A 91,994-nucleotide genomic window follows, 5' to 3' on the forward strand; every position below is an offset into this window, starting at 1 on the left:
CCATTTCACCCCGAAATTCACGCGCAGCGGCAGTTTGTGGTGGTTGTTTTGGAACAATTCTCCCCCCGTGAGGAAATCGAAGAACAGTGAATTGCGGGACTTATCGTGGTTGTCGAAGTTTTGGTAGCCGTACTTATGCCCGCTCCAGTTGACAATAGCGCCGTGCACGGCCCCCATCATAAAGTGGATAGGCAGCAGCAGGTACTGCCACCACGCCGTAGCAAACAAGATGTAGAAGCCGATGTAAAACACGCCCCACGCCACGCGGGCATACCAGCGGTGGGCGAAGTTTTCGAGCAGCACCCACTCGGGGTACATATGGTCTTCGAAGCGCTTGGCCCCCTCCGAGCGGTGCTGCAACACCTCCTGGTACACGGTGCGCGTCTTCCACATCATGGTGAAAGCATTGCTGGAGTTGTGCGGGGAGTGCGGGTCGTTGTCGGTGTCGGAGTAGGCGTGGTGCATGCGGTGCAGCAGCGCATAGCCGCGCGGCGACATAAACGAAGAGCCTTGCATCAGAAACGTGAACACAAAGAAGAACCGCTCCCACGCTGGATGCATCGTGAACATCTTGTGCGCGGCGTAGCGGTGCTGAAAAAAGGTTTGGGTGAAGAGCGACAAATACCAATGCGCCACGAAAAAGGCAAGAACAGCCATAAAGGAAATAGGTAGGCGCAAAAAAGTAAATCGTAGACCTGAACAGAAACATAAGGCAGCTAACGCCTCAATTGTTCAGGTTAAAGAAATTAAAGGTAGTGCTTGGTGCCGATTCTCGGTCCTACTCACTTTCGCTCAGCTTCTTGGCCAGCCCCGCCGGCACGCCAGCACTGTGAAGCATGCCACTCACAAACCCTTGCCGCCACAGGGAAAACACCGAGTAGCGCAGTTCCCGGCTGGACTTCACCTTTCCGGGCTTCAGCTCTTCTCCTGGTTTGCGGGGATTGTCGTCGCGGAGGAAAACTCCGTTAACCACCGACGTTTCGACGCGGTGAAGGATGCCGGGGCGGTTTTCACGGTTCAGCAGTTCTAGCTTGAGGCCGTGGTACGCCGCCCATATAGTACCCTGTGCCATTCGGCGGTCAAGCTGCATTTGAAAGCGTACACGCTCGATTTCGCCGCTACGCAGACGTAGGCCGCGGGTTGGCACGATCATCGGGTTGAGCATAGTTAGGGGGGCGGTTCCGAACTGGCCGCTGAGGGTATGGGCGCCACTAGGGTCGAGCACATTGGCGCGCAAGCTGAGCTGGGCGGCGCACAGTTGCTGCACCCGGCCCGTCACTTGCGCGGTCATGGGGCGGGCGGCGCTCATGCGGCGCGGGTCGTTGCTGACGTTGGCAAGCGTACCGGTGAGCTGCTGCATGGCCAGCACGCCAGGCTGGGCGCTTCGGGGGGAGCGGTAGCTCATCCGGATGCCTAGGTCGCGGAAGCGTACTTGGCGCACATCCACCCGGAACGGTAGCCGCCCAATGGCGTCGGGCGTCGCCACCGACTGCTTGGGGTTGATGGCAAACCGACCGTCGCTTTCCGTTACCACCCGCGCCTTGGTCACGTCCAGTTGCTGGGCCAACACGCTGCCTTTTTCCAGCAGTGCCTCGATGTCAAGCCCGCTAACCTGCATACGGGGCACCCGCACCCGCACGTGCGCCGACTGATGCCCCTTGCCCCGGGCCAACGCCGCTACCGACATGGTAGGTGCCATTGCCACGTTTTCAAGCTTCAACAAAAGCCGGCGGGTATCGGCGTGTATAGTTTGAAGCACCAATCGATAATAAGGCGCATCGAGGCGGAGGCGCGCCTGGCCGGTGCGCAGGGTCCAGGCGCGGGCGTAGTAGAGTTGGCCTCGGGTGTCGGGTTGCAGGCGGATGTTGGTACCAGTAAGGTACACGTCTTGCACGGCCGGCGCTAGCTCCTGCCCCATCAGTTGCATCTTTGCTCTGGTAACGCGCAATTGCCTCAACCGAAAGCTGGACAAATATGGCCCCACTACCTCGTGCAACGGTGGCGGCGGTACGGCGGGCATTGTGGCCAGCAGATGCAGGCCTGCCAGGTGCAAGTTGTCGGCATGGAAGCGGCCCCGTTGCAAGCCTGCCGCCCGTAAGCCGGTCAGTTCGAGGTGAGGCAGAGTTATGTCGGCGCGCGCACTGCGGGTGCGGTGGTTGCTGACGGCTTGCAAGGGCACGAGTCGCACGGAATCCAGCGTGAGGCGCTGGCTAGCGGAAGAAAATGCCCCATGCCGCAGTTGTAGCACATGGCCTGCTACCCGCGCCAGCACGGTGCGCGCTTCCACTGCTACCGTTGCTGCGTAACCGAGCCGCGTGGTGTCGGCGGCCCCGGTGGCGCTTAGGTATACATCCTGAGCTGTGAGGGTGGCCTGCTCCACCTGCGCCTGGGTTTGCGGGGAGTTGTTGTAGCGCGCTTTCAGGTGCCGCAGCGCCACGTAGCCCACACGCAGCCCTGGGAGCCCCAGCGGCAGGCGCTGGTGAAGAGGTTTCGTGGCACTGTTTGGCGGGGTGGGCGGCAGTTCGCCTAGCTGTAGCTGTAAGCCAGTTAGCACTACACTATCCAGCGGCACTTCCTGCCGCCGCAGAGCCGCTAGCACCCCAATTCCGGCTACGCGCAGTTGGGGTAGGTCGAAAGAAAGAGCAGGCAGCTTGGATTTCTGCCTTTGTTGTGCGGCAGCAACTGAGCGCAGATGCACGCCGCGCACCACCACCGTGCGCGACCACAAATGCGTGCGTAAGTCGTCGATAACCAAGCGGTACTGGCCCTGGCTGGCCTTGCTTGCTTGCTTTTCCAAGGTGTGGCGCAGCCAAGAATCGAGCAAAACCAAGCCGATGCTTACTATCGCCAGCAAGATGATCAATAGCCATACTCCTGCCCGCAGCCACGGCTTCGGGCCCGACGAACGGGAAACTTCGCGAACAGGAGGAAAGGAAGAGTCTATCACGGCTAAGGGCTGGCCTGCGCTTACGATAAACTGGCCGGTTATGGTTGGGGTTATCGGCCACTCTCCTACTACGCTTCCCTGGTGAGGCTGCCGAGCTTATCCCGCATTACGTCTACCTTGGCTACCTTCACTGGCACTCGCTGCCGCATTCTGCCAGTGTGCTTCCGCTCCGGCAACGCACAACCGCGGCACAGCGCGCTCATGCACGAAAGAAAAATCACTTCTTGCTCCTGCTGCCATGTCCGATACCGCCCTGCTTGCCGAAGCTCTTCTTGTCTCGTTCCGCCATAGCTTCCGCAGCTACAAATCCTTGGCCGACCGGGCCCTAGCCCAACTTTCGCCAACTGACTGGCTGCACGTACCCGCCCCCGAGTGCAACAGCATTGCCGTGATTGTGCAGCACATGGTGGGCAATCTTAATTCCCGCTTCACTCATTTCCTGAGTTCGGACGGGGAAAAGCCCAATCGCCAGCGCGACCAGGAATTCGTGGAGCCCACCTCGCCGGAAGTCGTAGCAACGCTGCAAACCCAATGGGCCGATGCCTGGCTCTTGCTCTTCGACTTGCTCGACGCCCTGCAACCCACTGATTTGCTACGAACCGTCACGATTCGCGGTGAAGCGCATACAGTGCTAGCGGCTGTGCAGCGGCAGGCAACGCACTACGCCTACCACGTGGGCCAGATTGTGTTACAAGCCAAAGCACGGCGCGGCGCGGAATGGCAAACGTTGAGTATTCCGCGCGGGCAAAGCGAGCAGTTCACCCGGCAGTTGCAAAACGCTTCCAACCAAGTGTAGGAATTTCCAGTTAAAGAGCAGGCTGAGAGCCCGGCAAGTAGCCAGGGTAGCCAACGCCATGTGTACTTCTCCTCTGAGAATCAGTGAATTGCGTTTTGCATCCAAACCGCGCACCAGTATCTTGCCGCGCGCAGCAAACAAAAGAACCACCCCGCTTCACTTTCCACCTCGTTCTCGAACTTGCTTTTGAAGGCCCGATGCTTGCAATAACCTCCCTGCTGAATCCGCAGAACGCCGACCGGATCAACCGCATCATCAAGAGTTTGGAAACGGAATTTGGGCTCGACGATGTGCAGGCCACCGCCGATCCGCACATTACGTACCAGTTGGCAGGAGTGCGCAAGCTTTCGGCTCTCAACCAAGTGCTGCGCGACGTAGCCCGCCACACCAACCCTTTTGTTGTGCATACCACCGGCTTGGGGCTGTTTCCGGGTCCCAATCCGGTTATTTATATTCCGGTGCTGCGCTCCGACGAGCTCAACCACCTGCACCAACGCATTCTGCAAGCCACCAAACCGCTCTGCTTGCGCACCGACAAATTCAGCGGCCCCGATTGCTGGCTCCCGCACATCTCGCTGGCCCTGCACGATACCACGCCCGAGTTGCTCGGCCCCGTGCTGCAATACCTCAACCAGCAGACCTTCAACCTCAAGATCAGCATCAACAACATCACCATTCTGCGGCAGGAAGACGAGCTGTTTGTGCGCGAGAAAGGCTTCACGTTTGAAGGACACAAACACAACAAGGCGCCTTTGCTCTTCTAGCGCCCGGCGTTGGCTCACCTGGTTTCTGCGCATTGGCGAGCACGCTTCCGCGTTGCGTTATTGCTTGACCAATGCTCGGAATGCCGGTGGATTCGCTTACTGATGCCACTATTTTCAGTTGGGTTGGGGCGCCTTACGCAAGCTGGTTGTCATCCGTGATTTACCTTTGCCGCTTTCAACCACTTTTTCTTTCTTATGTATTCTGTTGTACTTGTTCTGCACTCTTGGTCTCGCTGGCTGGTGCTTATTTTCGGTTTGCTTGCCATCTTCCGCGCTTTTGGTGGCTGGCAAGGTCGCCGCGCTTGGGTGGGAGCCGATAATGGCATGGGGGCGGCCTTCGTGGGCTCGATGCACCTGCAATTGCTATTAGGTTTGCTGCTGTACTTTGTGCTGAGCCCCGTAGGGCTGCAAGGCATGAAAGTGGCCGGCGCCATGAAAGACCCAATTGCGCGCTTTTGGGGCGTCGAGCACATCACCGTCATGATTTTGGCGTGGGCTGCTGCCCAAATAGGTCGTAGCGTGTCCAAGAAAGCCACCGATGCGGTGGTCAAGCACAAGAAGGCGTTCATCTGGTTCACTATCTCGCTGGTACTCGTGCTGCTCATGATTCCGTGGGGCCTCGGCAACTGGAACCCCGCCCGGCCGCTGTTCCGCTTCTAAACACGCTGGTTGCCAGCATTGAATAAACAGAAAAGCCCCTCATCTGCTACTAGATGAGGGGCTTTGTTGTACAGCGTGTTTGCTGTACAGGCGCGCTGTTTTTACGTCGCCATCAGCGAGCTAACACAAGCCCTACAGGAACATGCCGCCCGATGCTTCGAGGCGTTGGGCATTCACCCATCTGGCATCTTCCGAGCAAAGGAAGGCCACCACGCCCCCGATGTCGTCGGGTAGGCCTACGCGGCCGAGCGCCGTAACACCAGCCAGGTGCTCGTTTATCTCCTTGTTGTCGCGCACCCTACCGCCGCCAAAATCAGTTTCGATGGCGCCGGGGGCTACCACGTTGGCGGCAATGCCACGGGCGCCCAATTCCTTGGCTTGGTAGCGGGTCAGCACCTCAATGGCACCCTTCATGCTGGCGTAAGCCGAGGAGCCAGGGTTGGCAAACCGCGCCAGTCCCGACGAGATGTTGATAATACGGCCCTCATCGTTGAGTAGCGGCAAGGCCTTCTGCGTCAGGAAGAACGGGCCCTTGACGTGGATGTTCATCATCTCATCGAACTGAGTTTCGGTGGTGTCGGCAAACAGAGCATACAAGGCTGTTCCGGCGTTGTTGATCAGGAAATCAAACTTGTCGGTGTCGAAAGTGTTGCGGAGCGCGGCCTTCACCTGCTCGAAAAAAGCGTCGAAGCCCTGCACATTGGCGGCATCGAGTTGCAAAGCCACGGCCTGCTGGCCCTGCGCGGTAATCTCGGCTACCACGCCCTCGGCCTCGGCTTGCTGGCTGTGGTAAGTGAGGATAACGTTGATGCCTTTTTTGGCCAAACTCAGGGCCATGTTTTTGCCCAGGCCGCGGCTGCCGCCAGTCACAAGGGCTATTTTGTTGGTGCTCATAGTTTCAAGGGGTTAAGATGACCGTACAAAGGTGGCTACCTGTACCGCTCGAAACATGGTGAGAGCTTCAGTTTAAATGGTGACAGTTTCCGATTCTGCGGCGGTGCGTTGCTGTTCCCATACTGCTTCGCGGTACTGCTTGGGCGTGCAGCCTTCAAAGCGCTTAAAGAACTTGGTGAAGTTGGAGGGGTCGTAGGTGAGGTTGGCGGCAATATCCGCTACTGGCCGGTTGGTGTCACGCAGTAGCTGCCGGGCCGCGTCCATGATGCGGGCCTCGAAGTAGTAGCACGGCGAGTGGCCGGTGGCAAGCTTGAGGGTATTGCTCAGGTGCGTAGGATGAATATGGAGCTGGTCGGCAAAGTCTCGGATTTCCAGCATTTCAATGGCGCGGCTCGCCACCACATCGGCCAGGTGCTGGTCCACGGCGCGCAGGAAATCGGCGGTTATTTCGTGCTGGCGGGCCAGGAGTTTCTTGGGAATGGTTGTCGTAGGCATAAGCGGGAAACGAAGCTGAAAAAACCAAGGCAGTAGAGTGCAGTATAGATACCAGGAAAGCAGCAGGAAGTTGCTACCGTTTGAATTACGTAACTTTGGTTTATGTTGAAGCCTGTTAGTCTCGAAGAATTCTATCAAAGCAAGATTCACTGGCTACCCGAAAACCTGAAGCAGGACATCGGACATTTCAACGTGTTCCGGCTCGATGATTTCGTTGGGCCGAAAGCCTGCCACCTGCCTTACAGTCGCAAAGACTTCTACAAAATCACGCTCGTGACGGGTTGCAGCAATTACCACTTCGCCGATAAAACGGTGGAAGTCAGAGGCCACGCGCTGCTGTTTGCCAACCCCATGGTGCCCTACGACTGGGAACCGCTCGACGACCAGCAAACGGGCTACTTCTGCATCTTCACGGAAGCTTTCCTGCAACGCCACTTGCCCGCCGGGGCGCTGGATCTGCCTGTGTTCAAGCCCGGCGGCCAACCGCTCTACGCCCTGAACGACGCACAGCTAACAACTTGCAAGCAACTGTTCGAGAAGATGTTCGCGGAAATTCAATCTAGCTACACCTTCAAGTATGACTTGTTGCGCAATTACGTGTTCGAGCTGGTCCACAGCGCCATGAAGCTGCAACCAGCCGCCACGCTTTACCAAGACAGCAGTGCGGCCACCCGCATTGCCTCACTGTTTACGGAGTTGCTGGAGCGCCAATTCCCAATTGAGTCGCCGGGGCAGCAGGTGCGGCTACGCAGCGCCAACGCCTTTGCCGGCCAATTGGCCGTGCACGTCAACCACCTGAACCGGGCCCTGAAGGAAGTAACCGGCAAAACCACCTCCCAACTCATTGCCGACCGCCTCGTGCAGGAAGCCCACGCCCTGCTCAAACATACCACCTGGAACGTGGCGGAAATAAGCTATTCGCTGGGCTTCGAGGAACCGGCTCACTTCAGCAACTTCTTCAAGAAACGAGCAGGCACTACGCCATCGGCAATACGCACTGTTTGATTTTTGCAAGCATTGGTTTGATTGCAGCAAGTTCTTAGGCTGCTGGCTGCTCTAGCTTTGTACTGTACAAACAGAGCAAACTATGAGCAACCCCAAAATTTGGTTTGTCACCGGCGCTTCGCAGGGTTTAGGGCTTACGCTGGTGAAACGGCTGCTGCGCGAAGGCCACCACGTAGCAGCCACTTCCCGCAAGCAGGCCAGCCTCGTGCAAGCCGTAGGCACTACTTCCTTTGCTTTTCTGCCCCTGCAAGTCGACCTAGCCGATGAAGCAAGCGTGCGGCAGGGCATCGAGCAAGCTATTAACACTTTCGGCCGCTTGGACGTGGTAGTCAACAATGCGGGCTACGGCATTGGCGGCAGCATCGAAGAACTTACTGATGCCGAGACGCGCCAAGCTTTCGATGTGAATGTGTTCGGTGGCCTGAACGTAATTCGGCAGGTACTACCGTATATGCGAAAGGCCCAAGCCGGACACATTCTCAACATTTCGTCTATTGCTGGTATTACGCCGGCTACGGGATGGGCCATTTACGCGGCTACCAAGTTTGCGGTAGAAGGCTTTTCGGAAGCTTTGGCGCAGGATGTGGCCCCGTTTGGCATCAAGGTTACGGCCGTGGCACCGGGCGCCTTCCGCACCAACTTTCTCACGCCCGAGTCGCTGGTATTTGCGCAGCAACCCCTTGAGGCGTACCAAGCCGTACGTGCCTCGCACGAGAAATACCTGGCCATGAACGGCGCCCAAGCGGGCGACCCGGAAAAGGCCGCAGCCGCCATTATGCAAGTCGCCTCCGAGTCTAACCCGCCGGTGCACTTGCTTCTTGGCCAGGATGCCTACCAACGAGCCACGCAGAAGCTGGAAACCTTCGGACGGGAAATGCAGGCGTGGCAACCCCTCACCGTTTCAACTGAATTTGCGGAGTAGCAGCAGACAAGCCTGGAAAAGTGACGCTTCCTCTGGCGTTGGGTAAATCCGACTTTCTGCTTTCCGTTTACAGTAAAAAGCAACCCCAACCGTCTCCACCCCTACTTGCTCACTTTCCAACTGCTTTTCTTATGCTCTACTTATTCGGAAGCCTAGCCCTACACGATTCTCTTTCTTACAACGAAAACTATCAAGAGCATGAATTCCAAGAACATTTGGTTTGTGACCGGCGCATCGAAGGGCCTAGGCCTGACGCTGGTACAACGGCTACTGGCCCACGGCTATTCGGTAGCAGCCACCTCCCGCAACCTAGAGGAACTGAAACAAGTTGTGCCGCCTAGCAACGGCCGGTTTTTACCTCTGCACATGGACCTCGGCAACGAAGAAAGCGTGCAACAAGCCATTGCGACTACCATCAGCACCCTCGGCGGGCTCGATGTGCTAGTCAACAACGCCGGTTTTGGGCAACTGGGCGCGATAGAAGAACTTTCCGACCAAGAAACCCGCAAGAACTTCGACGTGAACGTGTTCGGTATGCTGAACGTGTTGCGCCACGCCATGCCCCATCTGCGCCAGCAAGGCTCCGGGCGTGTATTCAACATTTCTTCCATTGGGGGCTTCATGGGCAACTTCCCCGGCTGGGGCATCTACTGCGCCACCAAGTTTGCCGTCGATGGCCTGACCGAATCCTTTGCTGCGGAAATCAAGCCTTTCGGTGTCAACGCCACGGTAGTGTATCCCGGCTACTTCCGCACCGAGTTCCTGTCGGCGGGTTCCATGGGCAAGCCGCAACACCCGCTCGGCGCCTACCAAACCGTGCGCGACTCCCAAACCCAGCACGAGCAGCAAATCAACGGCAACCAGCCCGGCGACCCCGAAAAAGCCGCCGCGCTTCTCATCGAGGTAAGCGAGGCCGATAACCCGCCCCTGCACCTATTCCTGGGCGAAGATGCCTACCAGTTGGCCGCGCAGAAAATAGCCGCCGTGCAGCACGACATGCAGCAATGGCAAGCAGCGGCCACCGCCACAAGTTTCGCAGAAGCATAGTATAGCTTAGCTTCCATATAAAAAGCCCGTCACTGCTCAGTGACGGGCTTTTTATGTGAGTTAACATTCACCGTTTAAGGCAGATGAGCCCTTCTAATACGGGTTCATCAGCAGGAACAGCAGATTGTGATACACGATGCCCTGCTCGCCGTCGTGGGTGCCGTCGAGGCCGGCATCTTCCATCAGAGCTTCTACTTCCTCGTAGTCTTGCAGAAACTCCATTTCGATTTCTTCGGAGTCGGGAACTTGCGTGTATGCTAGGTAGCGGCGCTTCCTTTCCAGAGTAATGTACAGTTTTTGAAACTTGGTTTGGGCGACCAGCAAGGCATCGCAAGGCTCCATGTCCTCTCCGTCAGGGGTTTGGACGTAGATGGTGGTTTTCTCGGTTTCGGGCGTGTACTGAAAGAAACTGGCGGAATCGAGGCTCATAGCTGAAAAGCAACGGTGGTGGGCCTGGCAAAGGTAGTTTTGGTTGGTGAGCAACATGGCAAAAGGTAAATTTATCTCCTACCTTTGCCCGCCGAAAACGCTACCTGAGGCTACGCTACATAGAATAATAATCCAACTAAAAAGCAACGGCCTAAGGAACTGCATTTTGCCTATCCACAGGGAATTTTTATGTGCACATGCAACCTTACAGATAGTTACGCACTCATCTTCGTGGCCCATTAACCCGACAATAGCAACTACTCAATTGCCAACCATATGTTTATAAAGTACAAATTTTTCCTAATTCAATCACTTGTTCTATCAACCCTATTTGGCAGTGGTTGTGAGTCGCCTTCAGTCCCTGAGCCCGATTCGGCTAGTAGCGGCTGTATTTGGATGAGTGCCTCAGAGACACACGCTAATTCAGTTCGTCAGCTTCGCCTTGATTTCCATGATGAGCACCAATATACCTGCGCAAACTATGCCCTCACTACCAATTACAGGCAGGACGAAAGGCAGCTAAACTTCACCTTCAGTGGCGTTACGAAGCCCAATGGTATCTGCCTGACCTCTACTGGCCCAGCAACCTCATCCGTTGATATTTCCGGGTTAGCTGCTGGCACGTACACGCTGCAACTAAAAGTGGGCAACAAAAGCACTACGGGTGTACTAGAACTCGAAGATGCTTACCTGAATTTGCGCAGCAGTGACCCTGACGTAGTAGATGTGGCCACGCCTGAGTTATGGTTTCAACCGCCTCACATCATCTGGGGATACGCCACTACCATGCTTCCTGCAACGCAAGCTTCGGTAAGAGTACTCCGCGACTCGCTGCGGCTACTAGGAGCCACGCCACTTACCTTGACCCCAGGCACTTACCCGCAGTTCACTATTGCTGCCAATGGCCTTCCGCAACCGCCACAGGTTTCGGCAGGAACGAGGGCCCTGCTCCTACTAGCAAACTACCAGGGTTCGGCTGAACGGATTCAGGCTTTCGTTCGCCGCGCCAACGCCGCCACTCCCGGCCTCAACTTGTGGCTGAATACTTCAGGCATCTAGGTCCACCCAAATAGCAGACATTCACTAAAAAAGCCTCCCATATGATATGGGAGGCTTTTTCAGTGAACAACAAAGGCAATTACTGCCCCAGCACCATAGCAAACACCAGCGGCGCTACAATGGTAGCGTCCGACTCGATGATAAACTTCGGCGTGTCTTGGCCCAGTTTGCCCCAGGTGATTTTCTCGTTCGGCACGGCACCGGAGTACGAACCGTAGGAGGTAGTGGAATCCGAAATCTGGCAGAAGTAGCCCCACAGCGGCACGCTGGTGCGACCCAGATCCTGGTGCAGCATCGGCACTACGCAGATGGGGAAGTCGCCGGCGATGCCGCCGCCAATCTGGAAAAAGCCCACTGGGCTTTCCTCAGTGGCTTGCTCGGTATACCAGCCCGCCAGATAAATCATGTACTCGATGCCGGTGCGCACGGTGTGCACGTTCTGGATGTCGCCGCTGATAACGTGGCCCGCGAAGATGTTGCCGAGCGTAGAATCTTCCCAACCGGGGCAGATAATCGGCAGGTTTTTCTCGGCGGCAGCCAGCATCCAGGAGTCCTTGGGGTCGATCTGGTAATACTGCTCTAGCTCGCCGGAGCGCAAAATCTGGTAGAAGAACTCGTGGGGGAAGTACCGCTCACCGGCCTTATCGGCCTGTTCCCAGAACTTCAGCACCGAGTGCTCCAGCCGGCGCATGGCCTCTTCTTCCGGAATGCAGGTGTCGGTTACGCGGTTCATGTGGCGCTCCAGCAGGGCTTGCTCGTCGGCCGCCGTCAGGTCGCGGTAGTGCGGTACCCGCTCGTAGAAGTCGTGGGCGACTAGGTTGAAGATATCCTCTTCCAAGTTGGCACCCGTGCAGCTGATGATCTGCACCTTGTCCTGCCGAATCAACTCGGCCAACTGGATGCCCATTTCGGCGGTGCTCATGGCGCCTGCCAAGGTAATCATCATCTTGCCCCCTTCCGCGAGATGCTTGTTGTAGCCTTCGGCGGCATCAATCAGAGCAGCAGCGTTGAAGTGGCGGTAGTGGTGCTTAAGGAAGTTCGTTACGTTCATCGAATCGTAGGTTCAGTGTTAGTGGGTGTGCGGAATACAATCAAATTGCAGCCTGGAATCGTTCAATAGTTAGAGGTTACCTCGAAGATTCTGAATAGCGCACAATTGCGCCTGGGTTGCTTGCAAATCCAGCCTTAGACGGGCTGTTCAATCATCAGATTGTGGTTGGTGTAGATGCAGATGTCGGCCGCAATGTGCAGGGCATCTTCCACCATCTGGCGGGCCGTCAGGTGGGGGGCGTGCTTCTTAAGGGCCAGCGCGGCAGCCTGGGCATACATGGCGCCCGAGCCGATGGCGGCTACTTCGGAATCGGGTTCGAGCACGTCGCCGGAGCCGGCAATGATGAGTAGCTCGTCTCGGTCGGCTACCACCATCATGGCTTCGAGCTTGCGCAGGTACTGATCCTTGCGCCACTCTTTGGCTAACTCAATGGCGGCGCGGCGCAGATTGCCGCCGTAGCCGTTGAGCTTCTCCTCGAACTTATCGAGCAGCATGAAAGCATCGGCAGTGGAGCCAGCAAAGCCGGTCACGACTTTGCCATCCTGAAGCTTGCGAACTTTGCGCACGTTGCTTTTGGCTACGTGCTTGTCCATGGTGGCCTGACCATCGGCGCCGAGCGCAACTTCGCCGTTGTGGCGCACCCCCAAGACGGTAGTGGAGCGTATTTTCATTTAACAATCAACATTTATCATGGAACAACCCACTGCCATCTAACCCCTTTCATTCAACGAAAAAGAGGCACTGGTTACTACCGATGCCTCCCCTTCTGTTGAATAATAAATGTCAATCGTTAAATGAATCAGAAACGGGCCTGCAATTTAGCAAAGTAAAATCGGCCGTTCGAGCCCATCTGCACCGGGTCCCAGGCGCCGCCGGTTTCCGTGACTTGCGGGTTGAAGAACGTGGGGTATTGATTGAACAGGTTGGAACTGCCCACCGAGAATTGCAAGTGGTCGGTGAGGGCGTAGCTGAGCGAAAGGTCGGTGGTGGTACGAGGCGTGTACACCTGCTCTTCGCCGTCGTAATCAATCAAGGTCACTTCCGCGAAGCGCACAAACCGCAGGAGCGCGCCGAAGCGGCCCATTTGGTAATCGAAGGTGAGATTGATTTTGGATGGCGGGGCCGATGCTTTCACAAAAGCCTGCTCGCGCGGCCCAAAAAACTCGTCCTCACGCCCGGTCAGCCGTCCCGACGTTTGTACTCGGTCGATGCGCAGGCGGTTGAAGTTGGCGGCAAGGGTGGAATTGAGGCGGCCACTGCTCAGTGCAAGCGTGTGGCTCAGTACGGCATCCAGCCCCAATGAATTGGTGGAAGCGGCATTGGCAAAGAATTGCGCCTGGCCTACATTCAGGGCCTGCAAATCGGCACCAATGACGGGGTCATCGGCCGAAAATTGACTGGTCAGTACCACCCGGTCGTCGATTTTGATGTAATAGCCGTCCAAGGTCAAACTCAACGACGAACCCAACCGACTAGTCAACCCGATGTTGGCGCTGTTGGAGGTTTCCTGCTTGAGGCTCGGAATGCCTAGCTTCTGCGTGACGGCGCTGTTGTTGCGAGCCAGCAGCACTTCCACGGGTTGTCCGCCAATGAAGTTGGTGAAAGTGGAGTTGAAGTTGACCTGCGCCAGCGAAGGCGCCCGGAAGCCGGTGCTGTAAGTGCCACGCAGCGTCAGGAACTCGGTCAGGTTGAAACGGGTGGCCACTTTGTAATTGAGCGTGCTCCCGAAGTCGCTGTAGTGCTCGTAGCGCAGGGCCGCGGCCAGCAGCCAGCGTTGCGTCACATTCAGTTCGGCATCCACGTAGGCGCCTATGTTGCTGCGTTTGGCTTTGATGGCATCCGTGGGCTGATAGCCGGGGAAGCCCTGCGACCCTGCGGCTTTCCTGAGCGAATCGGGCGTACCAGCCGGGTCGTAGTTGCGGTAGGATGCTTCTTCGCCGGCAAACAGCGAGTACCACTCCCGCCGATATTCTGTTCCAAGGGCCACGTTCAAGCCTTGCAGCACGGTTTTGTAGTTGCGCGTGGCGCTTAGCCCCACCACATCCTGCTGCAACTGAAATCCGCCGGCGTCGAATGACGTCGGGGAGCTAGCCCCGAGTGAGGCATTGAGTGTGTTGCGCACGCCATACTCGAAACGGTTGGAGCCGAAATTGTTGCTTAAGTCCAGGTCCCAGTTGCCGGCTAGCAGCCGCACCCCTACCACGGCCGAGCCATCCCAGATGTCGCTGGTAATGATGGGGTCGAAGCCGTTGAGGTAGATGGAAGGCACGTTGCGGTCATCGTCGGCGAAGCGCGTCCACGCGTACGCGTCGCCGCCCCGCTTGTTCACGCCCCCGAAGGTATAGATGTGGGCTTTGTCGCTGAGCGGAAATTTGGCGTTCAAATACGCCGCCGTGTTCTTCACTTCCGGGTCGCCGTACTGGCGGCGGGCTATGCCGTCGGGCGACGGTACGTTGGCCCGTTGGGTATGCTCGCGCTGGTTGTAGTCGAGCGTGGCATTCACGAAGCCGCCGCTCTGCCCTACCCCAATGCCGTAGTTGACGTTGGCATTGAAATTACCACCATCAAAATTCTTGTCGTCGAAGCGGTATTTGGCGTCGTAGGCCCCGTAGTTGGCACTCACGGTAAGCTCCTCCACGCTTTTCTTTAGCACGATGTTGATAACGCCCGCAATGGCATCGGAGCCGTACTGAGCGGCCGCGCCATCCCGCAGAATCTCGATTCGCTCGATTGACGCTGCTGGAATGACGTTGAGGTCGGTGCCGGTATTGCCCCGCCCCCGCGAGCCGAACAGGTTCACGAGGGCCGACTGGTGCTGCCGCTTGCCGTTCACCAGCACCAGGGTTTGGTCGGGACCAAGGCCGCGCAGGCTGGCCGGGTCTACGTGGTCGGCGCCGTCGGAGCCGGTCTGGCGGTTGGAATTGAACGAGGGCGCCACGAATTGCAGCAACTGGTTCACGTCGAGCTGTCCGGTTTTGGCCGTCACCTCCCGAATATCGATTACATCTACCGGCGAGGGCGAATCGGTAACGGAGCGGTTCTGGCTGCGCGAACCAACTACCTGCACGGCGTCGAGGCTGGTACTGGCCTCGGCCAAACGTACGGTTAGGGCGCCGCCGCTGGCACTTACTTCCTGGCTGGCAAACCCGATGGAGCTTACCACCAGCCTTGACGACTCAGAGCGGGCCCGGAGCGTAAATCGGCCATCAGCGCCCGTCCCGGTACCGTTGTTGGTACCCTTCTCGACCACAGTGGCGCCCACCACGGGCTTACCGGCTGCGTCGAGCACCTGCCCCGTTAACGCCTGGCCCTGCCCGAAAGCAACCACGCTCGTTAAGCACATCAGTGTGATTGGTACAAAGTGTTTCATAGCATGAAATCAATGAAGTGAAAGTTTGGTAGTGCGGGGTGAGCAGGGCAGGAAAACATATAATTTCTCAATAAAGTGAATAAATAAAAAAACCAGCCCTTGCAGGCTGGTTTTTTAGAATGCATGAACTCTTGACCTTCTATCAGATCAGCATGCGCATGGGGTCTTCGAGCAAGCTTTTCAGAGTTTGAAGGAAAGCCGCACCAGTTGCCCCGTCCACTACGCGGTGGTCGCAGCTGAGCGTTACTTTCATAATGTTGCCGATGGTCAGCGCCCCGTCTTTTACCACGGCCGTTTGCTTGATGCCGCCCACCGCCAAGATGCACGCATCGGGCGGATTGATGATGGCCGTGAATTCGTCGATGCCGAACATGCCTAGGTTGGAGATGGTAAAGGTGCTGCCTTCCCACTCAGCGGGCTGCAACTTTTTGCTCTTGGCTTTGCCCGCCAGCTCTTTTACTTCGGTGGCAATAGTGGAGAGGCCTTTGCCATCGGCGTTGCGTACCACGGGCACCAATAGGCCTTCGTCCACGGCCACGGCCACGCCAATGTTTACCACCTTGTTCTGACGGATTTTGTCGCCGAGCCACGAGGAGTTAACGGCCGGGTGCTGCTTGAGCGCCACGGCAGCGGCCTTGATAACCAAATCGTTGAAGCTAAGCTTCACCGGCGACAGGGCGTTGAGTTGCGTGCGTACTTCCATGGCCCGGTCCATCAGGATTTCCATCGTCAGATAGAAATGCGGGGCCGTAAACAAGCTCTCGGACAGGCGCCGGGCAATAACCTTGCGCATCTGCGACACGGGCGTGTCGGTGTAGTCTTGCGAGGCGGGTTGCGCGGCCGGCGCCTTGGCCTCGGGCGCACTCGGGGCGGCCGTTTCGGGTAGCGCCGCTTTGATGTATTCGGGCTGCTCCGACGCAGCAGGAGCAGCGGCAGGCTGAGCGGCTGGTGCGGCACTCGGCTGTGCGCTTTCCAGGTCGCGGGAAATAATGCGGCCGTTTTCGCCGGAGCCTTTGATGGTATTTAGGTCGATGCCTTTTTCCTTGGCTATGCTCTTGGCCAACGGCGAAGCCAGTAAACGACCACCAGCAGGTTGCTGGGTAGTGGTAGCAGCTTGGGGCGTGGCGGCAGCGGCAGCGGGAGCCGTAGCGGCCGGAGCAGCTTCTTCTGGTGCTGGGGCCGCCGGGGCGGCGCTACCGCCGCTCTGTCCGCCGAGCAGGGCTTGCACGTCGGCTCCTTCTTCCCCGATGATGGCCAAAACGCCATCTACGGCAATGGCTTCGCCATCTTTCGGGCCGATATAAAGCAGGGTGCCATCCTCGTAGTTTTCCAGCTCCATCGTGGCCTTGTCGGTCTCGACTTCAGCCAGCACGTCGCCGGACTTTACTTTGTCGCCCACCTTCTTCAACCAGGCCGCAATAGTGCCTTCGGTCATGGTGTCGCTCATTTTGGGCATCCGCACCACAGTAGCTTTCTTGCCGTTGCCGGCTGGAGCAGCGGGCGCGGCGGCTACGGGCGCCGAAACCGGAGTGGCAGCCGGGGCAGGCGCGGGAGTTGGCACCGCAGGCGCTTGGAGCGCGGGGGTGGCTTCGGCTTTGGGTGCCTCAGTTGCCGCGGGAGCAGCGCCGCCTTGTCCGCCGGATAGCAAGCCCGAAAAGTCCTCGCCCTCTTTCCCAACGATGGCCAGAATGCCATCCACGGCTACCGATTCGCCTTCTTTCGGGCCAATATAAAGTAGGGTGCCATCCTCGTAGTTTTCCAACTCCATGGTGGCCTTGTCGGTTTCCACCTCGGCCAGCACGTCGCCGGACTTTATTTTGTCGCCTACCTTCTTGAGCCAAGTGGCAATGACGCCTTCCGTCATTGTGTCGCTCATTTTGGGCATTTTTATGATCTCGGCCATCTGCTTCTGCGGTTGAAATGAGTGGGCGTCAAAATTAGCCCGAAAATCCGGCGGTGCAAACCGCCGGTCAATTAGGGAATTCAGGATTATGCATACCGCCTAGTTACAGCCAGGGTTTTGCGGTCGGAAATAACGCACGCGTAGGCAATAGTATGTTGCATCGGGTTTGCTTTCCGTAGCAAGCCAACTAAGGAGCCCATTCGAGAATATAAACCGGCTGAGGCTTCAGCTTTTCCAGCGTCTCCCCGTCGCCTTGCCCAGTCCGCTGCACAAACAAATTCAGGCGGCCGGTTTGCCGCCACCGTTCGGTGTCGTAGCTCGGCTCCCAGTTACCGACGGGCTCGGTGTTCAAATCCTTGGTGGTCCATTGGTTTTTAGTTAAGTCGGGGCACTGCGTTATTGAAACCCGATCCTGGCGCTCCACGTCGCGGTATAGTACGTACACCGGCGGGTTGCTTTTGCCGTTGCCAACAACCACTTGGGGGCGAGAAATCGGGATTTTCTTGGTACCCGCTCCGCTCAAGCTGAACGGCGTGGTGCGCTGCCCGACTTGCGCCACGCGCCACTGCTTGTTGGCCAGATAAATCAGCTGGTACTGCGGCACCGTGGAGCCAGCGGGCCGCCAGTAAGTGGCAATGTAGGGGTTGCCTTGCGCATCGGTCGCCATAGAGGTCTGGTTGATCAATTCGCTGCGCTGCGGAATGCGGCAGGCGTACTCGGCGGTTTTCTCGGTGATGGGCAGTTGGTAGGCTTCGCCCGTACTTTTCTGCCAGGTTTTGCCGCCATCCAAGGAGCGGGCATACGCCATATCGTGGTTGGAAGCCACATCCGGCGACTCGCGCCACACCCACGACACGTGGAGGGTGCCACGGGCGTCGAGCGTGGCTTGCCAGTAGGCATTGCGCTGGCCTTCGCCGTCAATCAGTACGTCGTGCAGGCGCGTCCACTGCTTGCTTTTGGTGCTGTAGCGGTTGAGCACCATGTTGCCATTGCCGGAGCTACCGTCGCGGTACACGAATAGCAAGTCGCCGTCGGGGTACCGATAGAATTCCGGATACGTCACGTTCGATTCTTGCTTGCCGGTCATGGGAAGCAGGTCGGTTAGCTCCAAGGAGTTGGGCGCAACGCTGCGGCAGTACCGCAGCGGGTTGCCGTGGTGGTCGAAAGACAAATGCAGATAACCCGCGCCATCCACCATCAAGCTAATAATATTGTGCGCATCCGACACTTTGCCTTGGTAACGGGTGCGCTGCACTTGCCAAGTGCCGGCGGGCAGCGTACGGCGCCCCAGCACGATATATCCCACCGAATCATAGAAGGCGGTGTACTGTGTTTGCTGGTGCGTCACCACGGAGTTTTTGCGGAACACGGCCCCGTTCACGTTGTTGCGCGCCCAGCCCAGCCCCACTGGCACCAACCCACCCGGCTGGGCTACCAGCGCAACTTGCGCAACACTAGCGGCGCTGCCACTCAAGAGCAACAGCAGCATCAACCGACGGAAGGCAAGTGGCAAAAGCATCATGTTCGATAATTGGTGATGAAATGAAGTCGTGTTTTCCCAGGTAAATGCGCGAAAAGATAGCAAAATGCGCTTCGTCAAGTTCACTTTATGGGCCCCACTCCTTGCGGCTAATGCATCTCCATCAATCCAGGTGGGCTACGTCCAGGAAGTTACGCACCGTAAACATAGAGCCCGTGTAGTGCAACTTATACAAGCACAGGTTGCGATGCTCGAAAGCGTCCATCCGGCTGAGGGGATAGTTGAGGAGTTGGCAGAGCAGCACCCGCATGGCGCGGCCGTGCATGCAGATCAACACATTTTCTTCTTCGGGGCGGCTTTTTAGTAATTCGATGAAAGGTCGCTGCCGGGCGGCTACTTCGTCAGGGCTTTCGCCGCCGGTGAGGCGGGCGTGGGTTTCGCCCCGGTCCCATTGGTCGAGCACACCTTGATACTCGGCGTCTTCTTCGGCGGTGATGCGGGTACCCTCGCGCACGCCCCAGCTAATCTCGTTGAGGGCCGTGTATTGCTCGTGCGGCAGGCCTAGCTCCAGAAATCCGCGCACCGATTGATGGGTGCGGCGCAGCACCGACGTGTAGACTTTATCGAACGGCATATGTTGATAGGCGGCGAAAAACTGCTCGGCCTGCCGCCGACCCGTATCGTTCAAATCTGAATCGACGCCGCTGCCCTGCACAATGTTTTGCACGTTGTAATCGGTCTGGCCGTGACGGATTAGGTATATTTTTTTGACGCTCACTTTCCGGCTAGCTTTGCTGTTTATCCTTTAGAAGTACCGTTGCTTCTGGCCTTACAAGCCCCCAATGCTACAATTTTTCATTGCATATGGCACAATTCCCCACTGATCCTGCCCAAATCAACGCGTGGGCTAAGAACACCTTGGGTGAACATCTTGGCATCGAGATAACGGCAGTTGGTGAGCGGACGATAACGGGCCGTATGCCCGTTGACCACCGAACTCACCAGCCCATGGGCTTGCTGCACGGGGGTGCTTCCGTCGCCCTGGCCGAAACGCTGGGCAGCATCGGGGCTACCCTACAGGTTGACATACGCAAAAAAGCCTGCGTGGGGCTGGAAATCAATGCCAATCACCTCAAAGGCGTGAAATCGGGCTACGTGGTGGGCCATGCTACCGCCCTGCATGTGGGCCGCAGCACGCAGGTGTGGGAAATCCGCATCACGCACGAAGAAACCGGCGCGCTGGTTTGCATCAGCCGCATCACCATGGCCGTTGTCGATTTACCTCCCGCGGCCCAGCCGCAAGCATGAAGCGACCCGACGAACTTCGGCAACTGCCTTGGCCGGCGGCAACGATAGGCTTGAGCGCCTCTGCCCGGCTACGCCACCTTGTGGCTGGAGCGTTGCGCACCGGCCGCCCCTTGGCGGTGTGGCGCGAGCCAGGTACGGCGCACCCGCGCCTAGTGGTGGCCCGCACGTTAGAAGCCGCTTATACGGGTCTGCCACCCGCTCTTGATGCTACCGCCCCGGCCGGCTTCGCCTTTTTTCCGTTCCGCGACTCCGACCACAACCCGGCCTTGTTTCTGCCTGCGGATGTGCTTTTCAATACCGCCCAGCCTGATACCGTAGCGGTTGCGACGGCGGCCCGGTCGCTGATTCCGGCCCTGACCGCCTGGCTAGCCATGGCACCCGTCGAGCCGTTGGCGTGGCCTTATAGTACGCAGCCCGCCCCGCACGCCGCCACCAAGACCGAGTACTCGGCGCTCGTTCGTGCCGGTGTAGCGGCCATTGAGGCCAAGACACTGGGGAAAGTGGTGTCGTCGCGGGCGGCCCGCTGGCCCTTGGCGCCCGGCTTCGACCCGCTACTGGCTTTTGCCGATTTAAGCGAAAAGTACCCGCAGGCCTTCGTGTCGTTGGTGAGCGTGCCGGGCGTGGGCACGTGGCTGGGCGCTACGCCCGAGGTGTTGGCCGAAGTTACGGCCGACGACACGTTCCGCACCATGGCTTTAGCCGGCACTCAGCCCCTTGTGCACGGACAAGCGCCCAACACGGCTATTTGGCGGCAAAAGGAAATCGAAGAGCAGGCCTTGGTAGCGCGCTATATCGTGAGCTGCTTCAAGCAGTTGCGGCTGCGCGAATACGACGAAACCGGCCCCCGTACGGTAGCAGCGGGCGAATTGCTGCACTTACGCACCGATTTCGAGGTTAACCTGCGCCAAGTGCCATTCCCAAATCTGGGCACCGATATGCTGCGGCTGCTACATCCTACCTCGGCCGTGGGCGGTATGCCCAAGCAGGCGGCCCTCGATTTTCTACACCGGCACGAGGGCTACGACCGGGCCTATTACAGCGGCTTCCTGGGGCCCGTAAACTTGCCGGTGGCCGGCGTCTCACGCCTCTACGTAAACCTGCGCTGCCTCCAGTTGCGTCCCGCCGAAGCCATTCTCTACGCTGGCACTGGTCTCACCATCGACTCCGACCCCGCTCGTGAATGGCAGGAAACCGAATTAAAGCTAACCACCGCCGGGGCGGTTTTACACCCTATGGTGGTGCCATCGAGTGTATGACCGAAGAGTAGAAGTATCTCTGCGTAAGCAGACCGCCACAAAGCTGGCTACAACGTTCACTTCTTTCATCACGTCGTTACTCCCCCACTTAGCTATTCTATGCAGGCTGTTCATAATATTGCTGAAATCTGTGCCCGGCATGGCATTACGGACGTGGTGCTGTCTCCTGGGTCCCGCTCGGCCCCGCTGACGCTGGCTTTTACCCGTCACCCCAATCTGACGGTACGGGTAGTGCCCGATGAGCGCGCCGCCGCCTTCATTGCGTTGGGTATGACGCAGGTGCAGCGGCGGGCCGTAGTGTTGGTTTGCACGTCGGGCACGGCGGGCCTCAACTACGCGCCAGCCGTAGCAGAAGCTTATTTTCAGCATATTCCGCTGGTAATTTTCACCGCCGACCGTCCCCCGGAGTGGATAGACCAACTCGATGGCCAGACCATTCGCCAGCACAATCTGTATGGTGCCCACGCCAAAGGCGCGTTCGAGTTTCCGGTTGACACCACGCACGCTCATGCCAAATGGCATGCGGCGCGCATTGTTAATGAGGCCATCAATTTGGCGCAGGCCGGACCTGCGGGACCCGTGCAGGTAAACGTGCCATTGCGGGAGCCTTTCTACCCGAAGCAGGGCGAGGAAATCCGGTACGAGCAGGATGTGAAAGCGACGCGTGAGCTACCCACCCGACCTCAGTTGCCTGCTACCGTGCTACGTGAGTTGCTCGACGCTATTCGTAGCGCTAGTCGCGTGTTGGTAGTAGCGGGCCAGCACCCCGCGGATAGGGAATTACTGCTAGTGCTGCGCAAGTTTGCCGCCGCCTTCCAGGTGCCAGTGGTAGGTGACTTGATTGCCAACCTGCACCTGCCAACTCCTTCTGACAACGAGCACAGCCACCGTCCATTCGGCCGCCAAGACATCGTAATGGCTGCGCTGGACCAGAATCTGAAAAAGGCTCTGAAACCAGAGTTGCTTATCACCTTCGGCCAGTCGCTTATCTCCAAGGCGCTCAAGCTCTACCTCCGCAACGCGCAGCCAGCCCAACATTGGCACATCCAGCCGGCTGGCACCGCGGCCGATACGTTCCAGTCGCTCACGAAAGTGGTACCGCTGGAGCCAGCTGACTTTTTTGCTTCCTTGCTAGCAGAAGAGTCACGCCGTGCAGAGGGCAGTACGGAAGTTTCTGAGGCGCTAAATCCCCGTTTTGCGTTGCCGGGCCACACCGCTGCGCAAGATGCCACCCGGGTAGCAACGCCTCTCATTCCGCCTACTCCCCTAACATCATCGAGCAACGGGCAACTACAGGAGGCAGTAGCTTCAGCTAAAGCGGAATACCTGAAGCCGTGGCTAGCGGCAGAAAACCGAGCTACCGATTTTCTACTGGAATTCATACAGCAACCAGCACAGCCGTTCAACGAGTTTACGGCTATGTATCGCTGCCTGCAAATGCTGCCTGACCGCACGGCGCTGCACCTCGCCAATAGCATGACGGTGCGCTACGCTAATATTCTGGGGCTACCTAGTGAACTTGACGTTGAGGTTTTTGCCAACCGCGGTACCAGTGGCATCGATGGCTGCAACAGCACGGCAGTGGGCGCCGCCTTGGCGCAACCCGAGCGGCCCGTGGTGCTACTGACCGGAGATATGGCGTTTTTCTACGACCGGAACGCTTTCTGGCACAACTACCCGACGCCTAATCTGCGCGTGGTGGTTTTCAACAACCACGGTGGCGGCATTTTCCGCATCATCGATGGGCCACGTCAGCAGCCGGAACTGGACGAGTACTTTGAGACTCACCAGGCCCTGACGGCCGAGAACACCGCCCGGGATTTTAAGCTGCGGTACTTCCAAGTTTCATCATTCGCCGAACTAGAGTCGGCGCTACCGGTTTTCTTTGCGTTGGAAACCGGCGCGGCCTTGCTTGAAATAACCACCGAAAGCAAAACCAACGCCGCGTTTTTCGAACAGTATCGTGCGGCTGTTAAAGCCGCTTTTGCCTAATTCCCCTACTACTTGTTCTCTGCCTAGCATCGGCTTGCAGGAAACAAGCAGTGATTGATGCTTCTTTATTTCACTTCGTATGGCCGAACAACTTACTTGGACTCCGATCAAGGAGTTCCGCGAAATTCTCTTCACGCAGTCAGGCGGCATTGCCAAAATCAGCATCAACCGCCCGCAGGTGCATAATGCTTTCACGCCTCTGACGGTGCAGGAAATGATTGAGGCGATGGACATCTGCCGCAACCGCACCGACATTGGCGTCATTATCCTTACCGGCGAAGGCGGCAAAGCTTTCTGCTCGGGCGGCGACCAGAGCGTCCGCGGCCACGGCGGCTACGTCGGCGACGATGCCATGCCCCGCCTCAATGTGCTGGACCTACAGAAAATGATCCGTTCCATTCCCAAGCCAGTGGTGGCGATGGTGGCGGGGTGGGCCATTGGGGGCGGCCACGTGTTGCACGTAGTCTGCGACCTAAGTATTGCTGCCGAAAATGCCCGCTTCGGCCAGACCGGCCCCAATGTGGGTTCGTTTGATGGGGGCTTTGGGGCCTCCTACCTCGCCCGCGTGGTGGGCCAGAAGAAAGCCCGCGAAATCTGGTTTCTCTGCGACCAGTACAACGCCCAAGAAGCCCTCGATATGGGCCTCGTAAACAAAGTGGTGCCCCTGGAGCAGCTCGAAGAAACCACCGTGGCGTGGTGCAACAAGATCCTAGAGAAAAGCCCGCTGGCGCTCCGTATGCTCAAGTCCAGCTTCAACGCCGAGTTGGACGGCCAGGCGGGCATTCAGGAGCTGGCCGGCAATGCCACGCTGCTTTACTACCTCTCCGAAGAAGCCAAAGAAGGCAAAAACGCCTTCCTCGAAAAGCGCAAGCCCGACTTCTCGAAGTTTCCGAAATTCCCGTAACGGTCAGCATTTGCGCAATAAACTCGAAAGGCTCTACATCCCTGTCAGATGGGATATAGAGCCTTTCGAGTTTATGATTGCGAGCCAACAAAGTACCCAGTTAGCGCAAGTGTATAGCCATGCCCGCTATTCGGCGAGTTTTCTAGCTCTCTAGAGGAGCCGCAAACCTGTACTAGCAGAGCACGAGTGATGGGAGGCAGTACGTGAATTAGTTTATCAGATAGCACGAAAGCTTAACTTTATATCTACTTTATGCTATTCATCTAAACTCAGCTGTTCTATGAGGTTCATAACCGTGTTGGCACTGTCCGTTGCACTTACTACTTCGCTCAGCTTTGCTCCAAGTAAAGAATCTGTTCCGCAGATAGGCCTTGTGGCACCACTTGAGCAGGATAGCCTGCTATACGCCGCCGGTTTTCGGATGCTAGGTGAGGCTGTGAGTCGCACGATTTCACCCTCTCTTTCAGAAGAGCAGTTCCAACGAAACCTGGCCCGGATAAAAAAGGCAAAATGCAAAGTATATCTCTGCAATATTCTCTTTACCGGCAAAATAAAAATTGCCGGACCTAATGTGGACGATGCCAGAGTGGTAGCGTATGTCGACAGTGCTTTTTCGAGAGCCCAACAGGCCGGTATTCCTGTAATTGTGTTGGGTAGTGGCGGCGCACGCAGGATTCCGGACGGCTACGATGCGCAGAAAGCCCAAGCCGATTTTGTCGTCCTGTGCCGCAAACTGGCCGTTGCAGCTCAGAAGCACAAGATTATGATTGCCATTGAAAGCCTGCAAGCTTCCGAAACAAATTTTCTGACTTCTCTAAAGTCAGCAGCGGATGTCGTACGGGCGGTTAATCATCCGAACTTCAAACTCAACGCCGATATTTTTCACATGATGCGTGGGGGCGAATCGCCACAAAGCATTATTGACGCAAAAGATCTATTGGTTCACTGCGAAATTGCTGAAAAACAAACCCGCTCTTTTCCGGGTGTGCAAGGCGATGATTTCAAGCCTTATTTAAGAGCGCTGCGAAAGGCGAACTACAAAGGCAACATTTTTATTGAGGGCAACACAACTAACCCAGGTACTGATATACCGCTTTCTTTTACTTATCTGACCAAGCAGCTAAAGGAAGTGTACGCCGAGAAATAAGCCTTCCCCTGATAGCACAGGGCCAGCCCCCCTATATCTACCTCGCCTCTCCGAAGAAGCTAAAGAGGGCAAAAAGTGCTCCTTGAAAAAGGCAAGCCTGATTTCTATGAGCTAAGGCGTATGAAGATTAGATAGAAATTCTATTTCGCACTAGAAGTTAAATGGCTTCACCATAAGCAAACAGCTAGATTCCTGGCCAGGAGTATAGCATGCGGAACATAAACCACTTTTCGATTTGCTCGCCTAACGCAAAAACGCCATCCTTAATCGGTGGCGTTTTTGCATTGAGTAGGCTCTCAAACTCCGTAAAAGCGGTATTTCGGCTAGCAGAAACGCTATGCGCTCGGGTGGCGAAGTACATACTTGACATAATATTAAGTATTACATATATTAACATATGGCATGACAAGTCCTTCCTTCTCAGCTCATCCAGCCACTTGAAACCAACGGCTAGGAAATGCACGATTGGCGCTTGCTATACCTGCTACGCATCACCACAGATTAAACCTACCCTATGGAAGCACAACTGGAACGAATCCGGGAACAGCAGAAAGAAACTTGGAACAAGTTTTCGGCAGGCTGGAGAAAATGGGATGACTTCACGATGGACTGGTTGAGGCCGATGGGAACAGAGATTATAACTTCCCTGAAGTTGAAACCTACTGCCGTAGTGCTAGATATTGCCGCCGGCACTGGCGAGCCAGGCCTGACAATTGCACCTATCGTCACGAATGGGAAAGTGGTTATCACGGACCTTGCTGAAGGCATGTTGGATGTCGCCCGCGATAATGCCTTGAGAAAAGGAATTACCAATTGTGAGTTTGTTCGGTGCGACGTTTGTGAGTTACCGTTTGACGACGAAACGTTCGACACTATTAGCTGTCGTTTTGGTTTTATGTTTTTCCCCGACATGCTGTTAGCCGCTAAGGAAATGGCCCGGGTACTCAAACCTGGAGGAAGAATTGCTGCCGCCGTGTGGGGTGCACCCAATAAAAACTTCTGGATTACGGCTACTATGAGCGTGATCAACGAGCACATGCAGCTGCCCGCGCCGCCGCAAGGGGCGCCCGGTATGTTTCGCTGTGCTGCACCTAGTTTTCTAGCCGATTTGTTTGCGCAGGCCGGATTCCAGAACACCACGGAAAAGGAAGTAACCGGCAAGCTAAATGCCGGAACCACCGCTAATTATTGGAGCTTCATGAATGATGTAGCAGCTCCAGTAGTTGCGGCCATGAGTAAAGCTGATGATAACACAAAAGAGCAAATTAAAAATTCAGTATTTCATTTACTGAATGAAAATAGTTCTAATGAATCACTTGCCCTCGATTACGGAACAATAATAATTTCAGGTGAAAAATAGTAAGCTTATTTCATAATTATCTACGGAATTACCAATACCATTTTCAATAATTATATTAATATCTTTTCAATATAAAAAGGCAAAACTATGCCACAAGGACGTGATTTTTATTGCAGCATGACAGACTTGTATGCCGAAGAAATTGAAGGCACTAATTTCACCAAACAATGGTATAGGCACCGTTGGCATTATGAAACAGAGAAAAACGATAACGAGGAGAATTCAATATTTATCATGGCTCCTCATGGTGGCAGTATAGAAAGTGGCACGACGGAGCTGGCTTTGGCAACTGCTGGCTTTACCAGTGATTTCAATGGCCAACCTGCAACATCGCAGACATATGATTATTTCATTTTCAATGGCATCAATCCTAATAAGCAGAACGGCAAATTACATGTAACCGCCTCTCATTATGATGACCCTGTAGCTACTGAGTTGGCAAGTAATAGCACTATCAGCCTTTCTTTTCATGGCTGTACTGATAATCAACCTAATGAAAGTACCGGGATGGGATATAAAGCATGCTTAATAGGTGGCCTTGATAAACCATTTAAGGAATTATTGGAAGCACGATTGGTAGGAGCTGGCTTTAATGCTTATATAACTAGCCAGGAAATGCTAGATGGAAATCTAGCTAAGAATATTATCAACAAAAACAAACGAAATGCCGGCGCGCAGTTCGAGCTAACGAGCACTTTCCGCGAATCACTTTATGGCGTGAATAGCCGTAGCAAAAGAAAAACCAGCACTAATATCAACTTCTGGCTATTCGTTAATGCTATTCGAGAAGCTATTGAGGAATACAAAATTCAATTAGCTATTTAAATAAAAATTTCATTACAAACTGTCAAAAACAATTATTCAATACTATATTTATCCTTTAATAATTGAATAAAATGATTCTTAACGGCAAAAGTCGTCATTATTATAAAATAAAAAAGCGCCACCCAATTAGAGGTGGCGCTTTCCGTTTTTATGATTAGTAAATTCTAGAATATTGAGCCGTAGGCTGCACATCCCTCACACCAGCCGAAGAAATTGCGCAGACGCTCATCTTTCACCTCCTTCTTCCGCCGCTTGCGGGCCCGACGAGCCGCTTTGGCAGCTAGGTCGGCCGCAGGCGCAACTAAATGATAGCGGAGCGTAATATAGCGCCGGAAAACAAAGGTACGGACGCCTACAAACGGGGCTGGCATGGAGTATTGCATGGCAGGGGTGGCTGGTGATTAGTATTAAGTTACGTTTTTAATTTGTTGAAGATCAAGAGTCGGTCGGTTTTTCTGACTTTCAGCTGAGAGCTTCGTATGCTGGTATGCTTGTTTGATAGCTTGCTACTTAAACCCTGCTCCGCATAAACGCCGGCTCCCTTCCACCCTACCATGACCGACGCTGATTTCCACCGAGCTATCCGGCGCATCCGGTGGCGACACTGGCTGCACTACTCCGTACAGGCACTACTGATGGGGGCCCTTGTGCTGGCCGGTGGCAACAAGGTGGCGGGGGGCACTTCGCCGCAGCCGACACTGGCGTCGTGGCCTCTGTTGTTGCTGCTGGGGGCGTTGCTGCCCCTAGCGGGGGTGCTGTTGTATTTGATTTCTCGCCGCATGACGCCCAATCTGCGGCGGCCCGCCGAGCAGAATCTGCGGGTGTACCAGAGTCGCATGCTGTTGCGCAACAGCTTATTGAGCTTGCTGGGGTTGCCGCTGCTGGTTTCCTATGTTTTTACGCGCAGCCCGTTGGAACTGGTAGCGTGTGGCGTGCTGCTGCTAGCTTTGTGCGTACTAACGGTACCTTCGGCCAAAGCCTACCAGCGCTGGTTGCTTAGCTAGGGCGCCCTGTCTGGCCGACGGCCTACTTTGCTGGCTTCTTTCTACTTCTATGGCTTCTTCTTCCGACCTGCTTCCTGATTCCCTCCTACTCAACGGCCGCGAATTCCGCTACGCCGATATTCAGCAGTATCCGGCCACTACGCCCGTTGATTTGAACGGCTATGAAGCCAAGGTGCTGGACTTCTGCCGCCAGTGGCTAAACGGAACCCAGGACGTAGCCCTGCACACCAGCGGCTCTACGGGTCAGCCGCAGCCCGTGCTCATGAAGCGCCAGCAATTGGAAGCCTCGGCCCGCCGCACCGGCGACTACTTCGACTTAGGCCCCGGCGACCGGATGCTGGTGTGTTTGAACTGCGAGTTTGTGGGCGGCATGATGATGCTAGTGCGTGGCTTCGAGCGGCGCATGCACCTCACCATTGTAGAACCCCAAGCCGACCCATTTGCACTGCTACCAGCCGAAGCAGAATTTACGTTTGCCTCGTTTGTGCCCTTGCAGCTACGGGCCGTGCTAGCGGCCGGGCACGCGCCGCGCCTCAACCAAATGAAAGCCATTTTGGTGGGCGGAGCCGCTGTGGATCAGAGTTTGGCCAAAGAAATTCGGCAACTGACAGTGCCCGTATACCTCACCTACGGCATGACTGAAACGGCCTCGCACATTGCCCTGCGTCGCCTCAATGGCCCCGACCTTACTACCGGTTACCGCGTGTTGCCCGGCATTCACGTAGCGCAAGATGCCCGCGGCTGCCTCACCGTGCGCGCCGATGTAACCGATAGCCAGCTTGTCACGACCAACGACCACGTGAAGCTACTAGACCCGCACACGTTCGAGTGGCTAGGCCGGCTGGACTTTGTGATAAACAGCGGTGGCGTGAAAGTGCAAGCCGAGAAGGTGGAGCAAGTACTGGAAGTAGCGCTATTGGAGTTGAACCTACCCGTCCGCCGGGCGTTTGTAGCTGGCCAGCCCGATGCACGCCTGGGCGAGCAGGTAACAGCCTATCTGGAAGGCGAACCGCTGGCCGAAGCGCAGCAGCAACAGCTCCTGAGCCTACTTCGCAAGCGCCTGAGCAAATACGAACGACCTCGCGAACTGATATACGTGGGAGAGTTCCGCACTACGGCTTCCGGTAAGCTTAATCGACGGGCTACGTTGCAAAGCCTGCCCAAAGCCCCCGAAACCGAGGAATAGCTGGAATTGAAAGTAACATGATACAGAAGCTCCTGCTCTATTGCTAGAGAGCAGGAGCTTCTGTATTTATAGCAAGAAGCGGTGGCTTAAAAAACCCAATTGATTTGTAAACATTAGCGCATTAAGCTAGCTGTTAAAGCAATATACTGGTGCGCTTTCCCTCGTCCTCGGTTTTTTGCGTTTCTTAATTTAATCTATTATGCAACAACCTAACAGACATGTAATTTCTGCACATAAATAGTACCTATCGGGGAATATACCAGACAGTTTCTACATAATATGTCCAAAACAACTTTAATTCAAACGGATTACTTAAATTGAACTATAGCAAATTAATAATTCTTATTCATGGTTATTTAAGCTAAATTATTTTGATTTATTTGCAATCAATCACTGAGCATTGTTTACACAATTAGAGTATTAATGCAATAAGCGCGAAGCAAAACTTCAGCTAATAACAGTTTGAAATCGCAGAAGCGGCTCCTTATTTTAATTATGTTATGAGAAAATATTTACTAACCTGTCTTGTCTTGCTTGCTTTCGTTGTCGGATTTGCACTGGGCCGCGCTAACACCATACCGCGAGAACCACGTTCTACTCCTCCGCTCCAGTTGGCACGCGCGGTAGCAGCAAGCATAGCGCAGGATTGCTAAGTCCAAGTACCTAGTCAAAGGAAAGACAGTAGCCTGCGCTGCAAACAGAGCGCAGGCTACTGTCTCTGAAGCTGCTGCTACCAGTCGGCGCGGCGTAGGCCTTGCTGGGTGAAGAAACGTTCGCGGCCACGGAACACTTTGTATATGTCGCCGAGGGAGAGTTTGACGCGGCCATAAAATACCGGACCGTTCAGTTCTCGTTGCGTAAGGTTGTTGACGAAGACGGGCTGCCGCCAGCCTAGCCCCGAACCCAAGGCTAGCCAGCGGTAAACTCGCATTTGCGCCGCCAAAGAAGGCTCAACTAACCAGATAACCCGCTTGGGCGAGCGAACCCGGCTCTCGTCGGGCAAGGTGTAGTGCGCGTAGGTTTTGCCTACGCCTAGCTGAAGCTGGGTGGCTATTTCCCAGCGCGGATTGCCTAGTACGACGTACTCGCCATAGCCCGCCACATAGCGCAGGCGCAACTCAGCCCTGGTATTGGCTGGCAGCTCCGCCGGGATGGGCTGGCGCGAGGGAATACCGTTGCTCAGCAGATATACCCCAATGCCCGTGCGCAAGCGGCCCCGCCACTCAACACCCAATTTCAGCCCGGGCACCGACACAAAGCGCCGGTTAACAATGGAGTTGCGAATGTCTAGCTGAAATACCGGCCGCCGGTGCGGTTGGCGCACCGTTACGCTGTCGTGTTCGTGTTGAGGCGCTATCGGATCGGCGATACTTGCCTGCGCGGGCTGGAGCAAACTAAGTTCCAGTCCTAGAGCCAGCAGAACCGGCCGCCACCCATATCGAAATAACAGTACCACGGCGCGAAGTTACGTCCACTTGAGGGGGAAGTTGCGAAGTAGCGTTTTCGTAAGCCGCGCTTCACCGGGCCCAGGTCTACGGTTCATGGGTTGGGGCTGCCGTTTCACCCCTTTTGCGAGTGCCAAGCCGCCAGGCAGCGTGTAGTTTTGAGTATCAAGTAAGCACACTACTATGGCTCTCACCCCCGATTCCTTGTTCGCCTTAGCCAATCCGATTGCCATGCTTGGCTGGGCACTGTTGCTATTGGCGCCGCGCTGGGTGCTAACCCGCCGCTTGGTGCTCAGTGGCGCCTTGCCACTTGTGCTGGCAGTCGCCTACGGCTTGCTGATTGGCAGTCATTACCTGGGGGCTCACGCCAGTGAGGGCGGCTTCAGTTCCTTAAAGGAAGTAGCAGCCCTCTTCCGCGACCCGTGGGCTTTGCTTGCTGGGTGGGTGCACTACCTCTGCTTCGATTTGAGCATCGGTGTTTGGGAAACCCACGATGCCCACAAACGCGGAGTGCCACATTTGCTGCTGGTACCGGCCCTGCTGCTCACCTTCCTTCTCGGCCCATTGGGCCTACTGCTTTACGCGCTGCTCCGACGCTGGTACCCTACACCAGTTGTGGCTAACTAAGGAGGTTGCTTTTATCACTCACCATACTCTTTTCAACTATGAAAACGGTTGCTTTTTCTGCTGCCCCCGCCGCTGATGGGGCTACTGGCTTTAGTTTATCGGTGTTCACTGCGGTGCGCGCTTGGCTGGTGATATTGCACCGCGTTAGCCCGGTGTTGTCGTGGGCGGGGTGGCTGCACCTAGTGTTGCTGCCGGGCGCCGTGCTAGGCTTAGCCCTCGACGAGCGGCTGGTAACGAACGTGAATCCGTGGGTTAAGCCGCTGAAGTTCCTTTTTTCCGACATCATTTACGTCTGGGGCTTGGGCTGGCTGCTCGCCGATTTGCCGGCCGCCGCACAACGGGCAGTACGCCGGATTAGCTGGGGCGTGGCGGTGGCCATTGGAGTGGAAATCGTTATCATCTTTCTGCAAGCAGCCCGCGGCACTACCTCGCACTACAATGTTGGTTCGCCGCTTGATGGGGCGCTGTTTAGCCTGATGGGGCTGTTTATTGCCGTCAATACGGTGCTCGTGGTGTGGGCCGTGTATTTGGCGTGGCGGCACCGGCCCCACGGGCCAGCCGGCTACGTGTGGGGCGTGCGCCTGGGGCTGCTGCTGTTTCTGGTGGGGAGTGCCGTGGGCGGCGCCATGATTGGGAAACTGGCTCACACGGTAGGCGCCCCCGACGGCGGCCCCGGCTTACCCGGCGTCGGGTGGAGCACCCGCGCCGGCGACCTGCGCGTTGCCCATTTCCTGGGGCTGCACGCGTTGCAGTTGGTGCCGTTGCTGGGCTGGTGGTTGAGTAGGTACGTGCCCCGGCGCGCCACTCTCCTGACGTGGCTCGGTGCCGTACTGTATGCCGGAGCCGTAGCCACGCTGTATTGGCAAGCCACGCAGGGCGTACCGCTGCTTAGCATCAAATAAGCTGACTCCATCCACTTGGAATCTCTCAGCTAACCCCCGCGCTTGCCAGCTTTGATAGAGGCTGCTGGGCTTTTCTACTTCTGACGGCAGCCCCCACCAACTCAACCCATTCTTTATGCAAGCCCTGCATCAGGCCAATATTGGTATCCATATCTTGTTTGGCACGCTGGCGCTCCTGGTGGGATTGGTGCCGTTGTTGGCAACTAAAGGCGGCGCGGTACATCGGCGGTTCGGGAACTGGTTTTTGCGCCTGACTACCGTGGTGCTTGCAACAGCCGTGCTGGGACTCGCCGTGTTCAATTTCCGGCCCTTCCTGACCGTGATTGTACTGCTGAGCACCTACCAAGCCTACGCGGGCTACCGGACGCTGCGCATTCGGGCTACTGGTCCAACTTTGCTCGACGGGTTGTTTTCAGGTGTGTTTTTAGTGGGTGGGCTGGCATTTCTGGCGCTGTTGCCGCGCATTCAATTGGTGTGGTCGCCGGTGGTGATGTACAGCGCGCTGGGCACGCTGGTGGCTACTACAGTATACGATTTAAGTCGCTTCGGATGGCGCCGCCAGTGGCAGCGGGGTGCCTGGCACTACGAGCATATCTGGAAGATGATGAGTGCCTACGCGGCGCTGCTCTCGGCCTTCACGGGCACCGTACTGGCTGCTTATCAACCGTATAGTCAGTTTTTACCCTCGCTTTTGTGCACCGCAATAGCCTTATTCTTTATGCTAATTGCTTATCGGCAACGCAGGCGAGCAGTTGGCTTGGCGGCCACCTAATGCCCGTATCTTGCCCGCCGCTATGAACGACCGCCGCCTCCGCCTTTTTGGTATTCCTATTCTGAGCTTGATTATCACGCTGCTCACGGCATCGGAGCACCGGGCCTGGACGGCACCACTATTTTTCATCGATTGGGGCATTTCGCTGTATTTCACCGCCTTCCTCTGGATTGGCAACCGGGCGCTGTGGGACTGGCTGCTGCGGCGCTTTCCGCACGTAGATGAAACCAGCCGGCGCCTGTGGAGCCTGGCCGGCTGGTCGGTGGTATTCACGAGCGTGGCGACAGTGCTGCTGCGGATACCACTCAACTGGATGCTGCCCAAGCACTTCGACCTGCACTTCAATTCTCAGTTGTCGGCTACGTTTTTCAACTTATTTCCCACGCTGGCCGTGCAAACGCTCTACGAAACCATTTACTTTTTTCGGCAGTGGGAGCAGAATGTACGCCGGGCCGAGCAACTGCAAAGCGCCGGCGTGCAAAGCCAACTCGAAGCCCTGCAAAGCCAGCTCGATCCGCACTTTCTCTTCAACACCCTCAATACGCTCTCGGCCCTGATCGAGCCCAGCAACAAACCCGCCCAAGAGTTTGTGGAGCAGCTCGCCGACGTGTACCGCTATGTGCTCCTCACCCGCGACAAATCCACCGTGCCACTAGCCGAAGAGCTAGCTTTCGTGGACACTTATTTGGCTCTACAGAAAGTCCGGTTTCGTGACAACTTGCGCGTGACCACCACCGTGGCGCCCGCCGCCCTGGCGGCCCGCGTAGCCCCGCTGAGCGTGCAGCTACTGGTTGAAAACGCGCTGAAGCACAACGTGGCGTCGCGGCAGTTTCCGTTGGAGCTACGCCTGTCGGCGGACGGTACTGGCACCTATTTCACCGTAGAAAATACGCTGCGCCCCCGCACGGCCGGTTTGGCGCCCGGCACGGGCATGGGCCTGGCCAATGTGCGCCACCGCTACGAGCTGTTGCAAGCGCCGCAGCCCGTTACGATTTCCACTGACGATGGCTGGTTTCGGGTGCAACTACCGCTGCTTGCCGAGTAAGCGCAGCGGCTCCTTTCCTCAAAATTTATTTTATGAAGCCCTTATTTGTTTTGCTCGGCACCTTCCTGCTGGCATTGGGTGCTACCCGCTTGTTTGGAGGCAGCTTGAATTACCTGCTGGCTGGCAACGTAGCCATGGCCGTGATGCTGCTGTTTACGGGAATGGCGCACTTCACTCTCACGAAAGGCATGGTGCTGATGTTGCCGGATTGGCTGCCCGGCCGCAAAGCGTGGGTGTATGTCACGGGGCTAATGGAGCTGGCAGCGGCCGTGGGGTTGCTCGTACCTGGCCTGCGTCAGTTGGCGGGCTGGTTGCTGCTGGTGTTTTTTGTGTTGGTGCTGCCCGGCAATATTCACGCGGCTTTGCACCACATCAACTACCAAAAAGGCACCACCGATGGCCCCGGCCCGCGCTACTTGTGGTTTCGGGTTCCACTACAGCTGTTGTTCATCGCCTGGACCTGGTATTTTAGCACGCACTTACCGGCGGCTCCTGCCTTATCGAGCCTTTCTCACTAGCCTTCGCCGTGCCCTTATCTGCCTCTACCGCCACTACGCCCTTGGTTGTTCTTGGTAGCGCCCGCCAAGCCGGCGACACGCACCGCTTGGTAGCGGGGGCGCTGGCCAAGGTGCCGCACACGCTCGTAAACCTGCTCGATTGGCCGGTGGCTCCCTACAGCTACGACCACGAATATCCGGCCGAAGACGCCTTTCCGCACCTGGCTAGCCTGATGGTGCAGCATCCGGCAATTGTATTTGCGACGCCAGTGTATTGGTACAGCATGAGCGGGGTGATGAAACACTTCCTCGACCGGCTTACCGATCTTACTGACAGCCACAAACAACTAGGCCGCGCGCTTGCCGGCAAACACGCCTTTCTGCTCGCCGTCGGCTCCGACCACAACTTGCCGGAAGGGTTCGAGGTGCCGTTTCGGCGAACGGCGGCGTATTTCGATATGACGTTTGAGCGCAGCTTGTACCAGTCGCTCACGCAGCCTTTTCCCGAGGAAGAAACTCGCCAATTTGCGCACCAACTCCGTGGCGTGTGCTAAGTGGCTATTCAAATCTCACGTTGTCCTTCCGACGCAGGAGGAATCTGAGTTAAATCGTTCAACGGATTAATTCAGATTTCTCCTGCGTCGGAAGGACAACGTGAGATTTGGATACGCTTTACTATAAACGTCCTTCATCATCTCAACTCGTTGCCCTGCATGACCGTTCTGATCCTCGAAGACGAATATCCGGCCGCCGAGCGCCTGCAACGGTTGCTGCTGGAAGCCGTGCCTGAAGCACAGGTGCTGGCCGCTCTCGACAGCGTAGCGGGCGCGCTGGCGTGGCTGGCTACGCATCCCGCTCCCGATTTGATTTTATCTGACATTCAGCTCGCCGATGGGTTGAGCTTGGAGGTGTTTGAACAAACGCTGGTGCGCAGCCCCGTTATTTTCACCACCGCCTACGATGCCTATGCCATTCGAGCTTTCAAGGCCAACAGCGTTGATTATCTGCTGAAACCCGTAAAGCTCGCCGAGTTGCAGGCCGCCCTCACCAAACTGCGAGAGTGGCGGAGCCCCGCCAATTTGCCGCCCGCCGCCGGCATTGCCGACGACGCGGCCCGCCGCCTGGAACGGCTCCTCGACAGCCTGCCCCGCTCCGACCGGCAGTACAAAACTCGCTTTCTGGTTCGCAGTGGGGAGCAGTTGCTTCCTCTGTCCGTCCCTCAGATAGCCTGGTTCCAGAGCCGCCACGAAACCACCACGCTCGTTGCCACCGACGGCCGCCGGTTCCTGGTCGATTACACGCTAGAACAGTTGGAAAGCCTGCTCGACCCGCGCCAGTTCTTCCGCCTCAACCGCCAATTCATTGCTCAGCTTCCGGCCGTGCAGCGCCTGCATCCTCACTTCAACGGCAAGCTGCTGCTCGACCTACAGCCCGCCCCCGGCGAAGAAGTGCTGGTAAGCCGGGAGAAAGCCGCGGCCCTAAAGCAGTGGCTGGAGGGTTAGCTGGCTTTGCTGTTAGATGCTACGTGCGCCAGAAACCAAGCCAGCCCGCCCCCGGCCGCTACGCCGATTATAGCACCTGTCACTAGTTCTGGCAACGTATGACGCCGCAGCACCAGCCGCGAGGCCGCTATTACTGTTGCCAGTAGCAGGGCCAGTACACCCCACCCGGAGTACAAGTGCAGCACCAAGCAGGCCAGAAAGAACGACAAAGCTGCGTGCAGCGAGATTTTCAGCCAGAAATTAATTGTGTAGCAAATCAGCACTAACAGCCAGGCCGCTAGCAGGCCGTACCGGAATAGCCCTGCCTGCTGCCAGAACAGAGCGGTAGTCGCCAGCCCCAGCAACCCCAGCAGCACCGGATAAAACGATTGGCGCTGCGTCTGTTGCGACACATCAAAGTTGGAGTATGCGCCGCGCCACGTTTGGCGAAGGTTCCAGAGGCTGATGAGTGCCGCCATCGTGGCTACGCTACCAAGGCTCCATACGGCAGTTGGGTCGTCGTCAAGGTTCTGCCAAGCCATGAAACTCACAAACGCTGTGCTCGTGAGCAATGGGTGCCCTAACAAGGAAATTACCGCCGCTAAACGGCGCATGCTTGCGGTAGTCATCATGACGGTAATGGCGAGGTGCTCATCTATCCAGCCATGCCTTGAAGGCGGCTACTTTTTCGCGGCTTACGAGCACGGTTTCGCCTTCGGGGGCGGTGGGTTTGAGCACGGTTTGGAGGCGGGAGTTGGTGTAGTGGATAATATCGTGGATGGAGTCGGCGTGGGCCAGGTAGGCGCGGTTGAGGCGGAAGAATTCGGTGGGGTCGAGCATCTGCTCTAGCTGCTCCAGCGTGTAGTCGACCACGAAGCGCCGGCCTTCCCGGGTGTGCAAGAGCGTGACCTTTTCCAGGCTGGCGAAGTAGGCAATCTGCTCTACTGGAATAGCTTTCAGATGCTCCCCTACCCGCACCACAAAGCGCGACTTGTATTCCTTGGCGGGGTGCGCCTGCTGGAGCACCCGGGCCAGCAGCGCCGCATCGAAGGCTGGCGTAGCGGCTTCGCGCAGCTGTTGCAGCTTGGCCAGGGCAGCCGTTAGCTCTTCGGGGTCGATGGGCTTGAGCAGGTAGTCCACGCTGTTCACTTTGAAAGCGCGCAGGGCGTATTTGTCGTACGCCGTGGTAAAGACAACGGGGATACGAATTTCCAGCCGCTCGAACAACTCGAAGCTGAGTCCATCGGCCAAGTGGATATCCAGAAACAGCACGTCCGGCGCGGGCCGTAGCGTTTCGAGCAGCGCTTCTGCTTCCGCCACCGACTCGGCGGTGCCTACTACTTCCACGCGGGTTGGTTGCTTCTTCAGCAAGTCGGCTAGGCGGCGGGCGGCCAGCGGTTCGTCTTCAACAATCAGAGCGCGCAAGGTTTGGGACATAGCAATATAACTTCTGGTTACTCCTCGCTCCTCGGTAGAAGAGCTACGGGCAAGTTCAGGGAAGTAGCTGACTAAAGCCAGAAACGCCACATATTAAGCAGGCTGCTTTGCCGCCATGCGCTCCACAGGCGAAAGAAGAAAGTTAGCATAAGCACAAAAAAGCCAACTACTTCTCAGCAGTTGGCTTTCTAGTTTGCAAACTCTTCCTTTTTCAAACAGAATGTTGTCCTTCTGGCGAAGGAGGAATCTAGGTAAAGCCTCAAATAGGTTAACTCAGATCCTCCTTCGTCGGAAGGACAACCTTAGTTTCTGCTCTGGTCGATGTCCTGGGTAGCGCCGGCCAACGATTCTTCCAACGACGGATAGTCGATGTAGCCGTGGTCGTCGCCGCCGTAGAACGTGGCTTGGTCGGGGTCGTTGAGGGCCGTACCGCGCTGGTAGCGCTCTACCAGGTCGGGGTTGGAGATGAACGGAATGCCGAAGGCAATCAGGTCGGCTTCGTTGTTTTCGAGGGCGGCTTCGGCGGTTTCTTGGGTGTAGCCGCCGTTCAGGATGAACGGACCGTTGAAGATCTGGCGCAGCGTAGGGGCTACGGGCTCCTGGCCAGGCTGAGCAGCCATGCGGTGCCCCGGTAGCGCCTCGATAACGTGCAGATAAGCCAGCCCGAACTTGTTGAGTTGCTCGGTTACGTAGCTGAACGTGGCTAAGCGGTTGGAGTCGTTGATGCCACCCATGTTGCCGGTTGGAGAGAGACGAATGCCCGTGCGGTCGGCGCCAAATACGCCAGTTACGGCCTCCACTATTTCCAGCGCGAAACGGGCGCGGTTTTCCACACTGCCGCCGTACTCGTCGGTGCGCTGGTTGGTGTTGTCCTGAATGAACTGGTCCACCAGATACCCGTTGGCACCGTGGATTTCTACCCCATCAAAACCGGCTTGCTTGGCATTTTCGGCGGCTTTGCGGAAATCTTCTACTACAGCCTTCACTTCATGCGTTTCCAGGGCGCGCGGCGCAGGAATTTCTTCCATGCCGTTGGCCGTGAAAGCTTTCACGCCGGTAGGCTGCACCGCCGATGGCGCTACGGGCAATTCGCCGTTCTGAAAAAACGGATGAGAAATAGCCCCCACGTGCCACAACTGCATGAAGATGCGCCCACCTTCCGCGTGCACGGCATCGGTTACTTTTTTCCAACCGGCTACCTGGGCTTCGGAGTGGATACCGGGGGTGTAGATGTAGCCCACGCCCTGCTGCGAAATCTGCGACCCTTCGGTGATGATAAGGCCCGCGGATGCACGCTGCACGTAGTATTTCACCGTGGAATCGGTGGGCACGTTGCCGTCGTTGTTGGCCCGGCTGCGGGTCATGGGGGCCATTACGAGGCGGTTGGGCAAGTGGAGCGCGCCCATTTGGAAGGGCGTAAACAAGGTTGATTCCTGACTCATAGTAAGCAATCTAAAAAGCTGATTATGTTTTCTGCTATTTGATTGCCTACAACTGATGTAACTACATGAATGTTCGTGTTTCTTCAGATAAAAGTTTCTGCGCAGCTTGGTATCGGCCTCTATCAGCTGTGTTATAAGCTATTAAAGCGGCGAGGATGTTAGAGTCAGCAAGGGCAGTATCACGGTGAAGTCGGTTTCGGTTTTCTCGACCGTCACTGGCTGCGAAGTCAGGAAGGCGTAGCGGGCGGAGAGGTTGCGCAAACCCAAGCCCGTCGATTCCTCATCGGGGACGCGGCGGTAGCGCAGGGCATTGCGCACGACCAGCTGGCGCGCGGCAGCATCCAGCGTAATCCGGATGTGCAGGGGCTGTTTTTGGCTGGTGGCGTTGTGTTTGAGGGCGTTTTCAAGGAGCAACTGCACAGCCAGCGGCGGCACCAGCAATTGGTCGAGGTCGGCGGCGGGCGGCAGGTTGATTTCCACTTGCAGCCCTTCGCCGAGGCGGGTGCGCTGCAAGAACACGTAGGCTTCCACGAAGCGCATTTCCTCGGTTAGCGTTACCACTTCCTGCTCTTGGCTGTCGAGCACGTAGCGGTAAACCTTGGCCAGTTGGCGGACGAAGCGCGAGGCGCGGGCCGGGTCGTCTTCTTCGATAAGGGAAGTCAGGGCGTTCAGCGAGTTGAAGAGAAAGTGCGGGTCCACCTGGCGGCGCAGGGAGTCGAGGCGGGCCACGGCGTTTTCCTTTTCCACCCGCTCGGCCCGGATAGCGGCTTCGCGCCATTGCAGGAAAAAGGCCCGGCTGTGGTTGAACAGCGAAATGATGATGGTTACGCCCAAGGGCACCAATACCTGGCCGTACATCTGCGGCTGCCACAGCAGCGCCAGCGACTTGTGCGAGAGCAACAGGTAGGCCACCTGAATCAGCAAAATAACCAGCACCGACCCGCCTACCGATAAGGCCAGCGTAACCAGCATTCGGCGCAAGGGCCGCTCAGCCCACGAAATACGGCCGTTGAGCCAGTCAACCGCAAACCAATTGACAAACCAGAGCCCCGTGCTGTAAGCAAACGTAATAGCAAAGGTGAGAGCCAGGCGCGTTGCGTTAGTTAGAGCCCCTGGGTTCAAGACTACCGTGAGGAAGGCGGAGATGAGTACCAACACCCGCAACGCTTTCCACACGGCGGCCCATGAGTTTGAAGCTGGCCGGTAGCCAGCCGTGAACAGGGAAGAAGGGTTGGACTGCGCCACGGACAACGGCAAGGAAGTTTCCATCAAAGTAAACGAAAAGACCCGTTGGGAAAGCCCCGCCTAAGCAGTCCTTCTCCAACGGGTCAGTTACTATCAGTTGGAGGCCGTTTGCGTTGCACTTTCGGTCAACAGTCCCTTGACGCTCGCCTCACCCCAATTCGGGCTCAGCACTGTGGCCGGCTTGAACGTGGCAAACAGCGCCTTTGCCTTTTCGTAGTGTGGCTTGGCCGCCTCCATTCCGCCCCCAAACATCTTGGGCCGGAAGTTGAAGTCGTTGCCGCGCACCAGATACACGCGCGGGTTCTGCGGATTTGCCTTTTCTGCCTGACCGAGGCTTTCCCCCACCATCGCCGTGTACTTCATGGCCCGCGTCATCGGCGACACCATGATGCGGCCTTGGTAGAGGTAGGCCTGCATCACCCCCAGCTCGGAAGCATCGGCCGCTGGCAGAGCCCGGGCCTGGTCGAGGGCCGTTTGCGCCTGGTCGAAGTACTTATCCTGCAACTCGCTGTCTTTGGTCAGGAAACCCAACCGCACGTAGCCATACGCCTGGTAGTAGCGCGGCAACCAGTCTTGGGCCGCTACAGCCGCCGCCCGCTCGAACTTGCTAATGGCTTGTTGGGTAGCGGCGGGGTTGTTGGTACCCTGCATTTCCTTGATGGTGGCGGCCATCATCTGCGTGTACACGTCAGGGGTAGCAGTAACCGTGGCGGGAGCTGAAGTGGCGGGCGTCTGCGCCGCGGCGGCGAAAGAAGCCGCACAGAGGGCGAGGGCGAGGAAGGACTTTTTCATGATGCGGAAGAAGAAAGTGGAGTAAGGTGTTTGACTGCTGTAAAGGTGCACGGCCCCACACCCCAAGAAAATTTGCGCTTACTGAAGCGTCGAATTAGTTGGATGAAGCGTTGGAACCTCACCCCTAGCCCCTCTCCAGAAGAGAGAGGAACTAGCTTTATAGTTTCTAGAGCTAGACTCTTTTGCACTAGACTCCAACTCTAGAGTTAGTCCCCCTCTCTTTTGGAGAGGGGCTAGGGGTGAGGTTCTATTCGGGCCGCTCGTTCGCGTCGCCGGGGCTTTTCTTGTTTATTGAAATGAACACGCCCACGAACAGCATGCGGGGAGCGGTGGGCGTCACAGCAGTGCGGTTGAACTGGCCGCTGGCATTGGGGGAACTAGCGTAGCGGTAGCCGTACACGTTTTGGCGGCCGAGCAGGTTGGAGGCCGAAACGTGCACGATGGTGAACTGCCCAAACAGGCGGGTGAGGTAGCTAGCGTTTAGGCTTACATCTTGGTAGGTAGGCAACACGCCTTGGTTGTAGCCTTCGTGGTTGAGGTCGTGGTAGCGGCGGGGACTGCCGTAGGAGGCGGTGGCCCCGAAGAGCGTGTTAAGTTTGGGCACCCAATACTTACCTACCACCGACACGTTGTGTCGGGCTGCAAAAGTGGGAATGGCCGACACGGGGTCGGTGCGGTACTGGCGGCGGGTATCCAGGAAGCCGTAGCTCACCCAATACTCCAGGTTTTTCACCGTTTTCCGGTCGCGCCAGAGTACGTCGAGGCCGCGGGCGTAGCCGGTGCCGCCGTTGTCGTAGGCGGCCGGATTGTATTGGTCGTGGCCGTCGTAGCGGGTGAGGTGGTCGTAGGTTTTCAAGTAGGCTTCCGCTTGCAGCAGTTTGCCGTCGTGGTTGTATTGGTAGGTGAGCACCGAATGCGTGGCCAACTCGAAACGCAACTTAGGCTGTACTAGCAGCAAACTGTTATCGGGCGTTTGGTAGAACCGGCCGTAAGCCCCCGACACCGAGCTATGCGCACTCGTTTGGTAGGCCAGGGCCACACGCGGTGCGGCATTGGCACGGCCCAGCAGCGCCGAGTACTCCATCCGCGCGCCGGCCCGGCCGGCCAGCCGGTCGCTCAGTTGAAAATCAGTTTCTACGAAGCTGGCGGCCCGCTTTTCAATGAAAGTGGTTTCGTAGCGGGTGCCGGCGTCAGTTACGCGGGGCTGATACTGCTGCGTCACTTGTTGCCCGAAGCCTTCCACGCCAAGCTTGAGGTTCCAGCGGGCACCCGCCGAATCGTTGGTGAGCACCACCCGCCCGACCAGGGCTTGCTCCAAGGTGCGCAGTTGCAGCGTATCGGGTTGCACGTTTTTATTGTCGCGCGACAGGGCCACGCCGGTTTGCACGCTCCAGCCGCGGCGCAAGGAACTACGGAAGGTGGTGTTGAGGTAGCCGTTGCCGGTTGAAAGTGCTACGGTTTGCTGGCCGGCGGGCTCGGGGCTAGGCTGCCGAATGGTGAGGCGTTGGGCGCTCCAGGTGCCGTACACTTTCAGCATGCCGGCTTGGCCGGTGCGATGGCTGAGCTTAACGGAACCACTGCCCAAGTGGGGCGCCTGCACCCACTCCACATTTTGCGGTATCAGGCCGGTGTAGGGCGTCAGGTTGGTATAGTCGGCCGACACGTCCAGCGAAGTTCGTTCCCACCGCTTGGTTTGGGAAGCTCCTACAAACAGCGACGACACCGACAGCCCCATTTGCGTTTCCGGCGACAAATCCGTAGAATTCAACAGCAACACCCCCGACAGCGCCTGCCCGTACAGCGCCGAATAGCCGCCCGTGCTGAACACCGTACCCCGAAACAAGGTGGGTGAAAATCGTCCTCGCGCCGGCACAGCGGGCACCGACCCGGTGTAGAAGTTTAACACGGGCAAGCCATCCAGGTATACTTTGGTTTCGTTGGCAGCCCCACCGCGCACGAACAGCATGCCCTCCTCCCCTACCCGCGTGGTGCCTGGCAGCGTGTTGAGCGCACCCGCTACATCGGCCAGCGCCCCGGCCGTGGTCTGGATGTCGCGGGTGTTGAGGGCGGCGGAGCGCTTCTCGTCGCTGGCTTCGAACGCACCAGCCGTTACCACCACGGAGCCTAGCACGTGCGGAGTGCCTTTCATCTTCAAGCTCAGCTTCATTGGTTGCGCATTCAAGGTTAGCGGCAATTCTTGGGGCTGATAGCCGAGTAAGCTCAGCACCAGCGTAGCGGCGCCAGCCTGCTGGGTTTCGAAGCGGAAAGCGCCGAGGGTATCGGTGCTGGTACCATCAAAGGTGCCGCGCAGAAACACGTTCACGCCCGGCAGCGACTGGCCCGCCGCGTCGCGGACGGTGCCGCTGAGAGTAGTGGATTGGGCGAAGAGCCCCAAGGTGGAGGCCAGCAGCAGGAACAGCGAGAGTAACAGACGTTTCATGGCGGTAGCAGCGAAGTGATGCCCAAAAGTGGGCGGCTGCTAAGGCCGACGAAACTTGCTGTTACCGAAGCGTCGGATTAGGGGGATGAAGCGTAGGAAGAACCTACTTATCAACTCCTCCCGCCTCACATTGCTGACTATTATAATCCGTATTAACGCTGTTCGATTCTGTGAAGAACAAGCCAATTAACATCAAGTCTTCAGCACTAACTAGCAACGCTGACAACGAGCTTTCAAAGAAAGATTCCCGCATTATTCTACTAGATAACCTATCAACAAAATTCAATAAGTAGATTCTTTATGAAGCAGGAACAATATGAGCTGCTAAAGATTGCCAGACAATTTTTCCGTCTTCAATTTCAAAACTATCTGTTCCGAGGGGGACGTTAATTATTGTGCTACTTGCATTCCAAACGATATAGGCTTTATTACCTTTTACAATTTCTTTTCTCACTTCAAAATGCAAGCTCTCTTTTGGCAACAAAGTAAATACATACGAATAAAACGAGGAAATACTATCCAAGCCTATCAACGCGCCATCTGGTGTCCATACCTCCGACGTAGGCACATAATCTTTGATTAGTGCTTCGACATCATTATTGCAAAACGCTTCTAGATGATGCCGTAGTATTGCTTCTGTTGATATTTGCACTGTTTCCATGACCAGAGAGTTGAAGTAATTAAACAACTAAAACAAGTTTACATCAACATAAAGCTACAGCATCGACTATAAATCAAATAATTCAAGTAAAAAGCAATCAGTAGGAATTATTTCCTGTTAAATAATTCCTAATATCAACTATTTTGAATTAAAATGCCGGGTTACGTTAGAGTAGATAAAGCAAAAAACTGTTTAGCTCATGTAATTTATAGGTGCAGTTTTCGTGATAGTTCTTTTTATGATAAGAAAATACTATAAGTCCGAAGTCTCATTTACAGTTTTAGCGTTTGCTTTTAGGCATCTATAGCAGTTTCATACACGATGTGTAGAGACGCGACACTTCGCGTCTCGGCGTTGAACGACCGGTACTACAAGACTAACAACCTCAGCAACGGCAAGACGCGAAGTGTCGCGTCTCTACACATCGTATACATGGTTTGTAAAACTGTTATAAACCAAGATACAATATATTATTACCAATATATAAATGCTAGTCACACTTTTCACAACCTCAAGCATGTGGAAATCCTAAGCGCAGAATTAACTGGACAGTGTAATGATAGCGCCCTTCTTTAAGGTATTATAGCTTCAGCAATATGGTTGGGGTGTCTTATAACTCCTCAATTTCCGCAGGAGACGCATCGGATACCACAATGTTGTGGTACTCTTGTACTGTACAGTTCGTTCCCAGACCGCACTTCCATGCACATCGTTTCCGTCAACGTTGGACTACCTCAAGACTATGTTTGGAATGGTAAAGTGGTCCGCACCAGCATTTTCAAGCACCCCACCTCGGAGCCAGTGCAGGTGTATGCCGAGCACCTGGCCGGTGATGGGCAAGCCGACTTGCGGGTGCACGGCGGCCCGAACAAAGCCGTGTATGCGTATCCGCAGGAGCACAACGCGTATTGGCAAAACCACCTTCCCGCCGAAAAGCTGGGGCCAGGAGCTTTCGGCGAAAACCTAACAACGGTGGGGCTGCTGGAAAAAGACGTGCGCATCGGCGACTGCTACCAAATAGGATCGGCTATCCTGATGGCAATTCAGCCCCGGCGGCCTTGCTTCAAGCTGGGCATTCGCTTGCAAGACGACAGCATGGTGCAGCGTTTCGAACAGGCACGGCGCAGCGGCATTTATTTCCGGGTGCAGCAGGAAGGGGTTGTGCGAGTTGGCGACTCAATCATATTGGTGCAGCCTTCCGCTCACAACGTCACCGTTCAGGATATAGCCGATAACCTTACAACAGGCCCGAAAGACCTAAATAAGATTCAGGAAATTCTAGAACTGCCCTACCTATCACCTTCATGGCGCGAGCGGTTCACGCAGATGCTAGCGGAAGAAAGTCGTTGACTTTTGTTGTGTGACGTAAGTAACCACGAAAGCTTCTCGCCAACCGTATTACGAGCAGTTGTTTAGTTGACGTTGCTTCGCCCCTACCCTGATTGTATTTATGACTTCCTCGTCTTTCCGCCGCATTTTCCAAGTAATTGATGGCAACAAGAAGTTCGTCGGCGACGGCTTCGACGTAACCAGCCCGATGCCGGGGCCGCGTATCCGCCAGCTTAGCCCCTACCTGCTCATCGACCACACTGGCCCGATGCCGGTGGCGCCCACTGAGGCGCCCTTGGGCACGCCGCCGCACCCGCACCGCGGCTTCGAAACCGTGACGGTGGTATATGAGGGCGCCCTTGCCCACCGCGACACGGCCGGCCACAGCGGTACTCTGGGCGCTGGCGACGTGCAGTGGATGACGGCCGGCGCGGGCCTGCTGCACGAGGAGCGCCACGAAAAGGAATTTGCCCGGCAAGGCGGTACCCTAGAGCTGTTGCAACTGTGGGTGAACGTGCCCCAAAAAGACAAACTGGCCCCACCCCGCTACCAAAACATTCGGAGCGCCACCATTCCTAGCCTGCCGATGCCCGGTGGCCAAAGCAGCATCCGCGTCATTGCCGGCGAGTACGAGAACCTGACCGGTCCCGCCGAAACCTTCTCGCCTATCACGCTCTTGGACGTGCATCTGGCCCCAAACACGGAAACCACCCTGCGCCTGCCCGCTGACTACAATGTGGGTATTTATGTAGTGAAAGGCGCTATCACGCTGCACGGCAACCGGTCCGCCGTTGTCAAGCAACTAGTGGTATTTGGCTGGGACTCGACCGATATTCAACTCACCGCTACCGAGGAAACCGTTCTGCTGGTGCTGGCCGGGGCGCCTATCGAGGAGCCGTTGGCTACGTATGGCCCCTTCGTGATGAACACCAACCAGGAATTGGTGCAAGCCATTGCCGATTTTGAAAGTGGTGGTATGGGTAAGTTTCCCGAAGACGAGTAGCCGGCTAGGCCTGGCAATTCAGTTGCTCGAAAGCAGGACTTTCCAATGCTTCACCCCTCATTTGTAAGCAAACGGCGCCCGTACCATTGCAGTACGGGCGCCGTTTGCTATTGGCAGTTTAGCTAACTAGTAGCTTCACTAGTCGGCGTTGCCGGTAGCACCATCGTCGGTGAATTCACCATCGTTGTTGGGGTTGTGCACTGTGGATTCGGCTACTTCGTTGTTCAGGGCCACATCCACCGGAGCTTCGGCGTTAGGAGCCGTTGGGCTGCCCGAAGCTTTGGCACCACCTTTCTTGCCGGTCAGAAACGACCAATCGACTTTGCCTTTAGTCAGGTAGTAGGCACCTGCGGCAGCAGCGGCTACGCCTGCACCGACGAGGACGTTCGTTTGGTTTTTGGTTAGTTTCAACTTAGTCAATCCAGCTAACTTATTGTTGCCGGCGCTGGTTGTTTTTTTGGATTTGATTTTCTTCTTGGCCATAATATTTAAGGCTGGGGGCTTGGTTGAAAATGAAGGCTTACTGCAAAGCAAGCCTTGTTGGAAGGCAGTGGAACCGACAGCCGTTGCGAGGCACAGAAGACCGCACATTCCCAACCGCACCGTGGCAGATGTTATACGGCGACGGGGGAAGATGTTATACTGATTTCACGAACCAATATCATATTTCAGGGCTATCCGCATCTAACTCGCTCTGTTGCAAACAGTATAAGTCGCTTATTGCCGCGACGTTGCCCGGTATCAAACCGCCCGTTTCACCGCAAGGTCAACCATAACCTAATTAGCTGCCTGAGAGTAAGGAAAGCCGCCTTTCCAAAGAATGCTTTCCAGCTAGATCCCCCGAGAATTCATGCGGCTACAACTTATAGTTTTGTGTGGTATAGGCGTTATGCTGGTTAGCCAGGCACTTGCTCAAACGGTAGCGGGCCCGCAGGGCGAGCAGTTCACCGAGCGAGTGGTGGCCCGCCAGCTCAGCGACCCTTGGGAAATCACTTACGGCCCCGACAATTTCGTGTGGATGACCGAAGCCAAGGGCTACCGCGTCAGCCGCGTAGACCCGGCCACGGGCAACCGGAAAGTGCTCCTGGACGCAAGCAAGGAGCGGCACTTCCCGCGCTACGACAAGATTCCGGATTCGGTGGACGGGGGCAAGCCCTGGCCGCAGGGCGGCCTGATGGGGTTGGCGCTGCACCCGCGGCTGTTGCAAGGCCAGCCCTACGTGTACCTCACCTACATTAATTCGTTTGCGGGCGCCAACCAGCCCGGCAAAGGCGGCGCCCCCAACCACGGCGGCAACTTTTTTACGGCCCGCCTGGTGCGCTACGAGTACGATGCCGCCACCCAAACCCTGGGGCGCCCCCTAGTGCTTTGCGACACCATTCCGGCCAGCAACGACCACAACGCCGGCCGCCTGCTCATAGCCCCGGTAGCCGGCCGCCACTACCTGTTCTACTCAGTGGGCGACTTAGGCGCCGGTCAGTTCGAAAACGGCGGCCGGCCCAACCACGCTCAAAACCCTAACTCGTACGAAGGCAAAGTGCTGCGCTTCAACCTGGAGCCCGATGCCGACGCTAACCCGCAAAACCGCTGGATTCCGAACGACAACCCCTTTAGCACCAAACGCCAAAGCGCCGTGTGGAGCATCGGCCACCGCAACGCGCAGGGGCTGGCGTACGCCGTGGTGGGCGGCGCAGGCCGGCTGTACTCGTCGGAGCACGGACCGTTTTCGGATGATGAAGTGAACCTCGTCGAGAAAGGCAAAAACTACGGGCATCCGCTGGTGCTAGGCTTTGCCGATGGCAACTACAACGGCTTGGCCGCGGCGGCCTCCGAACACGCCAGCTTGCCCGGCCCCTGGCACACCACCTACCCCACCATCAGCAGCGAGCAAGCCAACGCCAACGCCCTCGGAGCCACCTACCGCGACCCGCTGGCCACGCTCTACCCCCTCAGCCACGACTTTCTGACCACCGTCTTGACCCGCACCCGCAACCACGACCCCGACGAGCCGACTTGGAACTCGGAAGCGCCCAGCAGCCTGGCGGTGTACACGGCTACGGCCATTCCGGGCTGGCAAAACTCGCTCTTGATTCCGACCCTGAAACGCGGCAAGCTGGTGCGCCTCAAGCTCAACGACAACGGCACAGCCGTAGCCAGCGACACGGTGATGTACTTCAAAGCGCCCGTCCGCTACCGCGACATTGCCGTTTCGCCCGACGGCACCAAGCTCTACCTCGCCACCGACAGCGCCACCATCACCTCCGGACCCTCGCAGGACGCGCCCAAAGGCACCGCGTGCAAGGGCTGCCTGCTCGAATACACCTATGTAAGCGGCGGCTCAACAACCAACCCGCCGGTTACGGCCCGGAAGGCGCCAAGCCCGGAGAAGGCCTTGCAGGAAGTTACGGCCATGGTGCAGAAGTTGCAGTTGAAGGACCGCCGCGTGAAGCGGGCCGGTTTGCCGCCAACCCAGCGCCCGGTGTTCGATTTACTGCTCAAACCCGTGCTCACCACGCAGGAAAAAGCCGAGGCGCAGCAAAACGCAGCGGCCTTGCTGATGGCGCTACGGCAGCAGATGTAAGCGCCTCGGGCCTACCTCTTACCTACGTTCTAGCCCTTCCTATGCTCACTCGCCTGATTCCTTCCAGCCAGCAGTTGCTTCCCGTTGTTGGGGTGGGCACTTGGCAGACGTTTGATGTGCGCGGCACTGCCGCCTATCCGCAGTTGCAGCAAACCCTAACGACGCTGCGCGCGGCTGGTGGCACCGTGATTGACACGTCGCCGATGTACGGCCGGGCCGAGGAAGTAGTGGGCGACTTAACCAGCCAAACGGAAATACCCGACGCCTTCTTCTACGCCACCAAAGTGTGGACCCAAGGCCGCGAAGCTGGCATCCAACAGATGGAAGATTCGTTGCGCAAGCTGCGCCGCCCGGCCGTGGATCTGATGCAAATTCATAACCTGGTGGACTGGAAAACGCACCTGCGGACCCTGCGGGACTGGCAGGCCGCGGGCAAAGTCCGGTACGTGGGCATCACGCACTACACCAACGCCATGCACGACGAGCTAGCCCAGATCCTAGCCACTGAGACTATCGATTTCGTGCAGTTCAACTACTCCATTCTCGACCGTAATGCGGAAAAACGGTTGCTTCCCGTGGCCGCGGAGCGCGGCGTTGCCACGCTCATCAATCGGCCTTTCACCAAAGGCAATCTGCTGGCGCAAGTGCGGGGTAAGGTGCTGCCGGACTGGGCAGCGGAGTTGGGCATCACCACTTGGGCGCAGTTCCTGCTTAAGTTCTTGGTGGCCCACCCAGCCGTCACGTGCGTGATACCCGGCACCCGCAACCCCGACCATCTGGCCGATAATCTGCTAGCAGGCGAAGGGGAACTGCCGGACGAAGCCGTACGGGAGAAAATGGCAGCTTACGTGCGGGCGCTGTAGGCTTACCGGTCTGCCGCTTTCAAGCGGGCGTATCGGTTGGCGAAGGCTGTAGCGCGAAGCCTGCGCTTCGCGTATCGTTGAACGATGATAGTCGTAACCTCCTGGCAGTCAGCAACGGCACGCGAAGCGCAGGCTTCGCGCTACAACCTCTGTGGCACCTTACCTGCTATAAGCTAGGCGGCCTTATTTACAGCGCCCAAGTGATTATGTTGCGCTACTTGCAGCACAACCGTCTAGTTGACTAATAGCCTATTGCATAGACACTTATTGCCATTGGGTTGAGTGCGTTTTACTGTTAAGATTGAGTGCCGTTGGGACCTGGCTCGTCTATAACCAGTTGTGTTTGAGGTCGTAGGTCTGAAGGAGATACCACAATTAGTTGGACCCTTTCAGTTGTGTCAAACATGAAACTCAAACCCCTAAACCAACAGGTAATCGTCATCACGGGCGCGTCCAGCGGCATCGGGCTGGTAACGGCGCGGATGGCAGCTAAGGAAGGCGCGGCCGTGGTACTGGCCGCCCGTAATGCCGACGCTATTCGGCAGCTCGCCGACGAAATAAATAGCCAGGGCGGACGAGCACTAGCCGTGCCCACCGACGTCGGCAGCGAGGAAGATATGTTCCGGCTGGCCGCGGCTGCCGTGGCGGAGTTCGGTACCTTCGATACGTGGGTGAACAATGCGGGCGTGTCCATCTTCGGCCACTGCGACGAGGTGAGCATCTCCGACATGAAGCGCATGTTCGACACCAATTACTGGGGCGCGGTGTATGGTTCGCGCTTGGCCGTCGAGCACTACAAGCGGCGCCAGGAGCCTGGGGCGCTCATCAACATCGGCAGCTTTTTCGGCGACCGAGCCACGCCGGTACAATCTACCTACTGCACCTCCAAGCACGCGCTGCACGGCTGGACCAATGCGCTACGCATGGAATTGGAGATTGAAAAAGCGCCGGTTTCGGTGACGCTCATTCACCCCGGCCGCATCGACACGCCCTACAACGAGCACGCCCAAAGCTACTATGAGCGCCAGGTAGCCCACCGGGGCATGGTCTATCCGCCCGAAGCTGTAGCCGAAGCTATTCTGTTTGCGGCCGCACACCCCAAGCGCGACATGTACGTGGGCTTCCAAGCCAAAGCCCTGGCGGCGGTCGGCCACCTCGCGCCGCGGCTCATGGATAAGATTATGGAAGCCCTCATCTATCCCACTCAAATCGACCCCAAGCGCCCTTCACGCAACCACGAAACCTCGGGCTTGTACCAGGCTGGCTACGGCTTGCGCGAGCGTGGTTCGCACGAAGGCTGGTTTCGCTCGGGTAGCTATTATGTGAAAGCCCAAAAGCATCCGCTGCTGACAGCTGCGGCTCTTTTTGGCCTCGGTACCGCCGCCTGGATGCTCGGCAAATCCTCTCGTGACAACCAAAACGGCCCGGCAGAAACCACTACCATGACCGAGGCGAACGGCACGGCCGAGGCCAATCTGACGGACGCGACTTCAGCGCCAATAGAGGAAGTGGAAGTAACGATAGTAGAGGTATATGGCGCAATTTAATTCGTGGCTAACGCAAGCCGCGGCCAACGCGCTAGTTGGGGCTAGCTTGTTGGTGCAACGTGTGCCCAAACCGATTTCGCCGCGAGCACACGCGTATTTCGATCTACTGGTTTTCCCGGCCATTATGGGCTTGGCCGCCTGGATGTGGCAGCGCAACCGCAGAGCAGCCATGCTCATAGTTGGCCACGGGCTGTTGGAAGGCACTACGGCGGCCATTACCAATTTTCCGCCGCCCGGCCCGTTTCCGCTCATCAGCTTCCGCACCCACGTCGGCATTGGCCTAGCAAGTCCACCGCTGTTTTTAATCGTTAGTAGCCTCGTTCCCGGCATTCCGTGGGCTGACCGGAAGATCGTGCTGCTCTTCGGCACTTTGCCTATTCTAGTCAACGGCCTAAGCGACACCAGCAAGCCGCGCTGATTGTTTTGCCAGTGCTCACCCAAACACGACCCTGTCCTTCCGACGCAGGAGGAATCTGAGGAAAACACGTTCAAAGAACTAACTCAGATTCCTCCTGCGTCGGAAGGACAGAGCCGTTGCTAGTTATTTAGAGCTTGTAGGGAAAGTCTTTAGAAAATCATGCTGAGCATGTCGAAGCCTCTCTCCCGCTTTGTTAGAATGAAGTGGTAGAGAGGCTTCCACACGCTCAGCATGACGTTTCAGTGGGCTTTGGCGGATTTTCTCTATACCCTCTTAGATGAAGTAACAACGCAGGCCCCAGCAGTTACGTGAACTGTCGGGGCTTTGTGCGTAACCATCAGCCGCGGAATCAGGTACGCCTTAGTAGTAAAGCGCAAGTACTGAGTAGCTGGATTCTTTTGCGGCCGTTTGCTCTTGAAATATTGGCACGAAATCCACTGGCTTGCTACGTACGTCGTGCTCCTTAACACCTCCAACTCCCTGCTATGAAAACCTTTGACTCCTCTTCTTCTGCTTCCCGTCGGGAATTTATGCGCACCTTCTCGTTAGGGGTGGGGGCTACGCTGGTAGGCACTTCGGCTTTAGGCGGGTCGCTGGCGTGGCTAGACGAAATCAGCTACGGGCCCGCCAGCCTGGAGGCCTTGCAGACGGGTAAGCAGCTCGGGGTGGCGCTGGTGGGTTTGGGCGGCTACAGCTCGGGGCAGTTGGCGCCGGCCTTGCAGAAAACCAAGCTCTGCAAGTTAGCGGGCATCGTGACGGGCACGCCCACCAAGGCCACGCAATGGAAGCAGCAGTACCAGATTCCCGACCAGAACGTCTACGACTATAAAACCTTCGACCGGATTGCCGACAACCCGGCCATCGACATTATCTATATCGTGCTGCCCGTGGGTTTGCACGCCGAGTACGTAGAGCGCGCCGCCCGCGCGGGTAAGCACGTTATCTGCGAGAAGCCCATGGCCACTTCCGCCGCCGACTGCCGCCGGATGATTACCGCCATGCAGAAAGCGGGCAAGAAATTCAGCATCGGGTACCGTTTGCACTTCGAGCCCCACAACCAGGAAATGATGCGCCTGGGCCAGCAAAAGGTCCTCGGCCCCATCAAGAAAATGAGGGCCGACAATGGCTTCCGGGCCGGGGGCATGTCGTGGCGGCTCGACAAGGAGCTAGCCGGCGGTGGGCCGCTCATGGACATGGGCATCTACTGCGTGCAGGGCATCATCTACACTAAAGGCGAGTTGCCGGTGTCCGTCACGGCTAAGTTCACGCCCAAAACCGACCCGGTGCTGTTCAAGGAAGTGGAAGCCGGCATCAACTGGCAGATGCAATTCGCCGACGGGGCCGTGGCCGATTGCCGCACCAGCTACGCCGAAAACATGAACAGTTTGCTGCGCGCCGAAGCCACCAAAGGCTGGATGGAGCTACAACCCGCCTTCGGCTATGGCGGCCTCGATGGTCGCACCAGCCAGGGCCCGATGAACGTCGAAAACGTGCCCCAGCAAGCCCGCCAAATGGACGACTTTGCTGACTGCATTCTCAACAACAAACCCACCCGCGTACCCGGCGAAATGGGCCTGCGCGACATGCAAATCATTGAGGCCATCTACCGCGCCGCCGAAACCGGCCAGAAAGTCTCCACCAAAGATGTAGTGGCCGTACTAGATAAGGTAAGCAGCAGGTAGAGGCAGGCTGTAGCACGAAGCCTACGCTTTGCGTATGGTTGCTGAGGTTGAACGACGTGCATCTACGCGGTACCGTTTGTTCCTCGATACGCGAAGCGCAGGCTTCGCGCTATAGTATACGCCCGAAAAAATTACCCTCCATAAATTACTGCTTAGGCGCTACCGGATACTTTTCGAACATTTCGGTAATGCCCTCGTTGATGCGGGACGCGAGTTTTTCGGGGTCTTTGGAGAGCGTGCTAGCGGCTACGCCCTGCCAGATTCGCTCGTTGCGAGTGGCATCTACCACGTCAATCGTGGCGGTGCCTTCCGCATAACGGTCGACGGGCACTTCCTCACTTTGCCAACGGTAGCGGCGCTGCCCGATGTAGCGGGGCGCTTCGTAGATGGTCGTCTCGCGGGTCTGTACCTTTTCCTGCGTCACGACGCCGATGTTAACTAACAGGTCGGGCAAATCGGCGCGCTGGTAGCCACGGCGTTCCATCTCGCGAGCTACGGCCGCTTTCAATTCTTCAATGCCTGCACCGGAGCCTTGGAAAGCGGCCTCATTGCGGGCCGTTACGTCCATGAAGTTGTAGGTTTTGTAGGCCGAGAAATTAACTCCTGACGTTTGGCTGGTCGACTCTACGCGCACCGGTGAGCAGGCCGCAAAAGCCAGCGAGAGCAACAAAAACAAGGTTTTCATAGGTAGTGAAATCTGAAGTGAACAGAAAAAGGCCCTTTTAAAAGAGCTAACCAACCCAACACCTGTCCTTCCGACGCAGGAGGAATCTGACTTGATTCGTTGAAAGACTTCACTCAGATTTCTCCTGCGTCGGAAGGACAGGTGTTGGGTTGGATATGAACCGGCCTTGCAAACAGCGTAGCAAGCAACTCCTGCTTACGAAAAACCCAATACCGGGTGAGGCTGATACGGCTCTTCGAGTCGCTTGATTTCTTGCCCTGAAAGCTTTACGCTTACCGCCGCTACGGCATCTTCTAGGTGGCCAGGTTTGCTAGCCCCCACAATGGGCGCCGTGATGACAGGTTTGGCCAGCATCCAGGCCAGCGCCACTTGCGCGTTGGGCAAGCCGCGTTCCTGGGCTATTTCCGTTACGCGGTCGGCCACCGCAAAATCGTCGTCGCGGCCGTAGAGGGATTTGCCGAAGTTATCGGTGCGGGCGCGCTCGGTTTCATTGCGCTCTTTGCTGCGGCCACCTGTGAGCAGCCCGCGCGCCAGCGGCGACCAAGGGATTACGCCGATGTTTTGGTCTTGGCAGAGCGGCAGCATCTCGCGTTCCTCTTCCCGGTACACCAAATTGTAGTGCGGCTGCATGCTCACGAAGCGGGTCCAGTTGTGCTTATCAGCCAAGTACAAGGCTTGGGCGAATTGCCAGGCAAACATCGAAGAGGCGCCGATGTAGCGGGCCTTGCCGGCTTTCACCACGTCGTGCAGCGCTTCCAGCGTTTCCTCGATGGGCGTGTTGTAGTCCCACCGATGGATTTGGTAGAGGTCCACGTAGTCGGTGCCGAGGCGCTGGAGGCTGGCATCAATGGCACTCATAATGTGCTTGCGCGAGAGGCCCCGCTGGTTGGGGCCAGGGCCCATGGGGTTGTACACTTTGGTAGCCAGCACAATTTCGTCGCGCTTGGCGAAGTCCCGCAAGGCCCGGCCTACCACTTCTTCGCTGGCGCCGTTGGAGTACACGTCGGCGGTGTCGAAGAAGTTGATGCCGAGTTCCAGGGCTTGCTGAATGAACGGGCGGCTTTGCTCTTCGTTCAGGGCCCAGGGCCAACGCTCAGTAGGCGTGCCGTAGGTCATGCAGCCCAAGCATATTTTAGAGACTTTGAGGCCAGTGCCTCCCAAACGAATATAATCCATAGAAGTGTGGTTGTGGGCACGCAACGCGGCCGGAGTAGAGGAGGGTATACGCAGGACGTACCGTTAGCGCTGTGGTGGAGTTTACGCTTGCACTTGTCGGCGTTCCGCTATTCCCCGCATCTTAGCACTCCCTCCTGTTTTCCTTTCGTTCATGACCTTAACCTGGACCACCAAGCCTTTCGCCGCCCTTTCCCTCTCCGAACTCTACGCCCTGCTTCAACTGCGCTCCGAGGTGTTTGTAGTGGAGCAGACCTGCGCTTTTCAGGATATAGACGGGCAAGACCAACTGGCTTATCATCTGCTGGGGTACACCGAAACCGGCGAACTGGCCGCGTATGCCCGCCTCTTCGACGCTGGTGTCAGTTACCCCGAGGCCAGCATCGGGCGCGTGGTGGTAAGCCCCAAATTCCGGCGCTACGGCTTGGGTCGGGAGTTACTGCAACAGTCTCTTGCGGCGGTGGCCAAGTTATTTGGCGAGCAGCCTATCCAAATCGGGGCGCAGCTCTACCTGAAAGAATTTTACGAGAGCTTCAACTTCCAACAGCACGGCGAGGGCTACCTAGAAGACGGCATCCCGCACATTCACATGCTGCGCCCCTAACCACGCAAAAAGGCCCGGCAATGCCGGGCCTTTCTCATTTTTGGTACACCTACTAAATCAGATATTTAGCTTCACGAGCTTCATACCCAACTGGCTCTGCTTTTTCAGATAATCTACTATCATCACGTAGCCTGGCTTGGCCGGGTACACAAACGAGGAAGTAGCGGTGCTCGTACCGTCGATTTTATCGATGGTAAACTTGCCGTTTTCACCGAAGGCAATGTTGCCGATAACTTTCTTGGCCGCCTCGCCCTTCTCTTTGTCGTAGTTGATATACACCACGTTGAAGAGCGAATTAGCGTTGTTCTTTTGCGTGAATTGATAATCAAAATCGCCCTGCGACTTGATTACTTGGCCTAGCAAACCCGCACCCGCAAAGCCGGCTCCGGGAGGCAGCAAAGCCTTTGAAGGGTCTTTGCCATAGAACTTGATGCTGTTGAGGGCATATTCTGGGCTCAGCTCGAAGATCATCATGTTGCCAATAAGGCCCTTCGTAACGGAAGCTTTCCCGCCTAGTGCCGTCATTGCTATACCCATGCCGTCGGCCACAATTTTAAACTGCTCGGCCACGATATACATTTTGTTGTCGGCCCCTTTCAAGATGGAATGGGTGTAATTCACATAGCCTTCCTCCATGCTAGCCTTCGCTTCGGCGGGCAGAGCCGCTTTCACTTCTTTCTGCCAGCTGTACGGTTTTATGCCTAGCATCTTACCAGTTTCAGCGAAACGCTTGATGTAAAATCCTTGGCTTTTTTGCACAAAGGGCTTGTCGTCAAGCTTGTAGTATTCGCCCATGGCAATGAATTCCCCTTTATCTTTATCGAAGGTGAGCGAGCTGAGAGACAACTGCTCGGTTTTGCTGGATTCCACGGGTTGATCCAGCACCTTTTTCCCTGTGTTCACATCAATAGCCACCATGTATGATTCGATTTTCTTCGACATCATCCCGTCGCGGCGCATGATCATGCCCAAGATGTACTTATCGGTGACTTCCCGAATCAAAATGCTTTCGTAAGATTTCGACTTAGGATCGGAAGCCAAGCGCCACTTGGGGTTGAGGTTGTTATCGTACATCTGCAAGGCGTAGCCCTTCATCATGCCGTCGTAGCTGTTGCGCACGAAGCCCTTGTCCGGAATTGGCGTCAGGTTCAGGTCGGCGAGGTTGTTTTCGCTGTTGCCATCATTCCTCATATGCTGGCTGATGACCATCTTATCGACCTTCGATAGATCCTCGATAACCTTGGAACCTAGCTTTTTTAGGTTGGTATCGTAGGTTTCCATTTCCAGCGTCCCCTCCTTGAAGTTGCAGAAATACAAGCCGAAGGCCGTTCCGTTAAAGGAATTTTGGAGCAGCGCGTACCGGCCCGCGGGCTTCTGAATCGTGATATTCGAGACCTTGTTTAGGTCCTGATCAAAGAAGTCGAGACGGTAGTTGTCGTTTTTGCGGTCAGCTTTGTCGCCTTTTGCATACAGGATATAGCCTTTTACCTCGTTGCCGGCATAAATGGGCGAGATACCAGCGCGCGGCATCCGCTCAATGCCATCCAAGGTTTGCGTTTGCGCAAGAGCCGCCGCCGAGGCCGATAAAGTAAGCATAGCCGCCAATAGCGTGCGTTTAAATTGCATCATAAGATGAGAATAGATGGGTTGAAAATTGGAAACAGATTATTTAGGAGAAACTTTTAAAGCAGTTGATGGGAAAAGCCGGGCTGTGAACCGGCCGCTTTTATAGTGGGCGAGATACTCTTTCTGTAAAGCGACGGCCCGCGCAGCATTGCCGGTTAGAGCGGCCGCGGCGTATGCCGCCGCCAGGGTATACTCGTTGCGGGTAGCACCTGCTTCGGTGCTGGTTGTTTGCGCAAAACAGGCACTAAGCTCCTGGTAATCAGTGCTGCGCAGGCTGTAGAGCGTGTTAAGCAGCTGGTTGAAGTTCTCTGGGTTGTGGCGCGACACCGTGGACACCACTTCGTTGAAGCTGTGGCTAACCAGGTGTTGGCGCAACTCAAACAAGCACAACTGCACCACTGAGCGCAGGTAGGCGTTTTGCGGATCTTCGCGTAGCAACAGCAGCGCATCGAACAGCGCGTGGTCGTAGCAATCGGTGTCGAACCAGCTTTGCACCACCTCTAGCCGGCTAATGGCGCGTAGCCGGGCAAACTCCGGCGTTACAGCCTGGGGCCCTTCCGCTATTTGTCCTTGGGCCAAGTCGTGAACGTAGCGCATCCGTTTCGCGCAGTCGGGGTGCGACTTCAGGGTATCGGTGGTTTCGAGCGCCGTTTTTTGCGGAGTTTGCACCGTAAAAATTGACTGGGATTTCGCCGGCGCTGCTTCAAACTTCCTTGCAAACTCGGCGCAGCTGAAGTAGCGCGCTAGTTCCAGTTGCGCGGTTGAGGTGGCCTCGTCTATCTTGTCGAGCAGTTGCAGCGCCCGATACGCCTGGGGAGCGTCGTAGTGGCTGCGTTTTAAGAGCACATACCCGAGGGAATCGGCCTGCCGCTCGTGTTGCCGCTGGTGGTACGAGTTGTTCAACGACATTCCCATTACCAGCGCCTTCATCTTGGAATTGATGTTGTACTCGGCCTGCACAATACGACGGACCTCGCGCTTCAACTCCCGACTATGCAACGTAGTAAGTCGCTCGGCAATAGCGGCTTCCATGTGGCGGCACTGCGCATGGGCCAGTTCATGGCAAATAATAAAGGCTAGCTGGCTTTCGTTTTCGAGAGTTGGCAGCAAGCCCACGTTCAAGATGATGGTACCATTGCCCACGGCACGGGCATTGGGCTCGGGGTTTTTGGTGAGTACCAGTTGGGTAGGTGGTAGCTGCGGATTGGCTTTTACCACTTGCTGAAATACCTTTTGCACAAAGGCGTTCAGCACCGGGTCGAGCAAAGCCGAGTAGCGAACAGAGTTGTATACTTCCGAGGAAGCCTCCTGCACAATACGCTTGTAGTGGTCCCGGTACTCGCCGTTACCCGTCTTGGGCACCGCCAAATGGTTTCGCACTGCGTTGCGCTGGGCTAAGGCCAATTCATACGCTTGGATTGTGTCGGGTGAGTAGAACGGGACGTAGGGGACATCCTGCGCCACGGCTGCGCCCGTGCTGACACAGAATAGCAGCGTGTAAAAAACACAGCGGAGTACATAATAGAACGGCACTCGTAATCCTAATAAAGTATAAATATATTGAAATCTAAAACTAGGGATTCTTATAGTTATAATTCAAATTATCGAGTAACTATATTTATTAATTTCAACCGCTTCAAGCTATAGTTTAATACGTTCTTTGCAGCGTTCAAAGGCTGTAATTTGCCTGTCATACCAAATCCAGCGTTTATCTTCGATTGTAATTATTCGCCGTACAATCATGCTCGAATCTTCATTATTCGCATTCTATATAAATTACAATTTATTGTATTTTATATACTGAACGATTTTGTATTCAACTGCTCCTGTTGCACCTGTGTGCGTAATTGCTTGAATTGGAAACCTGAGCCTTTGCTCTGGCAGCAACAGTGGCATTATAAAGCGGGAACAACAACTGAGCTTAAAAGACGGAGCAGAAGGAAATAAGGAACCGAAAACAACTGGTACAGTGCAGCTCACGTCGCGTCGTTGGCAAGTAGCCGCGCAACTTACCTAGTGTGATGAACGAAGCAGATCATCTGATAAGAACCCTACTAATTAAGGTTTTGCCCCATCTTGCTGCCTGTCATCTACAACTTGCGCTACTACCTCTATTCTTTATTATTCCCCAGCGGGCTTGGCTACAGCAATAACTACAGCGCCAACCACCATCAGGCCTGCCCCGAGCATCACCTGCCAGCTTACTTTCTCTTTCAGAAACACCACCGACAATACAATAGCAAACACCAGCGACACCTTGTCGAGGGGCGAAACGCGGGAGGCGTTGCCGAGCGACAGGGCCCGAAACGAGAGCAACGACGAAACGCAGGTGATTACGCCGGCGGCAATCAGAAACGCCCAGCTCCGGCTGTCAATGGCCGCTACATTGGGGAGGTTACCTTGCCAGGCCACTACGCTCCAGGCGACCAGCACAATCAGTACCGATTGAATGGCGAAAGCCAAACTCGAATCTACATTCTTGATGCCCGCCTTGGAAAGCGTGACGACGACAGCGGCCGTTAAGGCGGCCAGTAAAGAAAAGACTATCCACATACGGCTTGCTTGGACACTATTCGGGGTCAACAATGAAACAGGGAGCCGAGAGCACAGCACTCCGACAGACAGGTTCAGGTACGGGGCGCTTCCGGCAAAGTTATTGAGGCGCGCCTACGTCACCTTGAATTTCACTTCAGATGAAGCAGGCGCAGACAGAACTGCTTCAAGCCTTTAATCGTGCCACGGCTTGCTTGATGGTTGCTACTTGTGGCCTTCCCAGGCGGCCAGTTCGGCGCGGTGCTCCCGGTAAACCAGGTTCAGAATAGCGGAATCGGGGTCGGTGCCGACGTAGATGGTCGTGCCTTTCTCACGCGCATACGGGTTGGTGATTTCCCCGACCTGCCGGAAGTCGCGGAAGTGCGGAACCAGTTTGGTGGGCTCTCCTTCGCCCACGAGTAACAGATGGCGAAAGGGCTGCGCAGGCCGCGGTGGAAACCAAAATAAGTAGCTGCCATTGAGGCTGTTGGCAATGGGCAGCGGCCGGTTCCGGTTGTAGTAGTTGATGGCGCCCGCCTGGCCGTAGTTGTCGCACTTGATGAGGGTGTTGGCGCGGGTAGCGGCGGGCAAGGTTTGGTAAGCTCGCCAGGTTTTGTCGGCTAGTTCCTGCCAGCCTACCATATCGGCGTAGTCTTGCGGCAACGGGTGATTCTTGCCATCCTCCCAGCGCAACACCCCCAGGCTTTCATAGCGTGAGCCGATACGTTGCATGTGCGCCGGCGCGTAGAGCGTGAAAATGAACGGCAGAAACCAAAACAGGGGCACCAGCGGCAACACCAGCAGCACCGGCCGGGCCACCGCCCCGAACCGCAACGGCGCTAGTTGCCGCTCCAGCCACACCGCCCCAAACGAAAGCAGCACCGGATAATACCCCAGCGCATAATAGCCCTTACCGCGCAATACGGTCAGGATCAGCAGGCCCGCCAAATAGATTACTCCCACGGCGCGGTAGGCCCGGAACGGCCGGTAAAACAGCAGCGCCACCAGGCCGGGCAGCCACACCCAGACCACCGGGAAGCAAAATAGCAGCTGCTCTTTCCAAAAGTCGGCTGCCGACATGTTCACGAGTTGCGTGTCGTGGAGCAAGTCCATGTGGTGGCGGAACGGAATGCCGTGGGCTAGCTGCCACACCAGATTGGGCAGCCACAGCAACAATGCCAGCCCGGCCGCACCCCACAAATGGCGATGCCAGAAAAGCTGGCGTTGCGGCGTTAAAAGCAAACCCGCCAGCAGCGCCCCGGCATAAAACAAGGTGGTGTACTTGTTAAGCATACTCAGCCCGAGCATCACGCCGAGCGCGTAGAGGTAGCGGGGGCGGCTGGTTTGCGCGTGGCGCACCAGCGCGTAGGAAGCGGCCGTGAAAGCCAGCACCTCAAACGAGTTGGGCTGAAACAGAAAGTTGAGCCGGGCATACGCCGACACCAAGTAGCCGATACCCGCCAGCCCCACCGCAAACCAGCCGCCGCCCAGGTGCTGCACCAGCCGCGCCACCAGATACACCGTGAGGCTGCCCCACAGAATAGGCCAGAACTTCACCCAGCCCCACCCGCCGCCCATGGCCAGCGTGAGCCAGCTTTGCAACGCTGTGAGGGGCGGCACTTCCAGGTAACCCCAAGCCAGATGCCGGCCGTAGTTGAGGTAGAGGTATTCGTCGCGGTGCAGCTCGTAGGTGCGACTGGCCAGCAAGTAGCTCGACGCGAATTTGAGTTGTGCGAGCAGTAAAGGCAGAAGACGGGACGGTTTCATGCCGTCAATATAGAAGGCAAAGCATATTACCAAGCACAAGGCGAGGCGTTACCGGACTTCTCAAAGGCCGTACGCCACGTAGCAATTGTACAACTCACTACAGCAGTGATACTCTTCACTGAGCTTTTCCAAAAACTATCAGAAAAGGGTAACTGCTCGGCCGGCACCTTTTTAGACTCCACTCCAAGCTAGTTCACACTTCGGGCAACCGAATTTTCGCCAGATATTCGCTTAGCCCTCCGGAATGCTGAAACAGGTGGATGAAGAGAATGTGGTCTTCATCGTGGACGCGCCATTCCTCGGCATAGAAATCACTCAGCGCGTACAGGCGCAGGCGGAAACTGTCTTCGCGCCGCTCAGCCAAAAAATGGCCGTGCCGACGCAAGAGGTCGGCCTGCTGACCCATCGGGAGCTTTTTGAAGACGAGCAGGTTCATGAGGAGCTAACTGAAACCCGAAGATACGATGGCCAAGGTTTCAGTGGTTCTGACGCCTCGCTCGGGCCCTGCTGATTAGGATAGCGAATCCGTTAAAGCACCCGCTCCGGCCGCTACCTTCGCGGCATGAAGACGATTCGCTTTCCGCACCCGCTGGTTTTGTTGGTTGGGTTTATTCTGCTGGCTTGCCTGTTGAGCTACGTGCTGCCAGCGGGCGTGTTTGAACGGCGCCCCGACGAGGCGACGGGGCGCGACGTAGTGGTGGCGGGCTCCTACCACCGCGTGCCCAACTCCCCCGTCAGCCCTTTGCAAGCCCTGGTCGATATTCCGAAAGGCTTGATTGAGGCGGCTTCCGTTATTTTTCTGGTGTTCCTGGCCGGCGGAGCTTTCACCGTGGTGGACCATACCGGGGCTCTGCGCCACGGCGTAGACTGGCTGCTGGCCCGGTTTCGGGGGCGCGAGGCCATGGTCATTCCTATTATCTCCGTGCTCTTCGCCACGATGGGGGCCCTGGAAAACATGCAGGAGGAAATCATTCCGCTGATTCCGGTGCTGCTCGTGCTTATGCGCCGTATTGGGTACCCGGCCCTAACGGCGGCGGCCGTTAGCCTGGGTTCAGCCGCCGTAGGGGCGGCGTTCAGCCCGCTCAATCCGTTTCAGGTGGGCGTGGCGCAGAAGCTGGCACAATTGCCGCTGCTCTCGGGCGGGGGCTTCCGTACGACTTTTCTGGTGCTGGCCGTTGCCTTCTGGATTGTTGGTACGGTGCGCTACGCCGTGCGCCACCGCGTAGCGCCCGAAGCAGAGCAGGACCCAACCGAAGCAACCCGTGCCGGCCGACACGGGTTGGTGCTGGCCTTGCTGCTGGTCACGTTTGCTTTCTTTGCCTACGGGGTGTTGCAGCTCGGCTGGGACTTCGAGCAGATGGCGGCCCTATTTTTTGCGTTGGGTGTAGTTGCTGGTCTGGTGGGCGGCTTAGGTTTGACCGGCACCGCCGAAAGCTTTATCAGTGGCTGCCGCGACATGGCATTTTCGGCCATCCTTATCGGCTTTGCCCGCGCCATTTTTGTGGTGCTAGAGCAGGGCCAGATCGTGGATACCATCGTCAACACCTTCTCGGCGCCGCTGGCGGGGCTACCCGTTGCGTTGTCGGCGCTGGGAATGCTGGGGCTGCACACGGCGCTGCACTTGCCGGTGCCGTCGGTGAGCGGGCAGGCGGTGCTCACCATGCCGCTGCTAGTGCCCCTCTCCGACCTTATTGGCCTTTCGCGCCAAGTCACGGTGCTGGCCTTTCAGTACGGCGCGGGCCTTTGCGAGCTAGTCACGCCCACCAATGGCGCCCTCATGGCTATTGTGGCCGTGTGCGGCGTACGGTTCGACGCGTGGTGGAGGTTTGTGCTACCGCTTTACCTCGGTCTGGTGCTGCTGGCCGTGGTGGCTATCATAACAGGTATTGTGGCAGGGCTGTAACAGCCCTTGAAAAGCAGTCATTCTAAACGCGGCAAAGCACCTTTTTATCACGGAGCGAGTCGTTGTTAAGACTGCGCTTCCGCGATAAGCAGGCGCTTTGCTGCGTTTAAAGGAAAGAACAAGCAAGAGAGCCGCGTGTAGTAAAAAGGCTACTTGAGCCGCAGCTCGTCGGCTTCAAACACCCGCTTGAGCTTGCGTTTGCGCTCCACTATCTGGTAGCGGGCCGTGTGCGTAGCATCGTCCCAATACACGTCCGATACCAGGCCCTCATGGGCCGGCTCGCCGGGTTCGGGGCTAACTTCTTCCACCAAGTCGCCGAAGCTGAAGGGCGGCTTGCCGTATAACTCCTTGAATAACTCGCCGCTGACTTTAAACTGCTGCTCGTCGTAGCGCAGCAGAATCCAGTCTTCGGTTTCGTCGATTTTCTCGAACAGTTTACCTACCGGTTCCAGCCACTCGAAGGTGCGGCGGTTGGCCGGATGAATGTAACGGAAGCCATAATCGGGCGTCCAGGAATAAAGGCCGTAGATGACAGGTTTGGGGCGGGGCACGAATAAAACTGCTAGTTGGGATACAAGAACCGCGGCAAGCGGCTGCAAGTTGCGAAACCTTCCAAAAAGTCCTGCTCTAGGCTCCTAACCCCACAAGGTCAGCCTGAAGCGCAAAAAGAAATCCGGGTTTATACGGACCACATTCAGTTTTTCCCGCTGCAACGCTGGTCTAAAGCCCTTCGTTTAGCCCTATGACTACAAGGTACTACAGCGAGTTAAATGAAGAAGGAAGATATTTATCTCAGTGATTGGCAGCGCATTCTGTTCGGCGATACGCCGGGCACTTTCGCGTGGGAAGTGGTGGTGCGCACCATTTTGATCTACCTGTTTTTTCTGGTAGTGATGCGCTTATTGGGCAAGCGCATGAGTGCCCAACTCACCATCACCGAACTGGGCGTGATGATTATGCTTGGGGGTATTGTGTCGGTAGCCATGCAAATTCCCAATCGGGGGCTGCTGCCTACGGCCCTGCTGCTGGTGTGCATTCTATGCTTTCAGCGCGGCCTCAACTGGTTGGCCCTTAAAAGCCGCAAAGTGGAAGTGGCCTTGCAAGGCGACCTGACCCTGCTCGCCAAAGATGGCGTGTTGCAAATCGAGCAGATGCGCGCCGAATCTATTTCGCACAATGAATTGTACGCCCAGTTGCGCGACCAAAAAATCAAGCAGCTCGGGGAAGTGAAACGAATCTACCTGGAAGGCGACGGCAACTTCAGCGTCTTCAAACAAGAACCGGCCCGGCCCGGCCTGAGTGTGCTGCCGGCCAAAGACCAGACGATCCTAACCTCGCTCACTCCGGCCCCCGATCAGCGCGTGTGCCTGCACTGCGGCCAGCCGGCCCAGTCCCAGCATCACGCCGGCAACCGCTGCATCAACTGCGGCCACGACCACTGGACCACCGCCATAAGCTGAAATGGCGAGGTGGTGGGTTTGTGAAGTTGACGTTTCACTTGCGCAAACCAGGCCTCTAACAGCTGTTTAAGTTGATTTTTTAGGCTGTTAGTGAAGCGCCTCGTCGTTGAGCGGATCAGGTCTTCTGGCCCAGCCGACGAGACGCTTACTAGCGTCTCTACACTCTGCCGACAGTTTTTTGTTGCCTTGAACAGCTTCTTAAAACGTCAACTTCACAACCTTACCCTTTCGCCTTTCCCATGTCTGATTTCAAGTTGTTTGATGCCATGCGCCTGTTTCTCGGGGATGTACCGTGGAGCTTTTTGCTGGAAGCAGTTATTCGGGTTACGTTTATTTACGTGGTTCTGGTCGGTTCTATGCGCCTGATGGGCAAGCGCATGGGGCAGCAGCTGAGTCGCAACGAACTAGCCGCAATGGTATCGTTGGCGGCGGCGGGCGGCGTGTCGGTGCTGGCGCCCGACCGGGGGCTGCTGCCGCCGCTGGTGGTGGCTAGTATTCTGGTGGTGGGGCAGCGCTTGGTGGCGCGGGCCACGTTCCACAGCAGCCGTTTCGAGGAAATTTCGCAGGGTGACATTGGTATCATGGTGGAAGACGGTTGCCTCCGCTTTGATGACATGGCCAGAGCGGTGCTCTCGCAGGAGCGGGTGTTTGCCAAGCTGCGCAGCGAAGGCATCGACAACCTAGGGCAAGTGAAGCGCTTGTACATGGAAGCCAACGGCTCGTTCACCCTCATCGAGCAAGACGAGCCCCAACCCGGCCTGACCCTCGCTCCCAATTGGGACCAGGATTACATCAAGCAGCAGCAGCACGTGCCCGACACCTATGCTTGCACGCGCTGCGGCAACCTCGTTCATTCGTCGCAAACGCCAGCCAAGCCTTGCCCGCGCTGCAACAACTCGCATTGGAGCCCGGCTGTCACGAAAGCATCGGCCAAGCAACCGAAACCGCAGCCGACGCCTTCTCAGCCTCTGGCCCCGCAGCCAGCAGGCGTGCTGTAACACGGAGGCTGAAGGCTCTACGCGTTAGGACTGCGGCGAGCGGGCGGCATGCGCGAGCAGTTGGTCCCGCAGGGTCGAGCCATCATGCACATTGGCAAAGGAGATTTTTCTCTGTTGGCCGTTGCTATGATGCACCAGCACATCGGCTGGGCCGCTTTCTTCCAAGTGCTTTACCTCGGCCCATGTATAGGCGAAGCGCCGCCGAAACGGGTGCGTTCGGCCGCTAAAACCTTCGGCGTGCAGGTGCAGGTGGCGGCGCTTATACAGCCGGCTTATCCCGAAAGCCAAACCCACATACCAAACCGCCAATCCGGCATACAGCCACGGCAACACGTGAAATTTATGCTCGCCGGTGCGCAATGCCGTTTCGTGGTGGCGGTGCCAGATGTGGTAGCCTTCCAGCGCTAAGATACCGGCAGATGCCAACTCCAGCCACGCTACCGATTCATAGTGGTGCGGATGGAGTTGCAAGTGGCGTAGTTCCCGCACCAAAAGCAGCACGTAGCAGGCTCCCACCAGCACCTCTAGCCCGACCAGCACAGTGAACGGCTCACGCCCGCTTACTACGCCCAACAACCCACCCAGTAACACCATGGCCGGCACCAAGTGGCTGAGTCCTTTCGCCCGCTCCATCCGGACGCGGTTCTTGGGGTACAAAACGATAGGGCCAGGAGCAGTTGAGTCGTTCATATGGGAAACACAGCATATTTTCCGGCTTCTGCAACTCTATCCCGCTGCTAGCTCGTGGCTTGCCCGGCCAGCCCCGCTACTTATAGACTCCTAGAGTCATATCAGGGAGTGAAACATCAGCCGCAGCTTTGCTTGCTGACAGGCACACCAACCAAGGACAATCCTCTGGCTTTGGCAGCAAACATTATATAGTCCAGTATCAACGTCTTATAGTGCCAATCAAAACATAAAAGCAACCTAAACAGTATGAAGACTCAACTGTCAACTTTCAGGTTGATTTTCTTCTACTCCAATGCCTAAAACTGCTTCTCTTCCTACCCCCGTGCTCGAAATCGGCATGGGCGCTTTGCCACACCTCAAAGGCACTACGTTTCGCGTTTGGGCACCGGCCGCTACGGCTGTATCCGTAGTAGGTCCTTTCAATGATTGGGACCCTACGTCCCATCCGCTTGCTTCAGAGACTGAGGGCTATTGGGCTGCCGATTTTGCCGATCTGAAGGTGGGCACCGAATACAAATTCTGGCTCGACACGCCCTTCGGCGAGCTAACCCGCAACGACCCGTATGCCCGCGAAGTCACCCACTCGGCGGGCAACTCCATCGTGCCCGATCACAGCTTCGATTGGGAAGACGACCACTTCGAGATGCCTGCCTGGAACGAACTGGTGATATACGAGCTGCACGTCGGAACTTTCAACGCGCCCAATCCCGAGCAGCCGGGTACGTTCCTTGATGTGGTGGAGAAGCTGGACTATCTGCGCGAATTGGGTATCAATGCCATTGAGATTATGCCGCCCACCGAATTTCCGGGTGGGCGCTCCTGGGGCTACAATCCGTCGCACCCGTTTGCCCTCGAAACCGATTATGGCGGACCGCAAGCCTTCAAAGAACTGGTGAAGCAGGCGCACCGCCACGGCATAGCCGTGATTCTGGACGTGGTGTACAACCACTTCGGCCCCGGCGACTTAGACCTCTGGCAGTTCGACGGCTGGCAGGAAAACGAGGGCGGTGGCATCTACTTCTACAACGACTGGCGCGCCGAAACCCCGTGGGGCCACAACCGCCCCGACTACGGCCGCGACGCCGTGCGGGTCTACATCCGCGATAACGCCCTGATGTGGCTGGAAGACTACCGCGTTGATGGCTTGCGCTGCGATTCCATCTCCCACATCCGCAACGTAGATGGCTCCTCCGACGCCTCCCGCGACCTGCCCGAAGGCTGGAGCTTGATGAAGTGGATAAACGAGGAAATCCGGGACCGGATGCCCTGGAAAATCACCATCGGCGAAGACTTGCAAGGCAACGAATACATCACCCGCAGCCCCGAAGACGGCGGCCAAGGCTTCTCCAGCCAGTGGGATGCGGCCTTCGTCAACATCGTGCGCGATGCGCTGGTAGCACCCAACGACGACGAACGGGATTTGCACCGGGTAGCCGAAACCTTGACCGGCATCTACAACGGCGACGCTTTTCAGCGCGTCATCTACACCGAGAGCCACGATGAGGTAGCCAACGGCAAGAGCCGCGTGACCGAGGAAATTATGCCGGGTGATGCGCACGGCTGGTTTCCGAAGAAGCGCGCAACGCTGGGGGCAGCGCTGGTGTTTACGGCGCCAGGTATTCCGATGCTATTTCAAGGCCAGGAAATGCTGGCCGACGGCTACTTCTCCGACGATCAACCCCTGGAATGGCAGCACGCCGAATTGCACGCGGGCTTGGTGCACCTCTACCGCGACCTGATTGCGTTGCGCCGCAACCTGGCCGGCCATACGCGCGGCCTGCTGGGTCAGCACACCGAGGTACACCACATCAACAACGACGACAAGACACTGGCCTTTATCCGGCGCGACCAGAGCGGCCCCGGCGACACCACCGTTGTGCTCGCCAACTTTGCCAACCGCACCCACGAAGCCTACACCATTGGGCTACCCCGCGGCGGCAACTGGCGCGTACGGTTCAACTCCGACTGGGAAGGCTACGACGAGGAATTCGGCAACTTCGAGAGCCTAGATACGCACGCCGAAGAAGGTGTTTATGATGACCAGCCGTTTTACGGCACGTTCGGGTTGGCACCGTATTCGGTGTTGATTATTTCGCAGGAGCCCGGCTAGAATTTCTCGCGCGGTTGCGCGGCCTTAAGCTCAGGGTTTTGTGAGACTTCCAGATTTTTCTTGGAGGCCCCACGAAACCCTGCTTTTTATATGCGGTACACTGTAGAGCAACATTAGGTAAACTCCGCAAGAAACCTAACTTGCCGCCTTCCACTCAAGCGCCCACCGTATGCAAGTCCCTCCTTCCGCTCCCACCCCTATTGCCCCCGATGCCTTACTCGTTGAAGTAGCCTGGGAAGTCTGCAATCAGGTCGGCGGCATTTACACGGTTATTCGTAGCAAGGTACCCGCCACCATGCAGGGCTGGGAAGATCGGTATTGCCTGCTTGGCCCCCACTTTCCGCAGCAGGCGCAGGGCGAATTCGAGGCCTACGACGATTACCAGCTCAGCACCCTCTCCGACCCGTTTGCCGGGGCGGTACGGCGTATGCGCCAAATGGGCTACGACGTGTGCCTGGGCGTATGGCTCGTGACGGGCCGCCCGCGCACCGTGCTCATCAACCCGTTTCAGGCCTATCCGCAGCTCGGCCAGATCAAGTACGACCTCTGGGATCATCACCGCATCCCCACGCCCGACCACGACGACCTCCTGCACCAGGTAGAGGCCTTCGGCCACTTGGCAAAGCTGTTTTTGCAGGTGCTGGCCGCCGAAGTGGTGCCGCCGCAGCGCATAGTAGCTCACTTCCACGAGTGGATGACGGGCGTTGCCATTCCGGGTCTGCGCCGCGACCGGACGCCGGTGCACATCGTGTTTACCACGCACGCCACGCTGCTCGGCCGCTACCTGGCCATGAACGACCCCAATTTCTACGACCATCTCATGCAAGTGGATTGGCTGCCCGAGGCCCGGCACTTCAACATCGAGACGGCCGTGACCATGGAGCGCGCCGCTGCCCACGGCGCCCACGTCTTCACGACAGTGAGCGAGCTAACGGTCCGTGAGTGTATTTATTTGCTTGATAGAATTCCGGATGCAGTGCTACCGAACGGGCTCAACATCGAGCGGTTTGTGGCCGGGCACGAGTTCCAGAACCTGCACCAGCAGTACAAGGCCAAGATTCACGAATTCGTGATGGCGCACTTCTTCCAGAGCTACTCGTTTGACCTGGACAAGACGGTGTATTTGTTTACCAGTGGCCGCTACGAGTACCACAACAAGGGCTTCGACCTGACGCTAGAGGCGCTGGCACGCTTAAACTACCGGCTCCAGCAAAGCGGGCTGGAAGGCAACGTGGTGATGTTCTTTATCACCAAGCGTCCCTTCACCAGCATCGACCCGCTGCTTCTGCAAAACCGCGCCATTCTCGACGGGGTGCACGAAACCTGTGAGGCCATTGAGCGGCAAGTGGGCGAACGACTTTTCTACGCCGCCGCCGCTTCCACCGACCACCGCCTCCCCGACCTGGCGGGCATGGTGGATGACTATTGGAAGCTGCGCTACCGGCGCACCCTGCAAAGCTGGAAAACCAACAGCCTGCCTTCCGTCATCACCCACAACCTCATCGACGACAAAAACGACGACATCCTCAACTTCGTCCGTCAAGCTGGCCTCATCAACCACCAGCACGACCGGGTGAAGATTGTCTATCACCCCGATTTTGTGTCGCCTACTTCGCCTTTGTTTGGCATGGAATACGGACAATTTGTGCGCGGCTGCCACCTGGGCGTGTTTCCGAGCTACTACGAGCCCTGGGGCTACACCCCGCTCGAATGCGTGGCCCGCGGCGTACCGGCCATCACCTCCGACTTATCAGGTTTCGGCGACTACGTAATGCAACATGTGGAGGGCCACGACGACAAAGGGATTTATGTGGTACAGCGCCAGGAAAAGAGCTTCGACGAGTCGGCCGAAGAGTTGACGGAAATGCTCTGGAATTTCGTGCTTCTCACCCGCCGCGAGCGGATCATGCAACGCAACAACGTGGAAAGCAACGCCGAAATATTCGACTGGAAAAACCTGCGCATTTACTACGACCGGGCCTACACGCTGGCCCTGGAGCGGCAATAGAAAGGAAAATGGTAGCGGTAGTCTTAGCCGATGAAGTCACGAGCCTGCCGCTACCAAACCAGTTTTATACGGTGGAGTGTAAAGTAACCAGCAGGCACTAGATCGTTTGATTTTATGAGTAGGAGGAATTCTGTATTATAGTGGACTTTTTCACCTTATTGTCCCTCTTGCGTGATAGTACCACTTAATACCTAACAAGCATTTCAACTTTATTTAGCTTCCCTACATTCTTGCAGAAAAAGTACGCTGCTGCCCTGCTGTTCGCCATAGTTGCCTTGACGGCTGCGGCGCATGAATTCTGGCTGATGCCTCCGCAATTTTTTGTTGTGCCGGGCACTACGCTCAACCTGCACCTTTTCGTGGGCGAAAATTTCACCGGTGAGCGGTGGGCAGGCAAAAGCAACCGAGTTACCCGGTTGGCGCACTACACGCCACCTGGCTTAGAGGACCTACTAGCCGCGGCAACAACCGCCGATACGCTGCAACCGAACGTCACGTTTGCGCAGCCCGGCACCCACATGGTGGTGCTGGCCACCAACAATTCCTTTATCACCCTTGAGGCCGAAAAATTCAACGCTTATCTGAAGGAAGACGGCCTCGATTATATCTTGCTGCAACGCCAGCAGCGCGGCACGCTGAACAAGCCCGGTCGGGAGGCATACAGCCGCTGCGCCAAAACGCTGGTGCAAGTGGGCAATCCAACTACTTCTGATACTGCCCGGGCCTGGAGCCGGCCCACGGGCCTGGCGCTAGAACTGGTTCCCGAGCAAAACCCGTACGCCCTCAGAATCGGTAGCTCGCTCACGATTCGGGTGCTGGCCGACGGGCAACCCAAGGGCGGCCAATTGGTGCAAGTATGGCAACGGTCGGCGGGCCAACCAGTGAAAATTACCAAGCTCTACAGTAACCAAAACGGCCGTGTGTTGTTTCGATTAACCAACCCTGGTCAGTATATGGTAAGTGCCGTGCAAATGGTGCCTGCCAGCCTGCCAGAGGCGGAATGGCAAAGTAATTGGAGCACCTTGACGTTTGGTTTCAAGGGAATTTCCAGCCGTTGATGCAGCCTTTTTAAACCTCTCTTGTTGGTACCTGAACACACGGCCAACGAACATTTTTTTGTTACCTTCGCAACTCCCTAAAAACCCCGAACCACCGACGGTATGAAGTACTCGATTGATAAAAAGGAAACGTACACGATAATTACGATTGACGAGAAGAAGCTAGACACAACGGTAGCTCCAGATCTGAAGTCGGAATTTGTGAAGCTCAACGCTGAAGGCATCAACAACCTGATTCTGGACCTCACCAACGTGAAGTACACCGATTCTTCAGGGCTCAGCTCCATTCTGATTGCCAATCGGTTGTGCAATTCTACGGGTGGTTTGTTGGTGCTCACGGGCCTGCAAGACCACGTAATGAAGCTCATCACCATCAGCAAGCTCGAATCGGTACTGCATATCCTGCCCACCGTGGAAGAAGGCATTGACCGGATTTTCCTGCACGCCATCGAGCGTGACCTGACCAGCAAGGAATAAGGTTTCGAGGTGTCAGTTGTTGGTTGTCAGTTGTCAGGTTCCCGTAACTGACAACAGGCAACCAATTTGCTTTTTATGATTGAATGGCTGCGTGGCTGAATTGTTAAATGGCTGACCGTTCAAACGGCTCGTTGAACAGTCAGCCATTTAACAATTCAATCATTCATCAATTTACATGGAGTTTGAGCTGAAAATTTTGGGTAGCGCGTCGGCGACGCCTTTTCTCGACCGGCACCAAACGGCGCAGGTTCTGACCGTGGGCAACGCGCAGTACCTGATCGACTGCGGAGAAGGCACCCAAAGCCGCCTGATGGAACACAAGTTGCGCCATCAGCGCATCCAAACCATTTTCATCTCCCACCTGCACGGCGACCATTATTTCGGGTTGTTTGGCTTGCTCGGCACCATGCACCTCAACGGCCGCACCGAGCCACTGCAACTCTTCGGCCCGAGTGGCCTCGATGAAGTCTTGACCATGCAATTTCGGCACTCGTTCACGCAACTCAGTTTCGAGCTGAACTTCACGGTTGTCGATACCACGCAGTACGCCTTGATTTACGAAGACAAACACGTGACGGTGCACACACTGCCCATGCGGCACCGGATTCCGTGCTGTGGCTACCTGTTCCGGGAGTTGCCCAAGCGTCGGCCATTAGTAAAGGAAAAGTTACCCGCTGGCCTCACCCCCACTCAGCTCACGGGCCTTACGCTCGGCGAAGACGTGCTCGATGAAGCCGGCAACGTGCTTGTCGCCAACTTCGATGTCACCACCGAACCCAAGCCGCCCCGTAGCTACGCTTTCTGCTCCGACACGCTCTACACAGAAAGCCTGGCCGACCTCGTGCACGGCGTCGATTTGCTTTACCACGAGGCCACCTTCTTGGATGAAATGCGCGACCGGGCGCTTACCACCCATCATTCTACCGCTCGCCAAGCCGGCCTACTAGCTCGCCGAGCGCAAGTGCAGCGGCTGCTCATCGGCCATTTCTCTAGCCGTTACCGCGACCTGACGCCCCTATTAGCCGAGGCCCAAACCATGTTTGAGTGGACCGAGTTAGCTACCGAAGGCCTAACGGTGACAGTGTAATCAGGCGACAACTGCGCGGCCAAGCCTGTCTGCCAGGTGTCCTTACTTCAGACTTTTAAACGATGTCTCATAAGAAGCAGCAGCTTTACCTTGTGCTCAGTGGCATTTTCATAGTGAATGCGCTGCTGGCAGAAATTATTGGAGTGAAGATTTTTTCGGTAGAAGCTCTGATGGGACTGCCCGGCAACCTCACGGCTGGCGTACTCATTTGGCCCGTAGTGTTTGTCACCACTGATATTATCAACGAGTACTTTGGCCGGGCCGGCGTGTTGCGCGTGAGTTACCTGACGGTGGCCCTGATTCTGTTCGCCTTTGTAGTGATTTATGCTACCACCAAGTTGCCGCCGGCCGCATTCTGGCTGGACGTAAACAAGACCGATGCGCAAGGTCGGCCTTTCAATATCGACTTTGCTTATCAGAGCATTTTTCGGCAAGGCTTGGGCATCATCACCGGTTCCATCACGGCGTTTGGCATTGGGCAGGTGCTGGATGCGACGGTGTTTCAGGCGTTGCGGCGCGCTACCAAAGGCCGCTACGTGTGGCTGCGTGCCACGGGCTCTACGCTTGTCTCGCAGCTCGTCGATTCGTTTGTGGTGCTTTACGTGGCCTTCTACTTGTTCGGCAACTGGACCCTAGATCAGGTGCTGAGCGTGGCCAACACGAATTACTGGTATAAATTCGCCGCTGCTATTCTGCTAACGCCCGTGCTTTACCTAGCCCACTTCCTGATTGATCGGTATTTGGGTGAAGAAGCAACCGCCGAGCTACAGCAAGAAGCGGCAGCTAATGTGAGCGTCTAAATTCTTGGGTTGCCGGTTGCGTAAGTAGCAGTTTCCAGTTGTTGGGCAGCTGAAATTCGTCTCGTCAATTGGCAATTACCACCTAACAACTCTTTTCATGTCCCGCATCCTTACCGGTATTCAAAGCACGGGCCGCCCACACTTGGGCAACCTGCTCGGCGCCATTCTTCCGGCCATTGAGCTGTCGAAAAACGCAGCCAACGAGTCGTTGTACTTCATTGCCGATATGCACTCGCTAACCACCGTGCGCGACGCGGAGCTACTGCGCCAAAACACCTATGCGGTGGCAGCCTCGTGGCTGGCGTGCGGATTCGATACGGACAAGAACTTGTTCTACCGGCAATCGGATGTGCCGCAGGTGACGGAGTTGACGTGGTATCTGTCGTGCTTTGCGCCGTATCCGATGCTGGCTAATGCGCACTCTTTCAAGGACAAGTCGGACAGGCTCTCGGATGTAAATGCGGGCGTGTTCACATATCCGGTGCTGATGGCGGCCGATATTTTGCTCTACGACGCCGACGTGGTGCCCGTGGGCAAAGACCAGATTCAGCACCTGGAAATTACTCGCGACATTGCCTCCGCCTTCAACAACCGCTACGGCGAAACCTTTGTGTTGCCCAAGGCGCGGGTAGATGAGCAGCTAATGACCGTTCCTGGCATCGACGGCCTGAAAATGAGCAAGAGCTACGGCAACATCATCGACATTTTCGTTGACGACAAATCCTTGCTTAAGAGCATCAAAAGCATCGTATCGGACAGCACCCCGCTTGAAGCGCCCAAGAACCCGGACACCGACATCACCTTCAAGCTTTTCTCGCTACTTGCTACCGCCGAGGAAACCGCCGACATGCGCGCCCGCTACCTGGCGGGCGGCTACGGCTATGGTCACGCCAAACAGGCACTCTACGAGGTGATCCTGCGCCGTTTTGTCACCGAACGGGAGCAGTTCAACTTCTACATGAACAACCTACCCGAAGTAGATGCCCGCCTCGCCGAAGGCGCCCGCAAAGCGCAGGCCTACGGCTCGGAAGTACTTAATAAAGTGCGGGAGAAAGTTGGGTATTTGAAAAGGTAATCCTTGCTGTCCTTGCGAGGCACGAAGCAATCTTTCCTTTTCAAGATTTACTTTTCCTACCCAGACAAGCCCTTGACGCTCGTGCATACGGCAAGGGCTTGTCGCGTTTCCAGGCTTTGCGCAGGGCCAGGAAGGATTACTTCGTGCCTCGCAAGGACAGTTCACTAAATAATGTGGTGCAACTGCTGCTCGTGGGAGAAGCTGAAGCCGACTTTGCTTGGGCGGCTGACTTGCTGGTTTTCCAGCTTTTGCTTCACCGATATTTTCTGAATATCGTCGAGCGGCGGGGCAATAAGGTCGTTGTTGACGGCGGCAATCATGGCGCTTTCCACAAACAGCTTCATCCCGTCGGCCGTTACCCTATTATCCGACATGTCGTTGTCGGGTAACTCTAGTTGCTGCACACCTTCCAGGAAGTAGTGGTTATCGATGTTGATGAGCAAGCGGCCGACCAGGTAGCCCGGGTCGTTGAGGCGCTGGTACTTGATGCTGTCGGCCATGAAGTTGTAGGCCATGATATGCCCGAAGAACCGGCGGCGGAAATCAGCCTCCACGTATTTGGTGGGCATAGGACCATACTCGTCGGGAAAAGTGACGATGTTGGAGTGCATAACGAACACCAGCAAGTCGCCGGAGAACCGGATATGGAACTCCATGTCGTTGATGGGACGGTACTCGATAACAACTGTGGAATCGACGGGCGTAATTTTGCGGCTCAGCTCCACGACCAATTCCTGCGTCACCTTGCGCAGCAGGTCGAACGTGGACATGGTGTTGCGGTAGATAGACTGCTTGGCCGAGGATTTCTGTTTGAGGCCGTCGAAAATCTGGTCGAGGCGGTCGGCGGGAGCCTCAGCGGGCTCACCGGCCGCGTTAGGGGCCGCGTTATCCGTGTTGGTCGAGCCAGTGGTAGCGGGTAATTGTGGCGCTTCCGGCGTACCGTCGTCGGTTTGGGTGTCGATGAGAGCGGGCACTTTCTTTTTCTTAGCCATCCAGTAGGAGAATAACGCACCACATAAAGCTGCGGCACGATAAGTTGAATCAGGAAATTAACTTAGGCAAGTGCTATTACCTACGCAAAGTAGCAAACCACTAGTTTCAGTTGCTTGGTATCTTCTACGCGCTAGGGCAGCGCAGGAGGTGCAGACAACCGCTCAGCTACCGGCCAACTGGTGCTTCGAAAAGCCACTGTGCGCAAGCCAGGGTACGGAAACTCACTTGTCGGGGGCAGCAGCATCTCCCGCGCCGACTCGTGGCTTAGGGCCTCCCCCACCGTCCGCACGGCGCCGGCGGGTACCGTCCGCTGTTCTAGCGCCTGTAGTAAAGCGGCGCCATTCACGGCGGCTATTCGTTCGCGCACTAGCTGCTCTAGCTCCGTACGGTGAGTTACGCGGGCGAGGTTGGTGGCAAAGCGTACATCAGTGGCCCATTCTGGCCGGGCCAGCACGCCGCACAACTGTTGAAACTGCCGGTCTGCTCCTATGGCCAATAACAGCCGCATGCCATCAGCCGCTTCGTACACGGTGCCGTAAGGAACGATGCTTGGGTGGCCCGAGCCAACGGCTGCGGGTCGTTGCCCGTCACGAGGTACGTGGCGGCTTGATTAGCCAGCGAAGCCAAGGCACTGTTCAGCAACGATACGTGCACCAACGCTCCACACCCCGTTTTCTCGCGCTGATAAAGCGCAGCCAGCAAGCCTTCTTTGAGTTGATGCGCCGCCAGCAGGTCTATTAAAGCAACGGGCATTTTGAGCGGCTCTTGCCCCGGTAAGCTATTCAAGTGCATGAAGCCGGTTTCGGCTTGCAGCACGGCATCATAACCAGCGCGAAACGAAGCAGGGCCATAGCCGGTGATATGGCCATAAACCAGTCGGGGATTGAGCGCCGCCAGCGTGGCGTAGTCTACAGCGAGTTTTTCGGCGTCGCCGGGCTTGTAGCTAACCAGCACGATGTCGGCGTGGGTGGCGAGGCGGTGCACTTCGGCAAGGCTTTCGGCGGTAGTCAAATCCAACACGACGGACTGCTTGCCCCAATTAGCACAACTGAAATAGGCGGAAACCGTGGTGTCTTGGGTTTCAGTGGGGGTGCGCCAAGCGCGGGTTACGTCGCCAGCGGGCGGTTCCACTTTCAGCACCTGAGCGCCTAGTTCGGCGAAGAACTGTCCTACTTGGGGCCCCGCCAGCACCGAAGCAAGTTCAAGAACGAAGAGGCCCTGAAAAGGCAGCATAGAATGGTCAGGCATACGCAAAGATGCAGCATGGCATTGGTATCAGCGGCGGGTGGCATTCGCCCTATCCTACCCTGCCCAAACGCAGAAACACCGGAAATTGTACCTCTTGCTCCTGCGGGCCCCACAGCTGCGTCAGTTGCTTTGCAAGCAGCAGTACCGGGTCCTGGCCGTGCTGCTTTTCATATTTCACTACGCTCGACCAAGTGCGCAGGTAGTTCAGCAACCACTCCGCCGACCACTGCCGCCGCACCACAAACTGCGCGTGCTGCACCGCCTCGAAAGGGAACGGAATGCGCACGTATTCGTCGTCGATATGCCAGCGGTTTTCGTCCCAATAAGGTTGCATAGTTCCTGAATAGAACTGCCGGATAAGTGGATCCAGGGATTCGTGCACCTGCACCAAGCCGTAGCCCCATTCCACCACCGTAGCACCCGGACGGGCCACGCGGCGAACTTCCTGGTTGAAAGCATTGGCCTCAAACCAATGCACAGCCTGCCCTACGGTTATCAAATCCACTGAAGCGTCTGCTAGAGGCGTGTGCTCGGCGGGAGACACTTGGTAGGTGATGTTGGGGCGAATGGGTGCCTGGGCTAGTTGCGCCGAACTGATGTCGGTGGCGTGTACGTGCTGGAAATGCTCGGCCAGCACCACGGCCACTTGCCCGTTGCCGGTGGCACAGTCCCACGCCTGCTGGCGGTGCGTCGTGTGGGCCAGTAGAAACTCGTACAGCTCCGGCGGGTAATCGATGCGGTAACGGGCGTAGAGTTCGGCTTGCGCCGAGAAACGGTCGAGCATAGTTTCGTTGTTCGTTTCTTGTTGTTCGGAAAGCACTTTGTGGGCTAACGCTTCTTCACTGACGGCGTAAGGTGCATAATTCTGCGCCGATGCAATACCTTCCCTGCCATAGGCTTTGCGTACGCTTGCCAAGAACAACAAGAATCAACAACCAACTACGAAATGACTGCACCTATCCAAACTGGTTTGCTCGCCTACGGTATGTCGGGGCGGATATTTCACGCGCCTTTTCTGGCCGCGCATCCTGGCTTCGCGCTGCGGGCCGTGGTGGAGCGCAGCCGCAAGCAAATGCAAGCCACGTATCCGGGCGTTATCAGCTACGACAGCGTACCGGATCTGCTCCACGACCCGGCCATTGAGCTGGTTGTGGTTAATACGCCCAATAATTCGCACGTTAGTTTGGCTATGGACGCCTTGCGCGCCGGCAAGCACGTGCTTATCGAGAAGCCCGTGGGCACTTCTACCGCTGATATCGACGCCCTGTATGCGCTAGCTCGCGAAATGAACCGCCACGTATTTGGCTACCAGAACCGGCGCTGGGACAGTGACTTTATGGCCGTGCGGCAAGTGGTAGAAAGCGGCCAGCTGGGCCAGCTTATCGAGGCGCATTTTCGCTATGATCGGTACAAGGAAGCCATCCACACCAAAGTCTTCAAAGAAGAGCCTACTACGCCGGGCGCCGGCCTGCACTACGACTTGGGCCCGCATATCCTCGACCAAGCCCTTAGCCTGTTCGGGCGCCCCTCGGAGTTTCGCAGAACGTTTGGCAGCTTCCGCCCTAATTCCCGCGTCACCGACTACTTTCAGCTGCACCTGCTCTACCCCACTGGGCTGAACGTGTATCTGACCACCAGCCTGCTGGTAGCCGACCCCGGCCCGGCCTACGTGCTGCACGGCACCCGCGGCAGTTTGCGCAAAGGCCGCACCGACGTGCAGGAAAGCCAGCTCGACGGCGGCCTTTCACCGCTCGATGACACGTACGGCATAGAACCTGCCGAGGCAACCGGCACGCTCACGCTGATGAGCGAAGGCGGCGAAAAACTTGCAACAAACTTGGAGCCCTTGCGCGGCAACTACATGGGCTTGTTTGAAGCTATGTACCAGACGATACGCGCGGGCCAATCCTATCCTATCCGGGAAGAAGACCTACGGGCGCAACTGGAAATTCTGGAATCGTAAGCTGAGCGCTGCCGCCGCCGATTCTCGTATCTTTGTTACAGGAAGACAAGCGGTTCAGCTGACCGGGAAAGCAAGGTCAGCCATTTATTCATCTTAATTCGCTACACCTTGACGTTTCACGAGTTCAACCTCCACGACGACCTTCTAGCCGGCGTGGACGCCATGAATTACCAGAATGCTACCCCTATTCAGGAGCAAGCCATTCCCAAAATTATCGAAGGCAAAGACCTGATTGCCTGCGCCCAAACCGGCACCGGCAAAACGGCCGCGTACCTGCTGCCGCTGCTCGACAAGATTTCGCACGCCAAGCACGGTACCACTTCCACGCTCATTCTGGTGCCCACGCGCGAGCTAGCTACTCAGATTGATGAGCAAGTAACCGGCTTCGGCTACTTTGTAGAAGCCAGCAGCATTGCCATTTATGGCGGCGGCAAAAGCGAGAACTGGGAGCAGCAGAAGCGCGCCCTCACCAGCGGCGCCGACATTATTATTGCCACCCCCGGCCGCCTGATTGCGCACCTGCAAATGGGCTACGTGAAGTTCGATGAAATCAAGTATTTGGTGCTCGACGAGGCCGACAAAATGATGGACATGGGCTTCTCCGACGATATCCTGAACATCGTGCGGCAGTTGCCCAAAAAGCGGCAGACACTGCTGTTCTCGGCCACCATGCCCAACAAAATCCGGGACTTCTCGCGCCAGATTCTTCAAGACCCCGAGGAAATCCGGCTGGCCGTATCCAAGCCCGCGGCCGGCATCGACCAGCAGTTTTACATGGCCTTCGACCGCCAGAAAATCTACCTCCTCGAACATCTTCTCAAAACGCAGGAGGTGCAAAGCATGGTGCTGTTTACCAGCCAGAAAGCGGCCGTAGCCGGTATCGTACGGGCCATCAACAAGCTCGGCTACGAGGCCCAAGGTATTTCCTCGGACCGCACGCAGGAGGAGCGCGAGCAAATCATGCGCGAATTCAAAAACAAGAAGTTCCCCATCCTGGTCGCCACCGATGTACTAAGCCGCGGCATTGATATCGACTCGCTGAGCCACGTGGTGAACTACGACATTCCCCGCGCCGCCGAGGATTATGTGCACCGCATCGGCCGCACGGCCCGCGCTGCCACCAAAGGCACGGCCATCACCTTCATTGCCGACCAAGACCAGGACCGGGTAGTGAAGATCGAGAAGCTCATCGAGCGCGAAGTGGAAAAGCAGAGCATCACCGAAGAGCTAGGCCTCGGCCCGGCCCCGGAGTTCGACCCGAAACGCTTCGCGGGGCTGCACGGCAAAGTTGGGGGCCGACCCGAACGCGGTGGCCGCTCCGGTGGTGGCAGCCGCGACCGGGGCCCTCGGCCGGAAGGTGACCGGAGCCCACGCAGTGGTGGCGGTGGCCGCGATAGCAACCGCCCCGCCCGCGCCGGTGCCCCCGACCCGAAAGACCCGAAGCATCAGGAACGCATAGCAAAAGCGCAAGCCGCACTAGCTGCCCTCGATGCGGGCCAGGCGCCAGCCGTTCCGTACGAGCGCCCACCCCGCGCGCCGCGGCCAGAAGGAGAAACCAGAGAAGCTCGTCCGCCACGGGAGCCACGGGCACCCCGCCCAGAAGGCGAATCGAAGGACGGCGTAAGTGAAGCCCGAGAGCCCCGCGCCGAAGATTCGGAGGGTCAGCGCCGCCGCAAGCGGGGCGGCCGCAACCGCGGAGGCCGCGGCCCGCGCCCGGAAGGCGGACCAGCTGGCACTTCAGCCGAAGCTCCCGTGGCCCCAACCACAGAATAGCCTAAAAGAAAAAGCGCCCGATTCATCGGGCGCTTTTTCTTTTAGGCGCGATAAGCTCAATTGTTAAAAGGCCCGGCTTTTTTGTTTTGAGCGGCAAAGGCTACCGTTTCCTGAACCCGGCGGGCCCGCGTTTCGGGGCGTTTGGCGTTGGCAATCCATGCTAGAATATTTTTCTGTACGGAGGGACTGCAAGCAGTGAAATAGTGCTGAGCGATTGGGGTTGCTTGCAGGGCTTCGGCTAGGTCAGTCGGAATCAGCAGGGCGTCGCTATCGGTTAAGGCGTCCCAGGAGCCGTCTAGTTTAGCGGCATTTATTTTCAACAAGCCGGCTTCCAGCATGCGGCCCGCTGCTAGCAGCTTCACTACTCGTTCCTTGTTCAGCTTCGACCACACGCTGCGTGGCTTGCGCGGCGTGAAGAGCAGCATGGCCCGCTCATCGTCGAGGCGGCGCGCTAGGCCATCAATCCAACCGAAGCACAGGGCTTCTTCCACGGCTTCATCATAACTGACCCGGGGTTTGCCGCTTGCTTTTTTGTAATACACTAGCCAAATGCCAGGCGCGCTACTATAGTGCTCGGTCAGCCACTGCCGCCATTCCGAGTTAGTGAGCGGATGAAAAGTCGGTAGTTGGTCGAGGACGTTGGGCATGGTGAGGGCTGTAGGAGCTGTATCGAAGCAAACATAAATAGCTTGCAATTAAAGTCTTGCACTTTCGCACCGGTAGGTAGCAAGCAAGTATTATCTATCTATAAAACCTGATACCAGTTTCTAGCTGCTGTATACTCCTTCCTGCATCAACTCCTTGTTCAGCCAAACGCCCGCTTTACTTCCGTTGGCCACGGCAACCGCTACTTGCCGCATCAGCGTCGTGTTGTCGCCGGCCGCGAATACACCGGGCACAGTGGTTTCGCCAAACTCGGTGGCTTGAATAAGGCCATTTTCAGTGTGAACACAGCCTAGTTGCATGGCCAGATCAGAGTGCTGGCGGAACGGGACGCGGGCAAAGACGGCAGCAAGAGGATACGCTGAACCGTCGGTGGTATGCACAGCACGGAGGTAACCGCTGGTGTGCTCTATTTCAGCTATCGGCGTTTCTACTATCTGAATGTTGCGAGCTTGAATACTGTCGGCTTGCTCGGTGGTAAGGTCGGCAGGGCCATTGGTAAACAGCACCAAATCTTGGCTCCAATGATGGATCAGGCCACTTAGTTCCGCCGCCATATTTCCGTTGGCAAGAAGGCCTAATTTTTGGCCGTGCACCTCGTAGCCGTGGCAGTATGGGCAGTGTAGCACCGAAATTCCCCAACAATCGGCAACGCCTGAAATAGGTGGCATCTCATCTTTCAGACCGGTAGCAAGCAGCAGCTTACGGGCATGAAGCACCTTGCCATACGCCGTTTCCACCCTGAAACCGCTGTCCTCTGCACTTGCTGCCATGGCGGTGTCGGTTTGCAGGGTTACCGTTGGGTAGCAGAGCACCTGCTCACGGGCAATAGTCGCAATGGCCGCAGGCGTTTCGCCGTCGCGGGTCAGAAAGTTGTGCGAATAAGGGGTTTGACGGTTGCAGGGCTGGTTGTTATCGAGGACAAGCACATGGCGCAACGAGCGGCCTAATACCATAGCAGCGCTTAATCCGGCATTGCTCCCTCCTATTATAAGAGCGTCGTACAAGTCCATCAGGCTTTTGTATATATGCAACAATGTTGCAAATTTAGCAGATAAAACATTACATGCAATAGTGTTGCATGTATTAGTTACTACTCAAAAAAGCCCAGCTCAGAACTGGGCTTCTGCTTTTCTAATTCTGCTCTATATCACCTGCCCTATTCCGAACAGCATCGTGAACACCAGCGTGGTTAATGCCATTTGCTTGAGCAGCGGGTCGAGTTGCATGGAATCTTGGCGCTGCCACACGGCGCGGGCATTGAAGAGCAGCAGCGGAGCCGCCAGCACAAACAGCCATTGCCACACTGAATGATACGAAAGCGCCACATACACCACCGCGCAACCGAAGCCGAGCAGCAACAGCAGCCAGTGGTAGCGGCGGGCATGCGCCGGGCCTAGCCGCACCGGAATCGTGATTTTGCCAGCCAGTTCGTCGGAGCGAATGTCGCGGATGTTGTTGACGTTGAGCACGGCGGTGGCGAAGCAGCCTAGGGCAGCCGCCGGCAAGAGCACGCTCAACGGCAAGGTGCGGGTTTGCAGGAAATACGTGCCGCACACCCCCACAATGCCAAAAAACAGAAATACCGATAAGTCGCCCAGGCCCGCATAGCCGTACGGCTTAGAGCCAGCCGTATAGTTGACGGCCGCCCAGATAGCCGTTAAGCCCAGCACGAAGAAAGTAACGAAAATCCAGGCGCCCGCCGTGCCCAGCGCCACCCACAGCAGCGCCAAACCGCTCAGCAACGAAAGCAGACTGAAGAGTTTCATTCCGCGCTTCATTTGCTCGGGTGTGATGACTCCGCTCTGCACTGCCCGTTGCGGCCCCTCGCGGTGCATGCTGTCGGCGCCGTTTTGCGAGTCGCCGTAGTCGTTGGCGAGGTTGCTTAGGATCTGAAGCAGGATGGTGGTGAGGGCCGCCAAGCCTACTACTTCGCCCCGAAAGTGGCCGTGGGAAGCCGCCAGGAACCCACCCGTGAGAATGCTGGCCAATGCCAAAGGCAAGGTACGCGGCCGAAAAGCTGAAACCCAGGCCTTAGTGGGGCTATTAGGTGCGACGGGAGAAGTAGGGTTAGAGGCAGTCATAACAAGATAGAAAAGCGTTGTCCTCGGCTGTTGTCCTCGACGCAGCAAACGCCAGATCAAGGACACCAACCGAGGACGCAAAGGTACTGCGGAACGCAACTGCTTACTTCAGAATAGCAGCTACCAATTCTTCGCTCATTGGCTTCACCTTCGATGGATAAAAGCCTACAACGTGGCCCTGCTCATCAACGAGGTATTTGCAGAAATTCCAGCTTGGCGCGTCGCTCACGGTGCCGTTCTTAGCCTTATCAGACAGGAACTTGTAGAGGGGAGCCGTGTCGTCGCCTTTCACGGATACTTTCGAGAAGAGCGGGAACGTGACGCCGTAGTTTTTCTCGCAGAAGCTGGAAATCTGCTCGTTGGTGCCGGGTTCCTGCCCACCGAAGTTGTTGGCCGGAAAGCCGAGTACGGTCACTTTGTCGCCGTGCTTTTTGTAGAGTTCCTCTAGCTCTTTGTACTGGGGCGTGTAGCCACATTCCGAAGCTGTGTTCACGATGAGCAGCTTCTTGCCTTTGTACTGGCTTAGCTTCACGTCTTTGCCATCAATGGACGTAACGGTGAAATCGTACACGGTAGCCGGAGCAGTGGTTTCGGTCATGGCAGGGATGCTAGCAGAGGGGTTGGAGACAGTAAAAGAGAGGCCACAAGCGGCCAATACACCAAGTAGTAGTAAACTTTTCATATCACAGAAGTGGCAGGTTATTAATTAGTGATGTTGGCTGTACCTCGGACCCAAGCCTCAGCAGCTTAACAAAGAAACCTTGATTTCAGCACTAAACTATTTAGTGGCTCCCAAGTTTGTTTGCCGCTTGCCGCGCTGTTCCAACTTAGCGTTTTCTCTAGATGCTTGTGCAACACCACGGTCAGGTCGTACTTGGGCTCAACCACTTGGGCACTTCCACGGGTACGTAAGCCAGCAGTTGGTCGATGATGCCGTTGGGAGTAGGGTTACTGAGCAGTTGCTGGCGGTTTTCGCCGCGGAGCAAACCTTCCTGCACCATGTGGTCGAGGGCGCGGAGCAGGTGGTCGTAGTAGCCTTCTACGTTCAGCAACCCGACGGCCTTGCGGTGCAAGCCTAGCTGGCCCCAAGTCAAGACCTCGAACAGTTCCTCGAGCGTGCCGTAGCCACCGGGCATGGCCACAAACCCTTCGGCTAAGTCGGCCATCAGTAGTTTGCGCTCGTGCATGGTCTTCACGATGTGCAGTTCGGTGAGGCCTTTGTGGGCTAGTTCCTTGTTGGCCAGAAAATCGGGGATGACGCCAACGGCCTTGCCACCGTGCTGCATCACGCTGTCGGCGATTGTACCCATCAAACCCACACGGCCCCCGCCGTACACCAGCGTCATATCCCGCTCGGCCAGTACGCGGCCCATTTCATGGGCTTGCTGCGTGTAGATTTCGTTGGTTCCGGCACTTGAACCGCAATAGACAGCTACGCTTTTCATAGGAGATTATCTCTTTAATCAGGACGCAGGACAAGGCCATCGTCTTCGTATTCGGAACTTCAATCAAGCAATAAGCCCTCGCTGTTTGTTTAAGCAGCAAGGGCTTATCTGTTCAGGAAACCTTCAGCAAGAAAGAATGGTGTTGGCGTATTCCCTCGCAGCAAGAAGCGAATAACATTACATCCGCTCGGGAACTTCAATACCCAGCAAACCCATGCTGCTCTTGATGGCGCGGGCCGTTTGGGCAGAAAGCGCAACGCGGAAGGCTTTCTTCGCCGCGTCAGGCTCAATGAAAATTGGCACTTCCGTATAGAAGCGGTTGTAGGCTTTGGCCACATCATACGCATACTGCGCCACCAAAGCCGGCGACTGGGCGCGGGCAGCCTCCGCCACCACGGCAGCGTAGCGACCTAGCTCCTGAATCATTTCCCGCTCGGTGTCGTGTATTTCCGTGAGATTGGTTAGCGAGGCATCCACCCTTACGCCTTGCTCGGAGGCTTTGCGCAGGATGCTGGAAATTCGGGCGTGGCTGTATTGGATGAAGGGGCCGGTGTGACCTTCCAAGCTCACTGACTCCTCGGGGTTGAAGAGCATCCGCTTCTTGGGGTCCACTTTCAGCAGGTAGTACTTGAGCGCGCCTAAGCCTAGCATGTGGAACAGCTGCGCGGCATCCTGTTCCGAGAGGCCTTCAATCTTACCCTTTTCCAGCGTGGCTTGCTTGGCGGCTTCCACCACCTCGCGCACCAGCTCGTCGGCGTCTACTACGGTACCTTCCCGACTCTTCATCTTGCCCGAAGGCAAATCCACCATGCCGTAGCTGAGGTGGTAGATGGCGTCGGCGTAGGGTTTGCCGAGCTTGGCCAACACCGCCTTCAGCACCTGCATGTGGTAGTTCTGCTCGTCGGCAATGACGTAGACGGACAGGTCGTAGTGGAAATCCTGGTACTTCAGCTCGGCCGTGCCTAGGTCTTGCGTGATGTAGACGGAAGTACCGTCGGCGCGCAGCAGCAGCTTCTCGTCGAGGCCTTCGGCTTGCACGTCCACCCACACCGAACCGTCTTCTTTCTTGAAGAACACGCCTTTCTGCAAGCCTTCTTCCACCCGCTCCTTGCCCAGCAAGTACGTTTCCGACTCGTAGTAGAACTTGTCGAAATCGACGCCGATGGTCTGGTAGGTTTCGTCGAAGCCTTCGTACACCCAGCCGTTCATTTGCTTCCACAGGCCTACCACGTCTTCGTCGTTGGCTTCCCACTTGAGCAGCATGTCTTGCGCCTCCAGCATCAGCGGAGCTTTGCGCTTGGCTATGTCGGTGGCTACGCCTTCCGCTTCCAGCTGCTTTATCTGCTCCCGGTAGTGTTTCTCGAACAGCACGTAGTACTTGCCGATGAGATGGTCGCCCTTGATACCGGCTTCCGCGGGCGTTTCGCCGTGGCCGTATTGCTGGTACGCCAGCATCGACTTGCAAATATGAATACCCCGGTCGTTGACCAGATTAGCTTTGGTGACCGTGGCGCCGGTAGCTTTGAATATCTCGGCCACGGAGTAGCCGAGGAAATTATTGCGCAAGTGGCCCAGGTGCAAGGGCTTGTTGGTGTTGGGCGAAGAGTACTCCACCACCACGTTTTGCGGGCCGCCTGTGGCTACAGGAGCGCCAGCGGGCAACTGCCGCAGTTGCTCGAACACAGCTAGCCACTGCGCATCAGCAATTTCCAGGTTCAGGAAGCCTTTCACCACGTTGAAGCCCTTCACCGCTGGCTCGTTGGCTACCAGCCACTCCCCTACCGCCTGCCCAATTTGCTCGGGGCCTTTGCCTAGGGTTTTGGTGAACGGGAATGTGACGAGCGTGAACGAGCCCGCAAAGTCTTTGCGCGTCGGCTGCAATACCAGTTGGGCGGTAGGCACGTCAGTGCCAAATACGTTTTGAAAAGCCGCGCCCAGCGCGGTTTTGAGGTTCTGTTCGAGTTGTTGCACGGAAAAGCGGAACGCTTAAATGAAGCTAAAACAGCTTCGGGAAGATAATTTTCAGGAGACGAAAATGCGGATGATGCGTAAGCTGCATCTTGCGCTGTAGCATCTAAAGCCATGTGAAGCTCCGCTGCCAGTCGGCGTAAGTAGGGGCTTACGCTACAGTCGTCGTTGATTTCGGACCCAAAAAATCTGCTTCATAAGGAATGAATGGGCAGCCACGCCGGGCTTCCACTGCCGCAAAGGTAAAAACCCCGGCCAGATAGCATCGGAAAAAGATAGCACAGACGTGTACAAGCACGGTAGCACAATAATCGGTTTCGCTACGATCCCGAGCTACACTCCTACCCGAAGCTATACCAAAGCAATACCGGTTACTCGCTTTGCTCGCTGCAAAACCGATTCTCGCGCGGCACTTACCTACTCACCACCTCATCCATACGTAGGCGGCGCTCAATGGCTTCGGTGGCTTTTTCCAAGATGTTGAAAGCGTTGTTGGCCATGGTGTTTTCGTTGTCGAGCGTCGGGTTGATTTCGCCCATCTCGAAGCACACCACCCGCTCGTTTTCCAGCAGGTCCTGGCACAGGTTTTCGCCTTCCGACAAGTACAAGCCGTCGGCGACGGGCGTACCGGTGCCCCGGCTGAAACTCGCGTCGAGGCTATCGACATCGAAGGAAATGTACACCATGTCGCAGAAGCGCAGGTGCTCATAGATTTCGCGGGAGAGTTGGCGGGAGCCTTTCTGCTGGATTTCAGGCAAACGAATCCAGCGGATACCTAGGCGCTCAATCAGCGCTTCTTCCTCGGGCTCGGTGTCGCGGACGGCCACATACACCAGGTGTTCGGGGCGAAGGCGCGGACCGGGCACACTCAGGTTTTTGAGGCGTTGCCAGAAAAATTCGGTTTCCTCGTCGGGTTGCTGGCGCTGGCACTCGCGGTTGTCTTCGCCAAGAGCGGCAGCCAGTGGCATGCCATGCACATTGCCCGAAGGCGTGGTGTAGGGCGAATGGATGTCGGCGTGGGCATCAATCCAGATAACGCCGAGCGTTTTGTGCGGGTACGCTGCCTTGATGCCGGCAATGGTGGCGTTGGCGCTGCTATGGTCGGCGGACAGCACCAGGGGAAACTCTCCGAAGCGTAGCGTCTGCTCGACGGCGCTGGCTACGGCCCGCTGCACGGTGTAAATCGAGTCGATGTGGCGGGCGTACGGGAAGTGGTTGGGCTCGAAGAGCACATGGTTTAGGTCGGGTACGACAACCGAATTAAACCGGCGGAAGTAGTCGCACCCTTTGTTGAGGCAAGCCACCTTCAGGGCATCAACGCCCATACTGGCGCCTCGGGTACCGGCTCCGAGTTCGGACCGTACTTCCAAAAGCTTGATGCGTCGCATATTACATAGCAGACTAAAAGTTAGAGTGGTTTACATGCTGGCCGATTGACAGCGGGACACGGCCCGGTCAGGCTTGGCGCCGACGGACCTTCCGCCGGGACCAACGAACATAGCACAACCAAAACCCCACGGGTGGGGTATCTTTGCGGGTCGCAAGTTCGACAAAAGCCGTCGAGTTTAGAAATTCTAGCTCAGCGGCAGCTTCCCCACTTACTCATCGGTCAACCTGCGCTTGCGAATGATCTTATAGCCGCAGAACAAGTCCTGGCAACGACGTGTTCAGGCGAGAGAAAATCATTCGTCAACTGCTCATAATAACAGTTGCCCATATAAAAGCCTCCCCTAAAACCCTTCAATGGATACCTATCACGACCTGATTTCCCAAACTTTCGACTTCCCGAGCCAGGAGTTTAGCGTAGAGCAGAACGAGCTACGCTTCCACGACATCGATCTGATGGCTCTCGTAGAAAAGCACGGTACGCCGCTGCGTATTGCTTATCTACCCCGCATAAGCACCCAAATTCAGCGCGCCAAGCAGTGGTTTAAAGAAGGAATCGAGCAAACTGGCTACCAGGGCCGCTACTCTTACGCGTATTGCACTAAGGCGTCGCACTTCTCTTTTGTGGTAGAAGAAGCACTAAAAAACGACGTGCACATCGAAACTTCGTCGTGGTTTGATATCAGCATCATTCGGGCCATGCACGCCAAAGGCAAGGTCTCCAAGGATACGTTCATCATCTGCAACGGCTTTAAGCCCGAGGAATACAAGCGCGACATCACCGACCTCATCAACGACGGGTTTGTGAACTGCATGCCCATTCTGGACTCGCCGAACGAGGTGCAGTATTACCACGACCATGTGCGGGAAAAGTGCAACCTAGGCATGCGCCTAGCTTCCGACGAGGAGCCCCGCTTTCAGTTCTATACCTCGCGCCTTGGTATCCGCTACGCCGATGCCATTCCGCTGTACCAGCAGCGCATTAAGGGTGATCCGCGCTTCGAGCTGAAGATGCTGCACTACTTCATCAACACGGGCATCAAGGACACGTCGTACTACTGGTCGGAGCTGAGCCGCTTTGTGCACAAGTACTGCGAGCTACGCAAGGTTTGCGACACGCTAACCACCATTGACATCGGCGGTGGCCTGCCCATCCAGACTTCGATTCAGCCCGAATACGACTACCCGTATATGATTTCCGAGGTGCTGCGCACCATTAAGCGCATTTGCGGGGAAGAGGGCGTGCCAGAGCCGGACGTTTTCACGGAGTTCGGCATTTTCACGGTGGGCGAATCGGGTGCTACCATCTACTCTATCCTGGACGAGAAGCTTCAGAACGACAAAGAGTTGTGGTACATGATTGACGGCTCGTTCATCACCAACCTTCCCGATACGTGGGCCCTCAACCAGCGCTTTATTATGCTGGCTCTCAACGGCTGGAACAAGCAGTACAAAAGATGCCAGCTCGGCGGTCTTACCTGCGATTCGCAGGATTATTATAATGCCGAGAAGCACATATATCAAGTTTTTTTACCCGAGCGTAAGCCAGCCGACGAGCAGCCGCTGTACGTAGGCTTCTTCCACACGGGTGCTTATCAAGAAAGCTTGAGCGGCTACGGTGGCATCAAGCACTGTCTGATTCCGGCTCCTAAGCTAGTAATCCTCGACCGGGACGAAGAAGGCAACCTAACCGACCGCGTGTTTGCGGAAAAACAGGACAGCGCTTCGATGATGCGCATCTTAGGTTATCAATAAATAAATATAGTTGACTTTCCAGTGAGCCGGCTTGGCTGGCCCGCTGGAAAGTCCTATTTTTGAGCTTGATTCCTCTTTATATAAATTCTGTTCAACTACTTGATGATGAAAAAGCTACTCCTTTTGGCTTCCGTAGCCGTTTTGGGTTTGAGTGCGTGCAACAAAACGCAATGTCCGGCTTACTCTAGCACAAAAGCCGCCAACCGCGTCTCTACCCCTATTACGGCCTCCACGGCTACTACTCCAGCAGCCCGTCAGTAAGCCAGAGTGGAAAATACTGTTCCGGGTTTCGGAACCTAAAAAGGTCAGCTTCTGCTTTATGCGGAAGGTGACCTTTTTCTTTGGGACATTTGCTTGATGCTACTAAAGGTCAGAACAATTTTAAGGCTTTTTGTACGTTATTATTCGGAAAGTCTTAATTTCAAGTACTTTGACTTCGCCTACACGTTTACTTAGTTGCACTTATATATGAAAACAGCTCTGCTTTTTGTTGCTTTAGGTCTTGCAGGCCTTAGCTCTTGCAGCACCAAGTGCCCGGCTTACAGCAGCACTAAACCCGCTACGCAAGTAGCTTCGCCGGTTACGGCCAGCGTGCCTCAACCCTTTGTTGAGCGGCGGTGGCATACAGGTGGTTAAACAAGAGGAAAGCC

83 protein-coding genes and 1 pseudogene (1 of these 84 cut by a window edge) are annotated in these 91,994 nt (G+C 56.5%); 44 read left to right on the forward strand and 40 right to left on the reverse strand.

Annotation, left to right across the window (positions count from 1 at the left end):
* Positions 1-657, reverse strand: partial view of an acyl-CoA desaturase gene (locus ACFE7X_RS02660; RefSeq protein ID WP_375434112.1) — the 5' portion only. 96 nt of this gene lie to the left of the window's left edge; 657 of the gene's 753 nt are visible here — the first part of the coding sequence; the start codon lies at positions 655-657; its stop codon lies beyond the left edge, outside the window.
* 121 nt (positions 658-778) lie between these two features.
* The gene (locus tag ACFE7X_RS02665; RefSeq protein WP_375434113.1) at positions 779-2,947 is read right to left on the reverse strand and encodes a DUF748 domain-containing protein; all 2,169 of its coding nucleotides are present in this window, start codon (positions 2,945-2,947) and stop codon (positions 779-781) included.
* A gap of 238 nt (positions 2,948-3,185) precedes the next feature.
* Here ACFE7X_RS02665 and ACFE7X_RS02670 point away from each other — a divergent pair, with 238 nt between their 5' ends.
* The 3 genes from ACFE7X_RS02670 to ACFE7X_RS02680 all read left to right on the forward strand — a co-directional run bounded on the left by ACFE7X_RS02670 (position 3,186) and on the right by ACFE7X_RS02680 (position 5,167).
* The gene (locus ACFE7X_RS02670; RefSeq protein WP_375434114.1) at positions 3,186-3,743 is read left to right on the forward strand and encodes a DUF1572 family protein; all 558 of its coding nucleotides are present in this window, start codon (positions 3,186-3,188) and stop codon (positions 3,741-3,743) included.
* 197 nt (positions 3,744-3,940) lie between these two features.
* A complete protein-coding gene (locus ACFE7X_RS02675) occupies positions 3,941-4,507 on the forward strand; it encodes a 2'-5' RNA ligase family protein (protein ID WP_375434115.1) in 567 nt (188 codons plus the stop codon).
* A gap of 195 nt (positions 4,508-4,702) precedes the next feature.
* Positions 4,703-5,167 carry a hypothetical protein gene (locus ACFE7X_RS02680; protein ID WP_375434116.1) on the forward strand — a complete coding sequence of 155 codons (465 nt, stop codon included), beginning with the start codon at positions 4,703-4,705 and terminating at the stop codon, positions 5,165-5,167.
* A 132-nt stretch (positions 5,168-5,299) separates the two neighbouring features.
* On the opposite strand, the gene ACFE7X_RS02685 is transcribed toward ACFE7X_RS02680, so the two are convergent.
* Positions 5,300-6,061, reverse strand: a complete 762-nt coding sequence (locus ACFE7X_RS02685; protein WP_375434117.1) for an SDR family NAD(P)-dependent oxidoreductase — start codon at positions 6,059-6,061, stop codon at positions 5,300-5,302.
* Between the two features lie 72 nt (positions 6,062-6,133).
* Positions 6,134-6,556 (reverse strand): helix-turn-helix transcriptional regulator, encoded by a 423-nt coding sequence (locus ACFE7X_RS02690; protein ID WP_375434118.1) that lies wholly within the window; start codon positions 6,554-6,556, stop codon positions 6,134-6,136.
* A 102-nt stretch (positions 6,557-6,658) separates the two neighbouring features.
* Here ACFE7X_RS02690 and ACFE7X_RS02695 point away from each other — a divergent pair, with 102 nt between their 5' ends.
* The 3 genes from ACFE7X_RS02695 to ACFE7X_RS02705 all read left to right on the forward strand — a co-directional run bounded on the left by ACFE7X_RS02695 (position 6,659) and on the right by ACFE7X_RS02705 (position 9,530).
* The gene (locus ACFE7X_RS02695) at positions 6,659-7,561 is read left to right on the forward strand and encodes a helix-turn-helix domain-containing protein (protein ID WP_375434119.1); all 903 of its coding nucleotides are present in this window, start codon (positions 6,659-6,661) and stop codon (positions 7,559-7,561) included.
* Between the two features lie 82 nt (positions 7,562-7,643).
* A complete protein-coding gene (locus tag ACFE7X_RS02700) occupies positions 7,644-8,483 on the forward strand; it encodes an oxidoreductase (RefSeq protein ID WP_375434120.1) in 840 nt (279 codons plus the stop codon).
* A gap of 198 nt (positions 8,484-8,681) precedes the next feature.
* On the forward strand, positions 8,682-9,530 hold the full coding sequence (locus tag ACFE7X_RS02705; protein ID WP_375434121.1) for an SDR family NAD(P)-dependent oxidoreductase: 849 nt from the start codon (positions 8,682-8,684) through the stop codon (positions 9,528-9,530).
* Between the two features lie 93 nt (positions 9,531-9,623).
* On the opposite strand, the gene ACFE7X_RS02710 is transcribed toward ACFE7X_RS02705, so the two are convergent.
* Positions 9,624-9,959, reverse strand: coding sequence for a hypothetical protein (locus ACFE7X_RS02710; protein WP_375434122.1), 336 nt, complete (start codon positions 9,957-9,959; stop codon positions 9,624-9,626).
* 396 nt (positions 9,960-10,355) lie between these two features.
* On the opposite strand from ACFE7X_RS02710, the gene ACFE7X_RS02715 reads away from it, so the two are divergent.
* The gene (locus tag ACFE7X_RS02715) at positions 10,356-11,018 is read left to right on the forward strand and encodes a hypothetical protein (RefSeq protein WP_375434123.1); all 663 of its coding nucleotides are present in this window, start codon (positions 10,356-10,358) and stop codon (positions 11,016-11,018) included.
* A gap of 79 nt (positions 11,019-11,097) precedes the next feature.
* Here the strand turns inward: ACFE7X_RS02715 and ACFE7X_RS02720 are convergent, their stop codons facing one another.
* The 6 genes from ACFE7X_RS02720 to ACFE7X_RS02745 all read right to left on the reverse strand — a co-directional run bounded on the left by ACFE7X_RS02720 (position 11,098) and on the right by ACFE7X_RS02745 (position 19,600).
* A complete protein-coding gene (locus ACFE7X_RS02720; protein ID WP_375434124.1) occupies positions 11,098-12,069 on the reverse strand; it encodes a deoxyhypusine synthase family protein in 972 nt (323 codons plus the stop codon).
* Positions 12,070-12,203: 134 nt separating this feature from the next.
* A complete protein-coding gene (gene hslV / locus ACFE7X_RS02725) occupies positions 12,204-12,740 on the reverse strand; it encodes an ATP-dependent protease subunit HslV (protein ID WP_375434125.1) in 537 nt (178 codons plus the stop codon).
* 128 nt (positions 12,741-12,868) lie between these two features.
* Entirely contained in the window at positions 12,869-15,439 is a 2,571-nt protein-coding gene (locus ACFE7X_RS02730; protein ID WP_375434126.1) for a TonB-dependent receptor domain-containing protein, read from the reverse strand.
* Between the two features lie 142 nt (positions 15,440-15,581).
* Entirely contained in the window at positions 15,582-17,342 is a 1,761-nt protein-coding gene (locus tag ACFE7X_RS02735) for a pyruvate dehydrogenase complex dihydrolipoamide acetyltransferase (RefSeq protein WP_375434127.1), read from the reverse strand.
* A gap of 187 nt (positions 17,343-17,529) precedes the next feature.
* Complete coding sequence (locus ACFE7X_RS02740) at positions 17,530-18,864, reverse strand: BNR repeat-containing protein (protein ID WP_375434128.1); 1,335 nt, start codon at positions 18,862-18,864, stop codon at positions 17,530-17,532.
* Between the two features lie 121 nt (positions 18,865-18,985).
* Positions 18,986-19,600 (reverse strand): histidine phosphatase family protein, encoded by a 615-nt coding sequence (locus tag ACFE7X_RS02745; protein WP_375434129.1) that lies wholly within the window; start codon positions 19,598-19,600, stop codon positions 18,986-18,988.
* An 86-nt stretch (positions 19,601-19,686) separates the two neighbouring features.
* Here ACFE7X_RS02745 and ACFE7X_RS02750 point away from each other — a divergent pair, with 86 nt between their 5' ends.
* The 7 genes from ACFE7X_RS02750 to ACFE7X_RS02780 all read left to right on the forward strand — a co-directional run bounded on the left by ACFE7X_RS02750 (position 19,687) and on the right by ACFE7X_RS02780 (position 27,614).
* Positions 19,687-20,130, forward strand: coding sequence for a hotdog fold thioesterase (locus ACFE7X_RS02750; protein WP_277229285.1), 444 nt, complete (start codon positions 19,687-19,689; stop codon positions 20,128-20,130).
* A complete protein-coding gene (locus tag ACFE7X_RS02755; RefSeq protein WP_375434130.1) occupies positions 20,127-21,386 on the forward strand; it encodes a chorismate-binding protein in 1,260 nt (419 codons plus the stop codon). Before ACFE7X_RS02750 ends, ACFE7X_RS02755 begins: the two co-directional genes overlap by 4 nt.
* Before the next feature lie 99 nt (positions 21,387-21,485).
* Entirely contained in the window at positions 21,486-23,378 is a 1,893-nt protein-coding gene (gene menD, locus ACFE7X_RS02760) for a 2-succinyl-5-enolpyruvyl-6-hydroxy-3-cyclohexene-1-carboxylic-acid synthase (RefSeq protein ID WP_375434131.1), read from the forward strand.
* A gap of 79 nt (positions 23,379-23,457) precedes the next feature.
* Positions 23,458-24,282 (forward strand): 1,4-dihydroxy-2-naphthoyl-CoA synthase, encoded by an 825-nt coding sequence (gene menB, locus ACFE7X_RS02765; protein ID WP_245119021.1) that lies wholly within the window; start codon positions 23,458-23,460, stop codon positions 24,280-24,282.
* 280 nt (positions 24,283-24,562) lie between these two features.
* The gene (locus ACFE7X_RS02770; RefSeq protein ID WP_375434132.1) at positions 24,563-25,429 is read left to right on the forward strand and encodes a sugar phosphate isomerase/epimerase family protein; all 867 of its coding nucleotides are present in this window, start codon (positions 24,563-24,565) and stop codon (positions 25,427-25,429) included.
* A gap of 514 nt (positions 25,430-25,943) precedes the next feature.
* On the forward strand, positions 25,944-26,789 hold the full coding sequence (locus ACFE7X_RS02775; protein WP_375434133.1) for a class I SAM-dependent methyltransferase: 846 nt from the start codon (positions 25,944-25,946) through the stop codon (positions 26,787-26,789).
* 117 nt (positions 26,790-26,906) lie between these two features.
* Complete coding sequence (locus ACFE7X_RS02780) at positions 26,907-27,614, forward strand: poly-gamma-glutamate hydrolase family protein (protein ID WP_375434134.1); 708 nt, start codon at positions 26,907-26,909, stop codon at positions 27,612-27,614.
* A gap of 164 nt (positions 27,615-27,778) precedes the next feature.
* Here ACFE7X_RS02780 and ACFE7X_RS02785 read toward each other — a convergent pair whose 3' ends face one another.
* A complete protein-coding gene (locus ACFE7X_RS02785; RefSeq protein ID WP_375434135.1) occupies positions 27,779-27,997 on the reverse strand; it encodes a hypothetical protein in 219 nt (72 codons plus the stop codon).
* 171 nt (positions 27,998-28,168) lie between these two features.
* On the opposite strand from ACFE7X_RS02785, the gene ACFE7X_RS02790 reads away from it, so the two are divergent.
* Both ACFE7X_RS02790 and ACFE7X_RS02795 read left to right on the forward strand, forming a co-directional pair.
* Positions 28,169-28,618, forward strand: coding sequence for a hypothetical protein (locus ACFE7X_RS02790; RefSeq protein WP_375434136.1), 450 nt, complete (start codon positions 28,169-28,171; stop codon positions 28,616-28,618).
* A gap of 49 nt (positions 28,619-28,667) precedes the next feature.
* Positions 28,668-29,804, forward strand: coding sequence for an AMP-binding protein (locus tag ACFE7X_RS02795; RefSeq protein WP_375434137.1), 1,137 nt, complete (start codon positions 28,668-28,670; stop codon positions 29,802-29,804).
* A gap of 730 nt (positions 29,805-30,534) precedes the next feature.
* On the opposite strand, the gene ACFE7X_RS02800 is transcribed toward ACFE7X_RS02795, so the two are convergent.
* Positions 30,535-31,260 carry a hypothetical protein gene (locus ACFE7X_RS02800; RefSeq protein ID WP_375434138.1) on the reverse strand — a complete coding sequence of 242 codons (726 nt, stop codon included), beginning with the start codon at positions 31,258-31,260 and terminating at the stop codon, positions 30,535-30,537.
* A 172-nt stretch (positions 31,261-31,432) separates the two neighbouring features.
* Here ACFE7X_RS02800 and ACFE7X_RS02805 point away from each other — a divergent pair, with 172 nt between their 5' ends.
* From ACFE7X_RS02805 to ACFE7X_RS02835, 7 genes are all read left to right on the forward strand, one after another.
* Positions 31,433-31,876 (forward strand): ABA4-like family protein, encoded by a 444-nt coding sequence (locus ACFE7X_RS02805; RefSeq protein ID WP_375434139.1) that lies wholly within the window; start codon positions 31,433-31,435, stop codon positions 31,874-31,876.
* A gap of 38 nt (positions 31,877-31,914) precedes the next feature.
* A complete protein-coding gene (locus ACFE7X_RS02810; RefSeq protein WP_375434140.1) occupies positions 31,915-32,778 on the forward strand; it encodes a hypothetical protein in 864 nt (287 codons plus the stop codon).
* Between the two features lie 115 nt (positions 32,779-32,893).
* Positions 32,894-33,550: a hypothetical protein gene (locus ACFE7X_RS02815; protein ID WP_375434141.1), complete on the forward strand. Its 657-nt coding sequence runs from the start codon at positions 32,894-32,896 to the stop codon at positions 33,548-33,550.
* Between the two features lie 22 nt (positions 33,551-33,572).
* Complete coding sequence (locus ACFE7X_RS02820; protein ID WP_375434142.1) at positions 33,573-34,595, forward strand: sensor histidine kinase; 1,023 nt, start codon at positions 33,573-33,575, stop codon at positions 34,593-34,595.
* A 32-nt stretch (positions 34,596-34,627) separates the two neighbouring features.
* The gene (locus ACFE7X_RS02825; protein ID WP_375434143.1) at positions 34,628-35,113 is read left to right on the forward strand and encodes a DoxX family protein; all 486 of its coding nucleotides are present in this window, start codon (positions 34,628-34,630) and stop codon (positions 35,111-35,113) included.
* Positions 35,114-35,121: 8 nt separating this feature from the next.
* Positions 35,122-35,646, forward strand: coding sequence for a flavodoxin family protein (locus tag ACFE7X_RS02830; protein WP_375434144.1), 525 nt, complete (start codon positions 35,122-35,124; stop codon positions 35,644-35,646).
* A gap of 159 nt (positions 35,647-35,805) precedes the next feature.
* On the forward strand, positions 35,806-36,594 hold the full coding sequence (locus ACFE7X_RS02835; protein ID WP_375434145.1) for a LytR/AlgR family response regulator transcription factor: 789 nt from the start codon (positions 35,806-35,808) through the stop codon (positions 36,592-36,594).
* Here ACFE7X_RS02835 and ACFE7X_RS02840 read toward each other — a convergent pair.
* The 7 genes from ACFE7X_RS02840 to ACFE7X_RS02870 form a co-directional block, all read right to left on the reverse strand.
* The gene (locus ACFE7X_RS02840; protein WP_375434146.1) at positions 36,591-37,205 is read right to left on the reverse strand and encodes a hypothetical protein; all 615 of its coding nucleotides are present in this window, start codon (positions 37,203-37,205) and stop codon (positions 36,591-36,593) included. The genes ACFE7X_RS02835 and ACFE7X_RS02840 overlap by 4 nt on opposite strands.
* Positions 37,206-37,224: 19 nt before the next feature.
* Positions 37,225-38,010 (reverse strand): LytR/AlgR family response regulator transcription factor, encoded by a 786-nt coding sequence (locus tag ACFE7X_RS02845; protein WP_375434147.1) that lies wholly within the window; start codon positions 38,008-38,010, stop codon positions 37,225-37,227.
* A 302-nt stretch (positions 38,011-38,312) separates the two neighbouring features.
* Positions 38,313-39,452, reverse strand: a complete 1,140-nt coding sequence (locus ACFE7X_RS02850) for an alkene reductase (RefSeq protein ID WP_375434148.1) — start codon at positions 39,450-39,452, stop codon at positions 38,313-38,315.
* 141 nt (positions 39,453-39,593) lie between these two features.
* Entirely contained in the window at positions 39,594-40,721 is a 1,128-nt protein-coding gene (locus tag ACFE7X_RS02855; RefSeq protein WP_375434149.1) for a sensor histidine kinase, read from the reverse strand.
* Positions 40,722-40,790: 69 nt separating this feature from the next.
* Positions 40,791-41,489 carry a hypothetical protein gene (locus tag ACFE7X_RS02860; RefSeq protein ID WP_375434150.1) on the reverse strand — a complete coding sequence of 233 codons (699 nt, stop codon included), beginning with the start codon at positions 41,487-41,489 and terminating at the stop codon, positions 40,791-40,793.
* 247 nt (positions 41,490-41,736) lie between these two features.
* A complete protein-coding gene (locus ACFE7X_RS02865; RefSeq protein ID WP_375434151.1) occupies positions 41,737-43,929 on the reverse strand; it encodes a carboxypeptidase-like regulatory domain-containing protein in 2,193 nt (730 codons plus the stop codon).
* Positions 43,930-44,227: 298 nt separating this feature from the next.
* Positions 44,228-44,590, reverse strand: a complete 363-nt coding sequence (locus tag ACFE7X_RS02870) for a nuclear transport factor 2 family protein (RefSeq protein ID WP_375434152.1) — start codon at positions 44,588-44,590, stop codon at positions 44,228-44,230.
* A 702-nt stretch (positions 44,591-45,292) separates the two neighbouring features.
* On the opposite strand from ACFE7X_RS02870, the gene ACFE7X_RS02875 reads away from it, so the two are divergent.
* Together ACFE7X_RS02875 and ACFE7X_RS02880 are read left to right on the forward strand one after the other, a co-directional pair.
* The gene (locus ACFE7X_RS02875; protein WP_375434153.1) at positions 45,293-45,940 is read left to right on the forward strand and encodes an MOSC domain-containing protein; all 648 of its coding nucleotides are present in this window, start codon (positions 45,293-45,295) and stop codon (positions 45,938-45,940) included.
* Between the two features lie 100 nt (positions 45,941-46,040).
* Positions 46,041-46,922: a pirin family protein gene (locus tag ACFE7X_RS02880; RefSeq protein WP_375434154.1), complete on the forward strand. Its 882-nt coding sequence runs from the start codon at positions 46,041-46,043 to the stop codon at positions 46,920-46,922.
* A gap of 138 nt (positions 46,923-47,060) precedes the next feature.
* On the opposite strand, the gene ACFE7X_RS02885 is transcribed toward ACFE7X_RS02880, so the two are convergent.
* Entirely contained in the window at positions 47,061-47,405 is a 345-nt protein-coding gene (locus ACFE7X_RS02885) for a hypothetical protein (protein WP_375434155.1), read from the reverse strand.
* Positions 47,406-47,811: 406 nt separating this feature from the next.
* On the opposite strand from ACFE7X_RS02885, the gene ACFE7X_RS02890 reads away from it, so the two are divergent.
* The 5 genes from ACFE7X_RS02890 (at position 47,812) to ACFE7X_RS02910 (ending at position 54,013) form a co-directional block, all read left to right on the forward strand.
* Entirely contained in the window at positions 47,812-49,503 is a 1,692-nt protein-coding gene (locus tag ACFE7X_RS02890; RefSeq protein ID WP_375434156.1) for a PQQ-dependent sugar dehydrogenase, read from the forward strand.
* Between the two features lie 41 nt (positions 49,504-49,544).
* Positions 49,545-50,366 (forward strand): aldo/keto reductase, encoded by an 822-nt coding sequence (locus ACFE7X_RS02895; protein WP_375434157.1) that lies wholly within the window; start codon positions 49,545-49,547, stop codon positions 50,364-50,366.
* Positions 50,367-50,770: 404 nt separating this feature from the next.
* Positions 50,771-51,913, forward strand: coding sequence for an SDR family oxidoreductase (locus tag ACFE7X_RS02900; RefSeq protein WP_375434158.1), 1,143 nt, complete (start codon positions 50,771-50,773; stop codon positions 51,911-51,913).
* Entirely contained in the window at positions 51,900-52,331 is a 432-nt protein-coding gene (locus tag ACFE7X_RS02905; RefSeq protein ID WP_375434159.1) for a hypothetical protein, read from the forward strand. Before ACFE7X_RS02900 ends, ACFE7X_RS02905 begins: the two co-directional genes overlap by 14 nt.
* A gap of 485 nt (positions 52,332-52,816) precedes the next feature.
* Complete coding sequence (locus ACFE7X_RS02910) at positions 52,817-54,013, forward strand: Gfo/Idh/MocA family protein (protein ID WP_375434160.1); 1,197 nt, start codon at positions 52,817-52,819, stop codon at positions 54,011-54,013.
* A gap of 145 nt (positions 54,014-54,158) precedes the next feature.
* Here the strand turns inward: ACFE7X_RS02910 and ACFE7X_RS02915 are convergent, their stop codons facing one another.
* Positions 54,159-54,698, reverse strand: a complete 540-nt coding sequence (locus ACFE7X_RS02915) for a DUF4136 domain-containing protein (protein ID WP_375434161.1) — start codon at positions 54,696-54,698, stop codon at positions 54,159-54,161.
* A 195-nt stretch (positions 54,699-54,893) separates the two neighbouring features.
* The gene (locus tag ACFE7X_RS02920; RefSeq protein WP_375434162.1) at positions 54,894-55,874 is read right to left on the reverse strand and encodes an aldo/keto reductase; all 981 of its coding nucleotides are present in this window, start codon (positions 55,872-55,874) and stop codon (positions 54,894-54,896) included.
* A 151-nt stretch (positions 55,875-56,025) separates the two neighbouring features.
* On the opposite strand from ACFE7X_RS02920, the gene ACFE7X_RS02925 reads away from it, so the two are divergent.
* A complete protein-coding gene (locus ACFE7X_RS02925; protein WP_375434163.1) occupies positions 56,026-56,475 on the forward strand; it encodes a GNAT family N-acetyltransferase in 450 nt (149 codons plus the stop codon).
* A 57-nt stretch (positions 56,476-56,532) separates the two neighbouring features.
* Here the strand turns inward: ACFE7X_RS02925 and ACFE7X_RS02930 are convergent, their stop codons facing one another.
* The 5 genes from ACFE7X_RS02930 to ACFE7X_RS02950 form a co-directional block, all read right to left on the reverse strand.
* Positions 56,533-58,104 carry a DUF6770 family protein gene (locus ACFE7X_RS02930; protein WP_375434164.1) on the reverse strand — a complete coding sequence of 524 codons (1,572 nt, stop codon included), beginning with the start codon at positions 58,102-58,104 and terminating at the stop codon, positions 56,533-56,535.
* Positions 58,105-58,140: 36 nt separating this feature from the next.
* Positions 58,141-59,634 (reverse strand): M48 family metallopeptidase, encoded by a 1,494-nt coding sequence (locus ACFE7X_RS02935; protein WP_375434165.1) that lies wholly within the window; start codon positions 59,632-59,634, stop codon positions 58,141-58,143.
* A 588-nt stretch (positions 59,635-60,222) separates the two neighbouring features.
* Complete coding sequence (locus ACFE7X_RS02940; protein WP_375434166.1) at positions 60,223-60,654, reverse strand: EamA family transporter; 432 nt, start codon at positions 60,652-60,654, stop codon at positions 60,223-60,225.
* Between the two features lie 204 nt (positions 60,655-60,858).
* Positions 60,859-62,400 carry a glycosyltransferase family 39 protein gene (locus ACFE7X_RS02945; protein WP_375434167.1) on the reverse strand — a complete coding sequence of 514 codons (1,542 nt, stop codon included), beginning with the start codon at positions 62,398-62,400 and terminating at the stop codon, positions 60,859-60,861.
* A gap of 193 nt (positions 62,401-62,593) precedes the next feature.
* On the reverse strand, positions 62,594-62,836 hold the full coding sequence (locus ACFE7X_RS02950; RefSeq protein ID WP_375434168.1) for a hypothetical protein: 243 nt from the start codon (positions 62,834-62,836) through the stop codon (positions 62,594-62,596).
* Between the two features lie 126 nt (positions 62,837-62,962).
* Here ACFE7X_RS02950 and ACFE7X_RS02955 point away from each other — a divergent pair, with 126 nt between their 5' ends.
* The gene (locus tag ACFE7X_RS02955) at positions 62,963-64,303 is read left to right on the forward strand and encodes a YfcC family protein (RefSeq protein ID WP_375434169.1); all 1,341 of its coding nucleotides are present in this window, start codon (positions 62,963-62,965) and stop codon (positions 64,301-64,303) included.
* A gap of 149 nt (positions 64,304-64,452) precedes the next feature.
* On the opposite strand, the gene ACFE7X_RS02960 is transcribed toward ACFE7X_RS02955, so the two are convergent.
* A complete protein-coding gene (locus ACFE7X_RS02960) occupies positions 64,453-64,854 on the reverse strand; it encodes a DUF6960 family protein (RefSeq protein ID WP_375434170.1) in 402 nt (133 codons plus the stop codon).
* Positions 64,855-65,073: 219 nt separating this feature from the next.
* Between ACFE7X_RS02960 and ACFE7X_RS02965 the strand changes: the two genes are divergently transcribed.
* Together ACFE7X_RS02965 and ACFE7X_RS02970 are read left to right on the forward strand one after the other, a co-directional pair.
* Entirely contained in the window at positions 65,074-65,763 is a 690-nt protein-coding gene (locus ACFE7X_RS02965; RefSeq protein WP_375434171.1) for a DUF421 domain-containing protein, read from the forward strand.
* Between the two features lie 239 nt (positions 65,764-66,002).
* The gene (locus ACFE7X_RS02970; protein WP_375434172.1) at positions 66,003-66,761 is read left to right on the forward strand and encodes a DUF421 domain-containing protein; all 759 of its coding nucleotides are present in this window, start codon (positions 66,003-66,005) and stop codon (positions 66,759-66,761) included.
* Positions 66,762-66,785: 24 nt separating this feature from the next.
* Here the strand turns inward: ACFE7X_RS02970 and ACFE7X_RS02975 are convergent, their stop codons facing one another.
* Positions 66,786-67,451, reverse strand: coding sequence for a hypothetical protein (locus tag ACFE7X_RS02975; protein ID WP_375434173.1), 666 nt, complete (start codon positions 67,449-67,451; stop codon positions 66,786-66,788).
* 292 nt (positions 67,452-67,743) lie between these two features.
* On the opposite strand from ACFE7X_RS02975, the gene ACFE7X_RS02980 reads away from it, so the two are divergent.
* The 7 genes from ACFE7X_RS02980 to trpS all read left to right on the forward strand — a co-directional run bounded on the left by ACFE7X_RS02980 (position 67,744) and on the right by trpS (position 76,066).
* Positions 67,744-69,561, forward strand: a complete 1,818-nt coding sequence (locus ACFE7X_RS02980) for an alpha-amylase family glycosyl hydrolase (RefSeq protein WP_375434174.1) — start codon at positions 67,744-67,746, stop codon at positions 69,559-69,561.
* A 169-nt stretch (positions 69,562-69,730) separates the two neighbouring features.
* Positions 69,731-71,569, forward strand: coding sequence for a glycosyltransferase (locus ACFE7X_RS02985; RefSeq protein WP_375434175.1), 1,839 nt, complete (start codon positions 69,731-69,733; stop codon positions 71,567-71,569).
* A gap of 230 nt (positions 71,570-71,799) precedes the next feature.
* Complete coding sequence (locus ACFE7X_RS02990) at positions 71,800-72,627, forward strand: DUF4198 domain-containing protein (RefSeq protein WP_375434176.1); 828 nt, start codon at positions 71,800-71,802, stop codon at positions 72,625-72,627.
* A gap of 102 nt (positions 72,628-72,729) precedes the next feature.
* Positions 72,730-73,104, forward strand: coding sequence for an STAS domain-containing protein (locus tag ACFE7X_RS02995; protein ID WP_022825949.1), 375 nt, complete (start codon positions 72,730-72,732; stop codon positions 73,102-73,104).
* Between the two features lie 175 nt (positions 73,105-73,279).
* Positions 73,280-74,191: a ribonuclease Z gene (locus tag ACFE7X_RS03000; RefSeq protein ID WP_375434177.1), complete on the forward strand. Its 912-nt coding sequence runs from the start codon at positions 73,280-73,282 to the stop codon at positions 74,189-74,191.
* Positions 74,192-74,253: 62 nt separating this feature from the next.
* Positions 74,254-74,991: a queuosine precursor transporter gene (locus tag ACFE7X_RS03005; RefSeq protein WP_375434178.1), complete on the forward strand. Its 738-nt coding sequence runs from the start codon at positions 74,254-74,256 to the stop codon at positions 74,989-74,991.
* A 97-nt stretch (positions 74,992-75,088) separates the two neighbouring features.
* Entirely contained in the window at positions 75,089-76,066 is a 978-nt protein-coding gene (gene trpS, locus ACFE7X_RS03010) for a tryptophan--tRNA ligase (protein ID WP_375434179.1), read from the forward strand.
* Between the two features lie 164 nt (positions 76,067-76,230).
* Here the strand turns inward: trpS and ACFE7X_RS03015 are convergent, their stop codons facing one another.
* The 3 genes and pseudogenes from ACFE7X_RS03015 to ACFE7X_RS03025 form a co-directional block, all read right to left on the reverse strand.
* Positions 76,231-77,058: a hypothetical protein gene (locus tag ACFE7X_RS03015; protein WP_375434180.1), complete on the reverse strand. Its 828-nt coding sequence runs from the start codon at positions 77,056-77,058 to the stop codon at positions 76,231-76,233.
* A 131-nt stretch (positions 77,059-77,189) separates the two neighbouring features.
* A pseudogene (locus tag ACFE7X_RS03020) lies at positions 77,190-78,307 on the reverse strand (CaiB/BaiF CoA transferase family protein).
* A 49-nt stretch (positions 78,308-78,356) separates the two neighbouring features.
* Entirely contained in the window at positions 78,357-79,223 is an 867-nt protein-coding gene (locus ACFE7X_RS03025; RefSeq protein ID WP_375434181.1) for a class I SAM-dependent methyltransferase, read from the reverse strand.
* A 30-nt stretch (positions 79,224-79,253) separates the two neighbouring features.
* On the opposite strand from ACFE7X_RS03025, the gene ACFE7X_RS03030 reads away from it, so the two are divergent.
* Positions 79,254-80,270 (forward strand): Gfo/Idh/MocA family oxidoreductase, encoded by a 1,017-nt coding sequence (locus ACFE7X_RS03030; RefSeq protein ID WP_375434182.1) that lies wholly within the window; start codon positions 79,254-79,256, stop codon positions 80,268-80,270.
* Between the two features lie 162 nt (positions 80,271-80,432).
* Positions 80,433-82,043, forward strand: a complete 1,611-nt coding sequence (locus ACFE7X_RS03035; protein WP_375434191.1) for a DEAD/DEAH box helicase — start codon at positions 80,433-80,435, stop codon at positions 82,041-82,043.
* Positions 82,044-82,099: 56 nt separating this feature from the next.
* Here the strand turns inward: ACFE7X_RS03035 and ACFE7X_RS03040 are convergent, their stop codons facing one another.
* The 7 genes from ACFE7X_RS03040 to ACFE7X_RS03070 all read right to left on the reverse strand — a co-directional run bounded on the left by ACFE7X_RS03040 (position 82,100) and on the right by ACFE7X_RS03070 (position 89,591).
* Positions 82,100-82,690 carry a YdeI family protein gene (locus ACFE7X_RS03040; protein ID WP_375434183.1) on the reverse strand — a complete coding sequence of 197 codons (591 nt, stop codon included), beginning with the start codon at positions 82,688-82,690 and terminating at the stop codon, positions 82,100-82,102.
* Positions 82,691-82,810: 120 nt separating this feature from the next.
* Positions 82,811-83,743: an NAD(P)/FAD-dependent oxidoreductase gene (locus ACFE7X_RS03045; protein WP_375434184.1), complete on the reverse strand. Its 933-nt coding sequence runs from the start codon at positions 83,741-83,743 to the stop codon at positions 82,811-82,813.
* A gap of 108 nt (positions 83,744-83,851) precedes the next feature.
* Positions 83,852-84,790 (reverse strand): 1,4-dihydroxy-2-naphthoate polyprenyltransferase, encoded by a 939-nt coding sequence (locus ACFE7X_RS03050; protein ID WP_375434185.1) that lies wholly within the window; start codon positions 84,788-84,790, stop codon positions 83,852-83,854.
* Between the two features lie 103 nt (positions 84,791-84,893).
* The gene (locus ACFE7X_RS03055; protein WP_375434186.1) at positions 84,894-85,472 is read right to left on the reverse strand and encodes a glutathione peroxidase; all 579 of its coding nucleotides are present in this window, start codon (positions 85,470-85,472) and stop codon (positions 84,894-84,896) included.
* Between the two features lie 181 nt (positions 85,473-85,653).
* Complete coding sequence (locus ACFE7X_RS03060; RefSeq protein WP_375434187.1) at positions 85,654-86,235, reverse strand: TIGR00730 family Rossman fold protein; 582 nt, start codon at positions 86,233-86,235, stop codon at positions 85,654-85,656.
* Between the two features lie 177 nt (positions 86,236-86,412).
* A complete protein-coding gene (gene argS, locus ACFE7X_RS03065) occupies positions 86,413-88,206 on the reverse strand; it encodes an arginine--tRNA ligase (RefSeq protein WP_375434188.1) in 1,794 nt (597 codons plus the stop codon).
* Positions 88,207-88,616: 410 nt separating this feature from the next.
* Positions 88,617-89,591 (reverse strand): arginase, encoded by a 975-nt coding sequence (locus tag ACFE7X_RS03070; RefSeq protein ID WP_375434189.1) that lies wholly within the window; start codon positions 89,589-89,591, stop codon positions 88,617-88,619.
* A 355-nt stretch (positions 89,592-89,946) separates the two neighbouring features.
* Here ACFE7X_RS03070 and ACFE7X_RS03075 point away from each other — a divergent pair, with 355 nt between their 5' ends.
* Positions 89,947-91,344 carry an arginine decarboxylase gene (locus ACFE7X_RS03075; RefSeq protein ID WP_375434190.1) on the forward strand — a complete coding sequence of 466 codons (1,398 nt, stop codon included), beginning with the start codon at positions 89,947-89,949 and terminating at the stop codon, positions 91,342-91,344.
* The last annotated feature ends 650 nt before the right edge of the window (positions 91,345-91,994 follow it).

Source organism: uncultured Hymenobacter sp., assembly GCF_964242765.1.
Lineage (GTDB): Bacteria > Bacteroidota > Bacteroidia > Cytophagales > Hymenobacteraceae > Hymenobacter.

Excerpts from the sequence above, each read along its gene's own strand:
- ACFE7X_RS02705 (WP_375434121.1), top strand. The coding sequence starts at position 8,682 with ATGAATTCCAAGAACATTTGGTTTGTGACCGGCGCATCGAAGGGCCTA.
- ACFE7X_RS02755 (WP_375434130.1), top strand. The coding sequence starts at position 20,127 with ATGAAGCGACCCGACGAACTTCGGCAACTGCCTTGGCCGGCGGCAACG.
- ACFE7X_RS02890 (WP_375434156.1), top strand. The coding sequence starts at position 47,812 with ATGCTGGTTAGCCAGGCACTTGCTCAAACGGTAGCGGGCCCGCAGGGC.
- ACFE7X_RS02750 (WP_277229285.1), top strand. The coding sequence starts at position 19,687 with ATGGCACAATTCCCCACTGATCCTGCCCAAATCAACGCGTGGGCTAAG.
- ACFE7X_RS02905 (WP_375434159.1), top strand. The coding sequence starts at position 51,900 with ATGGCGCAATTTAATTCGTGGCTAACGCAAGCCGCGGCCAACGCGCTA.
- ACFE7X_RS02910 (WP_375434160.1), top strand. The coding sequence starts at position 52,817 with ATGAAAACCTTTGACTCCTCTTCTTCTGCTTCCCGTCGGGAATTTATG.
- ACFE7X_RS02680 (WP_375434116.1), top strand. The coding sequence starts at position 4,703 with ATGTATTCTGTTGTACTTGTTCTGCACTCTTGGTCTCGCTGGCTGGTG.
- ACFE7X_RS02965 (WP_375434171.1), top strand. The coding sequence starts at position 65,074 with ATGAAGAAGGAAGATATTTATCTCAGTGATTGGCAGCGCATTCTGTTC.
- ACFE7X_RS03015 (WP_375434180.1), bottom strand. The coding sequence starts at position 77,058 with ATGGCTAAGAAAAAGAAAGTGCCCGCTCTCATCGACACCCAAACCGAC.
- ACFE7X_RS02900 (WP_375434158.1), top strand. The coding sequence starts at position 50,771 with ATGAAACTCAAACCCCTAAACCAACAGGTAATCGTCATCACGGGCGCG.
- ACFE7X_RS03050 (WP_375434185.1), bottom strand. The coding sequence starts at position 84,790 with ATGACTGCCTCTAACCCTACTTCTCCCGTCGCACCTAATAGCCCCACT.
- ACFE7X_RS02675 (WP_375434115.1), top strand. The coding sequence starts at position 3,941 with ATGCTTGCAATAACCTCCCTGCTGAATCCGCAGAACGCCGACCGGATC.
- ACFE7X_RS02815 (WP_375434141.1), top strand. The coding sequence starts at position 32,894 with ATGCAAGCCCTGCATCAGGCCAATATTGGTATCCATATCTTGTTTGGC.
- ACFE7X_RS02730 (WP_375434126.1), bottom strand. The coding sequence starts at position 15,439 with ATGAAACACTTTGTACCAATCACACTGATGTGCTTAACGAGCGTGGTT.
- ACFE7X_RS02805 (WP_375434139.1), top strand. The coding sequence starts at position 31,433 with ATGGCTCTCACCCCCGATTCCTTGTTCGCCTTAGCCAATCCGATTGCC.
- ACFE7X_RS02825 (WP_375434143.1), top strand. The coding sequence starts at position 34,628 with ATGAAGCCCTTATTTGTTTTGCTCGGCACCTTCCTGCTGGCATTGGGT.
- ACFE7X_RS02970 (WP_375434172.1), top strand. The coding sequence starts at position 66,003 with ATGTCTGATTTCAAGTTGTTTGATGCCATGCGCCTGTTTCTCGGGGAT.
- hslV (WP_375434125.1), bottom strand. The coding sequence starts at position 12,740 with ATGAAAATACGCTCCACTACCGTCTTGGGGGTGCGCCACAACGGCGAA.
- ACFE7X_RS03005 (WP_375434178.1), top strand. The coding sequence starts at position 74,254 with ATGTCTCATAAGAAGCAGCAGCTTTACCTTGTGCTCAGTGGCATTTTC.
- ACFE7X_RS02995 (WP_022825949.1), top strand. The coding sequence starts at position 72,730 with ATGAAGTACTCGATTGATAAAAAGGAAACGTACACGATAATTACGATT.
- ACFE7X_RS03040 (WP_375434183.1), bottom strand. The coding sequence starts at position 82,690 with ATGCCCAACGTCCTCGACCAACTACCGACTTTTCATCCGCTCACTAAC.
- ACFE7X_RS03000 (WP_375434177.1), top strand. The coding sequence starts at position 73,280 with ATGGAGTTTGAGCTGAAAATTTTGGGTAGCGCGTCGGCGACGCCTTTT.
- ACFE7X_RS02985 (WP_375434175.1), top strand. The coding sequence starts at position 69,731 with ATGCAAGTCCCTCCTTCCGCTCCCACCCCTATTGCCCCCGATGCCTTA.
- ACFE7X_RS03030 (WP_375434182.1), top strand. The coding sequence starts at position 79,254 with ATGACTGCACCTATCCAAACTGGTTTGCTCGCCTACGGTATGTCGGGG.
- ACFE7X_RS03035 (WP_375434191.1), top strand. The coding sequence starts at position 80,433 with ATGAATTACCAGAATGCTACCCCTATTCAGGAGCAAGCCATTCCCAAA.
- ACFE7X_RS02915 (WP_375434161.1), bottom strand. The coding sequence starts at position 54,698 with ATGAAAACCTTGTTTTTGTTGCTCTCGCTGGCTTTTGCGGCCTGCTCA.
- ACFE7X_RS02790 (WP_375434136.1), top strand. The coding sequence starts at position 28,169 with ATGACCGACGCTGATTTCCACCGAGCTATCCGGCGCATCCGGTGGCGA.
- ACFE7X_RS03070 (WP_375434189.1), bottom strand. The coding sequence starts at position 89,591 with ATGCGACGCATCAAGCTTTTGGAAGTACGGTCCGAACTCGGAGCCGGT.
- ACFE7X_RS02945 (WP_375434167.1), bottom strand. The coding sequence starts at position 62,400 with ATGAAACCGTCCCGTCTTCTGCCTTTACTGCTCGCACAACTCAAATTC.
- ACFE7X_RS02695 (WP_375434119.1), top strand. The coding sequence starts at position 6,659 with ATGTTGAAGCCTGTTAGTCTCGAAGAATTCTATCAAAGCAAGATTCAC.
- ACFE7X_RS02715 (WP_375434123.1), top strand. The coding sequence starts at position 10,356 with ATGAGTGCCTCAGAGACACACGCTAATTCAGTTCGTCAGCTTCGCCTT.
- ACFE7X_RS02820 (WP_375434142.1), top strand. The coding sequence starts at position 33,573 with ATGAACGACCGCCGCCTCCGCCTTTTTGGTATTCCTATTCTGAGCTTG.
- menB (WP_245119021.1), top strand. The coding sequence starts at position 23,458 with ATGGCCGAACAACTTACTTGGACTCCGATCAAGGAGTTCCGCGAAATT.
- ACFE7X_RS02810 (WP_375434140.1), top strand. The coding sequence starts at position 31,915 with ATGAAAACGGTTGCTTTTTCTGCTGCCCCCGCCGCTGATGGGGCTACT.
- ACFE7X_RS02865 (WP_375434151.1), bottom strand. The coding sequence starts at position 43,929 with ATGAAACGTCTGTTACTCTCGCTGTTCCTGCTGCTGGCCTCCACCTTG.
- ACFE7X_RS02855 (WP_375434149.1), bottom strand. The coding sequence starts at position 40,721 with ATGGAAACTTCCTTGCCGTTGTCCGTGGCGCAGTCCAACCCTTCTTCC.
- ACFE7X_RS02700 (WP_375434120.1), top strand. The coding sequence starts at position 7,644 with ATGAGCAACCCCAAAATTTGGTTTGTCACCGGCGCTTCGCAGGGTTTA.
- ACFE7X_RS03060 (WP_375434187.1), bottom strand. The coding sequence starts at position 86,235 with ATGAAAAGCGTAGCTGTCTATTGCGGTTCAAGTGCCGGAACCAACGAA.
- ACFE7X_RS02895 (WP_375434157.1), top strand. The coding sequence starts at position 49,545 with ATGCTCACTCGCCTGATTCCTTCCAGCCAGCAGTTGCTTCCCGTTGTT.
- ACFE7X_RS02840 (WP_375434146.1), bottom strand. The coding sequence starts at position 37,205 with ATGATGACTACCGCAAGCATGCGCCGTTTAGCGGCGGTAATTTCCTTG.
- ACFE7X_RS02770 (WP_375434132.1), top strand. The coding sequence starts at position 24,563 with ATGAGGTTCATAACCGTGTTGGCACTGTCCGTTGCACTTACTACTTCG.
- ACFE7X_RS02785 (WP_375434135.1), bottom strand. The coding sequence starts at position 27,997 with ATGCAATACTCCATGCCAGCCCCGTTTGTAGGCGTCCGTACCTTTGTT.
- ACFE7X_RS02850 (WP_375434148.1), bottom strand. The coding sequence starts at position 39,452 with ATGAGTCAGGAATCAACCTTGTTTACGCCCTTCCAAATGGGCGCGCTC.
- menD (WP_375434131.1), top strand. The coding sequence starts at position 21,486 with ATGCAGGCTGTTCATAATATTGCTGAAATCTGTGCCCGGCATGGCATT.
- ACFE7X_RS02710 (WP_375434122.1), bottom strand. The coding sequence starts at position 9,959 with ATGAGCCTCGATTCCGCCAGTTTCTTTCAGTACACGCCCGAAACCGAG.
- ACFE7X_RS02930 (WP_375434164.1), bottom strand. The coding sequence starts at position 58,104 with ATGATGCAATTTAAACGCACGCTATTGGCGGCTATGCTTACTTTATCG.
- ACFE7X_RS02835 (WP_375434145.1), top strand. The coding sequence starts at position 35,806 with ATGACCGTTCTGATCCTCGAAGACGAATATCCGGCCGCCGAGCGCCTG.
- ACFE7X_RS02870 (WP_375434152.1), bottom strand. The coding sequence starts at position 44,590 with ATGGAAACAGTGCAAATATCAACAGAAGCAATACTACGGCATCATCTA.
- ACFE7X_RS02950 (WP_375434168.1), bottom strand. The coding sequence starts at position 62,836 with ATGAACCTGCTCGTCTTCAAAAAGCTCCCGATGGGTCAGCAGGCCGAC.
- ACFE7X_RS02720 (WP_375434124.1), bottom strand. The coding sequence starts at position 12,069 with ATGAACGTAACGAACTTCCTTAAGCACCACTACCGCCACTTCAACGCT.
- ACFE7X_RS02775 (WP_375434133.1), top strand. The coding sequence starts at position 25,944 with ATGGAAGCACAACTGGAACGAATCCGGGAACAGCAGAAAGAAACTTGG.
- ACFE7X_RS02875 (WP_375434153.1), top strand. The coding sequence starts at position 45,293 with ATGCACATCGTTTCCGTCAACGTTGGACTACCTCAAGACTATGTTTGG.
- ACFE7X_RS02845 (WP_375434147.1), bottom strand. The coding sequence starts at position 38,010 with ATGTCCCAAACCTTGCGCGCTCTGATTGTTGAAGACGAACCGCTGGCC.
- ACFE7X_RS03055 (WP_375434186.1), bottom strand. The coding sequence starts at position 85,472 with ATGAAAAGTTTACTACTACTTGGTGTATTGGCCGCTTGTGGCCTCTCT.
- ACFE7X_RS02925 (WP_375434163.1), top strand. The coding sequence starts at position 56,026 with ATGACCTTAACCTGGACCACCAAGCCTTTCGCCGCCCTTTCCCTCTCC.
- ACFE7X_RS02685 (WP_375434117.1), bottom strand. The coding sequence starts at position 6,061 with ATGAGCACCAACAAAATAGCCCTTGTGACTGGCGGCAGCCGCGGCCTG.
- ACFE7X_RS02740 (WP_375434128.1), bottom strand. The coding sequence starts at position 18,864 with ATGATGCTTTTGCCACTTGCCTTCCGTCGGTTGATGCTGCTGTTGCTC.
- ACFE7X_RS02670 (WP_375434114.1), top strand. The coding sequence starts at position 3,186 with ATGTCCGATACCGCCCTGCTTGCCGAAGCTCTTCTTGTCTCGTTCCGC.
- ACFE7X_RS02885 (WP_375434155.1), bottom strand. The coding sequence starts at position 47,405 with ATGGCCAAGAAGAAAATCAAATCCAAAAAAACAACCAGCGCCGGCAAC.
- ACFE7X_RS02780 (WP_375434134.1), top strand. The coding sequence starts at position 26,907 with ATGACAGACTTGTATGCCGAAGAAATTGAAGGCACTAATTTCACCAAA.
- ACFE7X_RS02690 (WP_375434118.1), bottom strand. The coding sequence starts at position 6,556 with ATGCCTACGACAACCATTCCCAAGAAACTCCTGGCCCGCCAGCACGAA.
- ACFE7X_RS02860 (WP_375434150.1), bottom strand. The coding sequence starts at position 41,489 with ATGAAAAAGTCCTTCCTCGCCCTCGCCCTCTGTGCGGCTTCTTTCGCC.
- ACFE7X_RS02920 (WP_375434162.1), bottom strand. The coding sequence starts at position 55,874 with ATGGATTATATTCGTTTGGGAGGCACTGGCCTCAAAGTCTCTAAAATA.
- trpS (WP_375434179.1), top strand. The coding sequence starts at position 75,089 with ATGTCCCGCATCCTTACCGGTATTCAAAGCACGGGCCGCCCACACTTG.
- ACFE7X_RS03075 (WP_375434190.1), top strand. The coding sequence starts at position 89,947 with ATGGATACCTATCACGACCTGATTTCCCAAACTTTCGACTTCCCGAGC.
- ACFE7X_RS02955 (WP_375434169.1), top strand. The coding sequence starts at position 62,963 with ATGAAGACGATTCGCTTTCCGCACCCGCTGGTTTTGTTGGTTGGGTTT.
- ACFE7X_RS02980 (WP_375434174.1), top strand. The coding sequence starts at position 67,744 with ATGCCTAAAACTGCTTCTCTTCCTACCCCCGTGCTCGAAATCGGCATG.
- ACFE7X_RS02975 (WP_375434173.1), bottom strand. The coding sequence starts at position 67,451 with ATGAACGACTCAACTGCTCCTGGCCCTATCGTTTTGTACCCCAAGAAC.
- ACFE7X_RS02735 (WP_375434127.1), bottom strand. The coding sequence starts at position 17,342 with ATGGCCGAGATCATAAAAATGCCCAAAATGAGCGACACAATGACGGAA.
- ACFE7X_RS02795 (WP_375434137.1), top strand. The coding sequence starts at position 28,668 with ATGGCTTCTTCTTCCGACCTGCTTCCTGATTCCCTCCTACTCAACGGC.
- ACFE7X_RS02940 (WP_375434166.1), bottom strand. The coding sequence starts at position 60,654 with ATGTGGATAGTCTTTTCTTTACTGGCCGCCTTAACGGCCGCTGTCGTC.
- ACFE7X_RS02880 (WP_375434154.1), top strand. The coding sequence starts at position 46,041 with ATGACTTCCTCGTCTTTCCGCCGCATTTTCCAAGTAATTGATGGCAAC.